Genomic DNA, 112,630 nt, shown 5'->3' on the forward strand with positions numbered 1-112,630 from the left:
TATGGGGGACGGCATCCAGCCTGTTTCTCTTCTTCTATTCGAACGAGCTGTCTGCCCTTCTTTTTCACACGAACGAGGCGGCCGTCGCCATGCGGTTGCTCTCCCCCATTCCCCTGCTGGTGGGTTTGCGGGAAATGTCCACCAGTATCCGGTGGATCCAGGATGATAAAAAGCGTCCGCTTGTCAGCACGGCGCTCGGACTTGCCTTTTCGCTGCTTATTCAGGTTACGCTGGTCCCCGTTCCGGGCTTTGGTTACAGGGGCGCCTGCCTGAGCATCCTGGCCTTGGAGGTTACTGCCTGTTTGGGGAACTTGCGCGGCCTCCTCAAATGGAGGGCAGCAACAAGAGAGGGCTCCTTGCTCGGAACCGGAGATTTTGCGTTTGTGTTTATCCTGGCCGCGTTTCTCGGAGGGGCTAAGCTTGCTTCGGAGAGTAATCTGCTCAGCTTTATTGGCGCTGCCGGGGTATATTTCTCTGCGGTGCTGCTCTTCATTTATCTTCGCCGAACGTATTAAAGGGGATCGTTACCGGCCCAACATTTTTATTTGTCATTCCGTCCACAACAGTCCTCCCAGCCGAACATATCCTTTATTATCTTTTGCAAAAAGGAGGTTTTTTTCAGTGGGAGCTGTTGCAGGTGGGGGATTCGGCAGCGCATTTGCCTTCGTTCTGGTCTTGTTCATTCTCTTGGTCATTATCCTTCGGACCGTAAGCTTTTATTGATCAATCCCGCCGCTGGCGTAGGCCAGCGGCCTTTTCCTTTTTTGAACCGGTATCGGGCTCGGGAAAATGGACGATTGGCCTGGAGCATTCACCCACCAATTCATAAGCTTCGGCGCATACTGTATATCATCAAGCGCGAGGAGGAGAGAGACCTATGGGTTATGCTGCCGGAGGATTTTTTGGGAAAATGAGCGCTTTTGTTTTGGTCCTCTATATTTTGCTGGTCATTGTTTTGCTGACCTGTTTCTAATTGGAGAGGATCGGTTAAGGGCATTCCCCCGCCGTGGTTCACGGGCGGGGGAATGCCTTTTTACATAAACCACCGTTCGCAACTATGCCATTGCGGACGGCGACGCCGGCCAACCTCCCGAATGCATTGGCCCATGGCCTGGCTGCAGGAAACCAGACCCACGGAGGTATCAATCGCAAGCCTGGCTGCAATTTCGGCGTGGCAAACCGAGCGCCAACGGGGATGCCTTCCAGCTTCACCGCCGGACGCTCCGGCAAGACGGGAGCGGGAGCGATCTCCCTCTGGAAGGGGTTGTTCCATCTTAACTTGCCCCAACGCGGGAAGGACGGTGCGAGCGCTTATTCCGGGGAGAGGAAATAGTCGATCAGAACGGAGTTGATCTCGTCGGGAATCTCGTGGTTAATGCCATGGCCTACTCCAGGGTAAAAGCGGGCGTTCATGCGGTACAACTCCAATGCAGCCTTCCCGCCAAGAATGGCAAAAGGGTCCGATTCGCCGACCAGATACAGCACCTTGCCGCGAATCCGGTCAATCTGTTCGTCCGTAAACCCGGCAACCCGGTGATAGCCCATAGCCAGGTTATTGTAACCGCGCATGAGGCAGATAAAATGCTCCAGGATCAGCGGATGGTCCGTGAAGGCCGCGCTGTTTGCACCGGTTAGCTTTACCAGCAGCTTGCGGATGTTGCGGCGGGTCGGAAAAAGAGCTTCCGGAAAAAAAACCTTCAACATGGTTTTCATGGGATTGCCCGACTCTTTGGCGGGAACGGAGGAAGCCATCGCGACGGCCTTCCCGACTCGCTCCGGTCGGACTAGCGAATAATATTGGACGAGATACCCGCCGTGGGAGACGCCTGCAAGGTGGACCCGATCCAACTCGAAGCTGTCCAGGACTTCATCCATCCATACGGCGTCATCGAACATACGGTTGTAGTTCTTGTTGGGGATACTTCTTCCCGGTCCGCCGAGAGTGTCCACAGCGTACAGCCGGAAATGTGGAGCAAGTGCGGCGGCATTGTAAATCCACATCAAGGCGGAATCATCGCCGACCCCGTGGAAAAGGAATAGAGGCGGCGCCTCTTCCCGGCCAAACACATTCACGTGCGTGCTGCCGAATGAGGTCATAACATCGACCGGCGTAGCGGTTACGCCCCATTCTTCCATTAAGCGGTCGTAAGTTGAGAGAATCGTTCTTTTGGCTTTTTGAGTCCGGTAGATCTTCACGTAAGGGGCCCCTCCCTGCGAAAGAACCGAATGTAGAATCGGGTTAACAAGAGTGATAATTCAGTACGGGCTTGTGCCAAGCATCCCTCTGCAAAAGGTGCCGGGCCTGAGAAATAGCGGTCGAAAATGAACAGAAGGATGCTTTGGTATTCCAAGGCTAAAGCGTTCGGATCGTTATCCAACAGCTCTCCCCTGTCTCTCAGGAAGGCAAACATCAATCGCTGATGCTCAAGCGGGATGATGAACAGTAAGCGGCGGTACAGTTCAGCAGCGTCCGGATTCCGCTGCTTCTCCAACGTCAGCATACGGATCAGCTTATGGATTCGGTCTTCCAGCAGATAGTCCTCGATGTACGCAATTCCGGCAGAGACAAAGCCTTCGCGTTCAACCTTCTTCACGGAAGAAAGCGCTTCGGTAAAGCTTCTCTTGCGGATTTCCGTCCATTCTTCGGCGCGGAGCAGCAGAGTGCGCAGAATGTCCTCTTTATTCTTGAAATGATAGTAGAGGGAGCTTTCTTTAATGCCAACCGCGCGGCCGATATCCCGGACCGATACGGTAGTAAAGCCGTGAACAGCGAATAAATCCAAGGCGACATCCAAGATCCGTTCCTTCGTATCCGATTCGAGTTTGCTCATGAGCGAAGTTCCTTTCGTCCTTTGTCTAACAGTTGTTAGATTCATTTTGCCTAACAGTTGTTAGGTTTGTCAAGGGGGGATATCCTAGGTTTGTTTTGATTCGTAAAGGTTGCTGACTCTTGAGCAGCACCGTCATTCCGGAATTGGCCTCGGTTGGCAAAAATTCGCAAGAATCGCTGCTTTCGAAGCACCGCTTCTGCGTCTTTTATGCTATCATGAGACCATTCCCTATTCAGAAAGGATCGAAGCATGGCACGCAAGGAAACGATATGGGAGATCAACCTGCTCCGAGCCTTTGCCATCCTGGCAGTGCTGCTCATTCACAACACGAGCATGCCCCTCAACCGGCTGGATCACGACTCCTCGATGTACGGCGTTTATCTGTTGCTCAATTCCTTCTCCGGCTTTGCCGTCCCCGTCTTTCTCTTTATCAGCGGCATCGTCCTGCTGTATACCTATCAGGACAAGCCTTGCACGCCGAAGGCCATTGGGGAATTTTACCGGAAGCGGACGGCGAGCGTGCTGCTGCCGTATTTGTTCTTCTCGGTCATCTACTTCATTCTGAACAATTACAACGTTCCGGAGTATTTTCATAGTCCGAAGCGCTTTGCTTATCTGCTGCTGACGGGCCGGGCCCACACCCATCTGTACTTCATGTTCATCATCCTTCAGTTCTATGCGCTGTTCCCGCTCTTCTGGGCGGCGGCCCGCAGACTGGGCGCCTGGTTTCCGGTTCCGTTCTTTGCTCTGCAAATCGGCTACATGTTCCTCAACCGGGAAGTCATCGTTCACCTCACCCACATTCCGGCGATCTTCCACCGGACAGGCAGTTTATCGATCTCGTACTTCGCCTTCTTCGCGCTGGGCGGTCTGATCGGCATGCGGTATTCGGCGATTCGCGCTTACTTGCGTCCGCGCTGGGGAATAGGGTGGCAAGCCCTGCCCGCCCTGTTGGCGGTGATCGGCTGGCTGGTAAGCGGAAGCGTCACCGTATACGCGGCTTACCTCGGCTCCGTGGCGGGAAAGGGGTACTCGCCGCTCACCATGTACTGGATCTGGTTCGCGCATATGCTGCTGTCGTCGCTCGCCCTGCTCGTGCTGGCGTCGCTAGCGGCCGAGCGGCTGCCGGCCCGCGCTGTCCGAGTGCTGATGAATCTCGGCGGCTGCGCATTCGGCATCTATCTGATCCATCCGCTGATCCAATGGTTCTACCGCCTGCTGCCGCTGAGCAATGAACCGCTTGCCTTTCACGCGTTTTTCCTCGGCATGTTCGCCGCATCCTTTGTCATTTCCTGGGCAATGACCGCATTTGCCGCCCGAGCGACGAAATGGTCGTGGGTGTTTCTCGGGGCGGCGCCGCGGCCGGTCTCCGAGGCGTTTTGGGCGGAACGGGAAGCCGGAAGGCGGGGGCGGACCGCCACGCCGCAAGGCCGAACGCTGGAAGGCTGAGCATCTCCGGTGCAGCTTAAAAAGGCCGACGGAGCCATCCGTCGGCCTAAACTTTTATCTTCTTCTATGGTTAACTTACGCCGGTTCTTCGATAAACCGGGAGATGCGGACGTTGGAGACCAGCGACAGATCGAGAAACTGGGAGCCCAATTGGACGAGAGGCCGGAAATGGTCCGTGGGATTGGTCATCACGATGGTGCCCCGTTCGCCGTTCGTCAGCATGACCGATTTGCCGATCAAGTTCGGCAGCATGTTCTTGATGAAGACTTGGGTCATCTGCGGGTCGAGCTTCCCGAAGCTGAGCGAATAGATCTCGCAGAGCACGTTCATCAGGTCTTTCGCTTCCCGGTAAGGGGTTGAAGAGATCATGGCGCTGTAGATGTCGGCGATCATGACGATCTTGGAGGTGGGATGAATCTCGGAGCTGCGGATGCCGTGGGGATAGCCGGAGCCGTCCAGCCGTTCGTGATGCTGCAGGGCGGACAACGCCCATTCGGGGTTGCCGATCGAGTCGGCGATCATGCTGAAGCCGTAGACCGTGTGCTTCTTGATCGCCTCGAATTCCTCTTCGGTCAGCGGGCCGGGCTTGCTCAGAATCTGCTTGGGGATTTTCGTCTTGCCGATGTCGTGCAGATAGCCGGCCGTGCCGATGGAGCAGCATTCGGCTTCCGGCTTGCCGAGCCACTTGGCCAGGTGATACGAGATCAGGCCGACCTGCACGCAGTGGCGGTATGTATAATCGTCCTTCTGATTGAGTACGAGGAGCATGGAAGCGACGTCATGGTTGCCTTTAACCGATTCGGCGAGATTGAGGAAGCCGCCCTCCGCCAGATCCGAATCGATCAGCCCCGTATCCTGGGCCGTATCGTAGAGCGCCTTCGCCGAATGCACCGCCATCTGCATGGATTCCCGCGTCTTCTTCGGATCGTACCGGACGGCGGTCTGAACGGCGGAGGGGCCGCTCTTCGGCAGGATATCGACATAATCGAATTGGTGCTGCAAGAGTCTGGAAACCGCATCGGAATCCAGGATGGTGCCGGAAGATAGGACAAGCAGACCGTATCGGTTGAAAATATCGGAAAGCAGCACATCTCCGTCCTGTAAATCCATGACGTGGACTTTCATATAATTCACCTATCTTCCAAAATATTCTTACCCTTGTATCATAGCAACCAACCCCTGGATTTGCAATGAAATTTGCTAGACGGAGAAGGGGGCGAGAATCTGGGGACGGAAAGGTTTTTGCCCTGCGCCCGTCGAATGTTTATAATAAAAATCGTATGCCGAACAAGGGAGGAACACCAGTGGCGGACAGCACGAGACTCGTGATTCTGCACACGAACGATATTCACAGCCATTTCGGCCAATTGCCGCAGATGGCGGGCCTACTCAACCGAATTCGCCGGGAAGAGGAAGGTAAAGCGGAGGTCCTGCTGCTCGATTGCGGAGACCATATGGACCGCTCCTCCGCCGAAACGGAAGGCAGCCGGGGGCGGGCCAACGTGGAAATGATGAATCGGATGGGAGTGGACGCCGCTCTCATCGGCAACAACGAGGGGCTCACGCTATCGATTCCGGGCCTTATGGAAGCCTACCGCACGGCCCAATTCCCGATCCATTGCGCCAATCTGCGCCTGCCTGCCGATAAAAGGGATGTCGGCTGGCCGCTTCCCTATCAGATTCGCCAGGTGGGACGTCTCAAAGTGGCGCTCATCGGCGCGACGGTAGCCTATACCGATTTCTACCGGCTGCTCGGTTGGGAGATCGAGGACCCGGAGCAGGCGGTGGCCCGCGCTCTTGAAGAGGTGCGGGATAAGGCGCAGGTCGTAGTTCTGCTCTCGCATCTCGGACTGTCGCACGACCGCCTTCTGGCCGAGCGGCTGCCCGGCCTCGATATCATTCTCGGCGGCCACACGCACCATCTGCTGGAGAAGCCCGAGCGGGAGTTTGGTACTTTGATTTGCGGAGCGGGCAAGTACGGCACCCATGTCGGCCGGGTCACGCTGGCCTATGATTTTGAGCAAGAAAGGATAACCGAGCTGGAAGGATGCTGCCTCCCTGTGGAGGGGGAAGAAGCCGATCCGGCGGTTGCCGCCGCTCTCGCTCGCATCCGGCAGGAGAGCGAGGAAAGGCTGAGCCGGCCGGTGGCCCGGCTGGCCGAGCCTTTGCCGGCCGGCTTGGACCGGGAAAGCCGGCTCGGCGATCTGCTGGCCGACGGCGTTCGGCGGATAGCGGGAACCGGCATCGCCGTGGTCAACGCCGGGCAGCTCATCGCCGGCCTCGAGGCCGGCGAAGTCACGGAGGGACAGCTGCAGCGGATCTGCCCATCGCCGATTCACGCATGCTCAGCCCGAGTAACGGGAGCGGAGCTGCTGCAGGCGCTCGAGGAATCGCTGCTGCCGGAGCACGCCGGACGGCCCATTCACGGCTACGGGTTCCGGGGGTCGGTCCTCGGCACGCTTTGCGTGTCCGGGTTAACGGTCTTCTACGACGAGGCCGCTCCCCCTTACCGCCGGATTGTACGGGCGGAGCATGCGGGAGAACCGATCCGGCCGGACCAGAGCTACACCGTCGGCATGATCGCCATGTTTGCCTTCGGGCTGGGTTACAAGTCCTTGACCGTAGGGCGGGACGTGCGCTACTGCCTGCCCGAATTTTTGCGCGATCTGCTGGCTGTCGAATTGAAAAACCTCGCGGACAGTCCGGAAGACGTATGGCGCAGGCGCTGGATTCCGGTATAATGTAATCCAAGCCCGCCGGGACAGAACCCGGCTGGACCGCAAGGAACGAATGGACCCAAGGAGGAGCCTATGCTGGAATTGTGGAAGGCGTTTATAATCGGAATTGTGGAAGGACTCACGGAATTCTTGCCGGTCTCTTCGACCGGACACATGATCCTTGTCGGCAACATGATCGGCTTCACCGGAGAAAAAGCGGATACCTTCGAAATCGTTATCCAGCTCGGCGCCATCTTGTCGGTGGTCGTGCTCTATTGGAAGCGATGCCTGCGGTTGTTCGGCTACCGCGACAAGAATGCGCCGGTATCCCCGAGCGGCCGTTCCCTGAACCTGCTGCACATTCTGATCGGGATTCTGCCTGCGGGCCTGATCGGCTTCGTGCTGCACGACTATGTCAAGATGCTGTTCCGTCCGGAGACCGTGCTGATCGGCCTGGTGGCCGGAGGGATTTTCATGATCATCGGCGAGAAGCAGACCCCCGCCGAGACGGCTCCCACGATGGACGATCTGACTTACCGCCAGTGCCTGTACATAGGCTTTGCCCAGATTCTCTCGCTGTGGCCGGGCTTCTCGCGCTCGGGATCGACGATTGCGGCCGGTATGCTGACAGGCGCGAGCCGCGGCGCTTCGGCGGATTTCACCTTTCTGATGGCGATTCCGCTCATGGTGGCGGCCACCGGCTACGACCTGTACAAGAACCTGGACCAGTTCTCCTCCGGAGACCTCCTGCCGTTCGGCGTCGGTTTTGTCGTGTCCTTTATCGTCGCGCTGATGGCGGTCGCTACCTTCATTAAGCTGGTTTCGCGGCTTAAGCTGACGTATTTCTCCTATTACCGCTTTGCCATCGCCGTCCTGTTCCTCGCGTACATGCTGGCGGGCGGATTCTAAAAATTCTATCATTTTATCCGGAAAGAACGTGGAACACATATGAGGCTGGTCTCAACTCGGTCATGCAAGCCGGGAGCGAAGCTTGGGAAAGCCATCTTCGGCGAAACCGGACAGGTTCTCCTCGGAAAAGACGTCGAGTTAACCGAACGTTTGCTGCATCGGCTTGAAGAATACGGAATATCGCTCATTTACATCGAAGACCCTTTGACCGAAGATGTGGTAATCGAGGGCGTCATCAGCGACGAGCTGCGCCGGGAAGTTACGCAGACCGTTCGCGGCGAATTTCGCAAGATGATGAACGACACCCTGAGGACGACCAAATCCATCAATCCGCCGGATCTCGCGAGCACGTTTAAATCGCTCATCAACTCGGTGATCGACGAGCTGACGTCCACCTCGCAGGCCATGATCATGCTCACCGACATGCAGGTGAGCGATCATTACCTCTATCAGCACTCGCTTAACGTCTGCCTGTACGCCACGCAGCTTGGGCTCAGCTACGGGTATAACCGCAACGACCTCTACATGTTGAGTCTCGGCGCGCTCATGCACGATATCGGCAAGACCAAGATTCCGCGCGAGCTGCTGCTGAAGCCCGGCAAACTCACGGTGGAGGAATACGAAGAGGTCAAGAAGCATGCGGAGCTCGGCTTCGATATTCTGCGCGGCATGCCCAACATTCCGCTCTTGTCCGCGCACTGCGCCTTCCAGCATCACGAGCGGCTGGACGGCAGCGGCTATCCGCGAGGCTTAAAGGGCGGCGAAATCCATGACTTCGCCCGCTGGGTCGGCATCGTCGACGTCTTCGACGCCATGACCACCCATCGGGTATACCGCAGGGCCATGCTGCCCCACGAAGCGGTGGAGATTCTCTACACGGGATCGACGAACCATTTCGATCGGGATAAGCTCTCCTGGTTCCGCGACAAGATCGCCATCTACCCGCTCGGCATCGAGGTGACGCTGAATACCGGGGAGATCGGGGTCGTCGTCGACCTGAACGCCAATATTCCCCACCGGCCGATCGTGCGGGTGGTGGAGCTGGAGGAAGGCGGACCCATCGCGGTTCCTTACGAGGTCGATCTCTCCAAGAAGCTGTCCGTCATGATCACCGATGTCAACCGCAGCAAGCAGATGGGCCAGGCAAGGAACTAGCCTGCCAGCCAGAACGGTTCGCCGCGCTTTCGAAGCGGAAAGCGCGGGCGGCCGTTTTTATTTTGCCGCCGGTTGCGATACAATGAAGAATACCCAAAAAAGGGACACCGACAGGAGGGATTTCATGTCATTATCCAGCATCAGGCAGCCAGATCCATGGGATCCGATCACATCGCTGACCCGTTACGGGCATCACGCGCTGACGTCGGTCGAGCTGACGGTAACCAACCTGTGCAACATGCGCTGCGAGCATTGCGCCGTCGGCGACGCCCTGGTCAGCCGGGAGGGCCCCCGGTTGCCGATAGACCAAGTACTGGCCCGCTTGGACGAGGCGAAGCACCTGACGACGCTCAGCCTGACCGGCGGCGAGCCGTCCTACAGCCGGGAGGCCGTAACCGGCACCCTGCTGCCGTTACTGAAATATGCGAAGGACCGGGGGCTTAAGACCCAACTCAATTCCAACCTCACTCTGGATCTGGAGCGGTATGAATTGCTCGCTCCTTACCTGGATGTCCTGCATATTACGTTCAATTACACGGGCCCGGAGGATTTCCGGGAGATCGGCTTTGCCCACGGCGAGCGAAAGGTAGGGGCGGCCGCGGCTAGCAAGCTGTACGACAACCTCGTCCGCAATGCCCGGGCGCTCGCCGACGGGGGACTGTTCGTCTCGGCGGAGACGATGATCAATTACCGGACCTGGGACCGGATCGGCGAGATTCACCGGCTGATCGCGGAGCTCGGCTGCAAACGCCACGAGGTGCATCCGATGTACCCGAGCGACTTTGCCGCTTCGCTCCCGGTGCTATCCCTCGAGCGGATGAAGGCATCCATCCGCCTGCTGCTGGCAGAGCGCAACCCGTCCGTCTGGCTCCTGTTCGGCACACTGCCGTTCTTCGCCTGCAGCGATTCGGACGACGAGCTCGCGCTGCTCGACGAGCTGCGGCAAGCGCCGAACGTCACCGTCCGCAACGACCCGGACGGGCGCAACCGGCTGAATGTCAGCCTGTTTACAGGCGACATCCGGGTGACGGATTTCGCTGCCGTTCCGCCGCTCGGAAATATCGCGACGCACCGGCTTGAAGACGTATTCGAGCGGTGGCTCTCGCATCCGCTTGCCCGCTCGGTGAGCTGCTCCTGCCCGGCCGCGGGCTGCTGCGGGCCCAACCTGCTGGTGGCCGACATGTATTACAAGGGGGAAGACTTCACCCGTAAGCGGGCGAAGCCCCTGCCGGAGGATTCAGAACGGGCCTTATTGGGGTAAGAAACCCCCAACTACTTCTTAACGAGCTGAGGAGACGTTTCGCATGGACCTACATTTGGAATGGGGAAAAATCGCTTGGAATTTAGCGCTTGTCTTGCTGCTGGTGGGAATCAACGCCTTTTTCGTTTCCGCCGAATTCGCCTTGGTCAAAATGCGCCGGACCCGGCTGCAGGAATTGGTCAACCAAGGGAGCGGCAAAGCGGGCAACGCGATCAAGGTTACCAACAAGCTGGACACGTACCTGTCGGCTTCCCAGCTCGGGATTACCCTCGCGTCCCTGGGCATCGGGTATGTAGGGGAGGATTCCATTGCCGCCTTGATCTTCGATCCGATTCTGAATGCGCTGCATGTGGACAATTCGGTCCTAAGCCATGTCCTTTCCTTCCTGCTGACGTTCTCCACGATCACGTTCCTGCATATTGTACTGGGGGAACAAGCTCCGAAGTATTTGGCCATTCAGCGCGCCGAAGGGACCTCGCTGTTCGTTTCGGGTCCGCTGATTGTCTTCAACAAGATTTTCCGCCCGATCATCTGGGGGCTCAACGCCGCCTCGAACAGCGTGCTCAAGGTGCTCAAGATCGAGCCGTCCAGCGAGCATGAAGCGCATACGGAAGAAGAGATTCGGATTCTGCTCGGGCAGAGCGCGCAGAGCGGCCATATCAACAAAGACGAGCTGGTGCTGTTCGACAACATCTTCGAGTTCTCCGATCGCCTGGCGCGGGAGGTCATGCTCCCGCGGACCGACATGGAATGCCTCTATACGGACGTGCCCATGGAGGAGAACCTGAAGACCATTTACGCCACCAAGCATTCGCGTTATCCGGTAGCGGTGGGGGACAAGGACCGCATCATCGGCTTCGTTCACATCACCGATCTCCTTACCTCTCCCCCGGAGAAGCTGACCGATCTGCGCAATTTCCTGCGTCCGGTTCTGACCGTTCCGGAATCCATCGAGGTCAGCCATGCGCTGAAGCTCATGCAGCAGAAGCATTCCCAGCTCGTCATCGTCGTGGATGAGTACGGCGGTACCGCGGGGATTTTGACCATTGAAGATATTCTGGAGGAAATCGTCGGAGACCTCCACGATGAGTTCGACAACGACGAGCGGCCGGAGATCGAGGTCAAGGAAGACGTCATTTCCGCCGACGGCCGCGTGCTGCTGGAGGAGCTGGTCCCGCTGATCGGCTTCGAAATGGATGACGACGAGGTCGACTCGATCGGCGGTTGGCTGTTCAAGAAGCTCGAAGGCGTTCCCGTCCAAGGCGCCCAGGTGGTTTACCGCGACCGTTCGTTCGAGGTCGCCGAGGTCGACCGCTTCCGGATCGTTCGCGTGACCATCCGCAAGCTGCCCAAGAAGCCGGATGCCGATGCGCTTCCGCTTGATCCGCAATCGTAAACTCCGCAAGAGAAGGACGTGCTGCGATGTCGATCCGAAATCTGGTCTCTCTGCTGCTCCTCGGGGTGATGCTCTACGGCCTGTTCCATTACGGCGCTCCGTTTCTCCTTGCGCTGGTCATCAGCATCCTGATCGATCCGATTGTGCGGATGGTGATGAAGGTTAACCGGGTGCCCCGCAGGCTCGCTTCGATCCTGGTCTGTACCTTGTTTACGCTGCTGCTGTTCCTGCTGTCTTACGGGCTCGGGAACAAGCTGGTTCAGGAAACGGCCGAATTCGTCAAAACGCTCGACGTGGACGAGATCGTCAATCAGGTAACGGCGACGAGCAACAAGCTGTTCAACTCGGTGTCCCCCGACATGGCGGCCTCGCTCAAGGAAGGACTAAGCTCTGTTCTGAAATCGCTCAGCGGCGTCCTGACCGGACTGTCCGGCTACCTGCTGTCGGCGGCGGCGGTCATCCCGAATTTCTTCCTCGGCTTCGTCGTGTTCCTCTTGTCTCTCTACCTGATCTCCATGAGCCTTCCCCTGCTGCGGGAATCGTTCCTGTCGATCTTCGAAGACGGCACGGCGAAGAAGATGGACGTGGTGCTTACCACGCTCAAAAAAGCGATCAACGGCTTCATCATCGCCCAGCTGATCCTCAGTCTGATCACGTTCCTGATCATGCTGGCCGGGCTGATTATTCTCGACTCGGGATACGCGCTGGCCTTGGCGTTTCTGGTTACCGTGGTCGACATCCTGCCCGTATTCGGCACCGGCTCTGTACTCATTCCCTGGGGGCTGTACGAAATCTTTTCGGGCAACAACTACCTCGGCATCGGCCTCTTGATCCTGTACATCATCACCTTGGTCGTCCGCCGCGTCGTGGAGCCGAAGGTGCTCGGCAACGCGGTCGGCATCGGTGCGCTGCCGGCGTTGCTCAGCCTCTATATCGGCTTTAAGCTGGTGGGTGTAGCCGGATTGTTCCTCGGTCCGCTTATCGTGATCATTTACAAAGCGATGCGGTCCGTCGGGCTGCTGGACATCAAGATCAAGCTGAGCTAACGAGAAAGCTCGAGGGGAGCCGGTTAAGCCGGGCGTAAGAGCCGAAAACCCTGACAAAGCCATCAACCCTGCGGTTGGTGGCTTTTTTTGGGAGAATGAATGGGAACGCCTGTTCACAAAATGCTTGCACGAACCGGCCCGGCCCGTTATGATGGAACAACCACCACGCAAGAAGAGAGGTATGAACATGACGCAAGCTCGCTCTTCGGCTCTTGGCTTGTTCCGCAATCGGTTTGTTCAGGTAATACTGCTGTCCGGCTTTCTGCTCCAAATTGGGATTTGGGTGCGCAATTACTCGATCCTGCTGTATGTGACCGACATGACGGAGGGCAGCAAGGTCGCGGTTTCGCTGATCTCCGTGGCCGAGTTCCTGCCGATCTTCGTGTTTTCCTTCATCGGCGGCACCTTTGCCGACCGCTGGCTGCCCAAGCGCACTATGATCTGGTGCGATTTCCTCAGCGCCGTCTCGATCTTCACCGTGCTGCTGACCCTGCATTACGGCAGCTGGAAGGCCATATTCTTCGTCACCTTCGTTTCGTCCATCCTGTCGCAGTTCTCTCAGCCCTCGGGGCTGAAGCTGTTCAAGCTGCATGTGCCGGAGGAGTTCCTGCAGACGGGCATGTCGGCGTACCAAACCCTGTTCGCCATCTTCATGGTCCTCGGGCCGGGCATCGGTACCGTGGTCTACAGCCATCTCGGCATCCAGTTTGCGATCGCCATCACCGGCTTCATGTTCCTGCTGTCCGCAGGAGCCTTGCTCTTCCTGCCGGCCGACCGCGTGCAGGGCGAACGCGGCGAGTCGCATGTCTGGACGGAGATGAAAGCCGGCTTCGGTTATGTGCTCGGCAGCCGGCTTCTGTCCCGCCTCGGCGGCAGCTTCTTCTTCGCGGGCCTCGGCATCGGGCTGATTCAGCCGCTCGCGATCTTCCTCATCACCGATCGGCTCGGCCTGCCCAAGGAGCGCCTCTCCTGGCTGTTAACCGTGAACGGCATCGCCATGCTGATCGGCGGCGGGCTGGCGATCGCCTTCGCCAGCAAGATCTCGCCGCAGAAGCTGCTTGCCCTCGGCACTGTCGTGAGCGCGGTCGCGATCTTCGTCTGCGGTCTGTCGACAAGCTTCCCGCTTACGATGGTCGCCCAGTTCTTCAGCGGACTGGTCGGCCCGTTCATCCAGATCGGGATCAACACGATGGTGCTGCGCAATACCGAGGAGGCCTTCGTGGGCCGCGTCAACGGTATTCTGAATCCCTTGTTCATGGGAGCGATGGTCATTACCATGACGCTGGGCGGCTGGCTCGCCGGACTCTTCGAGCTTACGCCGGTTTACCTGCTGTCCGCCCTGCTGCTGCTTGTTTCGGCCTTCATTCTCGTGCCGCTCTTCCGGATGCGCGAGGAGCAGGAAGAGCCGGCCGTCCGCGAGCCGGCCTAAGTCCGCCTCCTGGCACCCATGCCCGATTGAACCGCCGCCGATCTTTGGCGGCGGTTTTCTTTTTGCCGGGGCTGGTCTTGGATTCGCTCCGCACGCATATAGTTAGGCTGATGATGAGAACCGGAAGTACCCGTGAGGAGGAATGTGCAATGATCGCCCAGGTGCGCATGTACGAACCGTTTGTGGGGCCGTTCGACCCGTGCCCCCCGCGTCTCGTCAAGTTCTTCGACACCCCGCCTCAACTGTATTTAGGCTTTCAGCCGATGAACCTGCCGCAATTCGATCCAGCGACCGCTCTGTGCAAGGGCACGCTCTGGCCCTGCCTGTACAGTCCGTATTCCCCCCGACGTTAGGTGAAGGAGGCGACCCGAATGCAAAAGCAATTGGATGAGGCGTATTACGCGCTGCTCGGCAAGCTGCAAGCCGTCGATTTCGCGCTCGTCGAGCTGACCTTGTATCTGGATACCCACCCGCTTGATCTGGCGGCGGTCCGGCAGTTTAACCAATTGAGCGCCGAGCGCTGGGAGCTGGCCCGGGCTTACGAGATGCAGTACGGACCGCTCCTGCAGTTCGGGCTCAGCATGAGCCGGGAACCGTGGGATTGGGCGGACGCTCCGTGGCCGTGGCAGGTGTGAAGGGCCGAGTACGAAGAAGGGGGAGAGCGATCAATGTGGATCTATGAGAAGAAGCTGCAATATCCGGTGAGGGTGAGCAAGTGCGACCCGCGCATGGCCCGGCTGCTGTTGGAGCAATACGGCGGTGCAGACGGAGAACTCGCTGCCGCTCTGCGCTACATGAATCAGCGCTACACGATCCCGACCAAGGTCATCGGCGTATTGAACGATATCGCGACGGAAGAGCTGGCTCATCTCGAAATGATCGCCACCATGGTCTATAAACTGACCAAGGACCTGTCGCTCGAACAGATCAAGGCGGCCGGACTCGACGACTATTACGTCAGCCACGACACGGCCCTGTTCTACCAGAACGCATCGGGAGCGCCTTGGACCGCCACCTACATCCAAGCTAAGGGGGACCCGATTGCCGATCTTTACGAGGATATCGCAGCGGAGGAGAAAGCCCGGGCGACCTACCAGTGGTTGATAGATCTGACGGACGATCCCGATCTCAGGGACAGCCTGTGTTTTCTTCGCGAGCGGGAAATCGTCCATTCCCAGCGCTTCCGGGAAGCCGTCGAGATTCTCAAAACCGAGCAGGCGGCCCAGAAAATGTTCTGAAGGCGGCTTGCTGACTGGAGGCCCGACCAGAACAGCGGGTTCGGCTTGGAGCCGGTTCTGGACCCCAGCGCGCAGCGCTCCGATTCCCTTAAGCGGAAGCGGTGCGCTTTTTTGCATGAGGGCTTCCCGGCTCGCACAGGAAGAAACCCCGAGCTCGAAGTCTCCCGGCATTCGTTCGGTCGCGAGAAGCCGGACGCGATTGACTTTCTCTGCGGATTTTGTCACCATGGACAAAGACTGCGTGCGTATCGAACGGGTCTGTACCTGCATATGCATAGAGAGAGGATGAACGTTCATGATGGACCGCCACGAGGAAGGCCGGACGCTGCCGAAGCCGGAAGCGATGATCTTTGATATGGATGGAACGCTGTTCCGCACGGAATCGATCGTGCTTGCGGCGTATCACCGCGTTTGCGACGACCTGCGCACCGAAGGGCTGCTGACGGGGGAAAATCCGCCCGACGAGCGCCTGCTCGGAGGACTGGGCATGCTGCTCGAAGAAATCTGGAAGCGGGTGTTCCCCGGCAGCTCGCGCGAGCTGAGGGAACGGGCGGACGTCCTGCTGCTGAAGCATCAGCTCGATTGTCTGGAGCAAGGTGAAGGGGAGCTGTACGAAGGCGTCAAAGAAACGCTGACGAAGCTGAAGGAGCGGGGCATCCGGCTGTTCGTCGCCAGCAACGGCCTGGAGGATTACGTGAAGCAAGTCGCCCGGCATATGGGCATTGCCGATCTGTTCGAAGGCTTGTACAGTGCCGGCGAATACGCCACCCGCTCCAAGGTGGAGCTGGTCGGACTGCTCCTGCGCAATCATGGAATCCGAACCGCGTGGATGGTCGGCGACCGCTCCTCCGATGTCGAGGCGGGCAAAAGCAACGGACTCGCGGTCATCGGCTGCGACTACGCCGATTTCGGCGCGGGAGAGGAACTGGCCGAGGCGGACGTCATGATTACCCGGTTTTCCCGGCTGCTGGAGCTGGCGGGAATATAGCGGAGCGGCCGGACTGGCGATGCCGAAGGGATAAGCCGGGTTCGGCTCTGCGCTTGCAGCACCTTCGACGTTGTGGAGGGGGTGCTTTCTACCGCAGCGATAAGTTATTTTTTTCACAAAGTTCATGGATTTACGAAAGGAATGCGGCAGCGGATGTCGAATTGGAAGTTAGAGACAAATGTAAACGCTTCATAGCCAGGTTTTACCGATGAGACTGAGAAGACCAAGGAGGGAGCAGCATGAACCAAACCGGGTACCCGATTCGCACGGATGCCGATTTTGATAACGCCGTCTGGCTTGGCCAGCATCTGGAGCTGTGGCAGAACGGCGAACTCGTCCATAGCGGCGGCGTGGCGGAAATTAATGCACCGCTCTGGATTCGGATTAATGGAAGCGTTTATTTTAAGAGCGCGTATGAATTCCGGGTGCAGGGGAAAGGAGACGCCTCTCGTTGATCAACTATGTGAAAAACGGCACATGACCTCGCTGCTGCGCGAGGCCGGTGCCGTTTTTTTGTCTGCGGAGCCGCCAAGCGGATTATCCCTCTCTCCGCCGGGCGACCGACAGGGCGTATTCCAGCGGCCTGCGCAGAGCAGTGCGGTAAGCTGCCGTGTCGCCGATCCGCTTGAAGACCTCCCGCGACGGTTTGGGGTTGACCTCCAGCAGCCAGACGTGGCCCTCCGGATCGACCGCCAGGTCCAAGGCGAGCTCGCACAGCCGGCCGAATTTTTGCTCCAGGACAGAGGAAGCGTCCCGGGCAAGCCGCTCCATCTCTTCCCGGATGGCAGTCGTCTGTCCGCCGCTGAATCCGCGGCGGGCGAGCAGCGTGTCCAAGGCCACCGCTTCCCCGCCGCCATGCAGGTTGGAGGTGGCGCTGCCTTTGCCGCCGATCCTTCCGGCGATTCCGGTCACCTGCCAGAGCCCTTGGCCGTCCTTCTGGATCAGCAGGCGGTAATCGTGGACGCGGCCGTCGGGCAGCTCGATCGGGATGCCCTGCTGGATGAGGAAGCGGCGATCAATCCCCCAGCCGGCCAAACGCCGAACGAGCGCCTCCGGGCTTCCCTTCGACGGGGGGATGATCCGCCGGGAGAAGCTCCGGCCGGTGAGGGTGAGCGCCCCCCCGGCGGTCCGGGAGAAGCGGGCGATGCCGCGCCCGCCCGAACCGTTGACCGGTTTCACGTAGACCGCCGGGTATTTGCCGGTAAAGTCCTTCAAGTCGGCGATCCCCCGGTAGGGACGGGTTTCCGGCAGATGCGCCCGGACGTTCGCATGCCGTTCCAGGACCTGGTGGTTGCCCCACTTGCTCGACAGCGGATGATTCAAGAAGCGCAGCTCGCGATGCGCGGCGCGGAAGCTGCGCATCTGACCGAACCGGGGAGAGCGCTGGGCGCGGCAGCGGTCGTACACCGCATCGGGCCAATCCCGCCGCTCCCGGCGCCAGCGGTTCTCCGCGGCGCGGTAGACGTGGGCGCGGATCGCTCCGCCCGCTGCGTTCGCCGCCGCGTCCTCGGGCGTAAAGACGAAGACGTCCAGCCCGAGCTCGGCGCCCTGGATCGTCAAGGAGCGGAAATAAGCCAGCTCCTCGGCGTCCAGGGTTCGGTTCGCCTGATACAATGTCAGAATGCCAAGCGTCGGCATAGCCAAGCGGTTCACCTTCTCTTCCGGATGGAGGACAGCCGCGCTTTGGGACGGCTCAGGTATTGGCTGTATTCAATGATGCGGGCGAGCGAAGTCTCCCGGATATCCGGTTCGTCGAATTTCATCGGGCGGGAGTTGGCTTCGAAGAACCAGATGCGCCCGACGCGGTCGATGCCCAGATCGAGCGACATTTCGCCCAGCCTGTGGCCGGACGCCTTCTCGATCCGCCTTGCGATCACGAGTGCCGCTTCGCTCACGCGCCGCATGATAAGCGGCGTCTTCCGGGCCCCGAAGGACGAGATCAGCGCGTTCTCGGGGTTGTCGATATGGCCGCCCCGGGGCACGTGGGTGGTGATGCTCTTCACGCCCGCCACCCTCGCGCCGATTCCTGTAAGTCCCCACTTGCCGGCACCGTCCTTCTGCACCAACACCCGCAGGTCGAAGGGGCGGCCCGAGCTTTCGGCGAGTTCGATGCCCTGTTGGATGATGTAGTCCTCCTCGCCGATCTCCTGTTTGATGCGCGTCCAAAGCTTGGCGAAGTTGACATGGTTGGTCACGAGGCTCTTCTTTTTGTCCTGGATGCTCAGCTTGCACCAGTATTTCCGCCCGGGGGTGCAGGTTTCCAGCTTCATGATGCCCTTGCCCGCATTCCCTCTCGCCGGCTTCAGGTAGACCATCGAATGGGTTTGCAGAAAGGAGGCCAGGTCCTTGGGCGAGGAAAGCTTGCGGGTGGCCGGGATGAACCGCTTCGTTGCCGGGTTGCGGTTCAGCCACTCAAAGAGCGTCCACTTGTTGAAGAAATACGGGTTGAACAGCCGGACCGATTTTTGCTTGAGAAGGCCGGAGATCAAGGCCTGCACCTCGGGAAGCTGCTCGTCGGAGCGGTTCGGCAGCCGGTTGTAGATCACCTGGGGCGTCGGCAGCAGCTGCCGGACCCAGACGCCGCTGTCCCGATGATAGACGTAACCATAGACCCGTTTGGCCCCCGCCTGGAGATCGTCGGCGGTGACCACGAAGACGAAGGCGCCGAGCGGTTTGCCGGATTCGATCAGATCGATGAAATTGGCGCGGTTGCCGCGGAACCCCTGCTCCGGGTCCGACATGGTGAGAATGCCGATGGAGGTTCGCGCCGCTTGGGTCAACGCACTCACGTCATTCCCTCCTTTCGGCGAACCGGCTGAGGAACAGGAAGTGCTCGAACAGATTGGCCGAGGCGTCCTTTCCCTGCTGCTTGAGCTGAGGATGCTTGAAGATGGTGCGGCCCGGTTTGGAGTTGGCTTCGAACATCCAGACGTTGTCGGATTGATCGATGCCGAGATCCAACCCCAGCTCGCCGAGACGGTGGGGATACTCCCGCTCGATCGCTTTGGCCAGCTTGATGGCAACCTCCTTCGCTTTCTCCAGGGTGGCCCCGGCCAAGTCGCCCTGCAGCGTGGTCAGTACCTGTTCGGGAACCATCAGCTGGCCGCCGGTGCGCACGTGGGTGGTGACGCTGCCGCGCCCCGCTTTTTTTGCACCGATTCCGGAGACGACCCATTCGTTCTTGCCGTTCTTGGTGAGATGAAAGCGGAAGTCGATCGGGCAACTGTCGATCTCGATCAGGCGAATGCCCTGCTGGGCCACGTATTGCGACATCTTGATCTTCTGCTTGCGCAGCATGTTGACGAGTCCTTCAAACCGCGGGAAGCGCATGAGCACATTGCTGCCATTCTTGCGGTACCGCAGGAAGTACCCTTTCCCGGGATTGAACGTCAAGCGGAAAATGCCGAAGCCGAGACTGCCCGCCGTCGGCTTCAGGTAAATGAAGCGGTGGCGCTCCAGCATTCGGCGGATGTCCTCGGTGCTCGGGTTGATCTGCGAATCGGGAACGTGCCGGGAAGCGTCGCGGTCGCCGTCCAGGAGCCGATAGACATCCCACTTGTCGAAAAAGCTCCAGTTGAACAGCGGAATCCGCCGCTGTACGAATTTCTCCTTAAAGTCGCGCAGCGAAGCCGACTTCTCGGCCGTCCGGTTCGGCAGCCGGTTGTACACCACATCCGGCAGCGGAACCGTCTTGCGCGTCCAGCCGCCGCCCGGGGCGCGGAAATAGCCGGTGACGGTTTCGTTCTCCCAGTTCACGCTCTGCGGCGAAAAGCCGAAGAAGAAGCTGCGGTCCTTGCCCGCGGCCATCAGGTCGCGAATAAAGGCGGTGCGCGGGCCGAAGGGAAGGGTCGGGTGGCTGGTCACCGAGGTCAGAATGCCGACGAGCGGACCGATCTGAAGCTCCTTGCCGCCGCTCGATCGGATCAAGCACTTCCCGGAGGACGGCAGCCGGATCGCCGAGGCCAGGGTGGAGGACAGAACCGCAAAATCCCCCTTGCGGTTCAAGGTTTTCAGCGGGACGGTGGCGGTGTGCGCCCCGACCCGCAGCACCACCGTGCGGGTGCTGTCGAGCTCAAGCTGCTGCCGGAGGGAACGGGTGAGGGCCAAGCTGCGGTCTTCCTGCCGGTTTACCAGAATGGTGCATGAGGTCACACTCATTGGATAGATCCTCCTAAACGAAACGCCTATTTTCCGGTTCACGTGAATGGCTGCTTTCGGACCGGCGTGAGTCGGTTTGTCCGCGGACGGTCACACGGAAAGCGGGAATGCGAGCGGACGCGCGGAAGCGAGCCGGATGGCGTAGGCGACGGGGCGGCTCGCGGCGAGCCGTTCCGCTCCGCCCGCGTCGCCTTGAAAGGCGGCCCGGCCCGGGCGGGAGTTGGCTTCGAGAAACCACAGCCGCCCTCCGGCATCCACCGCAAAATCGAGCCCGAGCTCCGCCAGCCGGCCACAGCGCGCCTCCAGAATTCGGGCCGCCGCCAGCGACAGGCGCGCGGCTTCCCGAAGCAGCCCTTCGGCCCGCTCCGCTCCGAGCTCCTCGGCGAGAAAGCGTCCGGCGGGCTGAGCATCGCCGCCGCCGTGAAGGTTGGCGGTCATGCTGCCCTCCGGCCCCCGGCGGGCGGCGATTCCGGTCACGGCCCAGCGGGCGGCGGCGTCTTTTTGCACGAGGGAGCGGAGATCGAAGGGACGGCCGTCCCGGCCGGTCAGCCGGAGATAATCCTGAACGAGGTAGCGTTGGCCGGCGGTGAAGGCCGCGAGCCAGCGAACAAGCGACGGCCGGTCGGCAAAGCTCCGGGTGAAGGAGAGGTTGCCGGCGTCCCGGCCTTCTGCCCGGTAGAGAACCCCGGGCGTTCCAACGGAGAGGCTTGAGACAGGCGGTTCGGCGGCGGAGACAACCTCCAGCCGCAGACAGCCGACCCCCTGGGAACCGCCGTCGGGCTTAAGAAAGGCAAAGCCCTGCTCCTTCAAGCGGCGAAAGACGCCGTCCAGGCTGCGGAGCGGTTCGGACGCCGGCAGATAAGGGCGAAAGGGCGGGTAGGCGGCGAGCGTTCGGTAGACGCTGAGCTTCCCGCCCAGCCGGCCGGACAGCAGCAGAGATCCCGCCGCCGCGAGCGCCTGCCGGGCTTTACGGACGGCGCGTTCCTCCTGCGCATTCGAGCAGAAGGTCCGCTCCAATACGGCATCCGGCGGCCGAACGGCGCTTTTGGACCAGCCCCGTCCGGGACGATACCGGTAAGCGGTCAGTTGCCCGGCTTCGATTGCGGCCGCTTCCGGGAAGAAGACGGCGAGATCGGCACCCAGCCGGCTTGCCGCCTCTCCCATAGCGGTATAGGTAAGGGGTTCTCGAAAGGGCGGGTCGCCTTCGGCCGGGCAGGCCAGGATTCCGATCAACGGTCGCTTATCGGCCATGGCGGCTCCTCCCTCTGCTTGATCCGGCGTTGGATTGCCCCGCAGGGGGCGCCGTAGACTCCTTCATCATATGAGGACAGATTTTCCTTGGTGCTTGACACCGGGCCCAGAACAGGCGGGGAAAGGGGAGAAATCGGCATAGCGGACGAGCCTTCCGCATAGGATGTAGGGTACAAGCCAGGAAAGGGGAGATTTTTGCATGAAGGGGACCCGAAGCATCGTCAGCCTCAGCCTGATCCTCGGAATGCTCGTCTATGCCCTGCCGCACCTCCATATCGGAGGAGGGTTTACGCTGCCGACGGTCTTCGCCGTTCTGTGGCTTCTGTTTGCGCTTATTCTGGTAGCGGCGCATCTGTATGATGTGATCGGCGTGGATGAGGCGGGACGGGAGGAAATGCGGCGGATCGGACGGATGGGCAAATGGCAGACGGAACAGCGGCTGCGCGGCAAGCGGCCCATGCTGAGCGCCAAGAAATAGCGCGCCCGCCTGCGCCGCCTGAAGGTTCAGCGCGGACAGCCCCATGCCAAAGGCATGAGGCTCTTTCCGTACCGGGCAACGCGCAAAAAAACCGCCTCCGCCGATGGCGGAAGACGGTTGGGAAAGCGAAGGCTGTTTTATTTGACGACCAGAACCGGAATCTTGGCATGCTGCACGACATTATGGCTGACGCTTCCGAGCACGAAGCTGCGGATATTGCCGAGCCCGCGGCTGCCGATCACGATCAGGTCAAAGCCGTTCTTCTCGGCATAATCGAGGATCGCATCCGCCGGCTGGCCGTCCTCCTGAACGGTTTGCGTCGGATTGGGCAAGGCTTCGAGCCGCTTCTTGGCTTCCTGCAGGAGCTCGAGCGAAGCGTCGTAATATTCTTTTTGCATGGTGGCGGGAGGGGAGATCATCGCTTCGCCGAGCACCAGCGTCGGAAATTGCAGAACGTTCATCACGTGAAGCTCGATGGCGGAATCGGAAGAAGCGATATCGATGGCTTTATTCAGCGCTTTAAGCGAGGCCTTCGAACCGTCGTAAGGAACGAGAATTTTGCGAAAAATCATGATCATCACCCCAAGTGGCAAATTGAACTACATGAGTATTATACCACTTCGGAGATGGGCTGAATAAGCGTCACTCGTAGCGGATGAAAATCTCCTGCTCCCGACTGCGCGGAGAACGCGGCAGCCTCACGGTGAGCACGTCTCCGGAAAGCCTCGCGGTCGTTCCCTGCGACCGCACCGGTCCCGGAATCGGGATGGTCGGATTGCGCCCGCCGGGCAGCCCTTGGAGGCGCAGCGAATAGGCATCGGCGAAGACGCGGATCTTCTCCGCATCGGCCCCTTCCGGCAGCCGGTAGCGGACCACGACCGTCTTGTCGGTCGAGGAGACGGCCGGGTTGCCGCCGGCGAACGGCAGGGTACGGACCGGCCTGTTGCCGGTTCGGGCCTTCGGGGTTCCGCGCCTCTCCGATTCGCCGCCGCTTCCCTCCGCCGAACCGCCTTCCGGCGTTCGCCGGCGAGCCTTGCGGGCAGCCGTCCCGCTCTCTTCCTCGGCGGGGACATAGCCCGCCGCTCCCGCCACCGAATCGACGGTGCGTTTGACAATGTCGTTGATCATGCTCTGCACCCAATCGCCCTGCATGCTGTCCGGCAGCCGGATAAACGGCGTCTTGCCGCCAAGGAGCTGATGGATGCTCTTCCAGGGGTCCTGCTCGTTCGCTTCGCTCACCAGAGCCACCGCCTTCCGCGTTCATCGCTATTCTCAGCATATGCAGGATGCGGTGGGCGGGTACCGCCGCCTGCGGCTTTCTGCCGCTGAAGGCCCACCGCGCTAGAAGGCCCTTCGCGCCTGAAGGCATCCCGCGCCTGAAGGCCCTTCGCGCCTGAAGTCATCCCGCAGCCGATCGATCCTGACCGCCTCCGCAGTTCCCGCCTGCTGCCGAAGGCTTCCCGCCTCTGTGGACTCCGCGTCGCACCCGCTTGCCTCTGGTTCTCGTGAGAACCCTCCGCGCATACAATGGCAGGTGAACGCTCTTCAGGACGGCCGGCGGGAGGGAGGGACATGACGGGCAGCCGCGGGGTTCGCATTGAGCTGGGTAACATCAACGTCAACCGAATCGATTCCGCCTCGGGCATCTTCGTGGGCACCAACACGCAGTGGGGATGGAGCAGCCACGGCAAACGCGTGTCCGGGTTCGGATCGGTGACCGGCATGCTGAACCGGCTGTCGGCGAATATCGGGGTCGTCTACGACAACGACCTGATCGATACCCCGATCGACGACCGGGACGTCTTCGCCGCTCCGAACGGGGAAGCCGTGCTTGCCGCCGCCGGGAAGGCGGCGGAACCCGCTCCGGCCGCCGCGAAGCCGTCTGCTCCGGTCGCTGCGAAGCCGTCTGCTCCGGTCGCTGCGAAGCCGTCCGCTCCGGTTGCTGCGAAGCCGTTCGCTCCGGCCGGGAAGACGGTGCCCGCCGACTCCGAAGCCGCCGGGGAGGGGAGATAAGCACCTCGCGGCCTTCCCGGGAATAGGCTGATGGAGAAGCCCTACGGGAATAAGGAACGGCAGGTGGGAGACTCGTGGCGCAGAGCATCAACTTCAACAGCATCGTGACCAACTCGTTCAATACCAATTCCGGCATATTCATCGGCGAAAACAACATGGTCGGCTGGGATTCCCACTCCAAGCGGATGGGCGGACTCGGGGCGATCTACGGCCAATACAACTTCATTCCCAATCCGTATGTTTTGGTCAACAACAACAGCGTGTTCGATACGATGATCAATGACAACGACATCAACACCACCAACGATATCGCATCCGTGCCGGTTTAGGGAGGAGGGACGGCTATGCGGATAACCGTTCAAGACGTCCGGCTGGAGGGCTTGCAGGAGAGCTCGGCGCTTCGCAGCGGCCTCAATCTGCCTGGGTTCCACCGCAGCGCCGTCCGGGTGAGCGAGGGATTCGGGACGATCGGCGGCGACCGCAACGCGATCGGCGCGAGCCGCTCGGCAGCCAGCACGGATCGGGTGAAGGAGGCGACGGGGCATGGCGGACAAGAAGAAGGATAAATTATGCCCCCGCTGCAGCCGCAAGGCGGAGGACGGGGACAAACACTGCGTCGGCTGCGGCGCTCCGCTCATCAACAGCTGCACCAACGCCGGAGATATTTTCACGAAGAAGTGCAGCAAGGTGAACCGCGAGGACGCGGCCTACTGCTCCGGCTGCGGCGCTCCCACGGTGTTTCATCGCGAAGGGCTGCTCGCCGGAACCCAGGTCAAGCAAGACAAGGGAGGCTCGTCATGAGCGAAGGGCTGCCCCGCGAAGCGAGAAGGCGCTGGAGGCAGCAGGCGCTCCAGGTGCTGGGCGAGGAGTTCTGGGACGATCTCGCCGGCATTTGGCCGGATGCCGGTCCCCGGATGGATCTGTACCGGGAAGGGGAGGACCTCGTCGCCGTGTTCGAGCTGCCCGGCATCGCAGAGCCGGAGGCGATTACGGTCGCGCTAGCAACGCGCTGGCTGACGGTCAGCGGCGACATCCCTTACCCTTATCCCGTTGCGGAGGAGGAGCTCATCCGCAGCGAGCGTGCGGTCGGCCGGTTCTCGCGGCGGATCGCCCTTCCGGAGCCGGTGGACCCGGATGAAGTGCGGGCCAGCTACAACCGGGGATTGCTCCATCTGCGGATGAGGCTGCTGCCCGAGACGGACAGCCGGACGGTCGCCGTGGAATTCCCGGAACAAGCCGATTGAGCAAAGGTGGTGTCGCCGATGGGAGAACAGGGGGAGAAGCGGGAGGACGAGGGGCTGCTCGACCGGATCGCCCGGCTGGAGCGGGAGGTAGCGAGGCTCGCACGCCTCGGGAGCCGGCCGGTCACGGTCCAGACGCTGCAGGTTCAGGCGCTTCACGTCGATACGCTGCACCTCGATCAGCCCGTTTACCGGTTGGACAGCCTGTCGGTCAAGGAGCTGAGCGGATCGCTTAACCTGGGCAACAACTTCGCTTCCGTCCCGACGGTTCGCCAATCGCCGGGGGCGACGGAGAAACCGGTTGCCGGGACGCCGAATTCGAATGAGACCGCAGAACAAGGCGGTAAGGAACCCAACCGAGTCCCGACTGGCCGAAAAGCCGCACGCGTTCTCAAACGTTCGGGGCCGGGCGTCCGGTATGCCATAGAAGAGGAGGGATGAGCATGGCCGGAGGGTGGCTCTCGCCGACCTTCGTCATCGGGCAGATCAAGATCGGTACCATTGAAGGTTCCTCTTGCTTCAACCTCGGCAATAACCTGCCGAGCGGCTTCACCAGCCGCAAGGTCCACAATCAAGGTTTCGGATCGGTCGAGGGCGACAACAACCGCTTGAGCGGCCTCCGCTCCTTTCTCCATGAGACTCCCGGCACCGAGCCGGACGAAGAGGCCGCCATGCCCTATGAACCGCCGGAATGGATTCGGGAATGGATGAAGGAGAGCTTTGCCGATGCCGCAGCCGGCTTCGGGGAGGAAGCGGAAGCCGAATCGACCGAGGTAGAGGCAGAATCGCCGCCGAATGCCGCATCGAAATCGGCAGAGTCGAATGCGGCGCCGGAAGCGGAAGAGCCGGGGGATACGCCGAGTTCGGAGGCCCCCCGATGATGCGGATCAGGCAGCCTCTGCCTGGGCAAGCAGCTCCGCGCCGCAGATAAGCGGATAGCGCCGTTCGGTCCTCGAGTGGACCGGGCGGCGCTTTTTGTATGCTTATGATGGGATGGTTGTCTTCTCGCCGGAAAGAGGGGGTCAGCTCCCGGTGCTCTTGTAATGACGGACGCCCACTCGCCAGATCAGGATCGAGAAAGCGAGGAAGGCGGCTCCCGCCGGCAGCGCCAGCCAACCGGCCGCTTGGGGATAGTTCCATCCGCAGGCGGTCGCCGCCGGGTAGAAGCTGATGACCAGCACGGGCAGCAGGAAGCGGAACACCTTCTTCAGCAAGCCGGGGATGAACGGTTCGGGCACGCGGGTGATCTGATAGCTGGCATTGGTCAGGAGATAGATCCAATCGAGTCCCTTGATCGTGAAGAACGCCAGTCCCGAGGTAAACACGAAAACCCCGGCGTACATTAAGCTGCCGCCGGCCAGCGCCAGGCCAAGCACCGAGACGGTTCGGAGGGACAGTGCCACGTCCATCCGGTCGAGCGCCCAGAGGACGGCGGCCAACGCCGTAATCGGCCGCGACAGCCGATGGAGGTGGAAGGCGCTGGCGGCGACCTGGGTAAAGAGCGAGGCGGGCCGCAGGAGCAGCCGGTCGAAATCGCCGGAGCGCAGCAGCTGCCAGGGGAAATAATCGAAGCCGCGGCACAGGCACTCGGCGATTCCGCACGAGGCCACGCTGAGGGCATAGACCAGCAAGATTCGCTCGACCGTCCATTCGCCGATGTTGCCGAATCGGGAGAAGAGCAGCACGACGGCGAGCGGGTCGCTCACGACCACGAGGAACACTTGGAGGAGCATCAGCCACCAGCCCTTGTATTCCATGCCTGACAGGAGATGCATCCGCAGCAGGCGGACGTACAGCCGGACCTCCGCGGAGATGCGGCTCGGAAAGGTTGGGTTCATGCTAGCCTCCCTGAACGATTAAATGATGGAGCCGGCGCTTCAGGATTCCCCGGCCTGCCAGGATGAACAGCAGGCTCCAGGCAAGTTGAAGGCCGATGCGGGGCAGCGCCTCCGCCGGAGTCAGGCTGCCCACATAGAGCTGGGCGGGGATGTCGAGGAATCCGCCGAAGGGCTGCAGGCTGAGAGCCGGCTGAAGGAAATCCGGCCACAGCCGCAGCGGCAGATAAGAGCCCGAGAGAAAGCCGCTCACGAGCAGCAGCATGTAAGTCGGCCCTTCGCCCCAGGTGATGTTCATGCGGATCGCCGTCACGAACATGGCGAACGACGAGCACAGCAGGAAGGCCGCCGCCGTCGATACGGCAAAGCAGGCGAATCCGGCGGCGGAAGCGGGCGGGCCGAGCCGGAAGCCCGCGGGCATCAACAGGCCGACGGCGAGAGTGGCGACCGAGCGCATCCAGGCAGTGCCCAGCTTGCCCGCTGCGCTTTTGACAAACCAATGCGTGTAGAGATCGAGCGGGCGGCAAAGCTCAATGCCGACGTCGCCGTTCTTGATCTTGGCCAGAATCTCCCCGTCGACGCTCATGCTTTGCAGCACGAACAGCCCTTGCGCGATCCACAGGTAAGAAAGGGTTTGGTGCAGACTCAGACCGCCGTCGTTGCCAAGTCGTTGATTGCCGTACCGATAGAAAACGGTATACAGAATGCACTCCATGATGGCCCAGAAGACGCTGACGATCACGCCGGACAGGGCGGAGGCGCGGTATTGCAGGCCTTCCGCCATCCGGATGCGGAAGAGAGAGCGGCATGCCCCGGCCGTGTGCCGAAGGGAGGAGGGTCCAATCCGCTTCATGCCAGCTCCAGATCGCGGTACATGGCGGCGATCATTCGGTCTGTATCCACCTTGCGGACGACCTCGGGTGCGTACTTGTCCTGCAAGCCGGACAAGCGTCCGTCGTAGAGCAGGCGGCCGTGTCCGATCACCATCACCCGCTTACAGAGTGCCTCGATGTCGTCCATGTCGTGCGTCGTCAGCACCATGGTCACGCCGTCCTGGCGGTTTTCTTCCCGGAGGAACTCCCGCAGAGCGAGCTTCGATACCGCGTCGAGGCCGATGGTCGGTTCGTCCAGGAAGAGCAGCTTGGGCCGGTGCAGGAGAGCGGCCACCAGCTCGCAGCGCATGCGCTGGCCGAGCGACAGCTGCCGGACGGGCGTCTTCAGCAGCCCGTCCACCCCGAGCCGCTCGGTCAATTGAGCCAACCGACCGCGGTAATCGGCGGCCGGCAGGACATAGATGTCCTTCAGCACGGCGAAGGAATCGCCGACGGGGACATCCCACCACAGCTGCGAGCGCTGGCCGAAGACCACGCCGATTCCCGCTACATGCTCGCGGCGCTGCCTCCAAGGCACCCGGCCCAGGATGCGGCATTCTCCGGCGTCGGGCGTCAGGATGCCGCTCATCACCTTGACGGTGGTGGATTTACCGGCGCCGTTCGGCCCGATGTAGCCGACCAGCTCGCCTTCGCCGATGGAGAAGCCGATGCCGTCCAGTGCCTTCACCCGGCGGACGCTGCGGGTAAAGGCTCCCCGCAGCAGCCCCCAGCGGCCTTCCGGGCGTTCGTAGACCTTAAAAGCTTTCTCGATGCCGCTCAGTTCAATCTGCATATCCCTTCATCGCCTCCACGTTCGGATGCGCCGCCGGTTCCGGGCAGCGTGTTACCTACCCTATCGCATCCCGGTCTGCCCTGTAAACGCCCGGCACAAGGGCTCTGCCTGCCTGAAGCCGGATGGCGGGGAGGGGATTCGCGCGGATGCTCCCGGATTCGTACGCAGGCTTGACATCTTGACAGTTGGATGCTAGATTATATTCATAATTCGCTTTTGAGAAAGCGGAGGCCCGCTTAAGATGTATCTCCAACCGATAAATAATGAATGCCGGTGAATATTCACCGGCATTTTTGCATATTTATGCAGTTTCGATTTCCAGGTCGGTCAGCGTTCTTGTCGGCGTCTTGCGCGTCGGATGAACCGCTACCTTCGCAGACGGTTGATGCCGTCCATCTCCCAGGCCGGGATTCCCAGCAGCTCGGCGGCGAGCGGGCAGATGTCGGTGATGCAGCCGCCGGTGAGGGTTCCCCCCGCCAGCCGGTCCGCTTCTTCCGTGTCCGGTGCGGGAACGGCCAGGTAGAAGGGGTAATAGCCCTCCCGCTCCGGCGTATAGCCATGTTGACCGAGATGCCGTTTGCCGAAGCTGTATCCGTCCGCGGCCTCGATCCCGAAGGCATATTCCCCGTCCATGCCGCTCACCCGCATTTCCCGGTCGGTCAGAATGCGGCCGGTGTAGACGGTATCGAGCAGCCGCTTTGCCGCCTGCAGGATCTCCGCTTGTTTCGCCTCGTTGTAAATCCGCAGGAACGCGCTTCCTCCGGCGTTGTGGAAGAAGGCGTCGTAGCCCGTCAGCTTGCCTTTGTGTCTGCGGATGTAGCCGCAGTCCTCCAGAAATTCGTTCGGATCGACGGACTGCCTGACCGGCAGGCAGCCGTGGTCGCTGAACAACAGAATGGCCGTATCCCGGTCGGTGCCTGCTCGGCGCAAAGCGTCCAACACCAGCCCGATCCGTTTGTCGTGCCGTTCGAGCGCATGGACCGCCTCCGGGCTCTGCGGTCCGAAACGGTGCTTCTGGGTATCGGCGTCGATCAAATGCAGCAGCAACAGATCGGGCTTATGGCGGAGAAGGGCATCCGCCGCGACGCGGGTCATCAGGTCGTCCAAGCCGGCGGTCCCTCTGCCCCGGAAGGTCCAGCCGAGCCGAACCAGCTCGGAGAGGATAAAGCCCGGACTGCCTGCCCGGAGCATCGTCCAAGCCCGCTTTGGGACGCTCATCGGTCCCGGCACTTCGGGAATGTTCCAGCGGATCTCCGCATAGCCGGTCACCGGATACAGCAGCGAGCAGACGGAAAGCCCCCGCTCGGCCGCCCGGTCGTAGAGCGTCGGCGCTTTAATCTCGCGGCGCGAATAGCGCCACTGCTCCTTCGTGGAGCCGGGTGGCAGCCGATGGTTGTCGGTCAGCCGGTGTTTTTCCGGAGGGACGCCGGTGATGATGGAGGTATGGGCGGGGTAGGTGTTGGATACAAACACGGAGCGGACGTCCGTGACGAGCGTTCCCCGCTTACGCAGCGCTGCGAACCGGGGCAGCGCGAGCAAGGTTTCCAGCTCGCCGCTCGAGACGGCATCCAGCGAAATCATCACCAGCCGGGGGTGGTGCAGCATGAGAATCGCCTCCATCGGCACAGATTGGTAGGTACGGTTCCACTATAACAGGTTTGCCGCCGGTCTTTTGTCAAATGGAGGCACCTTTCTATATGCATTCCCCGTTGAACGGAAAAATAGCCCGGCAACCGTCGGAAGCGCATCTGGCGCTCCGACGCATTGCCGGGCGAGGAATCGCTGCGGGCGTGCTTTACCAGAAACCGCCCCAGCCGCCAAAGCCGGGTCCCCAGCCGCCGAAGCCGGGTCCCCAACCGCCCCAGCCCCAAGGACCGGTTCCAATGGCGAGGAGATCGAACAAGACAAGCGGAATGATGGCCTTGGTGGAGGCCTTCTTTCCCTTGCCTGCGCTCAGGTAGAGCGAGTTGCCTTTCACCTTTACCAGTTTGCCCGTGACCACCGTGCCGTCCTTTTTGAGAGCGTAGATCGTTTGACCGACAAGCTTTTTGGCCTCATCTCTCGTTACCGTAGACTGCATGCGTGCTAGCACCTCCTCCTCAGTCATACCTCATAGTATGGACGCCGTCCGCGTTCGCTTGGGGGAAGGCATATTTAGCCGAAAAATGTGCGCAAGTGGAAATCCGCTCGGCAACCAGGCGGATATGATATAGCAGCAACGCCAAAGAGGCCTGCGGGAGGTGGCCGCGGGACAAGGGAGGCCTTCGGATGATACGCAAGCGGACGACAGGAGACGACCGTGACCTACTGCGGCTGGTCGAAAAAGAACTCATGCCCCTGGCCCGGCAGACGTTTCCGGATCTCAAGGTAACGATGAAGGATCTGCGCGAGCGCATGCGTCGGGGGACGGTGTATGTGGCCGGACGGGACGGCTCGGGAAAACGGGGAATCGACGGGTTCGTGATCGCCGTCGTCCAAGCGAACGATCTGTGGATCGATATGCTGGCCGTAAACCGGGACAGCCAAGGGAAAGGCCTCGGCGCTTCCCTGCTGGCGAGGGCGGAGCAGGAGGGACGGCGGCGGGGCTGCACGGATGCCCAATTGTTCGTGGACGGGGTGAATACGAAGGCGCAGGCCTTCTACGCTCATAAAGGCTATATGATTTCCCGGTATGTCGAAGAGGTGATGTGCTACCAGATGACCAAATCGCTGAACGCTTCGAATGCCGCTCCCGGATTCGGCACGCGGCTGCCGGGACCGGCTTGGGACGCCCGCTCGCCTTTCACCTGGAACTGACCGATTGTGCCGGCATCCCCCGCTGGATTATAATACAGTATCATACAGAGTGGACGCAGGGGGTTGTAACAGATGCCGGAGGGGAACGGGGAAGAGACGCTGACCAAGCACGAGCAAATTTTGCGGCATATCGAGAGTCTCCGGGTGGGCAGCCAGATCTCGGTCCGCCAAATCGCCAAGGATCTCGATGTCAGCGAAGGGACGGCTTACCGCGCCATCAAGGAAGCGGAGAACAAAGGAATCGTCAGCACCAAGGAACGGATCGGCACGGTCCGGATCGAGAAGAAGCAGAAGAACCTCGACAAGCTGACCTTCTTCGAGGTGGCGCACATCGTTAACGGCCAAGTGCTGGGCGGCGCCCGCGGATTGAACAAATCGTTGAACAAGTTCGTCATCGGCGCGATGGAGCAGGCGGCGATGCTTCGCTACATCGAATCGGGAAGCCTGCTGATCGTCGGCAACCGGGAGGAAGCCCATAAAGGAGCCCTGCAGAACGGATCGGCGGTGCTGATCACCGGGGGCTTCGACACGAGTGCCGAGGTCAAAAAGCTGGCCGACAGCCTGGCGCTGCCGATCATCTCCAGTACCTTCGACACCTTTACCGTAGCGTCCATGATCAACCGGGCCCTCTACGACCGGAATATCAAGAAGAAGATCATGCTCGTCGAGGATGTCATTACCCGCACCCGGCTGTATGCGCTGAAGACGTCCAGCACGGTTGCCGAGTGGAGGAAGCTCGCGGAGACCGCCGGCTTCGACCGTTTTCCGGTGGTGGACGAGTGGAACCGGGTCATCGGCATGGTCACGGCGAAGGATGTGGAAGGCGCGGGACCCGCGCAGCAGATGGAGAAGCTGATGACGCGCAATCCGATCACCATCCACCTTCGCACCTCGGTCGCATCCGCCGCCCATCTGATGATGTGGGAGGGAATCGACCTGCTGCCGGTCGTGGACAACGGCCGCAAGCTGCTCGGCAGCGTCAGCCGGGCCGAGGTGATGAAGGTGCTGCAGTACATTCAGCGGCAGCCCCAGATGGGGGAAACCTTCGACGACCAGATCTTCGAGCCGTTTGCGGAGATCGCCGGCGAAGACGGCCTGGTGTACCGGGGGCAGATGTCGCCGCAGATGACGAGCCAGCTCGGCACGGTATCCTCCGGCGTGCTGGCTACCCTGATCACCCAAGCGGCGTACCGGGTCGCCGAACGCAGCAAGAAGGGGGATCTGGTGATCGACAACATCTCCACCTATTTCCTGCACCCGGTGCAGATGGAGAACGAGATCGTCATCAAGCCCGAGATTCTGGAAGTGAGCCGAAAGTTCGCCAAGATCGAGGTGAACCTCTATTCCGAGGAGCGACTGGTGGTCAAATCGCTGGTGACCGCGCACGTCTTCGACGAATTCTGAGGGAGCGTTTCCTTCAAAAATAGACGAACGCCCCGCCGACGGTTGGCGGGGCGTTATTTTGCGTTGTGCGGAAGTGAAGACGGGGAAGGAGGGTTACGAAGCCGGTTTGACGTATTCCTTGGCGGTGATCCAGACTGTAAGCTCCGACTGCGCCACGACGAGCGTCTGGACGCGGACGCGGTAATCCTTGCCCCGGACGATGGGGTAAACCTTGCCGTCCGCCAGCTTGAGGAACAGCTGGGGGGTGGAGCGCACCGCTCCGACCGATGCGCCGACGGCCGTCCGGAAATCCTCATGCACGGCTTTGCGCAGAGCGGTCCGGGTAAGCTCGTCCATCCCGTCGCTCTGCTCGGGAGCCAGCATCACCTTCACTTGGGCGATGATGGATTGCTTGTTGCGAAGGTTGGTCTGGGAGCGGATATCCTCCTGCGCCTCGTCCAGCTCGCTCTGCAAATGGGCGTTGCGCTCTACGAGCAGATTGAATTGATGCTGATGGAAGCTCATGTAGACGGCGCTTCCGACGATGAACCCGGTGACGAAGATGGCGAACGCCGCGATCAGGCCCGGATATCGTTCGAAGGGCGGCACCCTCATGACCGGTTCCCTCCGCCGCAGATCCAGTGAATGAGCGTATAGCCGAGCTGGGCGCCGATGAAGGAGCCGGCGAACAACAGAATCTGCTTGATCGCGGGGGACAGATACCCCTCTTGGAAATTGGTCTCGATGATGCGGAACGGGTCGATCGTGCCGCCCGCCGCCGCGACCATGGCCCAAATCTTGATATTCGCGGCCACGCTCTCCATGACCGAGGAGGGCGGTTGAAGCATCAGCACCGAGGCGATGCCTGCGAGCAAGCCGCCGCCCGCTACGATGCCGAAGGCGATGAAGACGTCGAGAACCAACTTGACGGCAAAGGGATTCACAGGCGAGCCTCCGTTCCGGAAACGGTTTGCTCATCTATATGCTCGGACGTAGGGATTTATTCGGACGGGCCCACTCCGTCTCCCGGTCCGCGGTAGCGGCGGAACCGGCGCGAAGGTCCCGGAGCGAGCAGCCTGCGCCCCGCGGGCCGCGTTCCGGCGAAGGCCAGCAGGCGGTCCGCCGCAAGCAGGAACAGGCCGGTCGCGGCGAGAAAGACGCCGGTTCCCGCGAGGAGGGAGAGAACGGGAGCGGAAACGGCTCTTCCCGCTGCCAGGGCGGGCCAGAAGGGCAGCAAACCGGCGGCGGCGAAGACCAGCATCCGGGCGGATGAGCTCTGAATGGCCTCGCGGGGGCAGGCATTGATGCAGCGCATGCAGCCCTCGCAGCGCCAGTCCCATGCCGGCCGCCCGTGCCGCATGGCAATCGCCGAGGCCGGGCAGCGCCGGGCGCAGGCCGAGCAGCCGTCGCAGCGATCGTCGGCCGTGAACAGCTTGCCGAGGAGGCGCCGGCCGAGGCTGCGGTAGGCGAGGTAGATCAAGCCGAGTCCGGCGCGGGCCCTCCGGCTCCGTTTGCGAAGGTGCGTCTCTCCGCGGAGGACGGCATCCGCGATTCGGCGAACGCGCTCATCCGTCTGCTCGCAGATCCGAGCCGACTCCGCGGGAGTCGGAGGATTGAAGAATTGCGTCCAATTGATCGGATAGGACACGAGATTCGTGTAGAATACCGTGAATCCCCGCTTCCGCAGGAGGCTGGACAAGCGGTGCAGGGAAACGCCTTCGTCTCCCGGTTCTCCCCGCATCGATCCGCCGACCGCGAGGACGGCGGCGCGGGCGCCGGGCGGGGCGCTTAGCGCGGATAGGTAGCGGGTGACCAGAGCCGGAGCGCCGAAGCCGTACATCGGATACAGAAACCAATGCAGCTCCGCCGTCCCCGCTTCCGGCGGGCAGCGGTCCATCGGCCGCTCGGAGACGGTCCAGCCCGCCGCCCGAAGCCGCTCCGCGGCGATCCGGGCCGCATGCCGCGTATTGCCGGTGCCGGTGAAATAATGCACAACCGCATCCTGGTTCATTCAGCGCCACTCTCCGTTTCGGGTCTCGATCAAGCTCGCGGCTATCTTATCAGATTGCCGGCCGCCCTACAGTGAGAATGTTAACTCGCAGCGCCGGAGCAGGCGGGACGGTTTACGGAAAGCAGGAATACAAAGGCCGGAATGCCGGAATGCCAGAATGTCAGAATGTCAGAATGCCGGAATGCCAGAATGTCAGAATGTCAGAATGTCAGAATGTCAGAATGTCAGAATGCCGGAATGCCGGAAAGCCGATATACCGGAATGCGAATGTGGGTTCGCCTCCTTGCCCCGCTTGTGGTACACTGAAAGGAACAATGAATTCTTGGGTGGGAATTGAACGATGAACGGATTCGTGCATCTGCATGTGCACAGCGAATACAGTCTTCTGGACGGCGCGGCCCGCATCCGCGATCTGGCGGCTCGGGCGGCGGAGCTCGGCATGCCCGCTTTGGCGCTGACCGACCATGGCGTGATGTACGGCGCCGTGCCGTTCTATAAGGCCTGCCGGGAGGCGGGCATCAAGCCGATTATCGGCTGCGAGGTGTATGTGGCCAGCGGTCGGCTGGAGGAGCGGGCTTCCCGCCAGGAGCAGCCGGTCAGCCACCTCGTCCTGCTGGCGAAGAACGAGACCGGCTACCGCAACCTGATGGAGCTGGTTTCCGTCGCTCACCTGAAGGGCTTCCATTACCGGCCGCGCATCGACAAGGAGCTTCTTGCGGCGCACGCGGAAGGTCTCGTCTGTCTCAGCTCCTGCCTGAAGGGGGAGATTCCCCAACTGCTTTTGCAGGACCGGATGGAGGAGGCGAAGGCGGCCGCGCTTTGGTACCGCGAGCGGTTCGGCGAAGATTTTTACCTGGAGATCCAGGATCACGGCATGCTGGAGCAAAAGAAGATCGTTCAGGGGATGACCGCGCTCGCCGGGGAGTTGGGGCTGCCGCTCGTCGCGACCAACGACGTCCACTACCTGACCCCGGAGGACCACGAGGTGCAGGATATCCTGCTCGCCATCGGCACCGGCAAGACGCTCGACGATCCGGACCGGTTTAAGATGACGGCGAAAGAACTGTACCTGAAGAGCCCCGAGGAGATGGCGCGACTGTTCCCGCATCTGCCGGAGGCGCTGGCGAATACGCACCGAATCGCGGACAAGTGCAGCCTCGAGCTGGAGTTTGACCGCCATATCCTGCCGGAATTCCGGCCGATCCCGGAGGGGCTGGACGCGGCCGGGTACCTTCGACGCTTGTGCCGGGCCGGCCTCGCCGACCGGTACCCGGAGCATGCGGCTGGCGCGGCCGACCCCGGGCTGGTCCAACTGCGCGAAGAACGGCTTGCCTATGAGCTGGACGTCATCGTCTCGATGGGCTTCGCCGATTACTTCCTGATCGTCTGGGATTTCATCCGCTACGCCCGCGAACGGGGCATCGCCGTCGGTCCCGGGCGCGGGTCCTCGGCCGGCAGCTTGGTGGCATACACGCTTCGGATCACCGACGTCGATCCGATCCGCCACAACCTGCTGTTCGAACGCTTCCTCAACCCGGAGCGGGTGAGCATGCCCGATATCGACGTCGATTTCAGCGACGAGCGTCGCGACGAGGTGATCGATTACGTCGCCGCCAAATACGGACATGAGCATGTGGCCCAGATCATCACCTTCGGCACCATGGCCGCCAAGGGGGCCGTGCGCGACGTCGGGCGCGTGATGAACCTTCCCTATGCCGAGGTGGACCGGGCGGCAAAGCTGATTCCGCCCCGCCTTGGCATCACCCTGAAGCAGGCGCTTGAGCTGAACCCCGACCTGGAGGCGCTCTGCGCCCGGCATGCCTCTACCCGGCGGCTGATCGACCTCGCCATGAAGGTGGAGGGCATGCCCCGCCACGCATCGACCCACGCGGCGGGGGTGGTCATTTCCCGGGAGCCGCTCACGCACTATGTGCCGCTGCAGGAAGGCTCGGAGAAGACGGCGCTAACCCAGTTCACCATGGAGAATCTGGAGGCCATCGGCCTGCTGAAGATGGATTTTCTCGGCCTGCGCACCCTCTCCATCATTGAGCGGACGCTAAACTGGGTCCGCGAAGAGACAGGCGAGAGCCTGGATTTTGCCGGGATCGGCTACGAAGACGCGGCGACCTATGAGTTGCTCGGCCGCGGGGAGACGACCGGCATCTTCCAGCTGGAGTCGCCGGGAATGCGGCGGGTGCTGAAGGATATGAAGCCGTCGAGCTTCGCCGATATCGTGTCCGTCCTGGCGCTCTACCGGCCGGGTCCGATGGAGTTCATTCCCCGTTACATCGAGTGTAAGCACGGACTGGCGGAAGTCGTCTACCCGCATCCGGATTTGCAGCCGATTCTGGAGGATACCTACGGCATTATCGTCTATCAGGAGCAGATCATGCAGATCGCATCGCTGATGGCCGGCTTTTCCCTCGGCGAGGCGGACCTGCTGCGGCGCGCCGTCAGCAAAAAGAAGCGGGAGGTGCTGGACCGGGAGCGGGCGCATTTCGCCTCCGGCTGCCGGAAGCAGGGGTATTCCGAGGAGGATGCGAACAAGGTCTACGAGATGATTCTGCGCTTCGCCGACTACGGCTTCCCCCGCGCCCACGCCACCGCTTACGGCGTGCTGGCCTACCAGACGGCATACCTCAAAGCGCATTATCCGACGGCCTTCATGGCCTCGATGCTCACGGCCAACATGGGCAGCCACCGCAAGGTGGCCGAGTACGTGGACGAATGCCGCCGGATGGGCATTCCGGTTCTGCCGCCGGATGTGAACGAAAGCGGCGTGACCTTTTCACCGGCCGGGCTCGGTCGGACGGCCGGGTCGGATTCCGCGGCGGAGGCGAGCGGCATCGCCGCCGACGGTATCGATGGCTCCGGAGGCAGCGCTCCGCCTGCTCCGCCCGCTCCGCTTGCCGAATCCCGCAACGCTTCCGACGGACGGAAAGGCCGCATCCGCTTCGGGCTCGCGGCAATCAAGAACGTCGGCACGCAGGCGATCGAAGCGATCGTCGCCGCCCGGCGGGACGGCCCATACCGCGACCTGCTCGATTTCTGCCGCCGGGTCGACCTGCGGGTGTGCAACAAGCGGGTGATCGAGTCGCTGATCCAAGGCGGGGCGATGGACGGCTTTCCGGCCCACCGCGCCCAGGCGATCGCCATGCTCGACGAGACGGTCGAGGCGGCGCTCAAATGGAAGAAGGAGCGGGACGATCTGCAGCTTCACCTGTTCGGATTGACGGAGGAAGTCAACTGGGAGGTCGAGTATCCGGAGATCCGACCCTATACCAAGATGCAGCAGCTCGATCTGGAGCGGGAGCTGCTCGGTCTGTTCCTGTCGGGCCACCCGCTCGACGATTACGAGGAGCTGCTGAAGGAGGCCGATCCCGACCCGATTCCGTACTTGGCCGAGCTGCCGGACGGCAAGGAGACGGTCGTCGCGGGAATGGTCGTCGGCCTGAAGGAAATCGTCAGCAAGAAGGGGCAGCAGATGGCCTTCCTCGAGCTGGAGGACCGCATCGACCGCGTGGAGGTCGTGATGTTCCCCGCTCTGTGGAAGGAGCTGCGCAGCGAAGTGGAGAAGGGCAGGCTGCTCGCGATCCGAGCGAAAGTGCAGCAGGAGGACGAAGCGGTGAAGCTCCTGGCCGAGCAGGCGGCGGTTCTGGACCGGGAGGATGCCGCCCGCCAGATTCGCCTGCTCCGTCCGCGAGGCGGAGCCCGTCCGTCTCTTCCGCCGACGGGACCCCGGTCGGGCGGGAGTTCTCGCCAGGCCTCGCCGGCGGCGCGCAGCCCGAAGGCGGAACCCGCATCGGGCAGTCGGGCGCCGCAAGGCCCGGCCCCATCGTCTGCCGCGGGCGCCGGGCGGGTACAGCGCAGCCAGCGGGTGTTCATCCGCATCGCCGCCGACCGGGAACAGCCGGAGCGGCTCGTCAAGCTGCAGGCCCTCCTGCAGGCGAACGCGGGCCCTCTGCCGGTCGTCTTGTTCTATGAGCGCGGGCAGAAACCCGTCGCGCTGAGCGACAAGTACCGGGTGAAGCCGAGCCCCGAGCTGATCGAAGCGATCGACGCCCTGATGGGCGCCCGGTCGGCGAAGGTCAACTGAACGGGCTCAGCCTGAGGCCCCTCCTGCCGGAGATTTCGGACAGGAGGGGCCTTTTGGGGTGGGCCACCGGGAACGAAGGAGCCCGACCTTTAATGAAAATTTGAAGGAATTGTGTCCGTTCTCTCGGAATAGGATCAAATCAAAGAGCTTGGCCGGGAAGGAGGATAGGCGCAAAAAACAAGCAAAGCCTTGCCGATTCGAGCCGTTTCCGCCCGCGGCGGGCCTTCTCTGCGCTTTTGTTTTGTTGCTACGCAAAGAGCGGTTGTGCTATGATAACTCTATTGTACAGGCTTACGAAGCAGGGTTCGGGGAGGTTATGTACGCATGTGGACGGTCATTTACATCGCTCAGACCGCCAAGATTGCCGAGCGTATCAAAACCAAATTGACGGAGGAAGGGTTCCTGGTTCAGGTTCGTGCCATCAACCTGACCAAGACGCAGTTTGAGATTCTCGTGCCCGAGGGCGAGGTCATGGAGGTCCAGGAAGTGCTGGGCGCTATTCTGAACCGCTGATTGCTCCGGAGCCTTGCGACCTAGATTTGCGGGTATGAACCAGCGTCTATTGGCATGGCCGATCATGCGGAATACCTCGTTTCCTGTTGACAGCGTACCGGATGAAATAAGCCTTGCGAGGTGTCTTTGTGCTAAAGGATTTGTTCCAGAAAAAACGCAAGTACGCGACGATCCCTTCGGGTAAAGCCAAACGCGAGATTCCCGAAGGCCTCATGAATAAATGCCCCAAGTGCGGAGCCATCCAGTTCAACATGGAGCTCATGAAGAATTACAAGGTTTGCAGCGGCTGCGGCTATCACTTCATCCTGAACGCTTCCGAGCGGGTGGAAATGCTGCTCGACGGCGGCAGGCTTTTTGAATATGATGAGGACATGGTGTCCGAGGACCCGCTCGGGTTTCCCGGATACCGGTCGAAGACGGAGCAGATGATCGAGAAGACCGGCATGCGCGACGCGGTCGTAACCGGCGAAGGCACGATCGGCGGCTTTCCCGTGGTCGTCTGCATCATGAGCTTCGAATTCTTCAGCGGAACGCTCGGCAGCGTGGTCGGCGAGAAGATCGTCCGCGCCGCGGAAGCGGCCATGCAGAAGAACTACCCGCTCATCATCTTCTCCACCTCGGGCGGAGCCCGAATGCAGGAGAGCATCCTGTCCCTGATGCAGATGGCCAAGACCAGCGCGGCGCTTGGCCGTTTCAGCGAGGCCGGAGGTCTGTACATATCCGTGCTCACTGATCCGACGCTCGGAGGAGTCAGTGCCAGCTTCGCCACGCTCGGCGATATCATCCTGGCCGAGCCGGGCGCGGTGATCGGCTTTGCCGGACGCCGCGTCATCGAGCAGACGATCCGCCAGAAGCTGCCCGACAATTTTCAGACGTCGGAATTCAACCTGCAGCACGGGCATCTGGACAAGGTGGTGCACCGCAAGGACCTGCGCCCGACCTTGATCAAGCTGCTAGACATGCATACGGTGAAGGAGGTCGCCTCCCATGGCCGGTGAGTTGCCCTTTGAGCAGCCGATCGCGGAGCTGCGCGGCAAGATCGACGAGTTGATCCGGTTTGGAACGGAGAAGCAGATCGACTTTACCGACGAGATCGCCCGCCTCGAAGAGAGATACAAGGCGCTGGAAGAAGAGATTTACGGCAGCCTCAGCGTCCGCCAGAAGATTCAGATCGTCAAGAGTCCCCAGCGTCCCACGACGCTCGACTATATCAACGCCGTGTTTTCCGATTTCCTGGAGCTGCACGGCGACCGTCTCTTCGGAGACGACCAGGCCATCGTCGGCGGCATCGCCAAGCTCGGCGACGTGCCTGTCACCGTCATGGGCCATCAGAAGGGGCGGGACACCAAAGACAACCTGGCCCGCAACTTCGGCATGCCCCATCCCGAAGGCTTCCGCAAGGCGCTGAGGCTGATGAAGCAGGCGGACAAATTCCGCCGTCCGGTCATCACCTTCATCGACGTCACCGGCGCCTACCCCGGCTCCTCGGCGGAGGAACGGGGGCAGTCGGAGGCCATCGCCCGCAACCTGATGGAGATGGCGATGCTCCGGGTGCCGGTCATCTGCGTCGTCATCGGCGAAGGCGGAAGCGGCGGTGCGCTCGCGCTCGGCGTGGGCAACCGCGTGCTGATGCTGGAGCACGCCATCTACTCGGTCATCTCGCCGGAAGGCGCGGCGTCGATCCTCTACAAGGACGCCGGCCGGGCGATGGAAGCGGCCGAGTCGATGAAGATCACCGCCCAGGACATTCTCGCCCTCGGCGTGATCGACGACATCGTCCCGGAGCCCCGGGGCGGAGCGCACCGCGACCCGAAGAGGCAGGCGGAGATTCTGCGCGGCAAGCTGCTGGAGCACCTGCAGGACTTGTCCGGCTTAAGCCCGGACGAGCTGCAGGAGGATCGCTTCCAGAAGTTCCGCCGCATCGGATCGTACGCCTTCCTGCAAACGCCCGATTGACGCTTCGGCGTCGATCGGGAAGACCGAACGTCCTGCGGCGTTAACCGCCGGACGTCATACACCGAACCCGAGAACGGACGAGCCTCAGGCAAGCGGAGGCGCGTGCCGTTCGTCTGCGGTAATCGAGCCGATATTTTCGCTCCCCCAAGCGTAAAATATATATTAAGCCAGTGTCTGTGCAAAACAATAGGAGGAAACAACCATGCGAAAAACGAAGATTGTCTGCACCATCGGTCCGTCCAGCGAATCCGAAGAAATGCTCACGAAACTGATTCAAGCCGGCATGAATGTCATGCGCCTCAACTTCTCCCACGGGGATTTTGAAGAGCACGGCAACCGCATCATCAACGTGCGCAAGGCTTGCCAGAAGTTGAACAAGAGCGTCTCGATCCTGCTTGACACCAAAGGTCCCGAAATCCGTACCGGCAAGCTGAAGGAAGAACCGATCGAGCTCGTGACCGGCGAAACCCTCGTTCTGACCACGGAAGAAATTCTCGGCGACAAGAACCGCATTACCGTTACCTACACCGACCTGCCCAAGGACGTGGAAATCGGTTCGACGATTCTTATCGACGACGGCCTGATCGGCCTGGAAGTTACCGGTGTCGAAGGCACCGAAATCATCTGCCGCATCGCCAACGGCGGCACGATCAAGAGCAAGAAGGGCGTTAACGTTCCGAACGTGAAGATCTCCCTGCCGGGTATCACCGAAAAGGACGCGAACGACATCATCTTCGGTATTGAGCAGGGCATCGACTTCATCGCCGCTTCCTTCGTCCGCAAAGCCAGCGACGTCCTGGAAATCCGCGAGCTGCTCGAAAAGCACAACGCGACGCACATTCAGATCATCTCCAAGATCGAAAGCCAGGAAGGCGTAGACAACCTGGATGAAATCATCGAAGTCTCCGACGGCATCATGGTTGCCCGCGGCGACCTCGGCGTGGAAATCCCGGCCGAAGAAGTTCCGCACGTGCAGAAGGAAATCATCCGCAAGTGCAACGCCCTCGGCAAGCCGGTTATCACGGCGACCCAGATGCTCGATTCCATGCAGCGCAATCCCCGCCCGACGCGCGCCGAAGCCAACGACGTGGCCAATGCCATCCTCGACGGAACCGACGCCGTCATGCTGTCCGGCGAATCCGCCGCAGGGAAGTACCCGACCGAATCCGTGGCTACCATGGCCCGCATCGCCGAGCGCGCGGAGAAAGCCCTGCAGCACCGCGAAATCTTCCTGAAGCAGGCCAACCAGCAGCAGACCACCGTTACCGAAGCGATCAGCCAAGCTGTCGCCAACGCGGCGCTTGACCTGAATGCCAAGGCAATCGTAACCATCACGGAAACCGGCTACACGGCCCGCATGGTATCGAAATACCGTCCGGCCGCTCCGATTATCGCTTACACGACGAGCGAGAAGATCTACCGTCGCTTGAACCTCGTCTGGGGCGTATTCCCGGTTCTGGGCGAAGTGGTCGGTTCGACCGACGAAATGGTCGAAACCGCTCTGGATTCGGCCCGCAAGCTCGGCCATGTTAACCTGGGCGATCTGGCGATCGTCGCCGCCGGCGTACCGGTTGGCCGTTCTGGTTCCACGAACCTGATCAAGATCAACCATGTCGGCGACCTGATTGCCAAGGCTCAAGGCATCGGCAGCCAGTCGGCAACGGGCAAAATTGTCATCGCCAACAATGCCAAGGAAGCCATCGAGAAGGTAACCGAAGGCTCGATCCTCGTCGCTCCGGGAACGGACAAGGATTATATGCCCGCATTTGAAAAAGCGGCAGGCGTCATCACGGTAGCCGGAGGAATCACCTCCCATGCCGCCGTCGTCGGCCTGAACCTCAGCAAGCCGGTAATCATCGGCGTAGAAAATGCCCTGTCCCTGTTCAAGGATGGACAAGAAGTATCCATCTACGCAGAACAAGGCTTCATCTACTCGGGCAAAGCGGAAGTTCTGTAAGAAACCCGCAACGAAGTTAGTAGCGGAACCAATCGACCGGCAGCCGGATGGGCTGCCGGTTGATTTTTAACGGAAAGCCAGAGACGACGGAGGGTGTTATGCTGCGAATCGGAATGATCTTCTTGGTTGTGGTCCCGGCCGTCGAGGTATGGGGACTGGTAGCGGCGAACCGCCTCCTCGGAGGCTGGCAGACCCTGCTGCTGCTCCTGCTCATGGCCGTAGCGGGCATCTACATGGCGAAACGGGAAGGAACCTTCATCTGGAGGGAAATGTCCGACGATTTATCGCAGGGAAGACTTCCGGCAGGCAAGCTGCTGGACGGCATCTGCGTGATGGTCGGCGGCATCCTGCTTGTCGTGCCCGGCTTTTTGACCGACATCGTCGGCCTCATTCTGCTTCTCCCGCTCACCCGGCCGCTGGCCAAGCGCCTGCTGCTCTGGATTCTTCAGGAACGAATGCGCAAGGCGCGCAAGTAAGAGACAACCGCTGGCAACAGCGGTTTTTTTTATGGATAAAAGTTAGCTAAGGACAAAGAACAGTTGGGAATTGACACCAGTTATTATTTAGAATATTATACATTTAGGTAATGGTCTAAATATAGAGTCGATAACCCAATTGAACAGGAGGTTTATCCATTGAAGAAATTCCTCGCGGGAACGACCGCCATCCTGCTGTTGCTGACCGGTGTTCCCGGTTATGCCGCGGCCGGAGAAGTTAAAGTGTCCTACGACGATACCGCCATCGCGTTTTCCGATGCTCAGCCCTATCCGAGCGGCCATGATCTCATGGTTCCGATCCGTGCCGCCGCACAGGCTCTGCATCTGCAAACGACCTATGCCGAAGGACAGGTTCGCCTTACGGCGCCGTCGCTTGCGGTTTCCTTCAAGATCGGGAGCGGAACCGCGACGATGAACGGCCAAGCCAAACCGTTCGGCGCCGCTTCCCTGTCCAAGCAAAACCGCGTCTATGTGCCCTTAACCTTTTTCAAGGAGGTGCTCGGCTTGGATACCGCTTACGACACCGCCCGCAAAGAAGCGGCAATCCGCAGCGTGAACAGCGCGGAGCAGACCGCCGCTCACATCGCCGAGCTGTTGGCGGCCGGCCGCTATCAGCAAATCTCCGACGATTACCTGGCTGCCGGCATCCAAGGAGCGGCCGCGGTCGCTCAATTGCAAAGCGCCTGGGAACAAATCGTTGCCGTTTCGGGGAAGTATACCGGAATCGGATCGGTTGAGTCCGCCAAAGCAAACGACGGCACCACGCAGATGAATGCCCTTCTCCATTTTACTCAAGCCGATGTCGCCTTCCTGGCCGTGCTCAACAGCAGCGGCAAAGTTATCGCGCTCCAGCTTAAGCCGGTGCAAGCGGCCGTGCCTGTTCCGGACAACCTGGCGGAGGAGGAAGTCACCGTAGGCGCCGGAACGCCTTATGCCCTCAAAGGAACGCTCACCCTGCCGAAAAATCATACCGGAGCGCTCCCGGCCGTCATCTTGGTCCAAGGCTCCGGGCCGAGCGACCGCGATGAAACGGTCGGAGCCTACAAGCCCTTCCGCGACATCGCCTGGGGTCTTGCCCAGCAAGGTGTTGCCGTCCTCCGTTACGACAAGCGAACGTATGTGTACGGCAGCCGCTACACGCCCGAGCAGTTGATGGCGTTCACTGTGAAGGAGGAGACAGTTGAGGATGCCGTCGCCGCATCCAAGCTGCTGAAGAGCGACAAGCGGATCGATCCGACCCGGGTTTATTTGGCCGGCCATAGCCTGGGAGGAATGCTGGCGCCGAGAATCGACGCCGATGGAGGGAATTTCGCCGGTCTGATCCTTCTTGCCGGCTCGGCGCGACCGCTGTGGGAAATCATGTACGACCAGAACGTAGCCGTCCTCCAAAAGATGAGCGACCAAGACCCGGCCAAAGAAGCGGGCGAGAAGCTGCTGACGGCCGAACTCTCCAAAGCGCAGAACCTTAAGAATCTGACCGACGAAGAAGCGAAGGCCACCACGCTTTTTGGAGTTCCCGCTTATTACTTCAAGGAAATGGACCGTCACAGCGCGGCGGACCTGGTCGTCCAATTAAGCAAGCCTCTCCTTATCATGCAAGGAGAAGACGATTTTCAAAGCGATCCGGACAAAGACTATGGGCTTTGGCAGGAATTATTGAAGGGCAAGTCGAATGCGGTCTTCAAGCTGTATCCGGGGTTAAACCACTTCTTTGTCGACTACCAGGGCAAAGACGAGGGTACGGTGGATGAATACACTCACCCCGGTGTCGTCGAGCCCCAGGTCATTCAAGATATGGCGAACTGGATTCTGAGCCGCTAGCTATCCCTTTAGCGAACAGGCTGCCGTTCCTGCGGCAGTCTGTTTTTTTGTGGAGGAAAAAGCCCGTTGCCTCTGATGAATTCACAAAAAAACCAAAATTTCTGCCGGGTTGCTTGCTTAAACTCCTGCCAACCGTGTTAAATATTCATGTTCACAGTTTTGCAACAATTTTCTTTTATCCGGTGATAACTAACTCTTATGCTAGTTTCATTCACAAAGTTGTAAAAATCCTTTATGATGAAAGAGAGTGCTTCGCATCGCCGATCTTTGTTATGCGTGAAACCAGGGATAAAGGAGTGAGAAGGATGACAGCCACAAAAGGGTTGGAAGGAATCGTTGCCGCGACTACCTCGGTGAGCTCAATTGTGGACGGGGTACTGACATACCGCGGATATGATATTGATGATTTGGCCGAAAACGCGACTTTCGAAGAAGTGATCTACCTCCTTTGGTACGGCAAGCTGCCGAGTCAGGCGGAGCTAACCGGACTTCGGACGGAACTGAACGCCAGCGCTGCCGTCCCGGACCCCGTCATCGACATCATGCGCCATTTCCCCGAGCGAGCCCATTCCATGTCCGTGCTCCGTACGGCGGTATCCTCTCTGGCCCTGTACGATCCCGAAGCGGACGATATGAGCAAGGAAGCCAACCTCCGCAAAGCGGTCCGCCTGCAGGCTCAGATTCCGACCCTCATTGCCGCTTATGCCCGGATTCGGGAGGGGAAATCCCCTATATCGCCAAAAGAAGGCGCTTCCATTGCCGAAAATTTCCTGTATATGCTGAACGGAACGGAACCGAAGCCCGTCGAAGCCAAAGCGCTCGATAAAGCGCTGGTGCTGCACGCCGACCATGAGCTGAACGCCTCGACCTTTGCCGGACGCGTGACGGTGGCGACTCTGTCCGATATCTATTCCGGGGTAACCTCCGCCATCGGGGCGTTGAAGGGACCGCTGCACGGCGGCGCGAACGAAGCGGTGATGAACATGCTGGAGGAGATCGGGTCGGCCGAGAACATCGATACTTACGTGCGCAGCAAGCTGGACCGCCGGGAGAAGCTGATGGGCTTCGGGCACCGAGTCTACAAGAGCGGCGATCCGCGCGCGAAGCACCTGCAGCGAATGTCGTATGAGCTGGGCAAGCTGAACGGAAATCTGAAGTGGTACGAGATGTCGGTGAAGATCGAAGGGCTCGTCACCGGACTTAAGGGGCTTAAGCCGAATGTCGACTTCTATTCGGCATCCGTTTATACGACGCTTGGGATTCCCCGCGACCTGTTCACGCCGATCTTTGCGATCAGCCGTTGTTCGGGCTGGACCGCGCATATTCTGGAGCAATACGAGAACAATCGAATCATCCGCCCGCGCGCCGAGTACGTTGGGCAATCGGATCAAAAATACATTCCCGTCGACTTCCGGTAAGCTCTGCCGCCCGCTACCCTATCGATACATAGGGCGGGGCTTGCCGACACTAAGGAGGATTTTAGTTCATGCCGCAATTTGACAAATACGCCCTTCCGACGGAAGGGGAACGCATCACGATCGAATCGGGAAAGCTGAATGTCCCGAACCGCCCGATCATTCCGTTCATCGAAGGGGACGGCACGGGCCGCGACATTTGGCGGGCTTCCAAACGGGTGCTGGACGCCGCTGTGGACAAAGCCTATGGAGGCGAGAAGAAGATCGCCTGGTACGAGGTCTACGCCGGCGAGAAGGCCTACAACGAATTCGGCGAATGGCTGCCGAAGGACACCCTGACGGCGATCGAAGAGTATATCGTCGCGATCAAGGGACCGCTCACCACGCCGATCGGTGGCGGAATCCGCTCGTTGAACGTCGCGCTGCGCCAGGAGCTCGACCTGTATGTCTGCTTGAGGCCTGTCCGGTACTTTGACGGCGTTCCTTCTCCCGTCAAGCGCCCGGAGGATGTCGACATGGTCATCTTCCGCGAGAACACGGAGGACATCTACGCCGGGATCGAATACAAGGAAGGCTCCGCGGAGGTCAAGAAGCTGATCGCTTATCTGCAGCAGGAGCTCGGCGTGAACAAGATCCGGTTTCCCGAGACGTCGGGTCTCGGCATCAAGCCGGTATCGCGCGAAGGATCGGAGCGGCTCGTCCGGGCTGCGATCGAATACGCGCTGAAGCACGGACGCAAGAGCGTCACGCTCGTGCACAAGGGCAACATCATGAAATTTACCGAGGGAGCCTTCAAGAACTGGGGCTACGAGCTGGCCGAGCGCGAATTCGGCGACAAGACCTTTACCTGGGACCAATACGACCGCATCAAAGCCGCAGAAGGCGCAGAAGCCGCCGACCAGGCTCAGCGGGAAGCGGAGGCGGCCGGCAAGGTGATCGTCAAGGATGCCATCGCCGATATCACCCTGCAGCAGGTGCTGACCCGTCCCAAGGATTTTGACGTGATTGCCACGCTCAACCTGAACGGCGACTATTTGTCCGATGCGCTGGCGGCGCAGGTGGGCGGCATCGGGATTGCGCCGGGAGCCAATATCAATTACGTGACCGGGCATGCCATCTTCGAAGCCACGCATGGTACGGCCCCGAAATACGCAGACCAGGACGTCGTCAACCCGGGCTCGGTGATTCTGTCGGGCGTGATGATGCTGGAGCACCTCGGCTGGCAGGAAGCGGCCGACCTGATCTACAAGGGCTTGGAGCAAGCCATCGACGCCAAGACGGTGACCTACGATTTCGCCCGGCTGATGGAAGGCGCGACGAAGGTGAAGACATCGGAATTCGCCGACGAAATCATCAAGCATATGAACTGAACGGCAAGAGCGGGTTCGCACCCGAAGCGGCTTACAGCAGCATGCAGCGGCGGAGAGGTCAGGCGGACCGGATAAGCTGGGGGAGCGGTCCGGTCCGAGTCGGGGAACCGCCCGCCCGGTTCGATCATAGGATAACTTGGGAACAACGTTCTCGAGTTCATACAGACAACGAGACGCTCTTTCGGGCGTCTCGTTCTTTTGTCGGGCCGCCGTTCGGCGATATCCCGGGATTGGAGGAAGAAGAATGACCATCCGCCGCTGCAAGCTGTCCGTCATCGGGGCCGGCCTGACCGGCGCCAACACCGCGCTGATGCTTGCCGAGAAGGAGCTCGGCGATGTCGTGCTGCTGGATATTCCGCCGCAATACCGGCCCACCCGAGGCAAGTCGCTCGATATGCTGCAGGCGGGGCCGGTGATCGGGTTCGATACGCGTATTCAGGGTACCTCCGACTATACCGATACAGCGGGTTCGGATGTGGTGATCCTTACGGCGGGGATCGCCCGACGGCCGGGGATGACCCGCAGCGATCTGATTCCGGTCAACGCACGGATCGTCCGCGACGTCTGCCGACAGGTGAGGGCGACGAGCCCGGAGGCGATCGTCCTCGTACTGACCAACCCCGTCGATGCCATGACCTGCGTCGCCTACGAGACGCTCGGCTTCCCGAAGAACCGGGTGCTGGGCCAGTCCGGGGTGCTCGACACGGCACGCCTTCGCACCTTTATCGCCCAGGAATTGAACGTGTCCGTGGAAGATGTGCATGCTCTGGTGCTCGGCGGACACGGCGACGATATGGTGCCGCTCTCGCGGTATACGGATGTCGGCGGTCTGCCGATCGCACAGTTGATCCCCGCGGACCGGCTGGCCGCCATCGTGGAGCGGACCCGTAACGGCGGCGGCGAGATCGTCGAACTGCTCGGCAGCGGCAGCGCCTTCTGCGCTCCGGCGGCTGCGCTTGTGCAGATGACGGAAGCCATTGTGAGAGACAAGAAGCGCGTCCTTCCCGCCGTTGTCCGGCTGGATGGAGAATATGGCTATCGGGATCTCTTCTTGGGCGTTCCGGTGCGGCTTGGCGCATCCGGCGTCGAGCGGGTCTACGAGCTGCGGCTGACGGCGGAAGAGAGAGCGGCTCTCGATCGGTCCGCCGAATCCGTACGCTCCGCCACCCGCCAGGCCTGCGGGGTTCCGGCATGGGATTGAAGCCTTATGGAGAACCCCGCCCCTCCGAAGATTCGAAGATTCCTCCGATGGGGCGGGGGTTGAAGGGAGGTCAGGAGAGGACGGAGCCCCACCGGCTCATTCGTTCAGACGGCCCGCCTCGGGGAAGGCCTCCAGGAGCTTGCTGTCGGCCTCGGCCATCCGCTTCACATAAGCGTCATAATCGGGACTCAGCCGTCGAAGGTTGGCAATGAACCGCTCCCGGTAGCCGGAAGCTTGCTGAAAGTCGCGCAGAAGCTCGTTCAACCGCTTGGCGGGACTGGTCTCGTATTCCGGAGACAACCGGAATTCGAGGTAGTCGCGCACCTGCTCCCGGTTCTGCTCGTCCCGCAGAAAGCCGTCGATGTCGTTGATCCTTCGCTTGGTCTCCTCCAGGATTCCGGCCAGTTTGTCCGCGTCTGCGAACCCGAGGGCTTGCTCCAACTCCCGTTCCAGCTCCAGCGGCATGCCCTTCCATTCCGCCTCGTCGAGATATTCGACGATCGACTCGTAAGCGGCCCGCTGGTCGTCGGTCACTACGGCTGCATTCAGGAACGGGCCGAAATGCAGCGCGAGGAACGACCCGTACGGCCCCGGAAAGGCAAGAGCGATCCGCTCCTTCAGAGCGGCCGGCTCTCCCAGAAGGCCCGCCGCGTAGCGCCAGACCGCCTCCGTATCGGCCGGCCGGCTCTGCCAGCGGGCCAGCACCTCCTCGCGCGCCTCCAGCTGCGCGCGCTGCCGGGCCACCTCTCGGCCGAATTCGGCCAGCGCTGCGCCGCGGTCCTCCGCCGAGAGAATGCGCCGGATGTCGGCGATTCCGGCACCGAGCTTCCGCAGCAGGGTGATCTCCTTCAGCGTCTGAACGTCCTGCTCGGCGAAGCGGCGGTAGCCGTTCGCCTCCTTCTCCGCCTTCAGGAGTCCTTGCTCCAAATAATAGTTGACGGCCTTCTTGGTCAGGCCGCACGCTTTGCACAGCTCATGGATCAACAAGCGGGATTCACCTCCGGGTTCATTGTAAGCCGGACCCCAAGGGATCAGTCAAGCCCGGGCGGGAGGATAGGCGGACGGGACGGAGTATGATAGACTTTTCTCGTGAAGAGACCGGGAGATGCTTCGGTTCCGGTCCGAGCAGGGAGGTTGACGACATGACATTGAACGAACGGCTGGGCTACGGCAAAGAAGACCGGCTTTTGATTGTCAATGCGGACGATTTTGGCATGTGTCATTCGACCAATCGGGGCATCATGCAGCTCTTGGAGGAGGGGGCGGTCTCGTCTTCGACGCTGATGCTGCCCTGCCCTTGGGCCAAGGAGGCGGCCCTGTGGAGCGCCGCCCATCCCGCCTACGACGTAGGCGTTCACCTGACGCTGACCAGCGAATGGGACACCTACAAGTGGGGGCCGGTAACGCGGCGGGAGGGCTGCGGCTCGCTGGTCACCGACGAGGGGTATTTTCCGCCGGAGGTGTTAAGCGTCGAGCTTGCGGCGAAGGAGGACGAGGTGCGGCACGAGCTGGAGAACCAAATCAAGCTGGCGCTGACGATGGGCGTGAAGCCGACCCATGCGGACAATCACATGGGGAGCGTATACGGGCTGGCGACGGGACGGGATTTCCTCGACATTGTCTTCGATCTCTGCGCCGACTACGGCCTGCCCTTCCGCATGCCGCGCCATCCCCGGGTTCCGTTCGGGCAAGATATCCCGGAGGAGATGGCGCAGCGGTCGGCGGAGCTTGCGGCCAAGGCGGACGCCAAAGGGATTGTGATCCTCGATTACCTGCTGTCGCTCCCCTTCTCGACGGAAGAGCCGGAGGACTACACGACGTTTCGGGATAAAATGGCCGAGCTGCTGCGCTCCATGCGGCCGGGCGTGAGCGAGATCATTCTCCACCCGTCGCTCGTCACCGAGGAGCTCCAGGCGATTCATTCCCACTCTGAGCGCAGGGGCATGGAATGGCGAATGTTCCGCGATCCGATCATCCAGGAAACGCTGCGGGAAGAAAATATCCACATGATCCGCTGGGTGGACCTGCAAGCGGTTCAGCGCGGGTAACGGAGTTCGGCGGGACGACGGGGGTGTGGTCGGAGACCCCAAAATCCCGGCACCCGAATACCGGTCTATATAAAGCTGACAAGGCGTGTAAAAAAGTATTGCTATATCGCCCGTCAACGTGGTAATATTTTGAACTAATACAAGGGGAAGGGCTTCTAGGGCCGATCGCGCAAGCGGTACGGACCGAGCGAAGCCGGGCGCCGACGCGATACGCTGGCGCTACACCGTAGGGATAAAAGACCTTCGGCAAGTTCCGCCTATCCGGGCGGAACGGCCGAGGGTCTTTTACGCTTTATTGCAGCAAAGAAAGCGATAGAAAAAGGGGGAAGCAAGCATGGCCGTCATTACCGTACGCGACCTGACGAAGACGTTTCGGGTCAAAGAGAAAGAACCGGGACTCGTCGGAAGTCTCCGGTCGCTGGTCCATCCGCGCGAGCGGGAAAAGCAAGCGGTCAATTCGATCGGCTTCGAAGTGGAAAGGGGCGAGACGCTGGCGTTTCTCGGGCCCAATGGAGCCGGGAAATCGACCACGATCAAGATGCTCTCGGGCATCCTGCATCCCACCTCGGGCAGCGCGGATGTGCTCGGCCTCTGTCCGTGGAAGGACCGCAAGAAGCTGGCTTACCGGATCGGCTGCGTCTTCGGGCAGAAATCGCAGCTCTGGTATCACCTGCCGCCCGTCGACACGTTTGAGCTAATGGGCCGCATCTACGACCTGCCGAAGACGGACTTCCTTCAAAGGCGCGACATGCTGGTGGAACGGTTCGAGCTCGGGCCTTACCTGACGACCCCGGTCCGCAAGCTTTCGCTTGGCGAACGCATGCGCTGCGAGATCGCATCGGCGCTCTTGCATCGGCCCGAGGTGCTTTTCCTCGACGAACCGACGATCGGGCTCGACGTCGTCGTGAAGCAGCGGATTCGCGAGCTGATCCGCGAGCTGAACCGGGAGGAGGGGACGACGGTGTTCCTGACCTCCCACGACCCGACGGATGTCGAGCAGCTGTGCAAGCGAGTCATCGTCATCAACCATGGACTCGTCATCCTCGACGATTCCGTCGCCAGCATGAAGCGGGATTTTCTCGGCAAGAAGACGCTGCACCTGAAGCTGCGGGAGGAAGGGCAGGATCTGCGGCTGCCCGGCGTGGAGGTGGTCAAGCGCAAAGGCACCGGTCTCCGCTTGTCGGTGGACACCACCCTCATCTCGATGGATGAGCTGCTCAGCCGGATGGTGCAGGATTGGCGGATCATGGACATCACGATCGAGGACCCGGCGATGGAGGAGATCATCACCCACATCTATTCCCGCGAAGCCGGCGGAATCGGCTCGGAAGAGGCCCATTTCCGATGTCGCGGGGAACAGGAGGCGACCTCATGAGCGTAAAACGGGCATCCCTGCTCGGCGGATACGGCAAATACGCGGCCATCGGCAAGGTGACAGTGAAGAATCAGCTCGCGTATGTGATGGATTTTCTCATGCGGACCGCGTTCCTCGTCATCATCATCTACGTGTTCATGCAGCTCTGGGGAGCGACCTACGGCGAGGGCGGTGGCACGATCGCCGGCTACACCTTCCACCAGATGATCTGGTACCTGATCATCTCCGAATCGATGACGCTGGCGACGCCCAGCCTGTCCGCCCGCATCGAGGAAGAAGTCAAATCGGGCGACGTCGGCTACCGGCTCATCCGCCCGGTGCATTACATCGGTTACCACTATTCCGCTTATCTCGGAGAGGTCTATTTCCGCCTCGGCGTGAACCTGGCGGTCGGCCTCGTCCTCGGGCTGCTGGCGCTCGGCGCGCCTGCCTTCGGATTCGGTTGGCTCGGTCTCGCCGCCGTCTCGCTCGGCGCGTTCACGGTCAACTTCCTGCTGAACCTGCTGCTCGCGCTGGCGGCGTTCTGGATCGAGGAGACCCGCGGCCTGGAATTCGTCTACCGCAAGCTGCTGTTTACCATCGGCGGGATGATGATGCCGCTGGAGATCTTTCCCGATGCGCTCCGGAAGGTGTGCGAATGGCTGCCGTTTCAGACGGTGCTCTATTTTCCCGCCAAGGCGGCGGTCGCCTTCGACGCGGCGGAGCTGCCGCGGATGCTGGCTCTCCAGCTGGTCTGGACGGTCATCCTGAGCGTATGCGCCATACTGCTTTACCGGAAGGGAGTGAGAAAGCTCAATGTCAACGGCGGTTAAACTGGCCTCCTTCGTTAAAACCTGCTGGAAGCTGAACCTCGCGGGCGCCATGGAATTCCGCTTCAGCTTCCTTATCACGGCGGGTACGATGATCATCAACAATGCGGTCTGGGTGTTCTTCTGGTGGCTTTACTTCAACCGGTTCCAGACGGTGAACGGCTGGGGCTTGAACGATGTCATGCTGATGTGGGCGATCAGCGCCGGGGCGTTCGGCCTGGTGTCCGTTTTCTTCGGCAATGCGCTCCGCCTGCCGTCGCTCATCGCCACGGGTCAATTGGACGCCTACCTGACTCAGCCGAAGCCGATTCTCCTTCACGTGCTGATCTCGCGGATGTCGGTCAGCGCCATCGGCGATCTGACCTTTGCCTTCCTGATCTACTTCTGGAAAGGGGATGTCAGCCTGGCGGGAGGAGCGAAGTTCCTGCTCGCGCTCTTAATCGGAGCGATGATCTTTCTGGGAATGGCGCTCTTGCTCGGGACCTTCGCCTTCTATCTGGGCAACACCGAAGGCATGAGTTCCATGCTGTTCGACAGCATCGTCACCTTCACGGTGTACCCAACCGATATCTTCAAGGGGCTCGGCAAGGCACTGCTGTTCACGCTGATCCCGGCCGGCTTCATCAGCTCCATGCCGATTAAGCTGCTGCGGCCGGCGGTCGATACGCCGTTCCTCATCGCCGCGCTCGCTTTTTCCTTCGCTCTCGTGCTGTTTGCGCTGTGGTTCTTCCATCGCGGGCTCCGGCGGTACACGTCGGGCAACATGACCGGCATGCGGATGTGAGCGGATTACGCACTTTAAGGAGGAATGAGAACGAATGGAATTCGACCTTCGAGAAATAGCGGTGTTTGCGGAACAGGCTGTAACAAAAGCGGGGGACAGAATTTCCGAATTGCGCAGTCGAGAAAAAATTATAGAGAATTACAAAGATTTCGGTGAACTTGTGACATCTGCCGATTTGTTATCGGAAAGCATCATTCAAGAAGCCATCATGGCCAAATTTCAAGGTCATCGAATTCTATCGGAGGAAAATGGAGTACACCACTGGGATAAATTCAAGTTTGACGGTCCGGTTTGGGTGATGGATCCCTTGGATGGAACAGTCAATTTTGCTCGAAACTTACCGCATTACGGCGTTTCATTGGCTTTTGCCCTTGATGGTGTAGTGCTGGCAGGAGCCGTGTATGCGCCTGATTTGAACGGTACTTATGTTGGGATTAAAGGGGAAGGCTCCTATTGCAACGGGGAGCGTTTACGAATTCGTACATGTACTTCGCTGCTAGATGCTGTCATTGGCACAGGTTATCCGCATGATCCAGCAAAGGTGAAGCCAGCCATCGAAAGAGTGAGTCGACTGAGAAGGAGCTGTCGTGACATTAGGCGCTTTGCCGCACCAACCGTAGACATTTGTTATGTGGCATCGGGGAAATTAGATGCCCATACGGAAAGTCTTTCACCGTGGGATGTGGCCGCCGCAGGCTTGATTGCACGGGAGGCGGGCGCATTAAGTTGCCATGTACAAGCCGTGCCCGATGGCATCCCTAAGGAACTCTACGGTGAAGAAGTCGTATTCACAACGCCTGGAATCTATGAGGATCTCTTGGCATTATTGCGGATGGAATCAGAATAAAAGGTCTACTCTCATTTTAACATTGTTGCACATGCCGTTACAGACAGAGCGGGAAACCGTATCACAAGTAACGGCAAGTTTTCTTCCCCAAACCAAACGTTTAATTCTTCGAATCCTTCGAATAGCAATTGTAAAAACGGGAAATACCATGTAGACTTCAAATTAATTGATTCATCACTAGTGGAACGGAGCGTCTATACATGCCAAAAAATGAAGCCGCTTCGGCGAACCGCCGGACGGATATTATTTCAGCCGCGATTGAAGTATTTGCCGAAATAGGATACTACCGTGCGACTACGATGCAAGTGGCTAAGCGTGCAGGGATATCGCAGCCGTATATTTTCCGTTTTTTTGAGAGCAAGGAGGAGCTGCTTCTTGCCGCACTGGAAGCTTCTTGGGAGAGAATTGCCGATTCCTTCCGTCAAGTCATTGGCACATCGATGCCTGCTCAGTTGGAGCAGGATTTGATTATCGTCTATGAGGAGATTATGAATGCTCACCGCTCAGAGACGCTGCTCCAAATGCAGGCCCAGACGATCCAAGAGGAGCCGATCCGTAGGGCCATGCAATCCGGGTTCAGAGACATTCGCGGGATTGTGCTGGAAGCGTTCCAACGGAATGGGGTGGAAAATCCGGAGGACAGAACCAAGGTATTCCTGGCAAAAGGAATGTTGTGCAATATAGCGATGGCCTTGGAACTTCCGGAACTCATGGAGGGGTAAAGAACTGAAAAGCTCCCCCCTTTTTCAAAATTAGTTATTGATCAATCACTAACCAACATGCTATATTGAGTATCAAAGTTAGTGATTGATCAATTACTATGGAAGGTGGAGGTAAGGACCATGAAAAAAGCGATTGTCCTTGGAGCGACAGGCGGTACGGGTGCTGCGATTGTGGAAGAGCTGGTTAACCGGGGCATTCCGGTCATTGCATTTGGCCGTTCCCGATCAAAGCTGGAGCAGTTCGCAGCCCGATTGGGGAATCCGCCCCAACTGTCCTTGGCGATTGGAGATGCCTTCCGGACGGAAGACGTCGAATCCGCTTCAAGAGAGGCGGACGTCTTGTTCCATTGTGCTAACGTTCCTTACCATGAGATGGAGGAACGGTTGTTGCCGCTGGGTAAAGCTGTCATGCAAGCTGCCGATCGGCTGGGACTGAAGGTGGTAATCGTAGATGGGATCTATCCGTATGGGAGAAGACAAGAAGATCCCGTTACGGAAAATCATCCCAAAGAACCTCATACCCGAAAAGGCCGAATTCGGCTGCGTTTTGGTCAGATGGTTTTTGACCGCCAATGGAAGAATGCGCGGCCCCTTATTGTCCGTTTGCCGGACTATTATGGTCCGACGGCGAACCAAGCTTCGTATTTAGGCGGTACACTCGAAGCTATTGCGAAGGGAAGGATGGGATTTTTCATTGGGAACATGCGTGTGCCGCGTGAATATGTCTACTTGCCGGATGCAGCCAAAATGATTGTTGAAATCGCAATCCGCGATCATGCCTATGGTCAGGAGTGGAACATCCCCGGCGCCGGCGCGATCTCAGGAAACGAGATCGTCCGAATCTCCCGTTTAGCCTCGGGGTCGGCAAAGCCTGTTATCCCGTTGGGGAAAATCGGTTTGTCCCTTTTAGGGATGTTTGTTCCGGTCATGAAGGAAGTGGTGGAAATGCTGTACCTGACGAAGGAACCGCTCCGTCTGAGTGGAGAGAAGTATGAGCGGTTCATTGGCCCGATACCCGCAACAAGCTACGAGGAAGGCATTGCCGCGACCATTCGTCAACTTAAGCCCATCCGGTTGCCTGCTCCCAATGAGCGCCTAAATTAACCGTTGCCACCTCGACAACCTCTTCCACCATCGACTCCAGCGTGCGGGCTTGAACCTCCCTGCTCCATTGCAGGGCCGACCCGAATAGGCCCCAACTGACCACAAGAGCCGTAGTTTCCAGCTTTTCTTGCGGTCCGCTCCGTTTAGGCCCCGATTTTAGCCATTCGAGCAGGAGACGATACAATTCCTTTTGCATGGCGTTCTCCAGCAACGGCTCAAATTGCTTGTCTCCCGGCGTGAGGTACTGTCGAAATCGTACGAGAAATTGAAAGACGGTTTGAATGCTGTTTCCGGTTTATTCGTGCAAGAAAGGGCCATCCTGCGAGGGTGGCCCTTAATCTTGTCGTTACAGCTAATCGGACGGGTGTTTGCCCATCCGGACACTTCATTGGAATGTTCCATTAAGATGAGCCGTACCATAAGACGCCCCAACAACCTCATTGATGATGGATAATGGGTGTTGGTATAATAGTCATATGTCAACCCAAATAAATACTACCAAATTACATATGCCTGCGCTCCGGTCAAGGGCGGTTATACGCCAACGGTTAACCGAACGACTAAGCAAGGGTCTGCACCGCAAGTTGACCCTAATCTCTGCACCGGCGGGCTATGGCAAAACGACGTTGGTCTGCGAATGGCTAGCCGGTTGCAAACGACCGGTCGCATGGCTTTCGCTTGATCAAGGAGATACCGAACTTACACGCTTTTTGACGTATATGATTTCCGCTCTTCAGACCCTATCAGAGAATATAGGAGAAGGCGTGCTCTCTGTTCTCCGCTCCCCTCAACCGACACCAACCGTATCCCTCCTGACGGCTCTTCTTAATGAACTATCGACCATTCCGTCTCCGTTCATCCTTGTCCTTGATGATTATCATGCGGCCAGTTCGAGAGAGGTTGACGAAGCTGTCTGCTTCTTGCTGGACCACCTTCCTACACAGATGCACCTTGTCCTAACGACCCGCGAGAACCCCGCCCTATCTCTGCCGCGATTGCGGGCTCGGGATCAATTAACCGAACTGCGCGCAGCCGATATGAGATTTACTCTTTCCGAAGCTAAGGTCCTCTTTAACCAGGTCATGGAACTTAATCTCTCCGCGGATCATATAACCGAGTTACAATCACGCACCGAGGGATGGGCTGCGGGCCTGCGCTTGGCTGCGATTTCTATACAGGAAGACCACGATGCCGATCGGCTCCTTCAGTCTTTCACGGGCAATCACCATTTCGTGTTGGATTATCTGGCAGAAGAGGTTCTGCAACGGCAGCCTTCAGCTGTACAGGATTTTTTACTACGAACCTCTATCCTCGACCGAATGTGCGGATCGTTATGTGATGCCATGGTGCCCCTTCCTGAGATTTCCGGTAAGGATAGGTTAATCGAGCTTGATCGTAAGAACTTGTTTGTTATTCCTCTGGATCAAGAACGACGTTGGTATCGCTATCACCATTTGTTCGCGGATATCCTCCGTAGACGGCTGCTGGAAAGTACGGACGACAGCGATATCTTCAAATTGCACCAACGAGCGAGCATGTGGTATGAAGACAATGGCTTCGAAATCGAGGCGTTTCATCATGCCGTAGAAGCTCGGGACATCACGCGAAGCTCGCGCCTGCTTCAAGGCGGCGGGATGCCGCTGCATCTGCGCGGGGCTGTAAGAATGGCACTCGATTGGCTGGATTCGTTGACTTCCAAGGAACTGGATGAAAGACCGGAGTTATGGGTCTATTATGGTTCTGCTCTATTGATTGCCGGTAAACCGACGGGGGTCGAACACAGGCTCCGGGCGGCAGAAGCTGCATTGGAAGGCATGGAGCAAGACGCCGGCGTCAAGGAACTGATCGGATGGATTGCGGCTACCCGCGCGACATTGGCCTCATTGAGGTTAGCTGATAATCACCATGGTGCGGAGCCTGATCTACATGCGGCCGAAGCGGCAATGCAAGTCTCGGGACTCGATGATAAAACCGATGGACTTGTAGGATTAATTACGCCTCCCTGGAATGAGGGGAAAAGGGAAACAGACGGAATACTCCAAGTTATCGTCCAATCCCGTCGTGCGCTTGCCTATTTAAGACCGGATAACCTACCCGCCCGGACGGCATCCGCTTGGATGTTGGGTGTCGCCTGTCAGCGGCGGGGAGATTATGCCGAGGCTTGCGAAGCTTATAACGAGGTCATAGCCAATTGCCGAATGCTCGATCATCGGCTGATGTCGGTAACGGCCATCATCGGAATCGCGCAGATTAGGGAAGCGGAAGGGCGTCCCGATCTGGCGGCAGAGCGTTACCGGGAAGCTCTAAGGCTTGCTGCCGGTCTGCCGCACCCGGCAATCCAAGAAGCTCAAATGGGTCTGGAGCGCGTGCGCCGCGTCCTCGAACTCGGAATAAAAGGCAACCGGATCGAGCCGCTTAGCCAACGGGAAATCGAAGTGCTGAAGCTCATCGCCCAGGGACTCTCCAATCGGGAAATCGCCGAGAAGCTCTTCTTGGCATTGGATACGGTGAAAGGCCACAATCGAAGGATTTTTGAGAAGCTTCACGTTCAACGACGCACGGAAGCGATCGCTCGCGCCCGTGAACTCCATTTGATATGAACACTCCAAAACCACACTAAAGTGTCTACTGGCCCGATCCTCTTCAAGCTATACTACCGTTAATTAGCTAGGAGAGGAGATCAGGCATGAGGAAAATGGAGAGCGTGGTGGGGGCATTATTTTTATTGTCGACGGGAGCATTCTTGGTGGGAAGCGGGATCTTGGATCCTATTTTGCATCGAACGGACTTGCTAGTCCGTGTGGATTCCGATCGAATGAGCGTGTTTGCAGGATGGTTCTTGGAGCTAATTAACGCCATAGCTGTTGCGGGGATTGCCATGTTGCTGCAGCCAACGTTAAAGAAATATCATGAGGCGTTTGCGTTTGGGTACTTCGCTTCTCGGGTCATGGAGTCGGCATTGTTACTGTTAAGCTTAATCTGTCCGCTTATCCTTCTCGCGTTAAGTAAGCCGTCTATATCCGCAGGAGCACCCGGTTCCGGTGATTCATACCTGCAAATGTTAGGGAATTTAACGGTAGAAGCCCATTATTTGCTATTCGATATGGCCATGCTTGTGCTGAGTTTAGGCAGCTTGTTATTTTGTTCTATCCTCTATCGATCGAGACTGGTTCCACGATGGTTGTCCATGATCGGCTTGATTGGGTATACGGGCCTGTTAGCAAGCAGTTCTCTGTCCATAGCCGGCCTGGATCTCGGAGCGATCCTTTACATCCCTGGAGCGATATTCGAAGTGGTTTTGCCGATTTGGCTCATGGTGAAGGGATTTAATCGGCATCCGCAAGCTTCCGCCTAAACCTCATATCTCGCCGATCAGGAATTTATTATGTGCTAAGGCATATGACATCCGATGATTATATAATTTTACTGAATTTATGTTGGAGGTGGAGGTATGGGCATGAGAGTAAAATTAGAAGGAATCACCGTTTTGGCGCTTGATGTTCCTAAATTGACTGGCTTTTATCGGGATATCCTGGGATTTAAGGTTATTCTTGAAGAAGAACATTACACAGAATTTGAGAATAATGGTGTTCGTCTTGCCATTTTCTCTGCACCCTTAATGGCAGATAACACCAACGGTCACCCTTCTTATAGAGAAGAGCGTAAAGGGCAAGCCTTTGAGCTGAACTTCGAATGTGATTCTCCTGAGGATGTCTGCGCGTTGTATAATGATTATGTTTCTAAAGGGGCCACAGGGATAGCAGAGCCGAAGGTGATGTCCTGGGGGCACACGACGGGCTTCTTTGCAGATCCGGAAGGCAACATTCATTCCCTCTTTGCAGTTAATCCCATTACGGCGGAGAAGGCCTAATAAATTCGATGCCGACAGAGAATGAGAAGTTTCATCAGACGGAATCAGATCCAAGATTCCCATAAAAATAAGCCTTTGGAGTAAAATCCAAGGGCTTTTTGTATGACTATTTTTGAACACAATCTATCTAACATCATAACATTTTGTTGAGGATAAGTCTATATTTTGGGGCGGATTTTATTTATGATGGGTTTGCCGGTAAAACGAAATGGAGGTATATTATGTCATCTATCGTCTCGAGGTTTGATATTGAAAAAGGACTTCGCGAGTTAGGTGTTAACGAGGGTATGGAGGTCGAAGTTCATAGTTCACTGCACAGCTTTGGGTATGTGGATGGTGGAGCAGAGACGCTGATAAAAGCATTGATGCAGGTCGTGGGGAGTGACGGAGCGATTGTCATGCCTTCCTTCAAATTTTCTGCCAGAATGCCACTTAACGACATCGATAGGGAGTTGGGGCTAACCTGTAAAATCAAGATTTTGCAGGGTGCAGAAGAACGAAGCGGAATGGGGATCGTATCGGATACATTTCGTCATACGCAGGGTGTAATTACAGGGCAGGGTACTTTTCGAGTTTCCGCTTGGGGAAAGGACGCCAATAAACATTCTCTTGGTTTTCAGCACCTAATGAATATAAACGGTTGGGCATTACTTTTAGGCGTTGATATCTATAGCTTATCTACCATGCACTACGCAGAAGTGGATCTTCCTGAGGAGATAACCCGTATGTTTAAGCCGTCAAATGAAGCGAGAATTTTATATCCGGAAGATGAATGGTTTATTGAATGTGGAGAGCCGCCCATTAAGGCTTGGTACACGATTCAAAACAAAGCATACGAAGAAGGTGTAATCAAAGAAGGAAGGATTGGAGACTGTAGATGCATGCTGTTTAAAGTTAATGAGGTTATTGGGTTATATCGTTATGCCTTACAGACGGATCCGCTTAGATTGTATGGATTGAGCCAATGAGTGCAAATAGAATCAAGCAAAGCCATTTTCTATTCCTCTACAATGACGATAGAGCGGTTGAAACGAGGTGAACAGTTGAATGTACGAGTGGCACAAGCAAATTCAAATCATCGTGAATGAAATTGACGAGTGTATTAAGAAACGTAACAGCGAAGCCATAACGCTAAGGTTTCTTTCTCGCAGGTTAGGTTATTCCGAATTTCATACGACGAGAAAATTCAAGGAAATATCGGGTATGCCTTTTCGGGATTATCTGAGGCATAGAAAATTGGCCTTTGCCCTAAAAGAAGTTCGGGATAGTGAAAGAAGCCTTTTGGATATCGCTTTTGATTATGGGTTTTCATCACATGAAGCTTTTACCAGGGCCTTTAAGGGAACCTATGGTGTAGCTCCAAGTGAATACCGAAAAAAACCTATGCCTGTTACCCTTCGTACAAAAATCAACTCGTTCGACCGCTACTTTTTTGGAATTGGAGAGATGGGTATGATCAAATCGGCAGATCAGGTGAACATTTATTACGTAACCATTCCTGCACACAAATTTCTATACATCAAAAATGAGGAGAGCAATGGGTATTGGGATTTCTGGCAAAAGCAAAGCGTTATTCCGGGACAGGACTGCGAAACCATCTGCGGCTTACTCGACAGTATCAAGGGCAAATTGGATGATGACGGCGGGAGTGAAGCCAACGGCGGCAGCGGTCAGATTATGGCTTACCTGATTAACCCGGTTGGCAGACTCTGTGATTGGGGGATTCCTCGCACAGAGTGTTATGGGGTACGTCTTCCTTATGATTATAAAGGCGAAGTACCGCCACAAATGCTGATGATGGCTGTTCCCGAGGCCGAGTATGTTGTTTTTGAACATGGGTCATTCCATTATGAGCAGGAAAATGGGTTGGTTGAGGAAAAGATGGAAAGAGCAATGGCATCGTTTGATTTTGCAGACACAGGATACTGCTTGGATACGTCCCCTGGGAGAATGATTTATGTTTATCACGATCCGGAGCGGTTTTTGAAGTATATCAGGCCCGTGCGGAAGTTGTAATCGGTAATAAACATCCTGACACCGAAAAGGCCGCCTAATGGAGGTGGCCTTTAAACTTGCCGTTATCGTCAGTGCCGTGAATCGTACCACAACATCCATGGCCTTGCAGGGAATGGTTCATCCGTTGGAGAATACCTAATTCTGGAATGATCGATAACCTTGAAAGGTTGATCCTTGCTTATGAATGACAACAAGCTTGCTTGTTCGGACAAAGCGAAAATCCTGTTTGTTCACCCCTTGCTGCTTGTCCTGATCGTTGCCCTTATGGCCGGCAGCCTTGCAGCCTGCAGATCTTCCTCCGAAGACAAGGCAGCAAGCAAATCTGGGCTGCCATCCAAGGAGAGACCAGGGGGGATGCATACACCTCGCAGCATTTATCTGTACGGTGAAGAACACGGAGAGGCCAAGATCATCGACAAGGAATTTGAATTGTGGTCGGACTACTACCATAACAAGGGCATGAGACACCTGTTTGTCGAGTTGTCCTATTTTACCGCCGAATATTTGAATGTCTGGATGCGGTCGGACAATGACGATATTCTGGAGGAGATTTATAAAGACTGGGAAGGAACCGCGGGTCAGAATCCGTATAGCAAGGCATTTTACAAAAAAATCAAAAGCGAGTGTCCGGAGACGATTTTCCACGGCACCGATGTCGGGCATCAATATAATAAGACCGGGAGCCGCTTCTTGGCTTATCTGGAGGCAAATGATCGGAAAGGGTCGGAAGAGTATGTTTTAACCATAGAAGCGATCGAGCAGGGCCGTTTTTATCACAGCCAAAATGACGACGTGTACCGAGAAAACAAGATGGCCGAGAACTTTATCCGAGAATTTGAAAAGCTGGGCAGCGAGAACGTCATGGGCATTTACGGCTCCGCCCATACCGGGCTTCATGCAATGGACTATCAGACCCAATCCATCCCTTGTATGGCCAACCAATTAAAGGAGCATTATGGCGACAGCCTTTATTCGGAGGACCTGAGCTGGATGGCTAAAGCTACTGAGCCATCCCGAGTGGATTCCATCACCTTACAGGGCAAGAAGTATGCAGCGTCGTATTTTGGAAAGCAGGATTTGAAGGGTTTCAAGGATTACGCCTATCGGGAGTTTTGGCGATTAGAAGACGCCTATGATGCTGCCAAGGACCTGCCGCTGGCGGACAATTCCCTTCCCTACAACAACTATCCGATGCGGATCGAAGCCGGGCAGGTCTTTGTAATCCGGTACACTCGTACAGACGGTTCCGTGGAAAGGGAATACTATCTGTCAAACGGCCAGCTATGGCAGGGATTGCTATCCACTCAACAATTCCTACCCGACTGAAGCAGAGCGTGGAATCGTTTCCTAAAGAATAAATTTCCATAACGGAGAACTGTTCAATGGGATAGACCGAGAGAAAAATGCATAAAGTCCATCCTTTTTTGCAGGGTGGACTTTCTTTATAAAAGACTTGCCGTTTGCTTCAGCGAAGCGGCCCAACGAACCGCACCCGGCTCTGGATCATCTTGTCCAGTTCGGCCGGGGAGACCTCGGGATTGCCGGCGTTGATGCGGGGCAGCTTGAGCGGGTCGCTCGAGCGGGTCGTCATGCCGGGCGCAATCGTGAAGCCATAGCGGAAGCCGCTTTCGCGGACCAGCCGCAGCGCTTCCCGGTCATAGACCCCGTAAGGGTAAGCGATCGCATCGGCGCTGTTCGGCGACAGCTCGGATAGCAGGCTGTGCGAGGCATTCAGGTCATTTCGAATGCGCGCTTCGTATTCCGCGTCGGTTTCCGTGCGGCCGTCCTTCGCCAAGCGGGCAACGAGCAGGGGCTTGCCCTTGCCGTTGTTCGCTTCGTTGTGCAGGTTGTCGCTGTGGCTGCCGACGAGGGCGAGCGGCGTCTCGGCCAGCATCTTCTGAATGGCCGCTTTCGTCAGCGTCGGAATGCCGGAGGTCTGCTTTTGCCGCAGATGCGAAGTAATGATAAAGTTGATGGAGGGCACGCCGAGCTCTTTCATGATCGGGACGCCCAACCGGTAATAGCTGTCGTACCCGTCGTCGAAGGTTACGAACACGGCTTTGCCGGGAACGGAGGCTCCGGAGAGGAACGCCTTGAACTCGGCGAGCGAGATGAAGCGATAGCCCCGCTCCTGCAAATAGGCGAGCTGTTCCCGGAACAGCGCGGTGGTAATGGTGGAGGAGCTGGTGTTGTCGTCGGCAATATGATGATACATCAGCACCGCGACTTGATCCCGGTAAGCGTCGTTGGCGCGGATCAGGCCCGGATGGGAGCTTAGCGCAGTTAATAGAAGCAAAGCGGTCAAGAGAACCGTGGTCATGCGTTTCATGGGGCAGGACTCCTTGTCTCGATCTGGCAAGCGGGGCCGAAGCGCCCGTATATCCTCTGCCATTATAAAAGAACGGGCGGATTGAAACAAATCGGCGAAGCCTTCGCTTTTTTACGCTGCGTTTACAATCCCTTAACATCCGGCGAACCCCCGTCCGGTATACTGATAGACAGCAATGCGATCGATACGACAAAGGTGGCGTCCCATGCGGTACCGAACGAGACTGACCTTGGTGTTCCTGTTGTTAATCGGCCTTTCCGTGCTGGCGGCGGGGCTGTTCTCTGCGCAGCTCTTGCGCAACAGCTACATGTCCTCGCTCGAAACCAATATGGACCGGGAGATTCGCGTGCTGCTTGCCACCTCGGACTGGGCGAAGACCGGCAGCGAGCCGGAGACGGAGGCTTACTATACGGCGCTTATCCGTGAGCTGCGGGAATCGGCGGGCTCGCGGGTGACCTATATCCGGTCCGACGGCAAGGTGCTGGGCGATTCGGACCATGATATCCAGGGCATGGGCAATCACCTGGACCGCGAGGAAATCCGCGAGGCCGGCGTCGGCCGGACGGGCTATGCCGTTCGGCACAGCGCCACGCTGAACGAGAATATGATGTATGCGGCCGAAGCGGTAGCCGATTCCTCCGGCGAGACGGTCGGATACATTCGGCTCGCCATGAGCCTGCATGCCGTCGAGGATTCCCTGCGCCGGTTCTGGCTATTCCTGCTCGCCGGCCTCGCCGCGCTCTTCGTGCTGGCAGGCATCCTCAGCTACCGGATCGCCCGCAGCATGACTCGGCCGCTGGAGAAGATCACGCGGGTCGCTCAGCAGATCACCAACCTGGACTACCGGTCGCGCGTGAACATTCGCAGCCGCGACGAGATCGGCCAGTTGGGTCATGCCATCAACACGATGGCGGAAGGGCTGGAAACCCAACTCGGGCGCATCATGGAGAACGAGAGTCGCCTGCAGAGCGTCATGGACAGCATGCAGAGCGGCATTCTCATGGTGGACCGGGAGGAGCGGGTCATGCTGCTCAATCGCAAAGCCGAGGAATTCCTCGGCTTCTCGGCGGAAGAGCTGCTCAACCACGCTTACTCGGCCGCCAACCAGCAGTATGAATTTTCCCAACTGGTTCAGACCTGCCTGGAGACCGGCGATACGCTGCGGGACGAGATGGTGTTTTATTTCCCTGAAGAGCGGATCGTGGAGGTCAGCACGACGCCGGTGCTCGACGGACAAGGCAACATGGCGGCCGTCTTGATCGTGCTGAACGACATCACGGCGGTTCGCCGCCTGGAGAAGATGCGCAGCGAGTTCGTCGCGAACGTCTCGCATGAGCTGAAGACGCCGATCGCCGCCGTCAAGGGCTTTGCCGAGACGCTCCTGAACGGAGCAATGGCGGACCCGGATACGGCGACCGCGTTCGTCAAAATCATCTACGACGAGAGCGATCGCCTGAACCGGCTGATCGGCGACATCCTCGAGCTGTCCAAGATCGAGTCGCGGCGGGTGCCGCTCACCTTCTCGCCGATCGACCTGAGCGACTTCTTGGCCACCTCGTTGCGCATGGTGCAGACCGAGGCGGACAAGAAGAACATCCGCCTTCTGTTCAAGCCGACCGCTCCGCTCTATCTGGAGGCGGACGAGGACCGGCTGCGGCAGATTCTGCTGAATCTGCTCTCCAACGGGATCAGCTATACGCCGGAAGGCGGCGAGGTGCAGGTTCGCGCCGAGCATGTTCCCGGCGAGCGGGACGATCAGGACGACCGGGTGCGGATCATCGTGTCGGATACGGGAATCGGCATTCCCAAGAAGGATGTGCCGCGCATCTTCGAGAGATTCTACCGGGTGGATAAGGCCCGCTCGCGCAGCTCGGGCGGAACCGGCCTCGGGTTATCCATCGTCAAGCACCTCGTCGAGCTTCACCGCGGCACGATCCGTGTGGAGAGCACGGTGGGAGCCGGCTCGTCGTTCATCATCGAGCTGCCGGTGCTGCATCAATGAGCGGACGGACGCTCGTAAACCGGCTGTGCTACAATAGTAAGGAAGAGACATTTTGCAGTCGATCGGGGGATCGGACATGGCGCATGAAATCTTGGTCGTGGAGGATGAGCCGACATTGTCGCGCTTGCTCACGTACAATCTGGGGCAGGAGGGCTATCAGGTTCAGGCGGTGGATCATGGGGGAGAGGGACTCCAGCTCGCCCTCCGGCATCCGTTCGATCTGATCATTCTCGATATCATGCTGCCGGGCCTGAACGGCTTCGAGGTACTGAGCCAGCTCCGGCGGCAGGGGAGCGCGACCCCTGTCATCATCCTCACCGCCCGCAACGCGGAAGAGGAAGTTGTCCAGGGGCTCCGCTACGGCGCCGACGATTACATCACCAAGCCGTTCGGGGTTGCCGAGCTGCTGGCGCGGGTCGCGGCGGTGCTTCGCCGGGTTCATCCCGAGGACGCTCCGGCATCCGGCGGGAAGGATGAGAAGGTCATTCAGGTCGGCGATCTCAAGATCTACCCGGAAAAATACGAGGTGCATCTGAACGGCGAGTCGATCCCGCTTCGGCCGAAGGAGTTCGAGGTTCTGCTCTACCTGGTGCAAAGACCGGGGGTTGTGGTGACGCGCGACGACCTGATGAACGTCGTCTGGGGCTTCGATTACATCGGCGGGCAGCGGACCGTGGATGTTCACGTCAGCTCGCTGCGCAAGAAGCTGGAGATGAATCAGGAATCCGTGCAGATCGACTCCATCCGCGGCGTCGGCTACAAGCTGATCGGCACGGTAAGGAAATGATTCCGGGCCGTTCGAGAAGGCAGACCGATGCCGAAGAGCAGAAGATACGGGGAAGTAAAATAGCGGCTTCTAGCCGCAGGATCAACGAAAACGCCGCCTGAAGAGGCGGCGTTGATTGTTGTTGGCAAAAACAAGCGGAAAGCGCGTGAAGCTTTGCCAGGCAAAGTTGCAAACGTCTATGAAAGTTAAGCGGAGGGTGCGGAATCGTTCTGGAGAAGCGCCAGCGGTCGCCTTTGTCCACGGATTTCGACCGCAGCAAGCGGTTCAAATCAAAGAAATCCGAGGACAACAGCGATTGGAAGAATGATCTGTGCCTGGAGCGACCTCTTTTTCATAGCTTCTGCATAATCAGCTACAGCTACAGCGTCTTGGCGTGGGCAACCTTACCGCCGGGAACCGGCTTGCCGGCGATCGCCCGGCTGCCGCCGGAGCGGAAGGCCAGCAGGAAGATGAGCGCGATCAGCGCGCACAGGTAGAGGACTAGGCCGTTCCAATCGAAGCGACTCAGCACCGTGCCGCCGGACCAGCCGATTAGGCTGGAGCCAGCGTAATAGAACAGCAGGTAGCAGGAGGAGGCCTGCGCCTTGTGCTCGCGCCTCGCCAGAACGCCGACCCAGCCGCTCGCGACCGAATGGGAAGCGAAGAAGCCGAAGGCGACGAGGGCGACGCCGATGATCTTCAGCACGAGCCGATGGTCGAGCGTCAGCAGCACGCCGGCCGTGAAGACCGCCAAGGCCAGCGCGATCACGTAAGGCAGGGGGAAGCGGTCGGCCAACCGGCCGAACAGAAGCGAGCTGTAGGTGCCGAACAGGTTGACGGCGAACAGGAAGCCGAAGACCGTCTGGCTGAGGTTATAGGGAGCCCGGGTGAGCGGATAGCCGATGTAATTGAGAATCGAGATATAGACGCCCATGAGCAGGAAGCCGATGGCAAACAGCCGGAGCAGGTCGCGGTTCTTCAGATTGACCAGCATTTCGCGCGACCAGACCGCCATGGAGGTCTTCCTGGCGACGAAGTTGCGCGAGGCCGGCAGGTACCGCCAGAACCATAAGCTGCAGGCCAGGCTGAGGCTGCCGAGCAGGATGAGCGCAATCGGCCAGGAGAACAGGTCGGTGAGCGCGCCGATGACAATCCGGCCGACAAAGCCGCCGATCGAGGTGCCGGCGACATAGATGCCCATGATCTTGCCGATCGACTTTGGCGAGAATTCTTCATTGAGGTAAGCCATGGCCACGGCGGGAAACCCGGCCACGCTGATCCCTTCCAGGAAGCGGATGACGAGGAACCAGTCGAAATCGCGAACGAAGGCGGAGGCGATGGCGAGGAGGGAGGTCGTCAGCAGCGATGCGCTCATGATCCGCTTGCGGCCCCAGCGGCCCGATAGGATAGAGACGAACAGCAAGCTTACGGAGAGGGCCATCGTCGTCACCGAGACGGCGAGACCGGCGGTGCCGGGCGAGATTCCGTATTCCTTCGAGAACAAGCTGATGAGAGGCTGAGGGCTGTACATGATCGCAAAGCTGACGATGCTGCCGAGCAGCATGCCGATCGCTGCCCGCCGGTGGGTCCGGCTGCCGATTTCCACATAATCCATACGTCAAGACTCCTTCAAAAAATAAGCAAGATCTGGATGATTCCGGTTGACAGGTACCAGTATAGAACCGGTAGAATAGAATCGTCCAATGCATTATTTACATGGATTTCATATAGCTGATGTAATGAATGGAGGCTAAGGCATGGAGTGGCAGCAGCTTGAATATTTCCAGACCGTCGCCCGTCTGCAGCACATGACAATGGCCGCCGAGTCCTTGTCCGTCTCCCAGCCGGCGCTCAGCCGCTCGATCGCCCGGTTGGAAAAGGAGCTGGGCGTGCCGCTGTTTGAGCGCAGCGGCCGCTCGATTGCGCTCAGCCGCTACGGCAAGCTGTTCCTCGAGCGGGTGAACCGCATCCTGCGGGAGTACCAGGAGGGGCGCAAGGAGCTTGCGGACCTGCTTCACCCGGACCATGGCGAGGTCTCCCTGGGCTTCCTGCATACGCTAGGGTACGAGCAGATTCCTTCGCTGATCGCCGATTTCCACAGGCGGTATCCGCACATCCAGTTCCAGCTGCACGAGCACAGCACGCCGCGGCTGCTTCAACAACTGGAGGAAGGGGACATCGACCTGTGCATGGCTTCTCCGCGCGACACCGCTCTCCGCTTTCATTGGGAGGAGCTGTGGCACGACGAACTGTGCGTAATCGTGCCACAGCGTCACCGGCTGGCAGAGGCGGGGAGCATCCGATTGAACGAGATTCGCGACGAGCCGTTCATCCCGTTCAAGAAAGGCTTCGGCATGCGCCACATCACCGACGAGCTGTGCCGCAAGGCCGGCTTCGAGCCGACCATCGCCTTCCAGGGCGACGAGGTGACGACCATCGAGGGCTTCGTTGCGGCCGGACTCGGCGTAGCGATCGTACCCAACCAGAAGAGCCTGAACCGCGAGGAGGTTGCCGTTCTCTCGGTGCGGGAGCCCGTCTGCCGCCGGCTGATCGGAATCTCTTGGGTGGAAGGCCGTTACCTCAGTCCCGCCGCCGTCCGATTTCGCCGGTTCGTGATCGAGCGGTACCGGGGCGGACACGGGAACGCAGACGGACAGTAGCGGCCGGAAACGGAAGCGGCAGCGGCAGCGCAAAAAGGCCCCGCAGGCGATTGGCCTGCGGGGCGGGCATAGCGGAGTGCTCCCATTATTTGGACCACTCCAGCATCTTCTTGCGGTATTCGTTCGGAGAGCAGCCGTTGTATTTTTTGAACAGCTTGTAGAAGTGGGCCATATTCGGCATGCCGATGGTCTCCCCTACCTCCGCGATGCTCTTGTCCTCGGTCAGCAGATAGCGCTCGGCGCGTTTGATCTTCTTGAAGTTGACATACTCCAGGAAGGACATGCCGAGCACCTTCTTGAAATACTTGACGAAGTAATAGTAGCTGATGTTGGCGATCCGGCTCGCCTCTTCCACGTGAATCTTGTCCTCGATATGCTCCTCGATGTAGGACAAGACCGGCTTCAGCCGCAGCACCTCGTTGCTCTCGGGATGCACCAAGAGCTTCCGGCTGTCGTTGCGGAGAATGGTCAGCAGGATCTTCTTGATGAGCAGGCTGACGGCGATCTCGTGGCCGGGGTCCTTGGACTGCGACTCGCGGTAGATCTCCTGCACGCAGTAGTGTACGGTCTCGCGGGCTTCCCGGCTCTCCTTGAAGATGTAGTTCAACCGGCTGAACGGAAAGTCCTGCTCCAGGAAGAAACGATGGTAAGGCAGGATGCTCGGTTCCATGTAATATTGCATATCGAACTGGAAAACATAATAGCGGGCATTGTCCGCCAGAATCCGGTCGCGGTGGAGCTGGGAGGAGCCGATGACCAGCACGTCGCCGTCGGTCATGTGGTAATAGCCGTCCTCGGTGTGAATCTCGAACTCCCCGTTCAGGACGACAAGAATTTCCATTTCCTTGTGGTAATGCCAATTGCCCAGAGAGCTGACGCCGCGATCCGCTTCGAAGATTCTCATGCAGAGAAACGGATCTTCGTACGGGATATTCTCTTTAAAGATTTCCATAAGGCCCCCCGATGCCAAAAATACATACAAGATCAACCAGAATAAACATTTCGCTTCGGTAAAGCGCTTGCTATACTTTATTGTAGTATGAAAGACTGTCCAGGGAAAGTTGTTTTTCTACCGAAAAGGAGGACATTTTTACATGTCGAAGAAATTGAAGGTTGGAATCATCGGCTGCGGCGGTATCGCGGTCGGCAAGCATCTGCCGAGCCTCGCTAAGCTCAAGGATACGGTCGAGTTGGTGGCCTTTTGCGATATCGTCGTCGAGCGGGCCGAGAAAGCCAAGGAACAATACGGCACCCCCGATGCCAAGGTGTACGAAGATTACCGGGAGCTGCTGAAGGACGCCGGCCTTGACGTCATTCATGTCTGCACGCCGAACGACTCGCATGCTCCGATCACCATCGCTTCCCTGGAAGCGGGCAAGCACGTCATGTGCGAGAAGCCGATGGCCAAGACCGCCGCGGACGCCCGCCGCATGCTGGAAGCGGCCAAGCGCACCGGCAAGAAGCTGACGATCGGCTACCAGAACCGGCTGCGTCCGGACAGCCTGCACCTGAAACAGGTTGCCGATTCCGGCAAGCTCGGCGAGGTTTACTTCGCCAAGGCCCATGCGATTCGCCGCCGCGCGGTTCCGACCTGGGGCGTCTTCCTGGATGAAGAAAAACAGGGCGGAGGTCCGCTGATCGATATCGGGACGCACGCGCTCGATCTCACGCTGTGGATGATGAACAACTACAAGCCGGTGTCGGTCACCGGTTCGGTCTTCCGCAAGCTGGCCGACCGCGAGAACGCCGCCAATGCCTTCGGCCCTTGGGACCCGAAGGAGTATACGGTGGAGGATTCGGCTTTCGGCCTGATCAAGTTCGAGAACGGGGCGACCGTCTACCTGGAGTCCGCCTGGGCGCTCAATACCCTCGACGTGAAGGAAGCGCGCGTGACCCTTTGCGGCACCGAAGGCGGAGCCGACATGGAAGACGGCCTGCGCCTGAACGGCGAAGAATTCAGCCGCCTTTGGGAAACCAAGGTGGACACCCAGGCCGGCGGCGTAGCCTTCTTCAGCGGCGGCGCGGAAACCGATGCCGAGAAGGAAGCCCGGCTGTGGACCGAAGCCATCCTGGAGGACAAGGACCCCGTCGTTCTGCCGGAGCAAGCGCTGGTCGTCTCGGAAATTCTCGAAGCGATCTACGAATCCGCCAAGACGGGCAAGACCGTCTACTTGAACCAGAACTAAACAACCGTTCGGCATTAAAGCCGACCGAGGCTGTCCGATCCGCTCCGATGCGGGATCGGACAGTCTTTTTTTTGGCAAAATCTCTCCGATTGATTGCAATTCGGTCAGCAGCATGCGGACAATCTATGATAAAATCACAGAAGTGCGACTTTTCCATGCTTGCGGAAAAGCCGATCGTTCAAAATGCCGTATGCAAATGAGGGACCTAATGATGAAGCACCGCATCGTCTTCACCGGCGGCGGTTCCGCCGGCCATGTTTCGGTTAATCTCGCCCTGATTCCGGAATTCCTCCGGGAAGGCTGGGACGTGCATTATATCGGTTCCGAGAGCGGAATCGAACGGGAATTGATCGGGCGCCTTCCCGACGTTCGCTATCATCCGATCTCGACGGGCAAGCTGCGTCGGTATCGGTCCATCGAGAACCTCAAAGACCCGTTCCGGACGCTGAAGGGAGTCGGCCAAGCCGTCCGGCTCATCCGCAGGATCAAGCCCGCCGTGATCTTCTCCAAGGGCGGGTTCGTGGCGGTTCCGGTGGTCCTGGCCGGCTGGCTCTGCCGCGTGCCGGTCGTCATTCATGAATCCGATATGACGCCGGGGCTGGCCAATCGGATTTCGATTCCGTTTGCCCGCCGGGTCTGCGTCACCTTCCCGGAGACGCAGGAACACATTCCGCCCGCCAAGTGCGAGTGGATCGGCGCCATCGTCCGGCCGGAGCTGTTCCAGGGGCGGGCGGAGCGCGGCTTTCGTATGACCGGCTTCCGGCCCGGCACTCCCGTGCTGCTGATCATGGGCGGCAGCCTGGGAGCAAAGAAGATCAACACGGCGGTTCGCGCCGGCTTGTCCGATCTGCTCGCTCTCTGCCAGATCGTCCATCTGACGGGCAAGGGACAGATCGACAATACGCTGCATCGGTACGGCTACGTGCAGTACGAATACGTCAATGAGGAGCTTCCCGACCTGCTCGCCATGACGGATTGCGTCATCTCCCGGGCGGGCTCCAATTCCATCTTCGAGTTCCTTGCGCTGAGGATGCCGATGCTCCTGGTTCCCCTGTCCAAGGAAGCGAGCCGGGGAGATCAGATCTTAAACGCCCGCTCCTTCGAAAAGCTGGGCTATGCCGCCGTTTTACCCGAAGAGGAGCTGACTCCCGAGGCGCTTAAGCTTAAGTTAAAGCAACTGATGACCGACCGCAAAGCCTATCAGGCGGCGATGGAGCGGTACGACGCCAAGGAAGCGCTCGCCAAGCTGAAAGGGATTATTGAAGCGTCGGCCAAGAACTAACTACTCGTGAAATGAGCGTGATGCAAGTGCTTCGCCGGTTTTTCTCGTATTACCGGCCTTACAAGGGCCTGTTTGCTTTGGATTTCTCCTGCGCGGTCGTGGCCGGACTCTTGGAGCTGGCCTTCCCGATTGCCGTCAATGCATTCGTCGACAAGCTGCTGCCCGGCAAGGACTGGGGACTCATCCTCATGGCCTGCCTCGGCTTGCTTGCCGTCTATCTGCTCAATACCGGGCTCCAGTTCATCGTTACCTATTGGGGACATATGCTCGGGGTCAACATCGAGACGGACATGCGCAAAAAGCTGTTCGACCAGATTCAGAAGCTGTCCTTCCGCTTCTTCGACAACACGAAGACCGGGCATCTGATCGGCCGCATTACCAACGACCTGAACGATATCGGAGAGATGGCGCACCATGGGCCGGAGGATATATTCATCGCCGTGATGACCTTGATCGGCTCCTTCGTGCTGATGTTCTCGATTCATCCTACCCTGGCGGTCCTGACGTTCCTGGTCATTCCCATCCTGGTCTGGGTGGCCTACCATTTCAGCCGCAAAATGACCGGAACCTACCGCAGCCTCTTCGCAAGCGTCGGGGATTTCAACGCCCGGGTGGAGGATAACATCGGCGGCATCCGCGTGGTGCAGGCCTTTGCCAACGAGGAGCATGAGAAGAAGCTGTTTGCCGCGAACAACGGCCAGTATCGGCTGACCAAGCTGCTCGCTTACAAGATCATGGCCAAGAGCTCGTCGATCACCTACATGATGATGCGCATCGTCTCGATGTTCGTCATGATCGCCGGCACCTGGTACGTGCTGAGGGGTGAGTTGACCAACGGCCAGTTCGTCGGCTTCCTGCTCCTGACCAACGTGTTCTTCCGGCCGATCGAGAAGATCAACAACGTCATTGAGAGCTACCCGAAGGGCATTGCCGGCTTCAAGCGCTATGTCGAGGTGCTGGACACCGATCCCGACGTGCAGGATTCGCCGGATGCCGTCGAGGCGGCCGACCTCAAGGGCGAGATCCGTTATCGCTCGGTCTCCTTCGGCTACGAAGAGGACAAGAAGACGCTCCGCAACATCAACCTGACGATCCATGCCGGGGAGACGGTAGCCTTCGTCGGACCCTCGGGCGCGGGAAAGACCACGCTGTGCAGCCTGCTGCCGCGCTTCTACGACGTCACGGAAGGCGGCATCACGATCGACGGCACCGACATTCGTTCCTATACGCTCGCCTCGCTTCGCCGCCAGATCGGGATCGTCCAGCAGGACGTGTTCCTGTTCTCCGGAACGATCCGTGAGAATATCGCCTACGGCAAGCTCGACGCGTCGGAGCAGGAAATCCGGGAAGCGGCCAAGCGGGCGAAGCTCGACGAGATGATCGCCCAGCTTCCCGAAGGGATGGATACGGTGATCGGAGAACGCGGCGTGAAGCTGTCCGGCGGCCAGAAGCAGCGGCTCGCCATCGCCCGGATGTTCCTGAAGAACCCGCCGATTCTCATCCTCGATGAAGCGACCTCCGCGCTCGATACCGAGACGGAGGCGGCCATACAGCAATCCTTGGCCGAGCTGTCCGTCGGCCGGACTACGCTGGTGATCGCCCACCGGCTAGCCACGATCAAGAACGCCGACCGGATCGTGGTCGTCACCGAAGACGGCATCGTCGAGGAAGGCCCCCACCGCGAGTTGGTCGCCGCAGGAGGCATCTATTCCCGGCTGCATACCGCGCAGTTCGGAACCTGAGGCCAAAGAGCCCCAACCTACTTGCTGTACATGCCGGATCGCTGAATCCGGCATTTTGCTTTTGCCTCGATTTGAATGTCCGGGAACTTCTCGTCCCAGCGGTTCTTGACCTTTTCCCATTCCTTCGGATACTTGCGATGGAACATCTGAGCCATCTGGAGCGCGTCAACATGATATTTCTTTTGCAGATTGGACATGGTGTTCTCCAGGTCTTGGGCGATCATTTGGCCGCCCTTCTTCGCGATCGTCTGAATGGCACCGGGGTCGGCCATGCGCAAATTGGACGAATTTTGCACGATGTAGGCTTGGGCGTCGACCGAGATTTCAAGGCTCCATTTGTCCTTCTCGATCTTGGGCTTGAAGCTGGCGGAGCTGCGAAAGACATGCAGGTCGACCGAGTCATCCTGCAGATCGCCGTCGAGCGGCACGGTCAGGTTAATCCAGCGGCTGTGGTTCTCCGCCCAGAGCATGCCCCGCGTCTCCTCCACATCCAAATACCCCTTCATGACTCCATCCTCGAGCAACGCACATCCGCGAATGGTAGGGAGGCCGCTCTTCTTGGCATTGTCCTCGCTTACCTTGATATAAGGTAGGGCGATGGCATGGGATTCGCCGAATACGCCTTCGGCCAGATCCTTCAGGTTGCGGTCGATGCCGTATTGCTTCTCTACCAAATACATGATGCCCAAGGACGAGCTGATCTCGATCAACGGCTGAAGGCCGAGAAGCTTCTTGGCCGTGCCTTCGCAGACGAGAACCCGGGTCCGCTCGCGGGTTTCCGAGAAGCGCAGAAAAAAGTCCATCTCATTTTGAATTCCCCGTTTGGCCGCGGCTTCGCCGAAAATAAAGGTTTTGTTATGTCCCCAAAACAGCGTTCGCGGCAGCTTGCGCTGCAAATTCTGAATGGCTTCAAACAGGGTATCTCCGCTGCCGCTCATCACGAGCGTCTGACCGGGAGTCGCTTCGGACGGGTTGTTCGGGTTGCCTCCTCCCGAGGATTTGCCGGTGGAGTTAAAGAACTGGGCCGTGACTTCGATTCGGCCGTCCGGCAAAGCATCGATGCCGCCTCCGAGCACGATCAGGATCGTATTGACTTCGTCCCGGTTCCAGCAGCCGGCGAGTCCGACCGCCAGCGTCGCGGAGAGCAGACACAAGAGCAGTCGCCGTCCAGAGCTTATCATGGCGTCGCTCCTTTTTTTTGCGGCCGGGGCAGGCGAATCGCCGCAATCAGCCAGAAGAGGAGGGGGGCCACCAGCAGAAAGAATAGAAATATCGCAGGAGCCACGGTGGTTAAGAATTTGGACAGCGTCTCCAAATTGGGGGCGAGGAAGACGCTTGTGGTAAGAATAACTCCGCCGATCGGGGCGACGAACGGCCGGTAATCGGTCCATTTGACCCAGTTGGCGATATTGCTCACCGATAGAAAATAGAACACGGACAGCTTGATGACGAGAGCCGCCACCCAGACCGTCATGGCCGCTGCTTCGACGTGTTCGAAGAAATTGGCGTAACTGATGAATCGGGTGGCGACCAAGAAAGGAAAGCTCAGGTGTTTGGTCAGCACTCCGAAGATAAACAGCGAACTGGCATTCACTGCGATCAGCGTACCGACCACAAGCGCAACGGAGCCGAACAGAGCTTTCAGCGGTTTGGAATTTTGGGGCAGGTGGGGCAGCAGATAAGCCGCCAGGGAAAATTCCGCCAGCCAGCCCTGCGGCACATAGGACCCGCTCAGGGAAGCCAGCGGGCCGAATTCCATGATCGGCAGCGCGTTTCTCGTCTCCATGACCGGGTACAGCAGCACGATCGTGAATAAGGTCAAGGCAACGAGCGGCAGGCCGAAGAACACGGAAAGCCGGGCGAGCACGGGAATTCCCTTATACACGGCGTAGCCGCTGACGGCCAGGACGCTGGCGATAACGACGATCATCGGCGTCCGATCCAGGAACGGGCCGATGATGAATTCCGCGTATTCCCGCACGACCAGGGCCGCCAGGAAAATGTGGAGGATCACATAGATGAACCCTGCGACCTTGCCCGCAATCTTGCCGAGCAGCTTGGGGAAATACTCAATCGGAGTGAGCCCGGGGAAATAGTCATGCAGTCGGTAGGCCACATAGAACGCCAGCATGCCCGTGGGCAGCGACCACAACGGGCAGAACCACATATCCGTTCCGGCTCTTCTCGCCGTATCGGCAGGAACGACCAGGAGCGCCGTGGTGATAATGGTGTTGTACATCAGGAGCGACAGCTGAAAGACGGACAGTTTGCTTTTGGTCATTTGGTGCCGTCCTCCTTAGGGCTTGCCGCATTGCCGGTGCTGTAGCTGGGCTTTCTCTGTGGGCGGGCGCTGAGAAACGGCCGGTTGCTCAGCTTGCGGGACGTTCCCCGCCACAGGGTATCCTGCAGTTCTCCCGCCCGCTGGAGACCGAAGTAGGGAACGCCGAACGACGTCAGCCCCGCCATGTGGATGAGAACCGTGACAAACCCGAGCACAAAGCCGATCAGACCCAGCATGCCGGACACCAGCATGATCGGAAACCGCAGCATGCGAAGCGGAATGCTTAGAGCGTAGTGAGGCACCATGAAGGAAGCGATCCCCGTAATCGCTACGACCATGACCATCGGCGGCGAGACGAGGCCGGCGGAGATCGCCGCTTGGCCGATGACCAGCGCGCCGACAATGCTGACGGCGGAGCCGATCTGCTTGGGCAGCCGCAGCCCGGCTTCGCGCAGCGCCTCGAACATCAGCTCCATGAGGAGCGCCTCGACCAGCACGGGAAACGGCACCTGCTCGCGGGTATTGGCGATGGTGAGGAGCAGGCTGGTGGGGATCATCTCCTGGTGAAACGTGACGATCGCCACATAGGCCGCCGGGAGCAGGAGGGCGACCATCAGGAAGAGATAGCGGAGCAGACGGGAGGCGGTGCCTTTGATGGCATTGTCATAGTCCTCCGGAGATTGCAGGAAGCTGAAGAAGTTCCCGGGGGCGATCAGCACGAAGGGAGTCCCCTCCGTGAAGATCGCCACCCTTCCTTCGAGCAGATGGGAGGCGACGACGTCCGGCCGTTCCGTGGCGAGCAATTGCGGAAAAGGCGAATAGGGGTCGTCTTGAATCAGCTCCTCGAGAGTGCCGCTCTCCAGGATATGGTCGTACCGAACCGCTTCCAGCCGCTTCATCACCTCGGCGAGCAGCTCGGGAGCGGCCAGGTTCTGCAGATAGGCGACCGTCAGCGGCGTTTTGGCGACCAGCCCGGTCTCGACGGTCTTGGTCTTGAGCTCGGGGGAACGCAGACGCCGGCGGAGAAGGGCCAGGTTGGTCGCCATCGTCTCGTTAAAGGATTCATGGGGCCCCCGAACGACGTTCTCGGCCGACGGCTCCTCGATCGCCCGCTGATTCCAGGACGCGAGGCCGAAACACAGGGCATCCGTTCGCTCGTCCACGAGGAGCACAGGGTTTCCGCTGAGAATCATTTGAACGACTTCCTGCTCGCTTCGGAGGAGCGTAACTTTGCCGACCGGGAGATTGGTGACCAGAAAATCCGCAGCCTGCGCTTCCTCCCGGCTGATGCCCTGAAGAGGAATCAGGATGCCGCGCTCGACCCGCTGAAGGTCGCACATGTTCTCGATATAGATCAGTTCCGCTTGCAAGGAGCTTCCGATGGTAAGCGGGTGAAAGACGATGTCCGAGCTGTCGGAGAACAGGTTCTTCAGCCGCTGGACATTGACCGCCAGCGTGGCGGACAAATCGCTCTTGTCCAATTAAAAGTCCTCCTTCGCGCGCGAAAAAGTCGAGACAGGGAATGATTGCCTCTATTGTGCGCATCCCGGAGGATGAATATGTCACGGCTCACCCGGTTTAGAATTTACATTCCCTTAACCTGGAGAGGGTTTCTCGTTAACACAGCGCCGGTATGATGGATTCGTAGGCAAGATAGAAAGAGATATCGAATAGCGAGAAGGAGGACATGGACACATGTCGAAAAAATGGTTGAGTCTCTCGGTGGTACTGGTGTTGGTAGTGGGGTTGCTGGCAGCTTGCGGAAACAAAGATAACGGCAGCGCGGCATCCTCGTCTCCCTCTGCAAGCGATACGGCGTCTTCGTCGCCTTCCGATTCTCCCGCTTCCGGCGGCGAAAAGATAGAAGGCAATGTAACGGCATCCGGTTCGACCGCGCTTCAGCCTCTGGTCGCGCTCGCCGGTGACAAATTCATGGCCGAACACTCCGGCGTAGATGTGAAGGTTACGGGCGGCGGCTCCGGTACCGGCGTGAAGAACGTGGCCGGCGGCGTTTCCGACATCGGCAACTCGGACGTCGAAGCCGACGCCCAATATAAGGACGCGCTCGTCGATCACGTGGTCGCTCTCGCTCCCTTCGTTCTGATCGTGAGCAAGGACGTGACGATCGACGGTCTGACCAAGCAGCAGGCGGCCGACATTTTCACCGGCAAAATCACCAACTGGAAGGACGTCGGCGGCGCAGATAAGCCGATCAACCTGATTCACCGTCAGGAAAGCTCCGGCTCGCGCAAGCTCGTCAAGAAGATCATCCTGGACGGCGCCGAATTTGCAACGGGCGGCGTAACCCAGGAATCCAGCAAGACGGTTGCCCAGGCGGTCGCTCAGGGGCAAGGCGCCATCGGCTACGTGGATGCTCCTTACGTAACGGAAGCCGTCAAGGGCCTTAAGCTGGACGGTGCGGAGTTCAACAAGGACAATATCGCCAGCGGCAAGTATATCCTCTACGGCATTGAGCACATGTACACGAAGGGCGAACCGCAGGGTGCGGTCAAGGCCTTCCTGGACTACATCACGAGCAAGGAATTCATCGAAAGCCCCGACGCCGAAAAGCTCGGCTTCCTGCCGGCCGATTTGGTTAAACCCTAAACAAAGCGGATGGAGGGCGCATCCGATTCCAGCTCGAAGAGCCTCTGACCAGAGGCTCTTTTTTTAAACTCTGCCGCGAGCTCCCGCCGTCTTTACAAGGGCTTAATGTTTACACCGAGTTAACAAAGGATTGCTTCTCTATTAACACTTGTTTTCTATGATAAAGAGGCAGCTAGAACCCATTAAGCGTCTATCCTTGTAGTGGAGGTTTTCAAATGTCCGTTATTACGGAGCGGCACGGCCGTCAAGCGGAGCGAAGCGGAGGAGAGCGGGGCACGGCCTGGTCCAAGCGGCAGGCAAACCGCGACCGCCTCATGCGCGTCCTGTTCACCGGGAGCGCGATTCTCGTTTCCGTCGTGATCTTTTCCATCATCCTCTTCGTCGGCTTTCAGGGCAGCAAGACGTTTCGCGATGTGTCCGTCGCCGAATTTTTCTTCAGCAGCAAGTGGAGCCCGTCGGCCGATTCGCCCTCGTTCGGGGCGCTGCCGTTCCTGTACAGCACGCTTCTCCTGGCCGGGCTGTCCATCCTGCTCGCCGTTCCGCTCGCCTTGTCGGGCGCCGTCTTCATGGCGAAGATCGCGCCGCGCTGGATGCGCGAAATCATGCGCCCGGCGGCCGATCTGTTCGTCGGTATCCCGTCGGTCGTCTACGGCCTGATCGGACTTACCGTCATCGTGCCGTTCCTCGGCCGCGTCTTCCACGGCTCCAGCAGCGCCGGCTACGGCATTCTCCCGGCCGCCATCGTGCTGGCCGTCATGATCCTGCCGACGATTCTGTCGGTCTCCGAGGATGCGCTTCGCTCGCTTCCCGGCCCGCTCCAGGAAGCGTCGCTCGCGCTCGGCGCCACCCGCTGGCAGACGATCTGGCGGGTGCTGCTGCCCGCCGCCCGCCCCGGCATCCTGACCGGCGTCATTCTCGGCATGGGCCGGGCGATCGGTGAGACGATGGCCGTGTTCATGGTCATCGGCAACGCGCCGGTCGTTCCGAAGTCGCTGCTCGATTCCACCACCGTCTTGACCACGGCGATCGTCAAGGATATGGCGAATACCTTTTTCAATACGACCTGGAACAATGCCCTCTACCTGATGGCGCTGGTCTTGCTGCTGCTGTCGCTTGTGCTGATTCTGCTCATCCGGTTCGTGGCGGGAAGGAGTGAAGGGAAATGAAGAAGACCCGTTCCCGGCTGGCGGACCGCATTGCGACGCTGTATTTCTGGGTCGCCGGCATCGTCATCATCGGCATTCTCGGCTGGTTTCTCTATGACATTCTCGGCAAGGGCCTGCCTCAGCTCTCCTGGAAATTCATCACCGGGCGTCCCTCGGAGGTCTCGGCCGGAGGGGGCGTCGGCCCGATGCTGTTCAACTCCTTCTATATCTTGTTCCTGTCGCTCGTGATCTCGCTGCCGATCGGAATCGGCGCGGGCATCTATCTGGCGGTCTACGCCCGCAAAACCCGCTTCACCAATCTCATTCGGCTGTCCGTCGAAGCGCTCGCGTCCGTTCCGTCCATCGTCTTCGGCTTGTTCGGGGCGCTGCTCTTCGTCAGCTGGTTCGGCTGGAAAATCTCCATCGTCAGCGGGGCGGCGACGCTGTCGCTCTTGAACCTGCCCGTCCTGGTCCGGGTGACCGAGGAAACGCTGCGCACCGTGCCCGGCTCCTACTGGGAAGCGTCGCTTGCGCTCGGCTCCAGCCGCTGGCAGGCAATTCGCAAGGTGCTGCTACCCTCGGCGCTGCCGGGGCTCATCACCGGGATCACGCTCGTCGCCGGACGCGCTTTGGGCGAGACGGCGGTGCTGATCTACACGGCGGGCACCGCGGCTTCGCGCCACTTCCCCGATTTTGGGCTCAAGGAAATGGGATCGACGCTGGCGGTTCACCTGTGGTATTCCGGCAGCTCGTCGCTCGCCCCGGACGCGGCCCAAATCGCCCAGGGCAGCTCGGCGTTGCTCGTTCTGATCGTGCTGATCTTCAATCTGGCCATCGCCATTCCGGGCCGGATCGTTCAAAAAAGATTGACCGGAGGGAAATAATTCATGGCTGAAGCGAGTAAGATTCAGGTGGAAGGCTTGAACTTGTTTTACGGCGACAACCAAGCGCTGTTCGATATCAAGCTCGGCATTGAGGCGAATTCGATCACCGCGCTCATCGGGCCGTCCGGCTGCGGCAAGTCCACCTTCCTGCGCACCCTGAACCGGATGAACGACCTGATCGAGAGTGTCCGCATCACGGGCAGGGTGCTGGTGGAAGGCGAGGATATCTATTCCCCCGACACGGATGTGGTTTCGCTGCGCAAGCGCGTCGGCATGGTCTTTCAGCGGCCGAACCCGTTCCCGATGTCCATCTACGACAACATCGCGTACGGCCCGCGCATCCATGGTGTCAAGAAGAAGGCCGTGCTGGATGAGATCGTCGAGCGCAGTCTGCGCCAGGCCGCCCTCTGGGAGGAGGCCAAGGACCGCCTGAACAAATCGGCGCTGGGCCTGTCCGGCGGGCAGCAGCAGCGGCTGTGCATCGCCCGGCTCCTCGCCGTCGAGCCCGACGTGCTGCTGATGGACGAACCGACCTCGGCGCTGGACCCGATCTCGACCTTGAAGGTGGAGGAACTGACCGGCCAGCTCAAGGAGCAGTATACGATCATCATCGTCACCCACAACATGCAGCAGGCGGCGCGCATCTCGGACACCACCGCGTTCTTCCTGAACGGGTATCTTGTGGAAGCGAGCAATACGGAAAAGATGTTCCAGACCCCGAGCGACAAGCGCACGGAGGATTACATTACCGGACGGTTCGGTTAAGGAGGATCGCGGATGGATACGAGATCAAGCTATCACCAGTCGCTCGATGAGCTCCAACTGGAGCTGCTCGCGATGGGCAGGCTGGTGGAGGAGCAAATCCGCCAGTCGGTGGAATCGCTGAAGCAGGTAGATGCCAAGCTGGCGCGGGATATCGTCGAGATGGACGACACGATTGACGCGATGCTGATGAAGATCGAGGAGCGCAGCCTGAAGCTGATCGCGCTCCAGCAGCCGCTGGCGAGCGACCTGCGCATCATCGGCATGGCGATGAAGATCGCCGTCGACATGGAGCGCATCGCCGACCATGCGGTGGACATCGCCAAGGTCACGCTGCGCATGGCCGGCGATGCGCTGGTCAAGCCGCTCGTCGACATTCCTTACATGGCGGAGCTGGCGATCGACATGCTGCGGGAATCCATCCGTTCGTACACGGAGCACGACATTCAACGGGCGGCGGCGCTCGCCGAGAAGGACGACCAGGTCGATAGCCTCTACAGCAAGGTGCTGACCGAGCTGACCGGCATGATGGGCAGCGATCTGCGGGTCAACCGGCAGTTGACCCATCTGATGCTGGTCTCGCATTACATCGAGCGGGTGGCGGACCATACCACGAACATCGGCGAGGGCGTCATCTACATGGTGACGGGCAAGCGCAAGGACCTGAACGTGTAGTGGAGCGGAGCTCGGCGACGGGCTCCCCGGACCAATAGCCCCGACCATCGGCGTTAAGCCGGCGGCCGGGGCTTCGTCATGCCCACGGATGCGGAATAGGAGCCGTGCAAGTCGGTTCGGTCGCCGAGTCATCGCAGCGGCACGGCGATCAACATGCGGGCAGTTGAGCCGCCGCTCAGCGCTTTGGCGCTGCGTCGCTCCAAGCTACCGCAGCAGCTCGGCGACCTGCTGCAAGCTCGCCGCCTCGAGCAGCCAGCCCTTGGCCTGCCGGACGGCCGTCGGCGCTCGGCCGCTGCCCGGCCGAAGCAGGCAGGCGTCCATGCCGACACCGAGAGCTCCCGCGGCGTCCTTGGTCCGGGAATCGCCGACCATAAGCGCCTCGCCGGGCCGAACCCGGAGAGCGGCGAGCGCCCGGACGAACGGCTCCGGCGCGGGCTTGCCGCGGCTTCCGGGCGGAGCGGTGAACACCCGGTCCGGCGGGAAGAATTCCGTTAAGTCCGCCGCCGTTACCCGCCGCAGGATCGCCTGGCGGCTCCCGTTGCTGATGAGGGCGACTTGATGCGTTCGGACGATCTCGGCCAGGGCTTCCCGGGTTCCGGGAAACAGCTTCGGATGCCCGGCCTGCCGGTCGCGGATGGCGTCGTCCAGACGGCGAATCAAGGCGGGACTGCGGCTGAAGGGCAAGCCCTCCAGCGCCTTGGCGAGAGCGGCTTCCCGGAGTGCCTTCCTTCCGGCGCTGCCCCCTGGCGGGCTGCGGCGTTTGAGCTCGCGGCGATAGCGGCGGAGCGCCTCCAGCGCCAGCGCCCCGGCGTCGTCCGCCCAGCGCCCCGCCGCGTCTTCCAGCTCGGTCCGACAGGCGTCGTCGAAGGCGCCGTCCACATCGAGCAGCGTCCGATTCAGATCGAAACAGACCGCCTTCTTCCGGCCGGTCCGCTTCCAGGCTTCCAGGCTCATGCCGCTCCCCCTCCGAATTCGCTTATGCCTCATGAATATGCATCGCGGAATTCTTTTATCCGGCGAAGCCGTTATGCTATGATGGCTCTAGAACCTGTAAACGAAGAGGTGTGTCATGGACAAACTCGTATTGATCGACGGGAACAGCATCGCCAGCCGGGCGTTCTACGCGCTTCCCCTCCTGAGCAACTCATCCGGTTTACATACAAACGCGGCTTACGGCTTCACGACCATGCTCCTGCGGCTGATCGAAGAAGAGCAGCCGACCCATTTCCTCGTCGCCTTCGACGCGGGTAAGATTACTTTCCGCCATGCGGGCTACCAGGAGTACAAGGGAGGCCGGGCCAAGACGCCGCCCGAGCTGTCCGAGCAGTACCCTTTGATCAAAGAGCTGGTGAAGGCGTTCGGCATCGCCCAGTTCGAGCTGGAGGGCTATGAGGCGGACGACATCATCGGCACGATGAGCCGCGTCGGCGAGGAAGCGGGCATGGAGGTCGTGATCGTCTCCGGCGACAAGGACATGCTCCAGCTTGCATCCGAGCAGGTTACGATTGCCCTCACCCGCAAAGGCATCAGCGAGACGGAACGGTTCAATCCGGCGCACATCAAGGAGGTTTACGACCTCGTTCCCGACCAGATCCGCGATCTGAAGGGCCTCATGGGCGATTCGTCCGACAACATTCCGGGCATTCCGGGTGTCGGGGAGAAGACCGCCCTCAAGCTCTTGGCCGAGCATCCCACGGTGGAAGAGGTGTTGGAGCACGCCGATGCGATCAAGGGCAAGCTGGGGGAAAAGGTGCGGGCCCACGCCGACGACGCGCGCATGAGCAAGGAGCTCGCGACGATCTTCCGCGAGGTGCCGATGGACATTTCGTGGGAGGACAAGCGGTTCGAGGGCTTCGACGGGCCGGCGCTTGCGTCGCTGTTCCGCAAGTTGGAATTTAAATCGCTCTTGGACAAGCTGGATTTCTCCGCCGGTTCGACCGGAGCATCGGCGGACGGCGCGGAGGGAGCCGCCGCTCCGGCACCGGCCGCTCCGACGCTGGAGACGGTCGTTCTCACGGCCGGGAACCTGGCCGAGTTTGCGAAGAGCGGTCTCGCCGGCGTCGAGGCTCTGCATGTCGAGGCGGCCGGGGATAACCCGCATACCGCCGAGCTCATCGGACTCGCCTTCGGAAGCGGCGAGACCGGCTACTTCCTGGAGCCGGAGCTGCTTGCCTCACCCGAGGCGGAGCCGATTCGGGCCTGGCTGGCCGATCCGGCCGTGCCGAAGACCGTCTGCGACATCCACCGGGCCAAGGTGGTTCTGGCCTGGCGGGGCGTGCCGCTCGACGGCTGCTCGTTCGACGTGGCATTGGCCGCTTACCTGCTCGATCCGACCGATTCGACGCTGACCCTTCCCGCCATGCAGGAGAAGCTCGGGCTTGCCGCCATGGCGGACGATGCCGAGGTCTTCGGCAAAGGCGCCAAGTTCAAGGTTCCCGCTCAGGATGTCCTGAGCGCGCACCTCACCGCCAAGACCGCCGCCATCTCGGCCGTGGCTGCCCTCCAGAAGAAGGAGCTGGAGGAGAAGGGGATGTCCGGGCTCTTCTTCGACCTGGAGCTGCCGCTCGCGGGCGTCTTGGCCGATATGGAGCTGACCGGGATGAAGATCGCTCCGGATGTGCTGAAGGAGATCGGCGACGAGCTCAAGGAACGGATCGACGTGCTCATCGCCGACATCTACCGCCATGCCGATACGGAGTTCAACCTCAACTCGCCCAAGCAGCTCGGCGAGATTCTCTTCACCAAGCTCGGCCTGCCGGTCATCAAGAAGACGAAGACCGGCCCCTCCACCGACGTGGAGGTGCTGGAGCGCCTGCGCAGCCGGCATGAAATCGTCGCCCATATCCTCGATTACCGGTCGCTGTCCAAGCTGCAGTCCACTTACATCGAAGGGCTCCTGAAGGAGGTTCGTCCTTCCACCGGCAAGATCCACACCTTTTACCGGCAGACGATTACGGCCACGGGCCGGCTCAGCAGCCAGTATCCGAACCTGCAGAATATTCCCATCCGGCTCGAAGAGGGGCGCAAGATCCGCAAGGCGTTCGTCCCGTCCGAGCCGGGCTGGCGAATCCTCTCGGCGGACTATTCGCAGATCGAGCTCCGGGTGCTGGCGCATATCTCCCAGGACGAACGGCTGATCGACGCCTTCCATCACGATATGGACATTCACACCCGGACGGCGATGGACGTGTTCGGCGTTTCCGCCGATCAGGTGGACCGCAACATGCGGCGTTCCGCCAAGGCGGTCAATTTCGGCATCGTCTACGGCATCAGCGATTACGGCCTGTCGCAGAATCTGGACATTTCCCGGGCCGACGCCGCCCGGTTTATCGAGCGGTACTTCGATATTTTCCAGGGAGTCCGCAAGTACATGGACGAGATCGTGGCCAGCGCCCGCCGCGACGGCTATGTGACGACATTGTTGAACCGGCGCCGCTACCTGCCGGAGATCAACGCCTCCAATTACAACCTGCGGTCTTTCGCGGAACGAACGGCGATGAATACCCCGATCCAGGGGACGGCCGCCGACATTATCAAGCTGGCGATGGTGCAGATGGCGGAGCGGCTGCAGGAAGAGAAGCTGAAGACCCGCATGCTGCTCCAGGTGCATGACGAATTGGTCTTTGAGGTTCCGGAGGACGAGGTCGAGCGATTGGAGCGCCTCGTTCCGGATGTGATGGAAGGCGCGCTTGCTCTCGACGTTCCGCTCAAGGTCGAGGTGGAATCGGGAGCCGATTGGTACGAGGCCAAGTAATTCGTCTCTGCCGACCGAAAGCAAGGAAAACGGCGGAAACGGAAGCAAACCGGTGGTCACCTTTCCTCGGATGCGGTATGCTTAAGAGAGTCCCGTCCGTCTCCTCCTCAACCGGAGGGGCGGAGCGGGGCAATACCTTTAGCGCAAGAGAGGAACATGGCCATGCCGGAGCTTCCCGAAGTGGAAACCGTCGTTCGAACCTTAAACCGGCTAGTCGCCGGTAAAACCATAGACCGGGTAAGCGTCCTGCTTCCCCGGATCATTCGCCGTCCCGCCGAGCCCGAGGCTTTTGCTGCGGCTCTGTCCGGACAAACCATTCAGCGGATCGAACGCAGAGCCAAGTTCATTCTGTTCCGGTTGGACGGCCTGACGCTGATCTCCCACCTCAGGATGGAAGGCCGTTACGGCGTGTACCGGGCGGACGAGCCGGTGGAAAAGCATACTCACGTCATCTTCCACCTGACGGACGGAACCGAGCTTCGCTACCGCGATGTCCGCCAATTCGGCACGATGGACATCTTCCGCACGGGAGAAGAATTGAACCTGCCGCCCCTGCATAAACTGGGTCTGGAGCCGCTTGATCCTTCCTTCACGGCGGCTCTGCTCGAGCAGCGGATCGGAACGAAGTCGACCAAGCTCAAGCCGCTTTTGCTGAATCAGGAAGCGATTGCCGGGCTCGGCAACATCTATGTGGACGAATCGCTTCACCGCGCCGGTCTCCATCCCGAGAGGCCGGCTAATTCGCTGTCGGCCGGGGAGTGGGAGAAGCTGCATGAAGCGATCCGCTTCGTCCTGCAGGAAGCCGTAGACGCCGGAGGCACTTCCATCAAATCCTATGTCAACGGACAAGGCGAGATGGGGATGTTCCAGCAGCGGCTGCTCGCCTACGGACAGACCGGCAAGCCGTGCCAAACCTGCGGCCACCTCATCGAGAAGACGCGGCTCGGCGGCCGGGGAACCCATTACTGCCCCAACTGCCAGACGCTGTCCCAACCCGGCCCGACCCAGCGGGCCCGCTGAGACGGCCGACCTGATGCCGCTCGCCCGCGAGAGAGTGCCCAAAGTAAACGGCACGATTCCGAGCGCCCTGCCATATGTTGAGATTGACCGCCGTCTGCGGTTAATCTGCCGGCCTCCCGCCGGCATGGGAGGGCAACGTGATGCCGCCGATCCTGTCCCTGTTGATCCTGGCTTTCGCCGTAAGCCTAGACGGCTTCGGCGTCGGAGCCATGTACGGCCTGCGCAAGATTCGAATTCCGCTGATGTCGCTCGCGATCATATCCCTCTGCTCCGCCGTCGTGATTCTGGCGTCGATGAAGCTGGGCGTATGGCTGCTTCGCTTCATCCCGGTCGCCGCCGCGAAGGATATCGGGGCATTGATCCTGATCGCGATCGGCGTCTGGACCGTAATTCAGGTGAGCCTGCAAAAAGACGAACCGAATCGCCCGGACGGGAAACACGCGACGGCAAACCCGGAGAATCCGCCGGAAGCGGAAGGAGAGCCTAAACCGCTGTTTACCTGGGAATGGAAGCGGATGGGCATCGTGATTCAAATTATGCGAACCCCGTCCGCCGCCGATATGGACCGCTCCGGCGTCATTTCGGCCTCGGAAGCCGGACTGCTCGGCATCGCTCTGTCGTTCGACGCTTTCGGCGCGGGAATCGGCGCCGCGCTGATCGGGTACCCGCCGCTCGTCACGGCGGCCTTCATCGCCTGCTCAAGCGGCTTGTTCATCGCCTGCGGACTGAAGGCGGGATTTCGCTTTTCCGACCTCGGCTGGGTCCGGCGGCTGTCCGCCATGCCGGGCGTGATATTGATCCTCATGGGGATTCTGAAGATGCTGTAAGGAGGGAACCGCTCTTGAATATCGGCCTTACCGGAGGGATTGCTTGCGGCAAGAGTGCCGTGGCGGCCATGCTGGCCGGCCGCGGGGCTGAGCTCATCGACGCCGACGTCATCGCCCGGTCCGCTGCGGGTCCGGGCAGTCCCGGGCTCGCCTCGATTATCCGGCACTTTGGCCGGGACATGCTGCTGCCGGACGGTACCCTTGACCGCAAGAGGCTGGGCGAACGTATTTTTGCCGAGCCGGAGGAGAGAAAGGTGCTCGACTCGATTCTGCATCCGTTGGTGATCGGCGAGATCCGGAAGCGGATGAACGAGCATGCCGTCCGTCGGCCGGACAAGCTGCTGGTCGCGGACGTTCCCCTTTTGTATGAAGCGGGCATGGAAGGGATGTTCGAGCAAGTCATGGTGGTCTATGCGTCGCCCGAGGTCCAATTGCAGCGTCTCATGAACCGCAACGGGTTGACCCGGGAGGAAGCCCTGCAGCGGATTCAGGCTCAAATGCCCGTCTCCGAGAAGGCCGAACGCGCCGATATCGTGATCCGCAATGACGGAAGCTTGAAGCAGACGGAGCTGCAGGTCGAGGAATTCTGGCGGAGCAAGGGGCTATCATGAAGCTGATCCGAAAAAAACGCGTGGCCGCGCTGCTTTTTCTTGCGATGATCCTGCTGCTTTTTTACAATAATACTTGGATCGGACGCCTTCTGTACCCGATTCATTACCGCGATGAAATCGAGCTTGCCGCCGCAGCCAATCAGGTCGACCCGCTCTTCATCGCCGCGATCATTCGGGTGGAGAGCAATTACCGGACGAAGTCAGAATCGCATAAAGGGGCCCTCGGAATCATGCAGCTCATGCCGGATACGGCGAAATGGCTGATCGACCGGGACAGCTCGCTCGCCTCCTACCGCAACCGCGACCTGACGGAGCCGTCGACGAACATCCAACTGGGGGCCCGTTACCTGAATTATCTGAATGAGCGCTTCGACGGCAACCGGGATGCGGTCGCTGCGGCTTACAATGCCGGACACGGCAAGGTTTCGCGCTGGTTGGAGGACAAAAGCTGGGACGGGACGCTGGCGGACGCCGACCGCATTCCCATCGGAGAGACCCGGAAGTACGTCAAATCGGTGGATTATTATTATACCAAGTATAGCCAGGTTTACCGCTGACCAAAGAAAAGAAGCGCCGGACAAGCTTTCGGCCTGTCCGACGCCTCCGTTCTCGTCTAGCTTAAGAATGAATCATTATTTGCCGGCCAGTTGCTGCTCGGCGATTTCGACCAGACGGCGGGTGATATGGCCTCCGATTGCACCCGTATCGCGGGATGCCATGTAGCCATAGTAACCGTCCTGCGGAATCTGAATGCCAAGCTCCTGGGCAACTTCATACTTCAGTTGATCCAAAGCCTGATTGGCTTGGGGAACAACCAGAACGTTGCTGCTGCGAGATTGTCCTGCTCCCATGTGTGTCACCTCCTTGTCAGTTGGTACCTGTATTATGTGCCGCAGGGAAGAGTTCATTCAGCAAGGAGACCGGAAGGGGATGGCAATTAAACCCACCGGGGCGAATCGCAAGCAGGGCCTGAAAGCTTGTTTTTTCACAGCCTATTACTCCGCGAGGGAAGGTGCCCTTGAATGAAATGCCCTTATTGCGATCACGTGGGAACCAAAGTCCTGGATTCCCGCGCCGCCAACGAGAACAAATCGATCCGCCGCCGCCGCGAATGCGAAAGCTGCCTGCGCCGGTTTACGACCTTTGAAATGGTCGAAGAAACGCCGCTGATGGTCGTCAAGAAGGACGGAAGCCGCGAAGAGTTCAGCCGCGACAAGATCCTGCGGGGCCTCATGCGGGCTTGCGAGAAGCGGCCGGTCTCGGTGGAGCAGATGGAGGCCATCGTCTCCGAGGTCGAGCGGAAAATTCGCGAAACCGCCCTTTCCGAAGTGGAGAGCCGGGAGATCGGCGAGCTGCTGATGGATGAACTGTATCCGGTGGACGAGGTGGCGTTCGTCCGGTTTGCCTCCGTCTACCGCCAGTTCAAGGACATTACGGTGTTCATGAAGGAGCTGTCCGCGCTCCTGCTCAAGAATCAGAGCGGCTCTGTTCCGGACAAGGAATAAGCACCGCCGGTGCCTGGCCGCAGAATCGGAACACTCGCATTCTGCGGCCCATGGGGGAAATGTGCAGAATGGGGCGATCCGGTTCCACCGCAACCTGCACTGTTTTTTTGAAAAAAAGCTTGTGCTTTTTGAACCTGTCCTGTATAATCAATTCTTGTGGTCGACAGAAACGGTTGTTAAGTCGCCGCGGGAATCAAGGGGCCTTAGCTCAGCTGGGAGAGCGCATCGCTGGCAGCGATGAGGTCAGGGGTTCGATCCCCCTAGGCTCCACCAAACAAGTTCATGTGGGTTCTTAGCTCAGTTGGTAGAGCAATTGACTCTTAATCAATCGGTCCAGGGTTCGAGCCCCTGAGAACCCACTACAAGCAAGAAAAGAACGGCATTCGTGCCGTTCTTTTCTTTTTTTACCGACGAGTGCAGCATTCAAGGCGTTCTTCAGACGATGAAGCTGCCGGAGGACCAAGCCAAGCAGATAGAGGAAGGCATCACCTCCAAAATGGCTTCCGATCCGAGGACAAGCAGGTCCCCATCCAACTGATCTTGGACCATGCGGGGCAAGGCGGTGAAGCATGATTTGGAATGGCTGAAGAAACTGCTGATTGATAGATAGAAAAAAAGACTTGCAAAATCCGATGCGATCCTGTAAACTCTTTAATTGTCGGCGAAAGAAAATCGCTTTTGCCGAGGCGGATCAATGAGGGGCCTTAGCTCAGCTGGGAGAGCGCATCGCTGGCAGCGATGAGGTCAGGGGTTCGATCCCCCTAGGCTCCACCAAACAAGTTCATATGTGGGTTCTTAGCTCAGTTGGTAGAGCAATTGACTCTTAATCAATCGGTCCAGGGTTCGAGCCCCTGAGAACCCACTACAAGCGGAAGAGACGGCGCAAGCCGTCTCTTTTCGCATTCATTTAAGCGGGTCGGCCATTCGCATCCGAATCGGTTGGGGCTCCTGGCAGGAATAAAGTGGCACATTCACGAATTCAGTGAGCGAAACTTCAATCCGGGCGGACCATTCGGACCGGTTCGTTTTTTGAGGATAAGGGGGAAGAACAAAATGAAGAGTTATTTTGTCCATAATGGAACGGTCGCTTTGCATGTGCTGGAAAACGGAGTCCCCGAACCGGGCAGGCCGTCTCTGCTGATCATCGGCGGGCTTTGGGAACCGGCCGAGCGGGCCATTCCGCTCCTGTCCGCCTTGGATGGCCATGCGGTGGCCTTCAGCCTTCGCGGCCGGGGGTTAAGCTCGACTCCCGCATCGGGGTACGACCTGGACGGTCATTTGTCCGATATCCAAACGGTGGTCGAGCACTGCGGGCTCGTTAAGTATGCGGTGCTGGGCTTTTCCCGCGGAGGAGCCTACGCGCTCGGTTGGACGCTCCGGGATCAGAAGAACATGAGGGGGCTGCTTTTGGTCGATCAGCCCCCGATTCATCGAAGAGTGACGGAGCAAGCCGTTGAATTTTGGAGCGAGCTCGTCTACCGGGAAGTGCCGATCTTGAATTTCATGCGCCGGGACGCCTTGGAAGGCTTGAAGAGGGAGGCGGCAGAGGTCGAGTTTAGCTCCCGTCTCACCGAATTGCAGCTTCCGGTGACGGTTTTCGCCGGAACGTCCGGAGAGGCCGCCATCCCGTCGGATATCTCGGTCGAAACCAGGGACAAGTACGGGCAGTCCCTCTCCCGCGTCCAATTTGTTGATTTTGCCCAGTCGGGGCATATGATTCCCGATGAAGAGCCGGCGAAATACGCAAGGGAAGTCGAACGCTTCGTGCAGGGCTTGAACTAAGCGGCGCTTAGGCGATATGGCTTGGGGAGCGCTTCAGCGCCGGCAGCAAAGCGGCGGGAATCAGCCCCACCACCGTGAAACCGAGCGACCACAGGAAAGTATGGTCGTAGGCATGGGCGAGGGTCAGGGGGGTTATCGGTCCGGTGAGCCGGTTTTCCAGGATAACCGCGAGCACGGACGCTCCGAATGCCCCGCCTACCTGCTGGATGATCCGTGTAGCGCTGCTGGAATGGGCGATTTGCTCCGAGCTCAGCCCCTGGTAAGAAGCGGCCATCACCGGGAGGAAAACGGCTCCCAATCCGGCTCCCCGGACAACGAGAGCGGCGCCGAGCGCGAACAGGCTCGAAGCGGCGCCGGCTTGGGTGAACGGCAGCGTGCCAAGCGCTGTAAGCAGCAAACCGCCGATGACGACGGGCCGGGGACCGATCTGGTCGGTGAGCTTTCCCGCAAGCGTCCGGGTCAGCAGCATACCGATACCCTGGGGGACGAGCAGCAGACCGGAAGCGAGAATGCCCTCGCCGCGCACTTGCTGGTAATACATCGGCAGCAGCAGCATGCCACCGTAGGTGGAGAGGCCGGATAGGAAAAACAGCACGGAGGATGCCGTAAACGATCCAATTCGGAACAGCCTAAGATCGATGACCGGCGTGCCGGATGTCCGGAGGGCATAGCCGATAAAAACGGCCAGCAGGGCAACTCCGCCAAGCAGCGGAACGAGCACGGCGGAGTGGCCGAAGCCGTGATGCGAGCCAACTTGAGCTAAACCGTAGATGATGAGCACGAGGGCAGGAGAAAGCAGCAGCAAGCCGATGAAATCCAGACGGCCGCTCCGTTCCCGGGGCGATTCCCTCGGCAGCCACCGCCAGGCGAGCGCGAGTGCAACCAGACAGATCGGGATATTCACGTAGAAAATCCAGCGCCAGTCCAGCCTGTCGACGATGAGTCCGCCGAGCACGGGGCCGAGGATCGGCCCGAGCAAGGTGGGTAAGCCGATCATTGCCATCAGCTTCCCGAGCTTCTGAGAGCCGGCGGCGCGGATGAGCATGGTCTGCATCACCGGCAGCATGAGCCCGCCGCCGATTCCTTGGATGGCCCGGAAGGCGATCAGACTGCCGAGATTCCAGGCCAAACTGCACAGCACAGAGCCGGCCAGGAAAGTGGTCAGGGCCGCCATCCACATCCGTTTTCCGCCGAACCGTTCCATGGCCCATCCGGTGATCGGGATGACCATTCCGAGCGCGAGCAGGTAACTGGTCATCACCCATTGAATACCCGATACCGAGGCATGGAGCGCCTCGCCGAGCGTATGGATGGCGACATTGGTGATGGTCGTGTCGAAGAGCGGAGCGAGCGTTCCGATGAGAAGTGCAGCTGCCATTCGCATGAGCGCCGGGCTCATGGACGGAGCGAGTTCCATTTTCGCATGGGGTTGGTTCATGATGAATCACTCCTTACCCAATGAATTAAGATACCTAATGTTTCTTATTTGCAGCTAATGATAGAATAACTGAATAAGAAACGCAACGTTTTTTATGCGGAGGATGATCATGAACGATTCGACCCGAAACGAGAACAGGAACGAAACCCGGCGAAGGGGGGTTCACCTGGAAGCCGCCATTCATGCGGCGACCTGGGATGAGTTGGCGGCCGTCGGGTACTCCCGCTTGACGATGGAGAGCGTAGCGGCCCGGGCGAATACGAGCAAGCCGGTGCTCTATCGGCGTTATTCCAATAAGGCCGAGCTGGTGCTCGCCGCGATTCAATCGCGCGTTCCGACTCCGGTTGAGGAAATCCCCAACACGGGGAGCTTACGCGGCGATATCATCGCTGCGCTCGATAATATGAACCGCAACGTGGACCGGATCGGAACGGACACCATCCGCGGGCTGATGGTGGAATTCGGCGACCGGCCGCTGTCCGGCGTCCTTTTTCCAAAGGGCCGGACCCATCATACGATCAAGACCATTCTCGGCTATGCGGCAGCGCGGGGAGAACTGAGCCTGGACCGTCTGACGGCGCGGATGATGTCGGTGCCGGTCGATCTGGTGCGCCATGAGCTTTTCCTGGAAAACAAAGCGGTGTCGCCCGAGACGATTCGGGAGATCGTCGACGATATCTTCCTGCCGCTGCTTCGCACGGCGGGCTGGAGCGGACAAGGAGGTCGCTGAGGATAAGGATTGCATGCAGCCGAAGGCATTTCCGAAAAAGCGATTATACTCGGCGTACAGGGATGTATACTTGTGAAAGTTGTAGCCGTGATGACCCGAGAGTAACCGCTAGGTTTCGTCGGGAAAGGATGGGAGATATGGAGATTCGCTTTTACCCTTGGGAGGCGGTGGACGAGTCCAGGTTGAGCTTTGCCGTCATCGCGGCGGAGTTGCAGGGAAAGTGGCTGTTCGTTCGCCATAAGAAGAGGGACACGTGGGAGATACCGGGAGGCAAGCGCGAAGATGGGGAAGGGATTGAGGAAACCGCCGCAAGAGAGCTGAGGGAGGAAACGGGGGCCGCGACGTTCCGGCTTTGGCCTGTCAGCTTGTACTCCGTCGTACGGGATCTGGGCGCGGAATCGTTCGGTGCGTTGTTTCATGCGGTCGTTACGGAGCTGGGGCCATTGCCGGCGGAAAGCGAAATCGGTGAAATCCAATTGGAAGATACCATACCTGAAGCGTTGACCTATCCCGGGATTCAACCGCAGCTTTTTCGGCATGTGCTTCAACAGATAGCGGAGAACGAAGCGAAACCCGGTTAGCGGATACCTTGGCGGAATATCATGCTAAGTTCTCCGATCCGTGAACGCCGAGTGCGGAACGGAAGAGCCTGGCCCACTTCACCGAAAAAAAGCGGCATCGCGCCCGAAGAACAGGGCAGCGATGCCGTTTTGATTGGAGCAGCGAGAGTCAGCGGAGCAAACGGCCGATTTCCGTGCCGCTCAGGAGCTGACCGAGCGTTTTGTCCAGCGGCAGCGGCTTGTTGCCGAGGCAGGTGCGGACGGCGGTCAACAGCACGCGGATGTCGTAGCGGCTGGGATAGACGGGAATGACCTCTTTCTCCAGGTTCAGCAGGCGGTAAACCGCCGTCATGGCGGTACGGACGGAATATTCGACCGTAAACACGCAATCGTCGGGGACCTCGGCGAACTGGCCGAGGAAGGCGAAGTTCGTGCTGCCCGGGGGAATGACCTCCGGCCGGTCGCCCTTGACGCGCGGCATGAATTGGGAGGTGATGTACGGCATCATGCAGGGAATCACATTGGTGGTGCGGGCGAGGATTTCCGGGATGCGGTCCTTTAAGCCCATGTGATAGCACAATTCCTCCAACAGTTCCCGCCCCGAACAGTCGGCCATTTTCTTCTTGATGAAATTGCCCTCCGCATCGGGGAAGAGGCCGTAGGCCCACAGCACCTTCACGTTGTCCGGCTGGTTGAGGAAATGCGGCTGCTTCGGCGCCGTCCAGGACAGCAGCCAATTGGAATCCTTGACCGTCACGACGCCGCCCATTCCCGGCTCATCGCCGGTGAATTCCAGCAGGTAGGGGAAGACGATCTCGTCGTCCGTGAACGTAATCGTGAACGACAGCCAATTGGTCTTGTCGATGTCGCCGCAGAAGACGTCCGGACGGCCAAAATCGGGAGACTTTGCCGCCAGCCGCTCCCACAGGCTCCAGCAGCCGCGTTCGGTCGTCGAACGGTTGAGAACGGCAGGATGATTAAGATCGCCCCGCGAGGAATTCTCGGTCATGGAGCCGTTCGTGACCATCACCAGGTCGTCCGGGGACACATCGAGGGTCAGCGGTTTGCCGTTCGCCAGCAGATGGAGGCGCGTCGCGGTCTTGCGGCCGTCTGCGAAGTCGAAGTCCACATCGACGACCTGATGGCCTTTGTCGAAATGAACGCCCTGCGCTTCCAGCCATTTGATCAGCGGGAGAATCAGGGAATCGTATTGGTTGTACTCGGTGTGCAGGATGCCCTTCAATTGGTTCATGCCGGAGATGAGGTGCATGAAGCGCTCCATGTAGCGCTTGACTTCGACCACGCTGTGCCAGTTCTCAAAGGCGAACATGGACCGCCAGTAATACCAGAAGTTCGTCTCCAGGAACGTCGGATCGAAGAATTGCTCGATCGTCGCCGCGCCGAGCGCCTCCTCCGTCAGCAGCGAGAGCTTGCCGAGCTGCAGCGAATGAAACGGCGAGAGGCCGAGCGAGGAGAAATCCGCCTTCTGGCCCGCCTTTTCCACGAGCCGGCAGTGGGATTCGATCGGTTCCTGCAGGTTCAGCTCGCGGAACTCGTCGAGCACGGTGCGGTCCGGGTCGGAGAGCGAGGGAATGAAGCCGAACAGCTCCATGAAGCACTCGAAATGCTCCTCGATTTCCCGGCCGCCGCGGGCGCTGTAGCCATCCTTGGCGTTGCCTGCCCCATCCATTGAACCGCCGTACACGAGCGATTCCTCGAGAATGTGAATATTCCGGCCGGGCATGTGTCCGTCGCGGATGAGAAACGCCGCCGCCGAGAGCGAGCCGATGCCGCCGCCGACGAGATACGCCTTGCGCCCCGCGATGCCTTCGGGCACCCGGGGATGAATCCGCTGATAGGTTCCCATGAGTTCGATCCCTTCCTTGTCCAGTGATGGTAAAAGCTTGGAACGCCTTTACTATATCACCGGCAGGCGGGAAAGCCAGGTACAGTTCGAGCCGGATGTGCAGAGTTTGCACATGTGACAGAAATTGTACCGGTATCGGCCCGTCGAACCGCTTCCCGGCCGGCGGCGGAGGACCGGGAAGGAGGCGGCTCAGGGCTTCATCGGAAGAAGCTCAGGCTCTTGCTGGGGCAGGCGCCATCCCGTAGTTGGCGAGGCTGCGGGCAATGTTGCCGTCGACGATCCGGCTCACCCGCCGCACGATTTCCTCGGGATCGGACTGGGCGCCGGCTTTCAGCCACTGAATGACTTGGCCGAGCACGGCAAGCGTGTAGAAGTCCGCCACCTCCCGTTTGGCCTGCGGGCTGACGCCGAGCCCGGCGGAAGCTTCCTCCACTACGCATTCCGCGACCCGATAGATGACCTGGTACAGAAAAGCCTCCAGATGCTCGCGGCCGATGGAATGAAAGGTATTCAGGCAGACGGTTTTGTTGTGCCGGATGTATTGCAGCACGCTGAGAAACCCCTGCTTCCAGCCGGCGTAATGCCGGTATTCCTCCAGTTCCTCAATGATCTCCGTTTGGTAGACCCAGCCGAGGAGCTCGTAAACGTCGCGGAAGTGGTTGTAGAAGGTATGGCGGGTCAGCCCGCAGTCGTCGGTCAACTGGCCGATCGTGATCTTGGGGAGAGCGGTGGTCAGCATCAGCCTTTTCAGGGAGCGGGCGAGGGCATTCTTGGTCACGAGGGAGTTCGACATCGAAGACCTCCTGGAAAACGAGATTGGACTAAGCTTGTGCCCGATTCTGGTAGGCCGTGCCCCAGGTATACATGGATTGAATGATGGGAGACATGGACGAGCCGAGCGGAGTGAGCTCGTATTCGACGCGGGGCGGAACCTCGGCATAGACGGTGCGCTTCACGATGCCGTCCTGCTCCAGCTCGCGGAGCTGCAGGGTGAGCGTGCGGTGGGTCACACTCGGCATGGTGCGCTTCAGCTCATTGAACCGCATCTTGCCGCCGAGCAGCCGGTAGAGGATGATGCCCTTCCATTTGCCGCTCATGATGGTGAGGGTGGTTTCGACCGGGCAAGGAGCGCTGCCGCATTCGGGTGGGACGGGTTGGATTGCCATGGGGATACCTTCTTTCATTCGGGATTCCACCTTCCGTTGAGGTGGGATAAAAAAGATACCTAAGATCATTTCTGTATATTATATATCAAAATTGTGCGTACTTACACCTCTGATCCTGTTGTGCTAAGATTCGAACATAACCCAAAGGAGGAATTCGCCATGACTCAGACCCAGACCCAGATCCAGACCCGTTCGGTCATTTTGGACGCGTTGCAGTTCCGTCACGCCACCAAGAAATTCGATCCGACCAAGCGGGTATCCGACGAGGATTTCGCCGTCATTCTCGAAGCGGGCCGTCTGTCGCCCAGCTCCTACGGCTTCGAGCCGTGGAAGTTCCTCGTCGTGCAGAATCCGGAGCTGCGCGAGAAGCTGCGCCCGGTCGCCTGGGGCGCGCAAAACAGCCTTAACGGCGCAAGCCATTTCGTGATTCTGCTCGCCCGCAAGGGAGCCGAGGTCCGGTACGATGCGGACTACATCACTCGGATCATGACCGAGGTTCAGGGGCTATCCGCCGAGACGGCGGAACAGAAGCGGGCGAGCTTCGAGCACTTCCAGCGCGAGGATTTCAAGCTGCTGGAAAGCGACCGGGCGCTGTTTGACTGGGCCGGCAAGCAGACCTATATTGCCCTGGCGAATATGCTCACGGCGGCGGCGCTCCTCTGGATCGATTCCTGCCCGATCGAGGGCTTCAACCGGGAAGGCGTCGAGAAGGTGCTGCAGGAAGCCGGTTTGCTCGATCCCGCGCATTTCGGCGTGTCGGTGATGGCCGGCTTCGGCTACCGGGGACGCGAGGCGCAGCCGAAGACCCGGCAGCCGCTGGAAGCGGTCGTCGAATGGGCGTAAGCCTCCGCCCTTATCAGAACAAGGAAGCCCGGCGAGCCAGTTGCGCCGGGCTTCTTGGTCGTATGCGAAGGAATGCGGTGGACGAGTCGGCGGCCGGCTTAGTCCGCCCGGACGGCAAACCGCTCCTCCAGCTCCCGGTATAGCCGCCGCTTGGCCCGATCGATGTGCGCGCGGTCCTCGTAGAGGCTGTACAGCAGGATAGCGCCTTCGATTTCGGCCATCAGCGCGGCCGCCTCTTCCCGGGGATCAAGCCCGCCGGGAATCTGGCCGGCGCGCTGGCCCGTTTCGATGAGCGAGGCCAAGAGGCCGATGCGCTCGTCCATCTTGGCCCGGGCCGCCTCCTTCAAGGCGTGCGGCCCGGGCTGATCCTCCGTCTCGACGGCCACGTGGATGATCGGGCAGCCGCCCGGAATCGGAAACTGGAAGAAGGCGTCGACGAAGGCTTTCAGCTTGTCCGCTGCGGGAACCGGCGCCGCGGTCGCCTCGCCGAGCAGCTTGGACTGAACCGAGCAGCAATAGTCGAACGCCTGAAGCGACAGATCTTCCTTGTTCTTGAAGTGATTATAGAATCCGCCTTTTTGCAGGCCGGTTGCGTCCATAATATCGGCCAGCGAGGTAGCGATAAAGCCCTTGCGATTCATCAGGTAAGCCGATTGTTCGACGATTCGCTGCTTGGTGGCATCCCCTTTTTTCATGCGCAATCCATCCTTTCCAGACCGGTTGTTCATATTTCATTATACCGGGCCGCCGGAAAGAAGCACAAGGGAATTGACATCCGGCCAAACGGGTCTATAATAAAAATGAACGGTCGTTCATAAACGAGAGGCAAAGGATGTCGGACCGCATTCGAGCCGCGTAGGAGATGTGGAGTATGGACAAAGTTTGGTTAATCACCGGCACCTCGTCGGGATTCGGCCGCGAGCTGGTCGAACGGCTCTTGACGACGGGGGACAGGGTCGTGGCGACGGCGCGCCGCTTGGACCGCATTGAGGATTATGCCGTGCGAGGCGGGGACCGCGTGCATCTGGCCGAGCTGGATGTGACCGATGCCGGGCAGGCGGAACGGGTCGTACGAGAAGCGGTGAACCGATTCGGGCGGCTCGACGTCGTGGTGAACAACGCCGGATACGACCTGACGGGAGTCTTCGAAGCCATGACCGACCGTCAGATCCGCGAGCAATTCGATACCAACGTGTTCGGCGTCCTTCATATGATCCGGGCCGCGCTGCCCGTGTTCAAGGAGCAAGGAGCCGGTCATTTCATCAACTTTTCTTCCGTGCTCGGCAAGCTTTCGTTTCCGTTCCAGAGCATCTATTCGGCGACCAAGTACGCCGTCGAGGGCCTGACGGACTCGCTCGCCCAGGAGCTGGCCGGATTCGGCGTCAAGTTCACCGCAGTCGAGCCCGCCGTCTACCGGACGGAGATTGGACGAAAGTCTCCGCGGGTAGAGGGGCCGGTGGAATATCAAGCCCTCCAAGAAGCTGTTGGCAAGCGGTTTGCTTCTTTTCCGCAGGGCGATCCGGCTCTGGCGGCGAAGGCGATTGTGGAGCTGGCCGGAATGGAGCGGCCGCCGCTGCATTTCCCGCTCGGCGCTCCCGCCTACGAGACCATCCGTGAGAATCTCAAGACTCGGCTCGAGGAGCACAAAAGCTGGGAGAAGCATTCCGCTTTTCCCGTCAATTGCTGAGGAGGAATGAAGGATGAGAACGCTGACGATTGTCGCCCATCCCGACTTGCTGGGGTCGCGGATTAACCGGGCCTGGGCAGACGCGGCGAGACAGGAAGCCTCCGTCACGGTGCATGAGCTGTACGCCGCATCGCCCGGCGGCCGCCTCGACATCGGGCGGGAGCAGCGGCTGCTGGATAGCCACGACCGGATCGTGTTTCAGTACCCGCTCTACTGGTACAGTACGCCGCCTCTCCTCAAGCAGTGGTTTGACGAGGTGCTGGAGCGGGGCTGGGCCTTCGGGCCCGGCGGACAGCATCTGGCGAACAAGGAGATCGGCCTCGCCGTCTCCACGGCCGGAACGGCGGAGTCCTACCGTCCGGAGGGCTACAACCGGTTTGCCGTCCGCGATCTGCTCCTGCCGATGCAGGCGCTCGCCTACCATGTCGGAGCGTCGCCGCTTCCGCCTTTTCTCCTGCACGATGCGAGGAACGTGACCGATGCCGAGCTTGCCGCAAGCTTCGAGGCGTACCGGCGCTATCTCACCGAGGCCGTATCCTCCGAGGAGCGGGCGGTATGAACCGGACGGCAGTCCTGATTCGCGACAAAGCCCTCGAGCTGGGCTACGAAGCTTGCGGCATCATCCCCGTGGAGGACCTCGCCGGCTACGGGGAGAAATTCGAGGAGCGGCTGGAGAAGGTGCCCGGCTCCGAACCGTTCTACCGGCAGCAGAAGCGGCTGGTTCAGCCGCTTGCCGATTACCCGTGGGCCAAGTCGGTGGTGGTGCTTCTCTCCCGATACAGCCAATACCGGGTGCCCGATTCCGTTAGAGGACATATCGGCAAATCGTACCTGTTCGATATCCGGGTCGATCCCCGAACGGAGGAATACCGCAACGGGGACGCCATCGAGCGCTACATGCAGGAGCTGGGCCTTACGACCGCCACCAACCGGAAGTTCGGAATCGTCGGGCTTCGCTGGGCGGCGATGCGAGCGGGACTCGGGCTGATTCGGCGCAATAATTTCTTCTATACCGAAAAGGGGTCTTGGGTGCACCTGGAGGCCTGGCTGACGGATGAAGCGATGGAACTGCGCGGAGAAACGATACCGGCTCCCTGCCCGAAGGGCTGCACCCGCTGTCTGGAGGCCTGTCCGACCGGCTCGCTGTCCGAGCCGTACACGATGCAGCCGCTGAGCTGCATCTCCTTCCTCACCACCTTCGGCGGGCGGGACCTCCGGAACGAGCCGCTCAGCCGCAAATTCGGCGATTGCCTCTACGGCTGCGACCTGTGTCAGGATGCTTGTCCGATGAACCGGGGGAAATGGGAGGCGGCCAAGGAGTTTCCCGGCTTGGCCGAGCTGGCTCCCGAGCTAACCCCGGAGAAGATTCTCGCGATGGGCGAGACCTTCTACCGGGAGGAGGTTCAGCTGAAGTTCTTTTACCTCAGCGGCGAAGAGCTGTGGAAGTGGAAGATCAACGTTCTCTGTTACCTGCGGAACCACGACCCTGAACGGCATCGCTCGGAGATCGCTCAGGCCCGCCTCGACCGGCATGAGAAGGTCCGCGAGCTGGCGGACGCCGTCTGGCACGAGGTGTTCGAAGACTAGGAACAACGAAAAAGACTCCATCCACGTCCGCCCGGGACAGGTTGGAGTCTTTCGGCTTATTGGGGCGGGGAGTCACGCCTTTTTCCGGCCCTTCTCCGGATGGGGGAAGGTATGGGGAAAAAGTCTGCTCGTTAGAGGAAAGGAGAGCGTTCGCGCAGAAAAGCGGCGATCTCTCCGCGTTCGGGAACGGATTCCTGAGCCCCGCTGCGGGTAACTGCGATGGCGGCCGCGGCGGAAGCGAACCGCAGGGAGGCTTCGACGGAATCATCCCGCTGGCGTGCCGCCGCATAAGCGCCGATGAACGTATCGCCCGCCGCCGTGGTATCGACCGGCTCTACCCGGTAGGCGGGAAGCCGGAACGCGCTGCCATACCGGTCTCCGTAGACGAGGCCGCGGGCTCCGAGCGTGAGGATGACGCTCTCGGCTCCCCGGGCGATCAGCTTCTGTACCGCCTCGGTTTCCCGCTCTTCGTCCGGGAGCGCCGAACCGGTGAGGAAGGCCGCTTCCGTCTCGTTCAGGATCAGGCTGTGCAGAAGCGGATAAGCTTCCAGCGGCGGCCGGAGGGCCGGGGCGGGGTTGAAGTACACGCGCATTCCCCGCTCCTTGGCCCGCTTCATGGCTGCAAACGTGGTATCCCACGGAATTTCGTTCTGCAGCAGGACGGCCGAGCATTCCGCGAGTCCGTCCCAGACGCTGCGGAGCCGGCCGGGAGTGAACTCCCCGTTCGCACCGGCGGACAGGATGATCGAATTCTCGCCCGCGGCGTCGACGGTGATGAAAGCCAGCCCCGATGTGCCGGGGAGCCGCTGGACGCTGTCCGTTTGGACACCGTGCTCCGCCAGCGCGCCGAGCAGAACCGGACCGAAGGAATCCTCTCCCACCGCCCCGGCCATCCGCACCGAGGCGCCTGCCCGCGCCGCCGCCACCGCTTGATTGGCGCCTTTTCCGCCGGGGTGATAGGAGGTCTGCTTTCCTTGCACCGTTTCGCCGGGCAGGGGATGCTGCTCCACCCGGTTCACCACATCCATGTTGATGCTGCCGATGACCGCCAGCTCTGCCACGTTGATCTCCCCCACGAGTTGCTTCTCTATTCGGCTGCGACACGATTCGTGTCGAGACCGTCTTCATTCTGCGGCAATCGGCCGATCGGGTCAAGCCGACAAAGGGCGCTTGCCGAGAAAGCTCTCGTGAGCTGGGAGCGCGGTCGACATCGACACGCTTCGTTTCCCTTTCCGTCAACCGGCGGCGAGAACCGCCTCGATCCGCTCCAGCGCCCAGTCCAGCTCCTCCCTCGCGATCGTGAGGGGAGGGGCAAACCGGATCGTCGTGCGGTGGGTCTCCTTGCACAGCAGCCCCGCCTGCATCAGCTTCTCGCAGTAGGGCCGCGCCTTCTCCGTCAGCTCCACCCCGATGAACAGGCCGCGGCCGCGGACATCGGCGATCTGCGGGCAGCGGCTGCGGATTGCCTGAAGCTTGCTCAGGAAATAGCCGCCCAGCTCGGCGGACCTCTCCGCCAGCCGCTCGTCGCGGACCACCGCCAGGGCGGCGCAGGCCACGGCGCAGGCGAGCGGATTGCCGCCGAAGGTCGACCCGTGCGAGCCGGGGGTAAACACGCCCAGCACTTCGCTGTCCGCCGCGACCGCCGAGACGGGCAGCACGCCGCCGCCGAGCGCTTTGCCGAGCAGATAGACATCCGGCTCGACGCCCTCCCAGTCGCAGGCGAACCGCTTGCCGGTGCGGCCGAAGCCGGTCTGAATCTCGTCCGCGACGAGCAGGACGCTATGCTCGCGGGTGAGCGCCCGAGCCTGCCGCAGATACCCCTCGGGAGGGATGCGGATGCCGGCCTCGCCCTGGATCGGCTCGACGAGGAACGCGGCGGTATTCGGACCGATGGCCGCTTCCAGCGCTTTCAGGTCACCGTAGGGGATGCAGACGAAGCCCGGCGTGAACGGCCCGAAGCCCCGGCGGTATTCCTCCTCCGAGGAGAAGGAGGTAATGGTGGTCGTCCGTCCGTGGAAATTGCCTTCGCAGACGATGATTTCCGCTTGGTCGCGGGCGACGCCCTTGACCTGGTACGCCCAGCGCCGGACCGCCTTCACGGCCGTCTCCACCGCTTCCGCGCCGGTGTTCATCGGCAGAATCGTCGGCTTGCCGGTATAGGCGGAGAGCCGGGCATAGAACTCGGCCAACCGCTCGTTGTGGAACGCCCGGGAAGTGAGCGTCACCCGGTCGGCCTGGTCCTTGAGCGCCTGAACGATTGCCGGATGGCGGTGCCCTTGGTTCAAGGCGGAATAAGCGCTCAGCATATCGAGGTAGCGGTGGCCCTCGGGGTCCTCGACCCAGACCCCCTCCGCCCGCGAAATGACGATCGGCAGCGGCTTGTAATTGGCCGCCCCGTAAGCCTCCGTCCGGGCGATGACCGCGCTTGATCCCGTATCGCCGCTGTGAACGCCGTCATGGGTGAGGCTTCCGGATGAACCCGCCTCCTTCGGGCCGTCCGACCCGCCCGATTGGGCTGCTGCGTCAATCTCCGGCCTTCCGACCATTCGCTCCGGTTCGTCCGCCGGATCGGGGATAGGCTGTCGCTGTTCCTGGCTCATACCTACGCCTCCTCTACAAGATTTGCTGTCCGAGCAGAGAACCGATCAGGCCCACCGCCAGCTCTGCAGTTCGGCCATCGGTATCGAGCCCGGGATTCAGCTCGACGAACTCCGCCGATGTGACGATTCCCGCTTCGAACAAGAGCTCCAGCGCCAGATGGGCCTCGCGGTAGCTGAGGCCGCCGGGCACCGGCGTCCCCGTTCCCGGCGCGGCTACCGGATCGACGCTGTCGATGTCGAAGCTGAGGTGGACGCCGTCTGTGCCCGAGGAGACGCGGCGAATGGCTTCCTCCATCACCCGCGGCATTCCCAGCCGGTCGATATCGTGCATGGTGTAGCAGCCGACGCCGAACGAGCGGATCGCCGCCCGCTCCCCCGGGTCGAGCGAACGGGCGCCGACAATCACCGTATGCTCGGGCCGGAGTTTGGCTCCGGCCGTCCGGATGCCGGTGAGCAGCGGGTGCCCGTGGCCCAGGCTCGCGGCGAGCGCCATGCCGTGGATATTCCCCGAAGGGCTGGTCGCCTCGGTATTGAGATCGCCGTGGGCGTCGATCCAGATCACCCCGAGCCGCTTGTAGACGTCGGCCAGGCCGGCCAGCGTTCCGATGGCGACGCTGTGGTCGCCGCCCAGCACGAGCGGGAACCGGCTCGACCGTGCGGCGGCGGACACCCGGGCGGCCAGCGCGGCGGCGAAGGCGGCCGTCTCCGGCAAATGCTTGATCGCTCGATCGGCAGAGGTTTCGCGGCTGAACACCGGCTTGCCGCCCGAGGTGGCGTCTTCGCCGCCGGCCGGTTCCTCGAAGAGCGTCCAGCCCAACCCGCGCAGCCGATCCTCGAGACCGGCGGCCAGGAGAGCGTCCGGTCCTCGGGCGGCTCCGCGGCGGGATGCGCCCAGGTCGAAGGGAGCGCGGATGAGTTCGACTGTCTTTTTCACGGGCAATCACTCCTATCCTTGGTGCTGCTTGCTTATATTGGTATAAAGGAGGAGAACAGGATGATGGAGACATTCCGCAATGAGCCGTTTACCGATTTTTCGCTGGCTCCGAACCGGGCTGCGTTCCAGGCGGCGCTGTCTCAAACAGGGGCGGAGCTCGGGCGCAGCTTCGGCCCGGTGATCGGAGGGCGGCGGCTTGCCACCGGGCGAAGGCGGGCTTCGATCAATCCGGCGAAGACGGATCAGGTGATCGGGTGGGTCGACCAGGCGGACCCGGGGCTGGCGGACGAAGCGGTGCGCACGGCGGCGGCCGCGTTCGAAGCTTGGAAGCGGGTTAGCCCCGATGCCCGCGCCCGGTATCTGCTTAAGGCGGCGGCGCTTCTTCGGCGGCGGAAAGCGGAATTCTCCGCGTGGATGGTGTACGAGGCCGGCAAGAGCTGGGTGGAAGCGGATGTCGATACGGCGGAAGCGATCGACTTTCTCGAGTTTTACGCACGGGAGATGATGCGGCTGGGCGAACGGCAGCCGCTCGTTCGCCTGGCGGGAGAAGACAACGAGCTGACCTATATTCCGCTCGGCGTCGGCGTGATCATTCCGCCGTGGAATTTCCCGCTCGCCATCCTCGCCGGGATGACGGCCTCCGCCGTGGTGGCGGGCAATACGGTGGTGGTGAAGCCGGCCAGCCCGACGCAGGTGATCGCGGCCAAGTTCGCGGAGCTGCTGGAGGAAGCGGGCGTTCCCGACGGTGTGGTGAATTACTTGCCCGGCTCCGGCGCGGAGGTGGGAGATGTCCTGGTCGATCATCCGCTGACGCGGTTCGTCAGCTTCACCGGCTCGCGGGAGGTAGGCTTGCGCATCAATGAGCGGGCGGCCCGTCTGAGTCCCGGGCAGAGATGGATCAAGCGGGTCGTGGCGGAGATGGGCGGCAAGGATACGATCATCGTCGACGAGGACAGCGACTTGGAGCTGGCGGCGTCGGCGATCGCCGCTTCGGCCTTCGGTTTTTCCGGCCAAAAATGTTCGGCCTGCTCGCGGGTCGTGGCTCTTGAGGGAATCTACGACGCCCTGCTGGATAAGGTGGCGGAACGAGCGCGCGCCATTCGGGTCGGCGATCCGCAGCAACCGGATACGGAGATGGGCCCGGTCATCGACGCGCACGCCTATGCCAAGATCCGCGATTATATCGCCATCGGCCAAACGGAGGGCCGCTTGGTTACCGGAGGCGGAATGGGAAGTCCGGACGGGTTTTTCCTGGAGCCGACGATCATCGCCGATGTTGAACCGGACGCCCGGATCGCCCAAGAGGAAATTTTCGGGCCGGTCGTGGCCTTTCTGAAGGCGGCTTCGTTCGAGGAAGCCATCCGGATTGCCAACCGGACGGAATATGGGTTGACCGGTGCGGTGATTTCCCGCAGCCGTCCGCATCTGGAGCAGGCCCGCGACGAGTTCCATGTCGGCAACCTCTACTTCAACCGCAAATGCACCGGAGCGCTCGTCGGCGTTCATCCGTTCGGGGGCTTCAACCTGTCCGGCACCGACTCGAAAGCCGGGGGACGGGATTACCTCTTGCTGTTCACCCAGGCCAAGGTCGTATCCGAGAAGCTGTAAGCCTGAACGTTTACTTCTACCATATGCCGGCGGGACGGGGATGGGTACGACCCTGCCGGGAAGGAGATGCGGCCGCAACGGTCGGAAGCTCCCGATCCTCCCGAACTTCCCATCCCTCCTGAAACTTAATGAAGAGCCTTGAGAGCCAATACGATATGAGGGCGTTCCCGGTCATCGGCGATGACGATGGGGACGCTCTTTTTTGCATAACCGGGGACTGCTTCGCCGTTCGTTCGAGATTCGGCCGTGTGGGACTTCGCTCACGCATGAGCGAAAACGGAGAAGGGATACTAGAGGGGAGAACGCCATGCTAAACTCGCTTGTAATTCCTAGTATCCCGATTTATAATGACAAACATCACAGCAGAAACCTAACGCACAGGGGGAGAAACTACATGCGCAAATCGATTTCCGGCTTCATGGCTTTGATTCTGTTGACCTTCCTGGTGACCGCCTGCACGGGAGGCGGCAGTTCGTCCTCGTCATCGCCTGCGGCGAGCGGCTCCGCGGCGACCCAAGCGCCGGCCGGGAACGGTACGGCGAAGGACGGCGGCCATCTGATCATCGGCGTCGCCGGCGATCCGGTCGTTCTTAACCCGAATTATGCGGGGGACCGCGTCAGCCTGACGATCGACCAGGCTCTGTTCGCGCCTCTGTTTCAAGTGAACAACGGCAAGAAGACCTTTTATCTGGCGGAGAGCCTGACGCCTTCCGCCGACAACCTGACCTATACGCTTAAGCTGAAGAGCGGCCTCACTTGGCACGACGGCGAGAAGCTGACGGCGGACGATGTCGTATTCACGGTCGACAAGATCCTCGACGAGAAGCAGAACAGCTTCCTGCGGGAGAACTTCCTGGTGGGCGGCAAGCCGATCACGGCGTCGAAGGTGGACGACGTGACGGTCGAGTTCAAGCTTCCCCAGGTCAGCCCGGCGTTTGAAGCCACGCTGGTGCAGGTTTCGCCGATTCCGAAGCATGTCTTCGAGAACGAGGCGGATATCGAGAAGAGCACGAAGAACGCTGCGCCGGTCGGTTCCGGGCCGTTCAAGTTCAAGGAATACAAGACCGGCGAGTATGTGACGCTTGAGCGATTCGATAACTACTTCGGCGGCAAGCCGCATCTCGATTCGGTTACCTACCGCATCGCCAAGGATACGAACGCGGCCAACCTGGCCCTGCAAAACGGTGAAATCAACGTGAAGTACCTCGATCCGCAGGATGTCTCCACCATTCAGGCGACGGGCAACTTTGAGATTCTGCCTTACAGCGAAGGTCGGCTGTCCTATCTGATGTTCAACGCCGACAGCGACACCGGCGTGCTCGCCAAGAAGGAAGTCCGCCAAGCGCTGTCGTACGCGCTGAGCCGCGATGAAATCATCCAGACGGCTTATACGTCGAAGGAATACGCCGAACCGGCCAAGTCCTTCCTGACGCCGGACGCGCTTTACTTCACGAACGAGGTGCCCACCTTCGACAACGATGCGGCCAAAGCCAAGGAAATGCTTGACGCCGCCGGGGTCAAAAACTTGAAGCTGCGGTTCATCGTGCAGAGCGGCAACAAGGTGCAAGAGGCCGTTTCCCTGTACGTGCAGCAGAAACTCAAAGCCGTCGGCGTAACCGTCGAGCTGCAAAGCATGGACTCCAGCGCCTTTACCCAGAAGTTTATCGACCTGAACGCGAAAGATTTCGAGCTGGCCTTGACCGGCTATATCATGGGCTACGACCCCGACGCCTACCGCATCCTGTATACCTCGACGGGCAACTCAAACTATTCGCACTACAAGAACCCCGAGGTGGATAAGCTCCTGAACGAGGGAGCGGGCGAAGCCGATACCGCCAAGCGGGGAGAAATCTACAAGAAGGCGCAGGAAACCGTGGCGAATGACGCCCCGATCTACCCGATTGCCTATACGAAGACGATCGTGGCCATGTCCAAGCAATTCGGCGGCATCGACCAAGCCGTACTGAAGCCGGTCGTGATCTTCGAAGACTTGTCGAAGCTTTACCGGAAATAACGCGCGAAACGCCGCAGGCCAAAAAATAAGCGGGTTCCCATTCAGCCGGAGAACCCGGCTTATTTTTTTGGCAGACGCGGCCCTCGCGGAAATGGAGTGTACGATGGGACGGATGATCGTTCGCAGACTGCTGCAAACCTTGCCGATGCTGTTCTTCGTCTCCGTGGCGTGCTTCGCGATGATCAAGCTGGCTCCGGGCGACCCGGTGCTTTCCTTTGTGACGCCGAACATGCATGCCGAAGACATTGAACGCATCCGCCACAACCTCGGGCTCGACAAGCCCGCCTATATTCAATACGGCCTCTGGCTGAAGGAGATCGTGCGCGGGGATTTCGGCTACTCGCTGGTGAACCATCAGCCGGTGCTCGGCCAGATTCTCGACCGGCTGCCCGCTACCGCCGGTCTCATGGCGAGCGCCATCGGGCTGGCCGTGCTGCTGGCGATTCCGCTCGGCCTGTGGGCGGGAGCCAACCGCAACCGCTGGATCGACAAGCTGATTAATGCGGTGGCCTATGTAGGCATTTCGATCCCGGTCTTTTGGCTCGCGATCCTCATGATCTATCTATTTGCCATTTACCTGCATTGGCTGCCGAGCATGGGGATGCGCACCATCGGAGTGAACTCCGCTGCGGACGTCCTCCGCCACGGCCTCCTGCCCTGCCTCACCCTGGCCTTCGGCTTTCTGGCCGTCTATGTACGCTACATCCGCTCCAGCACAGTCGGGCAGCTCAGGGAGGACTACGTGCAGATTCAATATGCCTTCGGCTCGTCGAAGCGGACGGTGCTGTTCCGCCATGTGCTGAAGCATGTGCTTCTGCCGGTCATCACCCTGCTTGGCATGTCGATGGGCGATCTCGTCGCCGGGGCGATCGTGACGGAGACGGTCTTCTCCTGGCCGGGCATCGGCTCGCTCGGGATGACGGCCGTACGGGGAATGGATTATCCCCTGATTATGGGCATCACCCTGCTGTCCTCGCTGCTGCTGATTCTGGGCAACCTGGCTGCGGACATCCTATACGGCATCGTGGACCCGCGCATCAAAGGAGGAAGGTGACCGCCATGAACCGCAGAACCTGGAAAAATGTCGGACGCGAGCTATTGGAGAACAAATGGGGGCTCGCCGC

109 protein-coding genes, 4 tRNA genes and 3 pseudogenes (2 of these 116 running past the window's edge) are annotated in these 112,630 nt (G+C 59.8%); 81 read left to right on the plus strand and 35 right to left on the minus strand.

Going from position 1 to position 112,630, the window contains the following annotated elements:
* Window positions 1-515, plus strand: the 3' portion of a protein-coding gene (locus ACSEXS_RS03820; RefSeq protein ID WP_438431856.1) for an oligosaccharide flippase family protein. Its footprint begins 988 nt before the window's first position; the window shows 515 of its 1,503 coding nt (coding positions 989-1,503); its start codon lies beyond the left edge, outside the window; it ends in the stop codon at window positions 513-515.
* A gap of 106 nt (window positions 516-621) precedes the next feature.
* Entirely contained in the window at window positions 622-723 is a 102-nt protein-coding gene (locus ACSEXS_RS03825; protein WP_438431857.1) for a YjcZ family sporulation protein, read from the plus strand.
* Window positions 724-1,087: 364 nt separating this feature from the next.
* On the opposite strand, the pseudogene ACSEXS_RS03830 reads toward ACSEXS_RS03825, so the two are convergent.
* The 3 genes and pseudogenes from ACSEXS_RS03830 to ACSEXS_RS03840 all read right to left on the minus strand — a co-directional run.
* Window positions 1,088-1,248 (minus strand): annotated as a pseudogene (locus ACSEXS_RS03830) (DUF3231 family protein); the annotation flags it as partial.
* A 63-nt stretch (window positions 1,249-1,311) separates the two neighbouring features.
* Complete coding sequence (locus tag ACSEXS_RS03835) at window positions 1,312-2,196, minus strand: alpha/beta fold hydrolase (RefSeq protein ID WP_438431858.1); 885 nt, start codon at window positions 2,194-2,196, stop codon at window positions 1,312-1,314.
* Window positions 2,193-2,795 carry a TetR/AcrR family transcriptional regulator gene (locus ACSEXS_RS03840; protein ID WP_438431859.1) on the minus strand — a complete coding sequence of 201 codons (603 nt, stop codon included), beginning with the start codon at window positions 2,793-2,795 and terminating at the stop codon, window positions 2,193-2,195. The genes ACSEXS_RS03835 and ACSEXS_RS03840 overlap by 4 nt, the downstream gene beginning before the upstream one ends.
* 285 nt (window positions 2,796-3,080) lie before the next feature.
* Here ACSEXS_RS03840 and ACSEXS_RS03845 point away from each other — a divergent pair, with 285 nt between their 5' ends.
* Window positions 3,081-4,280 (plus strand): acyltransferase, encoded by a 1,200-nt coding sequence (locus ACSEXS_RS03845; RefSeq protein WP_438431860.1) that lies wholly within the window; start codon window positions 3,081-3,083, stop codon window positions 4,278-4,280.
* 75 nt (window positions 4,281-4,355) lie between these two features.
* On the opposite strand, the gene ACSEXS_RS03850 is transcribed toward ACSEXS_RS03845, so the two are convergent.
* Window positions 4,356-5,405, minus strand: a complete 1,050-nt coding sequence (locus tag ACSEXS_RS03850; protein WP_438433077.1) for an HD-GYP domain-containing protein — start codon at window positions 5,403-5,405, stop codon at window positions 4,356-4,358.
* Window positions 5,406-5,584: 179 nt separating this feature from the next.
* On the opposite strand from ACSEXS_RS03850, the gene ACSEXS_RS03855 reads away from it, so the two are divergent.
* The 12 genes from ACSEXS_RS03855 (at window position 5,585) to ACSEXS_RS03910 (ending at window position 16,874) form a co-directional block, all read left to right on the plus strand.
* Complete coding sequence (locus ACSEXS_RS03855) at window positions 5,585-7,021, plus strand: bifunctional metallophosphatase/5'-nucleotidase (RefSeq protein ID WP_438431861.1); 1,437 nt, start codon at window positions 5,585-5,587, stop codon at window positions 7,019-7,021.
* Window positions 7,022-7,090: 69 nt separating this feature from the next.
* Window positions 7,091-7,906 carry an undecaprenyl-diphosphate phosphatase gene (locus tag ACSEXS_RS03860; protein ID WP_438431862.1) on the plus strand — a complete coding sequence of 272 codons (816 nt, stop codon included), beginning with the start codon at window positions 7,091-7,093 and terminating at the stop codon, window positions 7,904-7,906.
* A 39-nt stretch (window positions 7,907-7,945) separates the two neighbouring features.
* Window positions 7,946-9,061 carry an HD-GYP domain-containing protein gene (locus tag ACSEXS_RS03865; protein WP_438431863.1) on the plus strand — a complete coding sequence of 372 codons (1,116 nt, stop codon included), beginning with the start codon at window positions 7,946-7,948 and terminating at the stop codon, window positions 9,059-9,061.
* 124 nt (window positions 9,062-9,185) lie between these two features.
* Window positions 9,186-10,322, plus strand: a complete 1,137-nt coding sequence (gene yfkAB / locus ACSEXS_RS03870) for a radical SAM/CxCxxxxC motif protein YfkAB (RefSeq protein WP_438431864.1) — start codon at window positions 9,186-9,188, stop codon at window positions 10,320-10,322.
* A gap of 43 nt (window positions 10,323-10,365) precedes the next feature.
* Entirely contained in the window at window positions 10,366-11,718 is a 1,353-nt protein-coding gene (locus ACSEXS_RS03875) for a hemolysin family protein (protein ID WP_438431865.1), read from the plus strand.
* A 26-nt stretch (window positions 11,719-11,744) separates the two neighbouring features.
* Window positions 11,745-12,764, plus strand: coding sequence for a sporulation integral membrane protein YtvI (gene ytvI, locus ACSEXS_RS03880; protein WP_438431866.1), 1,020 nt, complete (start codon window positions 11,745-11,747; stop codon window positions 12,762-12,764).
* A 151-nt stretch (window positions 12,765-12,915) separates the two neighbouring features.
* Complete coding sequence (locus tag ACSEXS_RS03885; protein WP_438431867.1) at window positions 12,916-14,193, plus strand: MFS transporter; 1,278 nt, start codon at window positions 12,916-12,918, stop codon at window positions 14,191-14,193.
* Window positions 14,194-14,342: 149 nt separating this feature from the next.
* The gene (locus ACSEXS_RS03890) at window positions 14,343-14,546 is read left to right on the plus strand and encodes a spore coat associated protein CotJA (protein ID WP_438431868.1); all 204 of its coding nucleotides are present in this window, start codon (window positions 14,343-14,345) and stop codon (window positions 14,544-14,546) included.
* 18 nt (window positions 14,547-14,564) lie between these two features.
* Window positions 14,565-14,828 (plus strand): spore coat protein CotJB, encoded by a 264-nt coding sequence (locus ACSEXS_RS03895; protein WP_438431869.1) that lies wholly within the window; start codon window positions 14,565-14,567, stop codon window positions 14,826-14,828.
* A 33-nt stretch (window positions 14,829-14,861) separates the two neighbouring features.
* A complete protein-coding gene (locus ACSEXS_RS03900) occupies window positions 14,862-15,431 on the plus strand; it encodes a manganese catalase family protein (protein ID WP_438431870.1) in 570 nt (189 codons plus the stop codon).
* 295 nt (window positions 15,432-15,726) lie between these two features.
* A complete protein-coding gene (locus tag ACSEXS_RS03905) occupies window positions 15,727-16,419 on the plus strand; it encodes an HAD family hydrolase (RefSeq protein ID WP_438431871.1) in 693 nt (230 codons plus the stop codon).
* 239 nt (window positions 16,420-16,658) lie between these two features.
* Window positions 16,659-16,874, plus strand: coding sequence for a hypothetical protein (locus tag ACSEXS_RS03910; protein ID WP_438431872.1), 216 nt, complete (start codon window positions 16,659-16,661; stop codon window positions 16,872-16,874).
* An 82-nt stretch (window positions 16,875-16,956) separates the two neighbouring features.
* Here the strand turns inward: ACSEXS_RS03910 and ACSEXS_RS03915 are convergent, their stop codons facing one another.
* From ACSEXS_RS03915 to ACSEXS_RS03930, 4 genes are all read right to left on the minus strand, one after another.
* Complete coding sequence (locus ACSEXS_RS03915) at window positions 16,957-18,072, minus strand: YheC/YheD family endospore coat-associated protein (protein ID WP_438431873.1); 1,116 nt, start codon at window positions 18,070-18,072, stop codon at window positions 16,957-16,959.
* Window positions 18,069-19,208 carry a YheC/YheD family endospore coat-associated protein gene (locus ACSEXS_RS03920; protein WP_438431874.1) on the minus strand — a complete coding sequence of 380 codons (1,140 nt, stop codon included), beginning with the start codon at window positions 19,206-19,208 and terminating at the stop codon, window positions 18,069-18,071. The genes ACSEXS_RS03915 and ACSEXS_RS03920 overlap by 4 nt, the downstream gene beginning before the upstream one ends.
* A gap of 1 nt (window position 19,209) precedes the next feature.
* Window positions 19,210-20,577 carry a YheC/YheD family endospore coat-associated protein gene (locus tag ACSEXS_RS03925; protein ID WP_438431875.1) on the minus strand — a complete coding sequence of 456 codons (1,368 nt, stop codon included), beginning with the start codon at window positions 20,575-20,577 and terminating at the stop codon, window positions 19,210-19,212.
* A 90-nt stretch (window positions 20,578-20,667) separates the two neighbouring features.
* Window positions 20,668-21,828 (minus strand): YheC/YheD family endospore coat-associated protein, encoded by a 1,161-nt coding sequence (locus ACSEXS_RS03930; protein WP_438431876.1) that lies wholly within the window; start codon window positions 21,826-21,828, stop codon window positions 20,668-20,670.
* A 199-nt stretch (window positions 21,829-22,027) separates the two neighbouring features.
* Between ACSEXS_RS03930 and ACSEXS_RS03935 the strand changes: the two genes are divergently transcribed.
* Window positions 22,028-22,306, plus strand: coding sequence for a hypothetical protein (locus ACSEXS_RS03935; RefSeq protein WP_438431877.1), 279 nt, complete (start codon window positions 22,028-22,030; stop codon window positions 22,304-22,306).
* A 137-nt stretch (window positions 22,307-22,443) separates the two neighbouring features.
* On the opposite strand, the gene ACSEXS_RS03940 is transcribed toward ACSEXS_RS03935, so the two are convergent.
* Together ACSEXS_RS03940 and ACSEXS_RS03945 are read right to left on the minus strand one after the other, a co-directional pair.
* Window positions 22,444-22,878 carry a universal stress protein gene (locus tag ACSEXS_RS03940; protein WP_438431878.1) on the minus strand — a complete coding sequence of 145 codons (435 nt, stop codon included), beginning with the start codon at window positions 22,876-22,878 and terminating at the stop codon, window positions 22,444-22,446.
* 70 nt (window positions 22,879-22,948) lie between these two features.
* Window positions 22,949-23,545: an Hsp20/alpha crystallin family protein gene (locus tag ACSEXS_RS03945; RefSeq protein ID WP_438431879.1), complete on the minus strand. Its 597-nt coding sequence runs from the start codon at window positions 23,543-23,545 to the stop codon at window positions 22,949-22,951.
* A gap of 333 nt (window positions 23,546-23,878) precedes the next feature.
* Between ACSEXS_RS03945 and ACSEXS_RS03950 the strand changes: the two genes are divergently transcribed.
* The 7 genes from ACSEXS_RS03950 (at window position 23,879) to ACSEXS_RS03980 (ending at window position 26,441) form a co-directional block, all read left to right on the plus strand.
* Entirely contained in the window at window positions 23,879-24,319 is a 441-nt protein-coding gene (locus ACSEXS_RS03950) for a hypothetical protein (protein ID WP_438431880.1), read from the plus strand.
* Between the two features lie 74 nt (window positions 24,320-24,393).
* Window positions 24,394-24,648 carry a hypothetical protein gene (locus ACSEXS_RS03955; RefSeq protein WP_438431881.1) on the plus strand — a complete coding sequence of 85 codons (255 nt, stop codon included), beginning with the start codon at window positions 24,394-24,396 and terminating at the stop codon, window positions 24,646-24,648.
* 15 nt (window positions 24,649-24,663) lie between these two features.
* Window positions 24,664-24,885: a hypothetical protein gene (locus ACSEXS_RS03960; RefSeq protein ID WP_438431882.1), complete on the plus strand. Its 222-nt coding sequence runs from the start codon at window positions 24,664-24,666 to the stop codon at window positions 24,883-24,885.
* On the plus strand, window positions 24,863-25,120 hold the full coding sequence (locus ACSEXS_RS03965; RefSeq protein WP_438431883.1) for a hypothetical protein: 258 nt from the start codon (window positions 24,863-24,865) through the stop codon (window positions 25,118-25,120). Before ACSEXS_RS03960 ends, ACSEXS_RS03965 begins: the two co-directional genes overlap by 23 nt.
* The gene (locus ACSEXS_RS03970) at window positions 25,117-25,563 is read left to right on the plus strand and encodes an Hsp20/alpha crystallin family protein (RefSeq protein WP_438431884.1); all 447 of its coding nucleotides are present in this window, start codon (window positions 25,117-25,119) and stop codon (window positions 25,561-25,563) included. The genes ACSEXS_RS03965 and ACSEXS_RS03970 overlap by 4 nt, the downstream gene beginning before the upstream one ends.
* 18 nt (window positions 25,564-25,581) lie before the next feature.
* Window positions 25,582-26,001: a hypothetical protein gene (locus tag ACSEXS_RS03975; RefSeq protein ID WP_438431885.1), complete on the plus strand. Its 420-nt coding sequence runs from the start codon at window positions 25,582-25,584 to the stop codon at window positions 25,999-26,001.
* 2 nt (window positions 26,002-26,003) lie between these two features.
* Window positions 26,004-26,441, plus strand: a complete 438-nt coding sequence (locus ACSEXS_RS03980) for a hypothetical protein (protein WP_438431886.1) — start codon at window positions 26,004-26,006, stop codon at window positions 26,439-26,441.
* Window positions 26,442-26,582: 141 nt separating this feature from the next.
* On the opposite strand, the gene ACSEXS_RS03985 is transcribed toward ACSEXS_RS03980, so the two are convergent.
* From ACSEXS_RS03985 to ACSEXS_RS04005, 5 genes are all read right to left on the minus strand, one after another.
* Complete coding sequence (locus ACSEXS_RS03985; RefSeq protein WP_438431887.1) at window positions 26,583-27,398, minus strand: ABC transporter permease; 816 nt, start codon at window positions 27,396-27,398, stop codon at window positions 26,583-26,585.
* A 1-nt stretch (window position 27,399) separates the two neighbouring features.
* Window positions 27,400-28,248 (minus strand): ABC transporter permease, encoded by an 849-nt coding sequence (locus ACSEXS_RS03990; RefSeq protein WP_438431888.1) that lies wholly within the window; start codon window positions 28,246-28,248, stop codon window positions 27,400-27,402.
* Complete coding sequence (locus ACSEXS_RS03995; protein WP_438431889.1) at window positions 28,245-29,060, minus strand: ABC transporter ATP-binding protein; 816 nt, start codon at window positions 29,058-29,060, stop codon at window positions 28,245-28,247. Before ACSEXS_RS03995 ends, ACSEXS_RS03990 begins: the two co-directional genes overlap by 4 nt.
* Window positions 29,061-29,426: 366 nt before the next feature.
* The gene (locus ACSEXS_RS04000; protein ID WP_438431890.1) at window positions 29,427-30,665 is read right to left on the minus strand and encodes an alkaline phosphatase family protein; all 1,239 of its coding nucleotides are present in this window, start codon (window positions 30,663-30,665) and stop codon (window positions 29,427-29,429) included.
* Between the two features lie 190 nt (window positions 30,666-30,855).
* The gene (locus ACSEXS_RS04005; RefSeq protein ID WP_438431891.1) at window positions 30,856-31,140 is read right to left on the minus strand and encodes a hypothetical protein; all 285 of its coding nucleotides are present in this window, start codon (window positions 31,138-31,140) and stop codon (window positions 30,856-30,858) included.
* A gap of 188 nt (window positions 31,141-31,328) precedes the next feature.
* Here ACSEXS_RS04005 and ACSEXS_RS04010 point away from each other — a divergent pair, with 188 nt between their 5' ends.
* Entirely contained in the window at window positions 31,329-31,856 is a 528-nt protein-coding gene (locus tag ACSEXS_RS04010; protein ID WP_438431892.1) for a GNAT family N-acetyltransferase, read from the plus strand.
* A 72-nt stretch (window positions 31,857-31,928) separates the two neighbouring features.
* A complete protein-coding gene (locus tag ACSEXS_RS04015; protein WP_438431893.1) occupies window positions 31,929-33,260 on the plus strand; it encodes a DRTGG domain-containing protein in 1,332 nt (443 codons plus the stop codon).
* Window positions 33,261-33,353: 93 nt separating this feature from the next.
* On the opposite strand, the gene ACSEXS_RS04020 is transcribed toward ACSEXS_RS04015, so the two are convergent.
* Genes ACSEXS_RS04020 through ACSEXS_RS04030 form a run of 3 tightly spaced genes read right to left on the minus strand, consistent with a single transcriptional unit; the run spans window position 33,354 to window position 35,250 of the window.
* Window positions 33,354-33,854 (minus strand): sporulation membrane protein YtrI, encoded by a 501-nt coding sequence (locus ACSEXS_RS04020; RefSeq protein WP_438431894.1) that lies wholly within the window; start codon window positions 33,852-33,854, stop codon window positions 33,354-33,356.
* Window positions 33,851-34,183, minus strand: a complete 333-nt coding sequence (locus tag ACSEXS_RS04025) for a YtrH family sporulation protein (RefSeq protein WP_438431895.1) — start codon at window positions 34,181-34,183, stop codon at window positions 33,851-33,853. The genes ACSEXS_RS04020 and ACSEXS_RS04025 overlap by 4 nt, the downstream gene beginning before the upstream one ends.
* Window positions 34,184-34,239: 56 nt before the next feature.
* Window positions 34,240-35,250 (minus strand): EFR1 family ferrodoxin, encoded by a 1,011-nt coding sequence (locus ACSEXS_RS04030; RefSeq protein WP_438431896.1) that lies wholly within the window; start codon window positions 35,248-35,250, stop codon window positions 34,240-34,242.
* 340 nt (window positions 35,251-35,590) lie between these two features.
* On the opposite strand from ACSEXS_RS04030, the gene ACSEXS_RS04035 reads away from it, so the two are divergent.
* From ACSEXS_RS04035 to mdh, 10 genes are all read left to right on the plus strand, one after another.
* A complete protein-coding gene (locus tag ACSEXS_RS04035) occupies window positions 35,591-39,346 on the plus strand; it encodes a DNA polymerase III subunit alpha (RefSeq protein WP_438431897.1) in 3,756 nt (1,251 codons plus the stop codon).
* 324 nt (window positions 39,347-39,670) lie between these two features.
* The gene (locus ACSEXS_RS04040; protein ID WP_438431898.1) at window positions 39,671-39,859 is read left to right on the plus strand and encodes a glutamate decarboxylase; all 189 of its coding nucleotides are present in this window, start codon (window positions 39,671-39,673) and stop codon (window positions 39,857-39,859) included.
* 128 nt (window positions 39,860-39,987) lie between these two features.
* Window positions 39,988-40,857 carry an acetyl-CoA carboxylase, carboxyltransferase subunit beta gene (accD, locus tag ACSEXS_RS04045; RefSeq protein WP_438431899.1) on the plus strand — a complete coding sequence of 290 codons (870 nt, stop codon included), beginning with the start codon at window positions 39,988-39,990 and terminating at the stop codon, window positions 40,855-40,857.
* Window positions 40,847-41,815: an acetyl-CoA carboxylase carboxyltransferase subunit alpha gene (locus tag ACSEXS_RS04050; protein WP_438431900.1), complete on the plus strand. Its 969-nt coding sequence runs from the start codon at window positions 40,847-40,849 to the stop codon at window positions 41,813-41,815. Before accD ends, ACSEXS_RS04050 begins: the two co-directional genes overlap by 11 nt.
* Window positions 41,816-42,017: 202 nt before the next feature.
* The gene (pyk, locus tag ACSEXS_RS04055; RefSeq protein ID WP_438431901.1) at window positions 42,018-43,772 is read left to right on the plus strand and encodes a pyruvate kinase; all 1,755 of its coding nucleotides are present in this window, start codon (window positions 42,018-42,020) and stop codon (window positions 43,770-43,772) included.
* Between the two features lie 98 nt (window positions 43,773-43,870).
* Window positions 43,871-44,248 (plus strand): FxsA family protein, encoded by a 378-nt coding sequence (locus ACSEXS_RS04060; protein WP_438431902.1) that lies wholly within the window; start codon window positions 43,871-43,873, stop codon window positions 44,246-44,248.
* A 159-nt stretch (window positions 44,249-44,407) separates the two neighbouring features.
* Window positions 44,408-46,090, plus strand: coding sequence for an alpha/beta fold hydrolase (locus ACSEXS_RS04065; RefSeq protein ID WP_438431903.1), 1,683 nt, complete (start codon window positions 44,408-44,410; stop codon window positions 46,088-46,090).
* A gap of 305 nt (window positions 46,091-46,395) precedes the next feature.
* Window positions 46,396-47,508, plus strand: a complete 1,113-nt coding sequence (gene citZ, locus ACSEXS_RS04070) for a citrate synthase (protein WP_438431904.1) — start codon at window positions 46,396-46,398, stop codon at window positions 47,506-47,508.
* 68 nt (window positions 47,509-47,576) lie between these two features.
* Complete coding sequence (gene icd / locus ACSEXS_RS04075; RefSeq protein WP_438431905.1) at window positions 47,577-48,875, plus strand: NADP-dependent isocitrate dehydrogenase; 1,299 nt, start codon at window positions 47,577-47,579, stop codon at window positions 48,873-48,875.
* Window positions 48,876-49,119: 244 nt separating this feature from the next.
* Entirely contained in the window at window positions 49,120-50,076 is a 957-nt protein-coding gene (gene mdh, locus ACSEXS_RS04080) for a malate dehydrogenase (protein WP_438431906.1), read from the plus strand.
* A gap of 96 nt (window positions 50,077-50,172) precedes the next feature.
* On the opposite strand, the gene ACSEXS_RS04085 is transcribed toward mdh, so the two are convergent.
* Window positions 50,173-51,063 carry a MerR family transcriptional regulator gene (locus ACSEXS_RS04085; protein ID WP_438431907.1) on the minus strand — a complete coding sequence of 297 codons (891 nt, stop codon included), beginning with the start codon at window positions 51,061-51,063 and terminating at the stop codon, window positions 50,173-50,175.
* Between the two features lie 155 nt (window positions 51,064-51,218).
* Here ACSEXS_RS04085 and ACSEXS_RS04090 point away from each other — a divergent pair, with 155 nt between their 5' ends.
* The 14 genes and pseudogenes from ACSEXS_RS04090 (at window position 51,219) to ACSEXS_RS04155 (ending at window position 64,978) form a co-directional block, all read left to right on the plus strand.
* On the plus strand, window positions 51,219-52,124 hold the full coding sequence (locus tag ACSEXS_RS04090; protein WP_438431908.1) for a polysaccharide deacetylase family protein: 906 nt from the start codon (window positions 51,219-51,221) through the stop codon (window positions 52,122-52,124).
* Window positions 52,125-52,458: 334 nt separating this feature from the next.
* Window positions 52,459-53,499, plus strand: coding sequence for an ABC transporter ATP-binding protein (locus tag ACSEXS_RS04095; RefSeq protein ID WP_438431909.1), 1,041 nt, complete (start codon window positions 52,459-52,461; stop codon window positions 53,497-53,499).
* On the plus strand, window positions 53,496-54,311 hold the full coding sequence (locus tag ACSEXS_RS04100; RefSeq protein ID WP_438431910.1) for an ABC transporter permease: 816 nt from the start codon (window positions 53,496-53,498) through the stop codon (window positions 54,309-54,311). Before ACSEXS_RS04095 ends, ACSEXS_RS04100 begins: the two co-directional genes overlap by 4 nt.
* Complete coding sequence (locus tag ACSEXS_RS04105) at window positions 54,295-55,092, plus strand: ABC transporter permease (RefSeq protein WP_438431911.1); 798 nt, start codon at window positions 54,295-54,297, stop codon at window positions 55,090-55,092. The genes ACSEXS_RS04100 and ACSEXS_RS04105 overlap by 17 nt, the downstream gene beginning before the upstream one ends.
* A 34-nt stretch (window positions 55,093-55,126) precedes the next feature.
* Window positions 55,127-55,939: an inositol monophosphatase family protein gene (locus ACSEXS_RS04110; protein WP_438431912.1), complete on the plus strand. Its 813-nt coding sequence runs from the start codon at window positions 55,127-55,129 to the stop codon at window positions 55,937-55,939.
* Window positions 55,940-56,139: 200 nt separating this feature from the next.
* Window positions 56,140-56,661, plus strand: a complete 522-nt coding sequence (locus tag ACSEXS_RS04115) for a TetR/AcrR family transcriptional regulator (protein ID WP_438431913.1) — start codon at window positions 56,140-56,142, stop codon at window positions 56,659-56,661.
* 120 nt (window positions 56,662-56,781) lie between these two features.
* Complete coding sequence (locus ACSEXS_RS04120; protein ID WP_438431914.1) at window positions 56,782-57,765, plus strand: SDR family NAD(P)-dependent oxidoreductase; 984 nt, start codon at window positions 56,782-56,784, stop codon at window positions 57,763-57,765.
* Window positions 57,766-58,847: 1,082 nt separating this feature from the next.
* Window positions 58,848-60,071 (plus strand): annotated as a pseudogene (locus tag ACSEXS_RS22655) (winged helix-turn-helix domain-containing protein); the annotation flags it as partial.
* Between the two features lie 99 nt (window positions 60,072-60,170).
* A pseudogene (locus ACSEXS_RS04130) lies at window positions 60,171-60,365 on the plus strand (response regulator transcription factor); the annotation flags it as partial.
* Window positions 60,366-60,451: 86 nt separating this feature from the next.
* Window positions 60,452-61,120 carry a DUF4386 domain-containing protein gene (locus tag ACSEXS_RS04135; RefSeq protein ID WP_438431915.1) on the plus strand — a complete coding sequence of 223 codons (669 nt, stop codon included), beginning with the start codon at window positions 60,452-60,454 and terminating at the stop codon, window positions 61,118-61,120.
* A 96-nt stretch (window positions 61,121-61,216) separates the two neighbouring features.
* Window positions 61,217-61,636: a VOC family protein gene (locus ACSEXS_RS04140; RefSeq protein WP_438431916.1), complete on the plus strand. Its 420-nt coding sequence runs from the start codon at window positions 61,217-61,219 to the stop codon at window positions 61,634-61,636.
* A 221-nt stretch (window positions 61,637-61,857) separates the two neighbouring features.
* On the plus strand, window positions 61,858-62,604 hold the full coding sequence (locus tag ACSEXS_RS04145; protein WP_438431917.1) for an AAC(3) family N-acetyltransferase: 747 nt from the start codon (window positions 61,858-61,860) through the stop codon (window positions 62,602-62,604).
* A 79-nt stretch (window positions 62,605-62,683) separates the two neighbouring features.
* The gene (locus tag ACSEXS_RS04150; protein WP_438431918.1) at window positions 62,684-63,652 is read left to right on the plus strand and encodes a helix-turn-helix transcriptional regulator; all 969 of its coding nucleotides are present in this window, start codon (window positions 62,684-62,686) and stop codon (window positions 63,650-63,652) included.
* Window positions 63,653-63,832: 180 nt separating this feature from the next.
* Window positions 63,833-64,978: a hypothetical protein gene (locus ACSEXS_RS04155; RefSeq protein WP_438431919.1), complete on the plus strand. Its 1,146-nt coding sequence runs from the start codon at window positions 63,833-63,835 to the stop codon at window positions 64,976-64,978.
* 139 nt (window positions 64,979-65,117) lie between these two features.
* Here the strand turns inward: ACSEXS_RS04155 and ACSEXS_RS04160 are convergent, their stop codons facing one another.
* A complete protein-coding gene (locus ACSEXS_RS04160; protein ID WP_438431920.1) occupies window positions 65,118-65,981 on the minus strand; it encodes a polysaccharide deacetylase family protein in 864 nt (287 codons plus the stop codon).
* A 205-nt stretch (window positions 65,982-66,186) separates the two neighbouring features.
* Between ACSEXS_RS04160 and pnpS the strand changes: the two genes are divergently transcribed.
* The gene (gene pnpS / locus ACSEXS_RS04165) at window positions 66,187-67,983 is read left to right on the plus strand and encodes a two-component system histidine kinase PnpS (protein ID WP_438431921.1); all 1,797 of its coding nucleotides are present in this window, start codon (window positions 66,187-66,189) and stop codon (window positions 67,981-67,983) included.
* Between the two features lie 76 nt (window positions 67,984-68,059).
* A complete protein-coding gene (locus ACSEXS_RS04170; protein WP_438431922.1) occupies window positions 68,060-68,770 on the plus strand; it encodes a response regulator transcription factor in 711 nt (236 codons plus the stop codon).
* 358 nt (window positions 68,771-69,128) lie between these two features.
* Here ACSEXS_RS04170 and ACSEXS_RS04175 read toward each other — a convergent pair whose 3' ends face one another.
* Complete coding sequence (locus tag ACSEXS_RS04175) at window positions 69,129-70,364, minus strand: MFS transporter (protein WP_438431923.1); 1,236 nt, start codon at window positions 70,362-70,364, stop codon at window positions 69,129-69,131.
* Window positions 70,365-70,506: 142 nt separating this feature from the next.
* On the opposite strand from ACSEXS_RS04175, the gene ACSEXS_RS04180 reads away from it, so the two are divergent.
* A complete protein-coding gene (locus tag ACSEXS_RS04180) occupies window positions 70,507-71,409 on the plus strand; it encodes a LysR family transcriptional regulator (protein WP_438431924.1) in 903 nt (300 codons plus the stop codon).
* 85 nt (window positions 71,410-71,494) lie between these two features.
* On the opposite strand, the gene ACSEXS_RS04185 is transcribed toward ACSEXS_RS04180, so the two are convergent.
* The gene (locus ACSEXS_RS04185; RefSeq protein ID WP_438431925.1) at window positions 71,495-72,361 is read right to left on the minus strand and encodes a helix-turn-helix domain-containing protein; all 867 of its coding nucleotides are present in this window, start codon (window positions 72,359-72,361) and stop codon (window positions 71,495-71,497) included.
* Between the two features lie 142 nt (window positions 72,362-72,503).
* On the opposite strand from ACSEXS_RS04185, the gene ACSEXS_RS04190 reads away from it, so the two are divergent.
* The 3 genes from ACSEXS_RS04190 (at window position 72,504) to ACSEXS_RS04200 (ending at window position 76,619) form a co-directional block, all read left to right on the plus strand.
* Window positions 72,504-73,595, plus strand: a complete 1,092-nt coding sequence (locus ACSEXS_RS04190) for a Gfo/Idh/MocA family protein (RefSeq protein ID WP_438431926.1) — start codon at window positions 72,504-72,506, stop codon at window positions 73,593-73,595.
* Window positions 73,596-73,806: 211 nt separating this feature from the next.
* Window positions 73,807-74,877, plus strand: coding sequence for an undecaprenyldiphospho-muramoylpentapeptide beta-N-acetylglucosaminyltransferase (gene murG, locus ACSEXS_RS04195; protein WP_438433078.1), 1,071 nt, complete (start codon window positions 73,807-73,809; stop codon window positions 74,875-74,877).
* 11 nt (window positions 74,878-74,888) lie between these two features.
* Window positions 74,889-76,619: an ABC transporter ATP-binding protein gene (locus tag ACSEXS_RS04200; RefSeq protein WP_438431927.1), complete on the plus strand. Its 1,731-nt coding sequence runs from the start codon at window positions 74,889-74,891 to the stop codon at window positions 76,617-76,619.
* A 17-nt stretch (window positions 76,620-76,636) separates the two neighbouring features.
* Here ACSEXS_RS04200 and ACSEXS_RS04205 read toward each other — a convergent pair whose 3' ends face one another.
* The 3 genes from ACSEXS_RS04205 to ACSEXS_RS04215 are packed head-to-tail and all read right to left on the minus strand — an operon-like array spanning window position 76,637 to window position 80,381.
* Entirely contained in the window at window positions 76,637-77,800 is a 1,164-nt protein-coding gene (locus ACSEXS_RS04205; protein ID WP_438431928.1) for a Ger(x)C family spore germination protein, read from the minus strand.
* Entirely contained in the window at window positions 77,797-78,900 is a 1,104-nt protein-coding gene (locus ACSEXS_RS04210; RefSeq protein WP_438431929.1) for a GerAB/ArcD/ProY family transporter, read from the minus strand. Before ACSEXS_RS04210 ends, ACSEXS_RS04205 begins: the two co-directional genes overlap by 4 nt.
* The gene (locus ACSEXS_RS04215) at window positions 78,897-80,381 is read right to left on the minus strand and encodes a spore germination protein (protein WP_438431930.1); all 1,485 of its coding nucleotides are present in this window, start codon (window positions 80,379-80,381) and stop codon (window positions 78,897-78,899) included. Before ACSEXS_RS04215 ends, ACSEXS_RS04210 begins: the two co-directional genes overlap by 4 nt.
* Window positions 80,382-80,595: 214 nt before the next feature.
* On the opposite strand from ACSEXS_RS04215, the gene ACSEXS_RS04220 reads away from it, so the two are divergent.
* From ACSEXS_RS04220 to phoU, 5 genes are all read left to right on the plus strand, one after another.
* On the plus strand, window positions 80,596-81,507 hold the full coding sequence (locus ACSEXS_RS04220; protein WP_438431931.1) for a phosphate ABC transporter substrate-binding protein: 912 nt from the start codon (window positions 80,596-80,598) through the stop codon (window positions 81,505-81,507).
* Window positions 81,508-81,821: 314 nt separating this feature from the next.
* A complete protein-coding gene (pstC, locus tag ACSEXS_RS04225; protein WP_438433079.1) occupies window positions 81,822-82,673 on the plus strand; it encodes a phosphate ABC transporter permease subunit PstC in 852 nt (283 codons plus the stop codon).
* Entirely contained in the window at window positions 82,670-83,536 is an 867-nt protein-coding gene (gene pstA / locus ACSEXS_RS04230) for a phosphate ABC transporter permease PstA (RefSeq protein ID WP_438431932.1), read from the plus strand. Before pstC ends, pstA begins: the two co-directional genes overlap by 4 nt.
* A gap of 3 nt (window positions 83,537-83,539) precedes the next feature.
* A complete protein-coding gene (gene pstB, locus ACSEXS_RS04235; protein ID WP_438431933.1) occupies window positions 83,540-84,301 on the plus strand; it encodes a phosphate ABC transporter ATP-binding protein PstB in 762 nt (253 codons plus the stop codon).
* 12 nt (window positions 84,302-84,313) lie between these two features.
* Window positions 84,314-84,973: a phosphate signaling complex protein PhoU gene (gene phoU / locus ACSEXS_RS04240; RefSeq protein ID WP_438431934.1), complete on the plus strand. Its 660-nt coding sequence runs from the start codon at window positions 84,314-84,316 to the stop codon at window positions 84,971-84,973.
* 204 nt (window positions 84,974-85,177) lie between these two features.
* Here the strand turns inward: phoU and ACSEXS_RS04245 are convergent, their stop codons facing one another.
* Window positions 85,178-85,927, minus strand: a complete 750-nt coding sequence (locus ACSEXS_RS04245) for an HAD family hydrolase (RefSeq protein ID WP_438431935.1) — start codon at window positions 85,925-85,927, stop codon at window positions 85,178-85,180.
* Window positions 85,928-86,042: 115 nt separating this feature from the next.
* On the opposite strand from ACSEXS_RS04245, the gene polA reads away from it, so the two are divergent.
* The 5 genes from polA (at window position 86,043) to ACSEXS_RS04270 (ending at window position 91,742) form a co-directional block, all read left to right on the plus strand.
* On the plus strand, window positions 86,043-88,727 hold the full coding sequence (gene polA / locus ACSEXS_RS04250) for a DNA polymerase I (RefSeq protein WP_438431936.1): 2,685 nt from the start codon (window positions 86,043-86,045) through the stop codon (window positions 88,725-88,727).
* 162 nt (window positions 88,728-88,889) lie between these two features.
* The gene (gene mutM / locus ACSEXS_RS04255; protein ID WP_438433080.1) at window positions 88,890-89,747 is read left to right on the plus strand and encodes a DNA-formamidopyrimidine glycosylase; all 858 of its coding nucleotides are present in this window, start codon (window positions 88,890-88,892) and stop codon (window positions 89,745-89,747) included.
* Between the two features lie 140 nt (window positions 89,748-89,887).
* Window positions 89,888-90,574, plus strand: a complete 687-nt coding sequence (ytaF, locus tag ACSEXS_RS04260) for a sporulation membrane protein YtaF (RefSeq protein ID WP_438433081.1) — start codon at window positions 89,888-89,890, stop codon at window positions 90,572-90,574.
* Window positions 90,575-90,588: 14 nt separating this feature from the next.
* A complete protein-coding gene (gene coaE / locus ACSEXS_RS04265; protein WP_438431937.1) occupies window positions 90,589-91,185 on the plus strand; it encodes a dephospho-CoA kinase in 597 nt (198 codons plus the stop codon).
* Window positions 91,182-91,742, plus strand: coding sequence for a lytic transglycosylase domain-containing protein (locus ACSEXS_RS04270; protein WP_438431938.1), 561 nt, complete (start codon window positions 91,182-91,184; stop codon window positions 91,740-91,742). Before coaE ends, ACSEXS_RS04270 begins: the two co-directional genes overlap by 4 nt.
* Before the next feature lie 75 nt (window positions 91,743-91,817).
* Here the strand turns inward: ACSEXS_RS04270 and ACSEXS_RS04275 are convergent, their stop codons facing one another.
* Complete coding sequence (locus tag ACSEXS_RS04275; protein WP_058303411.1) at window positions 91,818-92,036, minus strand: alpha/beta-type small acid-soluble spore protein; 219 nt, start codon at window positions 92,034-92,036, stop codon at window positions 91,818-91,820.
* Window positions 92,037-92,207: 171 nt separating this feature from the next.
* Between ACSEXS_RS04275 and nrdR the strand changes: the two genes are divergently transcribed.
* From nrdR to ACSEXS_RS04305, 6 genes are all read left to right on the plus strand, one after another.
* Complete coding sequence (gene nrdR / locus ACSEXS_RS04280) at window positions 92,208-92,690, plus strand: transcriptional regulator NrdR (RefSeq protein WP_438431939.1); 483 nt, start codon at window positions 92,208-92,210, stop codon at window positions 92,688-92,690.
* 197 nt (window positions 92,691-92,887) lie between these two features.
* Window positions 92,888-92,963, plus strand: a tRNA-Ala gene (locus tag ACSEXS_RS04285).
* Window positions 92,964-92,976: 13 nt separating this feature from the next.
* Window positions 92,977-93,049 (plus strand) — tRNA-Lys (locus ACSEXS_RS04290).
* Window positions 93,050-93,388: 339 nt separating this feature from the next.
* Window positions 93,389-93,464 (plus strand) — tRNA-Ala (locus ACSEXS_RS04295).
* A 15-nt stretch (window positions 93,465-93,479) separates the two neighbouring features.
* Window positions 93,480-93,552, plus strand: a tRNA-Lys gene (locus ACSEXS_RS04300).
* A gap of 191 nt (window positions 93,553-93,743) precedes the next feature.
* Entirely contained in the window at window positions 93,744-94,472 is a 729-nt protein-coding gene (locus tag ACSEXS_RS04305) for an alpha/beta fold hydrolase (protein ID WP_438431940.1), read from the plus strand.
* Window positions 94,473-94,479: 7 nt separating this feature from the next.
* Here the strand turns inward: ACSEXS_RS04305 and ACSEXS_RS04310 are convergent, their stop codons facing one another.
* Entirely contained in the window at window positions 94,480-95,910 is a 1,431-nt protein-coding gene (locus ACSEXS_RS04310; protein WP_438431941.1) for an MDR family MFS transporter, read from the minus strand.
* Window positions 95,911-96,019: 109 nt separating this feature from the next.
* Between ACSEXS_RS04310 and ACSEXS_RS04315 the strand changes: the two genes are divergently transcribed.
* Entirely contained in the window at window positions 96,020-96,640 is a 621-nt protein-coding gene (locus tag ACSEXS_RS04315) for a TetR/AcrR family transcriptional regulator (protein WP_438431942.1), read from the plus strand.
* 137 nt (window positions 96,641-96,777) lie between these two features.
* A complete protein-coding gene (locus ACSEXS_RS04320; RefSeq protein WP_438431943.1) occupies window positions 96,778-97,221 on the plus strand; it encodes an NUDIX hydrolase in 444 nt (147 codons plus the stop codon).
* A gap of 148 nt (window positions 97,222-97,369) precedes the next feature.
* Here ACSEXS_RS04320 and ACSEXS_RS04325 read toward each other — a convergent pair whose 3' ends face one another.
* The 3 genes from ACSEXS_RS04325 to ACSEXS_RS04335 all read right to left on the minus strand — a co-directional run bounded on the left by ACSEXS_RS04325 (window position 97,370) and on the right by ACSEXS_RS04335 (window position 100,233).
* Window positions 97,370-99,067, minus strand: a complete 1,698-nt coding sequence (locus ACSEXS_RS04325; protein ID WP_438431944.1) for an oleate hydratase — start codon at window positions 99,065-99,067, stop codon at window positions 97,370-97,372.
* A gap of 211 nt (window positions 99,068-99,278) precedes the next feature.
* A complete protein-coding gene (locus ACSEXS_RS04330) occupies window positions 99,279-99,860 on the minus strand; it encodes a TetR-like C-terminal domain-containing protein (RefSeq protein ID WP_438431945.1) in 582 nt (193 codons plus the stop codon).
* A 28-nt stretch (window positions 99,861-99,888) separates the two neighbouring features.
* The gene (locus ACSEXS_RS04335) at window positions 99,889-100,233 is read right to left on the minus strand and encodes a winged helix-turn-helix transcriptional regulator (protein ID WP_438431946.1); all 345 of its coding nucleotides are present in this window, start codon (window positions 100,231-100,233) and stop codon (window positions 99,889-99,891) included.
* A gap of 159 nt (window positions 100,234-100,392) precedes the next feature.
* Here ACSEXS_RS04335 and ACSEXS_RS04340 point away from each other — a divergent pair, with 159 nt between their 5' ends.
* The gene (locus ACSEXS_RS04340; protein WP_438431947.1) at window positions 100,393-101,076 is read left to right on the plus strand and encodes an NAD(P)H-dependent oxidoreductase; all 684 of its coding nucleotides are present in this window, start codon (window positions 100,393-100,395) and stop codon (window positions 101,074-101,076) included.
* 98 nt (window positions 101,077-101,174) lie between these two features.
* On the opposite strand, the gene ACSEXS_RS04345 is transcribed toward ACSEXS_RS04340, so the two are convergent.
* The gene (locus ACSEXS_RS04345) at window positions 101,175-101,771 is read right to left on the minus strand and encodes a TetR/AcrR family transcriptional regulator (protein ID WP_438431948.1); all 597 of its coding nucleotides are present in this window, start codon (window positions 101,769-101,771) and stop codon (window positions 101,175-101,177) included.
* Between the two features lie 176 nt (window positions 101,772-101,947).
* On the opposite strand from ACSEXS_RS04345, the gene ACSEXS_RS04350 reads away from it, so the two are divergent.
* From ACSEXS_RS04350 to ACSEXS_RS04360, 3 genes are read left to right on the plus strand one after another with little or no spacing between them, the layout of a single operon-like run.
* Window positions 101,948-102,763 carry an SDR family oxidoreductase gene (locus ACSEXS_RS04350; RefSeq protein WP_438431949.1) on the plus strand — a complete coding sequence of 272 codons (816 nt, stop codon included), beginning with the start codon at window positions 101,948-101,950 and terminating at the stop codon, window positions 102,761-102,763.
* A gap of 13 nt (window positions 102,764-102,776) precedes the next feature.
* Entirely contained in the window at window positions 102,777-103,322 is a 546-nt protein-coding gene (locus ACSEXS_RS04355) for an NAD(P)H-dependent oxidoreductase (RefSeq protein ID WP_438431950.1), read from the plus strand.
* Window positions 103,319-104,350: an epoxyqueuosine reductase gene (locus ACSEXS_RS04360; RefSeq protein ID WP_438431951.1), complete on the plus strand. Its 1,032-nt coding sequence runs from the start codon at window positions 103,319-103,321 to the stop codon at window positions 104,348-104,350. Before ACSEXS_RS04355 ends, ACSEXS_RS04360 begins: the two co-directional genes overlap by 4 nt.
* A gap of 131 nt (window positions 104,351-104,481) precedes the next feature.
* On the opposite strand, the gene rbsK is transcribed toward ACSEXS_RS04360, so the two are convergent.
* The 3 genes from rbsK to rocF form a co-directional block, all read right to left on the minus strand.
* Window positions 104,482-105,426 carry a ribokinase gene (gene rbsK / locus ACSEXS_RS04365; protein ID WP_438431952.1) on the minus strand — a complete coding sequence of 315 codons (945 nt, stop codon included), beginning with the start codon at window positions 105,424-105,426 and terminating at the stop codon, window positions 104,482-104,484.
* A gap of 159 nt (window positions 105,427-105,585) precedes the next feature.
* Window positions 105,586-106,950, minus strand: coding sequence for an ornithine--oxo-acid transaminase (locus ACSEXS_RS04370; protein ID WP_438431953.1), 1,365 nt, complete (start codon window positions 106,948-106,950; stop codon window positions 105,586-105,588).
* A 13-nt stretch (window positions 106,951-106,963) separates the two neighbouring features.
* Window positions 106,964-107,890 carry an arginase gene (rocF, locus tag ACSEXS_RS04375; protein WP_438431954.1) on the minus strand — a complete coding sequence of 309 codons (927 nt, stop codon included), beginning with the start codon at window positions 107,888-107,890 and terminating at the stop codon, window positions 106,964-106,966.
* A gap of 54 nt (window positions 107,891-107,944) precedes the next feature.
* Here rocF and pruA point away from each other — a divergent pair, with 54 nt between their 5' ends.
* From pruA to ACSEXS_RS04395, 4 genes are all read left to right on the plus strand, one after another.
* Window positions 107,945-109,492, plus strand: a complete 1,548-nt coding sequence (pruA, locus tag ACSEXS_RS04380) for an L-glutamate gamma-semialdehyde dehydrogenase (protein WP_438431955.1) — start codon at window positions 107,945-107,947, stop codon at window positions 109,490-109,492.
* 394 nt (window positions 109,493-109,886) lie between these two features.
* The gene (locus ACSEXS_RS04385) at window positions 109,887-111,506 is read left to right on the plus strand and encodes an ABC transporter substrate-binding protein (RefSeq protein WP_438431956.1); all 1,620 of its coding nucleotides are present in this window, start codon (window positions 109,887-109,889) and stop codon (window positions 111,504-111,506) included.
* Window positions 111,507-111,609: 103 nt separating this feature from the next.
* Window positions 111,610-112,560, plus strand: coding sequence for an ABC transporter permease (locus ACSEXS_RS04390; RefSeq protein WP_438431957.1), 951 nt, complete (start codon window positions 111,610-111,612; stop codon window positions 112,558-112,560).
* Window positions 112,561-112,565: 5 nt separating this feature from the next.
* Window positions 112,566-112,630, plus strand: partial view of an ABC transporter permease gene (locus ACSEXS_RS04395; RefSeq protein ID WP_438431958.1) — the beginning only. Its footprint extends 781 nt past the window's final position; the window shows 65 of its 846 coding nt (coding positions 1-65); it begins with the start codon at window positions 112,566-112,568; its stop codon lies off the right edge, out of view.

The organism is Gorillibacterium terrae (assembly GCF_051594785.1).
Lineage (GTDB): Bacteria > Bacillota > Bacilli > Paenibacillales > NBRC-103111 > Gorillibacterium.

Bases quoted from the DNA above. Each gene is read 5' to 3' on its own strand.
- ACSEXS_RS03845 (WP_438431860.1), top strand. From the start codon at position 3,081: ATGGCACGCAAGGAAACGATATGGGAGATCAACCTGCTCCGAGCCTTT.
- ACSEXS_RS03850 (WP_438433077.1), bottom strand. From the start codon at position 5,405: ATGAAAGTCCACGTCATGGATTTACAGGACGGAGATGTGCTGCTTTCC.
- ACSEXS_RS03860 (WP_438431862.1), top strand. From the start codon at position 7,091: ATGCTGGAATTGTGGAAGGCGTTTATAATCGGAATTGTGGAAGGACTC.
- ACSEXS_RS03865 (WP_438431863.1), top strand. From the start codon at position 7,946: ATGAGGCTGGTCTCAACTCGGTCATGCAAGCCGGGAGCGAAGCTTGGG.
- yfkAB (WP_438431864.1), top strand. From the start codon at position 9,186: ATGTCATTATCCAGCATCAGGCAGCCAGATCCATGGGATCCGATCACA.
- ACSEXS_RS03875 (WP_438431865.1), top strand. From the start codon at position 10,366: ATGGACCTACATTTGGAATGGGGAAAAATCGCTTGGAATTTAGCGCTT.
- ytvI (WP_438431866.1), top strand. From the start codon at position 11,745: ATGTCGATCCGAAATCTGGTCTCTCTGCTGCTCCTCGGGGTGATGCTC.
- ACSEXS_RS03885 (WP_438431867.1), top strand. From the start codon at position 12,916: ATGGAACAACCACCACGCAAGAAGAGAGGTATGAACATGACGCAAGCT.
- ACSEXS_RS03890 (WP_438431868.1), top strand. From the start codon at position 14,343: ATGATCGCCCAGGTGCGCATGTACGAACCGTTTGTGGGGCCGTTCGAC.
- ACSEXS_RS03895 (WP_438431869.1), top strand. From the start codon at position 14,565: ATGCAAAAGCAATTGGATGAGGCGTATTACGCGCTGCTCGGCAAGCTG.
- ACSEXS_RS03900 (WP_438431870.1), top strand. From the start codon at position 14,862: ATGTGGATCTATGAGAAGAAGCTGCAATATCCGGTGAGGGTGAGCAAG.
- ACSEXS_RS03905 (WP_438431871.1), top strand. From the start codon at position 15,727: ATGATGGACCGCCACGAGGAAGGCCGGACGCTGCCGAAGCCGGAAGCG.
- ACSEXS_RS03910 (WP_438431872.1), top strand. From the start codon at position 16,659: ATGAACCAAACCGGGTACCCGATTCGCACGGATGCCGATTTTGATAAC.
- ACSEXS_RS03925 (WP_438431875.1), bottom strand. From the start codon at position 20,577: ATGAGTGTGACCTCATGCACCATTCTGGTAAACCGGCAGGAAGACCGC.
- ACSEXS_RS03930 (WP_438431876.1), bottom strand. From the start codon at position 21,828: ATGGCCGATAAGCGACCGTTGATCGGAATCCTGGCCTGCCCGGCCGAA.
- ACSEXS_RS03935 (WP_438431877.1), top strand. From the start codon at position 22,028: ATGAAGGGGACCCGAAGCATCGTCAGCCTCAGCCTGATCCTCGGAATG.
- ACSEXS_RS03940 (WP_438431878.1), bottom strand. From the start codon at position 22,878: ATGATTTTTCGCAAAATTCTCGTTCCTTACGACGGTTCGAAGGCCTCG.
- ACSEXS_RS03950 (WP_438431880.1), top strand. From the start codon at position 23,879: ATGACGGGCAGCCGCGGGGTTCGCATTGAGCTGGGTAACATCAACGTC.
- ACSEXS_RS03960 (WP_438431882.1), top strand. From the start codon at position 24,664: ATGCGGATAACCGTTCAAGACGTCCGGCTGGAGGGCTTGCAGGAGAGC.
- ACSEXS_RS03965 (WP_438431883.1), top strand. From the start codon at position 24,863: ATGGCGGACAAGAAGAAGGATAAATTATGCCCCCGCTGCAGCCGCAAG.
- ACSEXS_RS03970 (WP_438431884.1), top strand. From the start codon at position 25,117: ATGAGCGAAGGGCTGCCCCGCGAAGCGAGAAGGCGCTGGAGGCAGCAG.
- ACSEXS_RS03975 (WP_438431885.1), top strand. From the start codon at position 25,582: ATGGGAGAACAGGGGGAGAAGCGGGAGGACGAGGGGCTGCTCGACCGG.
- ACSEXS_RS03980 (WP_438431886.1), top strand. From the start codon at position 26,004: ATGGCCGGAGGGTGGCTCTCGCCGACCTTCGTCATCGGGCAGATCAAG.
- ACSEXS_RS03985 (WP_438431887.1), bottom strand. From the start codon at position 27,398: ATGAACCCAACCTTTCCGAGCCGCATCTCCGCGGAGGTCCGGCTGTAC.
- ACSEXS_RS03990 (WP_438431888.1), bottom strand. From the start codon at position 28,248: ATGAAGCGGATTGGACCCTCCTCCCTTCGGCACACGGCCGGGGCATGC.
- ACSEXS_RS03995 (WP_438431889.1), bottom strand. From the start codon at position 29,060: ATGCAGATTGAACTGAGCGGCATCGAGAAAGCTTTTAAGGTCTACGAA.
- ACSEXS_RS04000 (WP_438431890.1), bottom strand. From the start codon at position 30,665: ATGCTGCACCACCCCCGGCTGGTGATGATTTCGCTGGATGCCGTCTCG.
- ACSEXS_RS04005 (WP_438431891.1), bottom strand. From the start codon at position 31,140: ATGCAGTCTACGGTAACGAGAGATGAGGCCAAAAAGCTTGTCGGTCAA.
- ACSEXS_RS04010 (WP_438431892.1), top strand. From the start codon at position 31,329: ATGATACGCAAGCGGACGACAGGAGACGACCGTGACCTACTGCGGCTG.
- ACSEXS_RS04015 (WP_438431893.1), top strand. From the start codon at position 31,929: ATGCCGGAGGGGAACGGGGAAGAGACGCTGACCAAGCACGAGCAAATT.
- ACSEXS_RS04020 (WP_438431894.1), bottom strand. From the start codon at position 33,854: ATGAGGGTGCCGCCCTTCGAACGATATCCGGGCCTGATCGCGGCGTTC.
- ACSEXS_RS04030 (WP_438431896.1), bottom strand. From the start codon at position 35,250: ATGAACCAGGATGCGGTTGTGCATTATTTCACCGGCACCGGCAATACG.
- ACSEXS_RS04035 (WP_438431897.1), top strand. From the start codon at position 35,591: ATGAACGGATTCGTGCATCTGCATGTGCACAGCGAATACAGTCTTCTG.
- ACSEXS_RS04040 (WP_438431898.1), top strand. From the start codon at position 39,671: ATGTGGACGGTCATTTACATCGCTCAGACCGCCAAGATTGCCGAGCGT.
- ACSEXS_RS04050 (WP_438431900.1), top strand. From the start codon at position 40,847: ATGGCCGGTGAGTTGCCCTTTGAGCAGCCGATCGCGGAGCTGCGCGGC.
- pyk (WP_438431901.1), top strand. From the start codon at position 42,018: ATGCGAAAAACGAAGATTGTCTGCACCATCGGTCCGTCCAGCGAATCC.
- ACSEXS_RS04060 (WP_438431902.1), top strand. From the start codon at position 43,871: ATGCTGCGAATCGGAATGATCTTCTTGGTTGTGGTCCCGGCCGTCGAG.
- citZ (WP_438431904.1), top strand. From the start codon at position 46,396: ATGACAGCCACAAAAGGGTTGGAAGGAATCGTTGCCGCGACTACCTCG.
- icd (WP_438431905.1), top strand. From the start codon at position 47,577: ATGCCGCAATTTGACAAATACGCCCTTCCGACGGAAGGGGAACGCATC.
- mdh (WP_438431906.1), top strand. From the start codon at position 49,120: ATGACCATCCGCCGCTGCAAGCTGTCCGTCATCGGGGCCGGCCTGACC.
- ACSEXS_RS04090 (WP_438431908.1), top strand. From the start codon at position 51,219: ATGACATTGAACGAACGGCTGGGCTACGGCAAAGAAGACCGGCTTTTG.
- ACSEXS_RS04095 (WP_438431909.1), top strand. From the start codon at position 52,459: ATGGCCGTCATTACCGTACGCGACCTGACGAAGACGTTTCGGGTCAAA.
- ACSEXS_RS04100 (WP_438431910.1), top strand. From the start codon at position 53,496: ATGAGCGTAAAACGGGCATCCCTGCTCGGCGGATACGGCAAATACGCG.
- ACSEXS_RS04105 (WP_438431911.1), top strand. From the start codon at position 54,295: ATGTCAACGGCGGTTAAACTGGCCTCCTTCGTTAAAACCTGCTGGAAG.
- ACSEXS_RS04110 (WP_438431912.1), top strand. From the start codon at position 55,127: ATGGAATTCGACCTTCGAGAAATAGCGGTGTTTGCGGAACAGGCTGTA.
- ACSEXS_RS04115 (WP_438431913.1), top strand. From the start codon at position 56,140: ATGCCAAAAAATGAAGCCGCTTCGGCGAACCGCCGGACGGATATTATT.
- ACSEXS_RS04120 (WP_438431914.1), top strand. From the start codon at position 56,782: ATGAAAAAAGCGATTGTCCTTGGAGCGACAGGCGGTACGGGTGCTGCG.
- ACSEXS_RS04135 (WP_438431915.1), top strand. From the start codon at position 60,452: ATGAGGAAAATGGAGAGCGTGGTGGGGGCATTATTTTTATTGTCGACG.
- ACSEXS_RS04140 (WP_438431916.1), top strand. From the start codon at position 61,217: ATGGGCATGAGAGTAAAATTAGAAGGAATCACCGTTTTGGCGCTTGAT.
- ACSEXS_RS04145 (WP_438431917.1), top strand. From the start codon at position 61,858: ATGTCATCTATCGTCTCGAGGTTTGATATTGAAAAAGGACTTCGCGAG.
- ACSEXS_RS04150 (WP_438431918.1), top strand. From the start codon at position 62,684: ATGTACGAGTGGCACAAGCAAATTCAAATCATCGTGAATGAAATTGAC.
- ACSEXS_RS04155 (WP_438431919.1), top strand. From the start codon at position 63,833: ATGAATGACAACAAGCTTGCTTGTTCGGACAAAGCGAAAATCCTGTTT.
- ACSEXS_RS04160 (WP_438431920.1), bottom strand. From the start codon at position 65,981: ATGAAACGCATGACCACGGTTCTCTTGACCGCTTTGCTTCTATTAACT.
- pnpS (WP_438431921.1), top strand. From the start codon at position 66,187: ATGCGGTACCGAACGAGACTGACCTTGGTGTTCCTGTTGTTAATCGGC.
- ACSEXS_RS04170 (WP_438431922.1), top strand. From the start codon at position 68,060: ATGGCGCATGAAATCTTGGTCGTGGAGGATGAGCCGACATTGTCGCGC.
- ACSEXS_RS04175 (WP_438431923.1), bottom strand. From the start codon at position 70,364: ATGGATTATGTGGAAATCGGCAGCCGGACCCACCGGCGGGCAGCGATC.
- ACSEXS_RS04180 (WP_438431924.1), top strand. From the start codon at position 70,507: ATGGAGTGGCAGCAGCTTGAATATTTCCAGACCGTCGCCCGTCTGCAG.
- ACSEXS_RS04185 (WP_438431925.1), bottom strand. From the start codon at position 72,361: ATGGAAATCTTTAAAGAGAATATCCCGTACGAAGATCCGTTTCTCTGC.
- ACSEXS_RS04190 (WP_438431926.1), top strand. From the start codon at position 72,504: ATGTCGAAGAAATTGAAGGTTGGAATCATCGGCTGCGGCGGTATCGCG.
- murG (WP_438433078.1), top strand. From the start codon at position 73,807: ATGAAGCACCGCATCGTCTTCACCGGCGGCGGTTCCGCCGGCCATGTT.
- ACSEXS_RS04200 (WP_438431927.1), top strand. From the start codon at position 74,889: ATGAGCGTGATGCAAGTGCTTCGCCGGTTTTTCTCGTATTACCGGCCT.
- ACSEXS_RS04205 (WP_438431928.1), bottom strand. From the start codon at position 77,800: ATGATAAGCTCTGGACGGCGACTGCTCTTGTGTCTGCTCTCCGCGACG.
- ACSEXS_RS04210 (WP_438431929.1), bottom strand. From the start codon at position 78,900: ATGACCAAAAGCAAACTGTCCGTCTTTCAGCTGTCGCTCCTGATGTAC.
- ACSEXS_RS04220 (WP_438431931.1), top strand. From the start codon at position 80,596: ATGTCGAAAAAATGGTTGAGTCTCTCGGTGGTACTGGTGTTGGTAGTG.
- pstC (WP_438433079.1), top strand. From the start codon at position 81,822: ATGCGCGTCCTGTTCACCGGGAGCGCGATTCTCGTTTCCGTCGTGATC.
- pstA (WP_438431932.1), top strand. From the start codon at position 82,670: ATGAAGAAGACCCGTTCCCGGCTGGCGGACCGCATTGCGACGCTGTAT.
- pstB (WP_438431933.1), top strand. From the start codon at position 83,540: ATGGCTGAAGCGAGTAAGATTCAGGTGGAAGGCTTGAACTTGTTTTAC.
- phoU (WP_438431934.1), top strand. From the start codon at position 84,314: ATGGATACGAGATCAAGCTATCACCAGTCGCTCGATGAGCTCCAACTG.
- ACSEXS_RS04245 (WP_438431935.1), bottom strand. From the start codon at position 85,927: ATGAGCCTGGAAGCCTGGAAGCGGACCGGCCGGAAGAAGGCGGTCTGT.
- polA (WP_438431936.1), top strand. From the start codon at position 86,043: ATGGACAAACTCGTATTGATCGACGGGAACAGCATCGCCAGCCGGGCG.
- mutM (WP_438433080.1), top strand. From the start codon at position 88,890: ATGCCGGAGCTTCCCGAAGTGGAAACCGTCGTTCGAACCTTAAACCGG.
- ytaF (WP_438433081.1), top strand. From the start codon at position 89,888: ATGCCGCCGATCCTGTCCCTGTTGATCCTGGCTTTCGCCGTAAGCCTA.
- ACSEXS_RS04270 (WP_438431938.1), top strand. From the start codon at position 91,182: ATGAAGCTGATCCGAAAAAAACGCGTGGCCGCGCTGCTTTTTCTTGCG.
- ACSEXS_RS04275 (WP_058303411.1), bottom strand. From the start codon at position 92,036: ATGGGAGCAGGACAATCTCGCAGCAGCAACGTTCTGGTTGTTCCCCAA.
- nrdR (WP_438431939.1), top strand. From the start codon at position 92,208: ATGAAATGCCCTTATTGCGATCACGTGGGAACCAAAGTCCTGGATTCC.
- ACSEXS_RS04305 (WP_438431940.1), top strand. From the start codon at position 93,744: ATGAAGAGTTATTTTGTCCATAATGGAACGGTCGCTTTGCATGTGCTG.
- ACSEXS_RS04310 (WP_438431941.1), bottom strand. From the start codon at position 95,910: ATGAACCAACCCCATGCGAAAATGGAACTCGCTCCGTCCATGAGCCCG.
- ACSEXS_RS04315 (WP_438431942.1), top strand. From the start codon at position 96,020: ATGAACGATTCGACCCGAAACGAGAACAGGAACGAAACCCGGCGAAGG.
- ACSEXS_RS04320 (WP_438431943.1), top strand. From the start codon at position 96,778: ATGGAGATTCGCTTTTACCCTTGGGAGGCGGTGGACGAGTCCAGGTTG.
- ACSEXS_RS04325 (WP_438431944.1), bottom strand. From the start codon at position 99,067: ATGGGAACCTATCAGCGGATTCATCCCCGGGTGCCCGAAGGCATCGCG.
- ACSEXS_RS04330 (WP_438431945.1), bottom strand. From the start codon at position 99,860: ATGTCGAACTCCCTCGTGACCAAGAATGCCCTCGCCCGCTCCCTGAAA.
- ACSEXS_RS04335 (WP_438431946.1), bottom strand. From the start codon at position 100,233: ATGGCAATCCAACCCGTCCCACCCGAATGCGGCAGCGCTCCTTGCCCG.
- ACSEXS_RS04340 (WP_438431947.1), top strand. From the start codon at position 100,393: ATGACTCAGACCCAGACCCAGATCCAGACCCGTTCGGTCATTTTGGAC.
- ACSEXS_RS04345 (WP_438431948.1), bottom strand. From the start codon at position 101,771: ATGAAAAAAGGGGATGCCACCAAGCAGCGAATCGTCGAACAATCGGCT.
- ACSEXS_RS04350 (WP_438431949.1), top strand. From the start codon at position 101,948: ATGGACAAAGTTTGGTTAATCACCGGCACCTCGTCGGGATTCGGCCGC.
- ACSEXS_RS04355 (WP_438431950.1), top strand. From the start codon at position 102,777: ATGAGAACGCTGACGATTGTCGCCCATCCCGACTTGCTGGGGTCGCGG.
- ACSEXS_RS04360 (WP_438431951.1), top strand. From the start codon at position 103,319: ATGAACCGGACGGCAGTCCTGATTCGCGACAAAGCCCTCGAGCTGGGC.
- ACSEXS_RS04370 (WP_438431953.1), bottom strand. From the start codon at position 106,950: ATGAGCCAGGAACAGCGACAGCCTATCCCCGATCCGGCGGACGAACCG.
- pruA (WP_438431955.1), top strand. From the start codon at position 107,945: ATGATGGAGACATTCCGCAATGAGCCGTTTACCGATTTTTCGCTGGCT.
- ACSEXS_RS04385 (WP_438431956.1), top strand. From the start codon at position 109,887: ATGCGCAAATCGATTTCCGGCTTCATGGCTTTGATTCTGTTGACCTTC.
- ACSEXS_RS04390 (WP_438431957.1), top strand. From the start codon at position 111,610: ATGGGACGGATGATCGTTCGCAGACTGCTGCAAACCTTGCCGATGCTG.